General features: G+C 57.4%; 113 protein-coding genes, 2 tRNA genes and 1 other RNA gene (1 of these 116 only partly in view). 63 read left to right on the plus strand and 53 right to left on the minus strand.

Features of this window, described 5'->3' with window-relative positions:
- Positions 1-465: 465 nt before the first annotated feature.
- Entirely contained in the window at positions 466-663 is a 198-nt protein-coding gene (locus HMPREF3140_RS03150; protein WP_021465178.1) for a hypothetical protein, read from the plus strand.
- A 68-nt stretch (positions 664-731) separates the two neighbouring features.
- On the opposite strand, the gene HMPREF3140_RS03155 is transcribed toward HMPREF3140_RS03150, so the two are convergent.
- Positions 732-1,097, minus strand: coding sequence for an HdeA/HdeB family chaperone (locus HMPREF3140_RS03155; RefSeq protein WP_004900718.1), 366 nt, complete (start codon positions 1,095-1,097; stop codon positions 732-734).
- A 301-nt stretch (positions 1,098-1,398) separates the two neighbouring features.
- Between HMPREF3140_RS03155 and evgA the strand changes: the two genes are divergently transcribed.
- Together evgA and HMPREF3140_RS03165 are read left to right on the plus strand one after the other, a co-directional pair.
- Positions 1,399-2,013: an acid-sensing system DNA-binding response regulator EvgA gene (evgA, locus tag HMPREF3140_RS03160; protein WP_004900721.1), complete on the plus strand. Its 615-nt coding sequence runs from the start codon at positions 1,399-1,401 to the stop codon at positions 2,011-2,013.
- A gap of 4 nt (positions 2,014-2,017) precedes the next feature.
- Positions 2,018-5,260: an ATP-binding protein gene (locus HMPREF3140_RS03165; protein ID WP_032412431.1), complete on the plus strand. Its 3,243-nt coding sequence runs from the start codon at positions 2,018-2,020 to the stop codon at positions 5,258-5,260.
- Positions 5,261-5,350: 90 nt separating this feature from the next.
- Here the strand turns inward: HMPREF3140_RS03165 and HMPREF3140_RS03170 are convergent, their stop codons facing one another.
- Positions 5,351-6,013 carry a YfdX family protein gene (locus tag HMPREF3140_RS03170; protein WP_004144810.1) on the minus strand — a complete coding sequence of 221 codons (663 nt, stop codon included), beginning with the start codon at positions 6,011-6,013 and terminating at the stop codon, positions 5,351-5,353.
- Positions 6,014-6,253: 240 nt separating this feature from the next.
- On the opposite strand from HMPREF3140_RS03170, the gene HMPREF3140_RS03175 reads away from it, so the two are divergent.
- Together HMPREF3140_RS03175 and hdeB are read left to right on the plus strand one after the other, a co-directional pair.
- Positions 6,254-6,829, plus strand: coding sequence for an HdeD family acid-resistance protein (locus HMPREF3140_RS03175; protein WP_004185750.1), 576 nt, complete (start codon positions 6,254-6,256; stop codon positions 6,827-6,829).
- Between the two features lie 26 nt (positions 6,830-6,855).
- A complete protein-coding gene (gene hdeB, locus HMPREF3140_RS03180) occupies positions 6,856-7,161 on the plus strand; it encodes an acid-activated periplasmic chaperone HdeB (protein WP_023301486.1) in 306 nt (101 codons plus the stop codon).
- Between the two features lie 52 nt (positions 7,162-7,213).
- Here the strand turns inward: hdeB and HMPREF3140_RS03185 are convergent, their stop codons facing one another.
- From HMPREF3140_RS03185 to HMPREF3140_RS03205, 5 genes are read right to left on the minus strand one after another with little or no spacing between them, the layout of a single operon-like run.
- Positions 7,214-8,017 carry an MIP/aquaporin family protein gene (locus HMPREF3140_RS03185; RefSeq protein WP_002917658.1) on the minus strand — a complete coding sequence of 268 codons (804 nt, stop codon included), beginning with the start codon at positions 8,015-8,017 and terminating at the stop codon, positions 7,214-7,216.
- A 53-nt stretch (positions 8,018-8,070) separates the two neighbouring features.
- Positions 8,071-9,894 (minus strand): diol dehydratase reactivase subunit alpha, encoded by a 1,824-nt coding sequence (locus HMPREF3140_RS03190; RefSeq protein WP_002917661.1) that lies wholly within the window; start codon positions 9,892-9,894, stop codon positions 8,071-8,073.
- Between the two features lie 12 nt (positions 9,895-9,906).
- Positions 9,907-10,332, minus strand: coding sequence for a glycerol dehydratase small subunit DhaB3 (locus HMPREF3140_RS03195; protein WP_002917670.1), 426 nt, complete (start codon positions 10,330-10,332; stop codon positions 9,907-9,909).
- Between the two features lie 2 nt (positions 10,333-10,334).
- Complete coding sequence (locus HMPREF3140_RS03200; RefSeq protein WP_002917672.1) at positions 10,335-10,919, minus strand: propanediol/glycerol family dehydratase medium subunit; 585 nt, start codon at positions 10,917-10,919, stop codon at positions 10,335-10,337.
- A 12-nt stretch (positions 10,920-10,931) separates the two neighbouring features.
- Entirely contained in the window at positions 10,932-12,599 is a 1,668-nt protein-coding gene (locus tag HMPREF3140_RS03205; protein WP_002917676.1) for a propanediol/glycerol family dehydratase large subunit, read from the minus strand.
- 413 nt (positions 12,600-13,012) lie between these two features.
- On the opposite strand from HMPREF3140_RS03205, the gene HMPREF3140_RS03210 reads away from it, so the two are divergent.
- The 4 genes from HMPREF3140_RS03210 to HMPREF3140_RS03225 are packed head-to-tail and all read left to right on the plus strand — an operon-like array spanning position 13,013 to position 15,531.
- A complete protein-coding gene (locus HMPREF3140_RS03210) occupies positions 13,013-13,441 on the plus strand; it encodes a GlcG/HbpS family heme-binding protein (protein ID WP_032412434.1) in 429 nt (142 codons plus the stop codon).
- A 21-nt stretch (positions 13,442-13,462) separates the two neighbouring features.
- Positions 13,463-14,626: a 1,3-propanediol dehydrogenase gene (gene dhaT, locus HMPREF3140_RS03215; RefSeq protein WP_004150927.1), complete on the plus strand. Its 1,164-nt coding sequence runs from the start codon at positions 13,463-13,465 to the stop codon at positions 14,624-14,626.
- Positions 14,627-14,646: 20 nt separating this feature from the next.
- Positions 14,647-15,000, plus strand: coding sequence for a glycerol dehydratase reactivase beta/small subunit family protein (locus HMPREF3140_RS03220; protein WP_002917678.1), 354 nt, complete (start codon positions 14,647-14,649; stop codon positions 14,998-15,000).
- Positions 15,001-15,531, plus strand: a complete 531-nt coding sequence (locus tag HMPREF3140_RS03225; protein WP_004210508.1) for a cob(I)yrinic acid a,c-diamide adenosyltransferase — start codon at positions 15,001-15,003, stop codon at positions 15,529-15,531.
- Here HMPREF3140_RS03225 and dhaR read toward each other — a convergent pair.
- Positions 15,509-17,434 carry a dihydroxyacetone kinase operon transcriptional regulator DhaR gene (gene dhaR / locus HMPREF3140_RS03230; protein ID WP_070552847.1) on the minus strand — a complete coding sequence of 642 codons (1,926 nt, stop codon included), beginning with the start codon at positions 17,432-17,434 and terminating at the stop codon, positions 15,509-15,511. The genes HMPREF3140_RS03225 and dhaR overlap by 23 nt on opposite strands.
- Positions 17,435-17,535: 101 nt before the next feature.
- Positions 17,536-18,633: a glycerol dehydrogenase gene (locus tag HMPREF3140_RS03235; RefSeq protein ID WP_002917681.1), complete on the minus strand. Its 1,098-nt coding sequence runs from the start codon at positions 18,631-18,633 to the stop codon at positions 17,536-17,538.
- Positions 18,634-18,902: 269 nt separating this feature from the next.
- Here HMPREF3140_RS03235 and HMPREF3140_RS03240 point away from each other — a divergent pair, with 269 nt between their 5' ends.
- The 5 genes from HMPREF3140_RS03240 (at position 18,903) to HMPREF3140_RS03260 (ending at position 24,114) form a co-directional block, all read left to right on the plus strand.
- Positions 18,903-19,088: a hypothetical protein gene (locus HMPREF3140_RS03240; protein WP_020324489.1), complete on the plus strand. Its 186-nt coding sequence runs from the start codon at positions 18,903-18,905 to the stop codon at positions 19,086-19,088.
- A 155-nt stretch (positions 19,089-19,243) separates the two neighbouring features.
- The gene (gene dhaK, locus HMPREF3140_RS03245) at positions 19,244-20,314 is read left to right on the plus strand and encodes a dihydroxyacetone kinase subunit DhaK (protein WP_002917682.1); all 1,071 of its coding nucleotides are present in this window, start codon (positions 19,244-19,246) and stop codon (positions 20,312-20,314) included.
- A gap of 10 nt (positions 20,315-20,324) precedes the next feature.
- On the plus strand, positions 20,325-20,957 hold the full coding sequence (gene dhaL, locus HMPREF3140_RS03250; RefSeq protein WP_002917683.1) for a dihydroxyacetone kinase subunit DhaL: 633 nt from the start codon (positions 20,325-20,327) through the stop codon (positions 20,955-20,957).
- A 10-nt stretch (positions 20,958-20,967) separates the two neighbouring features.
- Positions 20,968-22,389, plus strand: coding sequence for a dihydroxyacetone kinase phosphoryl donor subunit DhaM (dhaM, locus tag HMPREF3140_RS03255; protein WP_004174229.1), 1,422 nt, complete (start codon positions 20,968-20,970; stop codon positions 22,387-22,389).
- Between the two features lie 75 nt (positions 22,390-22,464).
- Entirely contained in the window at positions 22,465-24,114 is a 1,650-nt protein-coding gene (locus tag HMPREF3140_RS03260; protein WP_004185760.1) for a glycerone kinase, read from the plus strand.
- 155 nt (positions 24,115-24,269) lie between these two features.
- Here HMPREF3140_RS03260 and HMPREF3140_RS03265 read toward each other — a convergent pair whose 3' ends face one another.
- The gene (locus HMPREF3140_RS03265) at positions 24,270-25,046 is read right to left on the minus strand and encodes a siderophore-interacting protein (protein WP_004144829.1); all 777 of its coding nucleotides are present in this window, start codon (positions 25,044-25,046) and stop codon (positions 24,270-24,272) included.
- A 238-nt stretch (positions 25,047-25,284) separates the two neighbouring features.
- Between HMPREF3140_RS03265 and HMPREF3140_RS03275 the strand changes: the two genes are divergently transcribed.
- The gene (locus HMPREF3140_RS03275; RefSeq protein ID WP_002917718.1) at positions 25,285-25,839 is read left to right on the plus strand and encodes a PadR family transcriptional regulator; all 555 of its coding nucleotides are present in this window, start codon (positions 25,285-25,287) and stop codon (positions 25,837-25,839) included.
- 257 nt (positions 25,840-26,096) lie between these two features.
- Positions 26,097-27,476 (plus strand): putrescine aminotransferase, encoded by a 1,380-nt coding sequence (gene ygjG / locus HMPREF3140_RS03280; protein WP_021465185.1) that lies wholly within the window; start codon positions 26,097-26,099, stop codon positions 27,474-27,476.
- A 46-nt stretch (positions 27,477-27,522) separates the two neighbouring features.
- Here ygjG and lsrG read toward each other — a convergent pair whose 3' ends face one another.
- The 6 genes from lsrG to lsrA are packed head-to-tail and all read right to left on the minus strand — an operon-like array spanning position 27,523 to position 33,235.
- Entirely contained in the window at positions 27,523-27,819 is a 297-nt protein-coding gene (gene lsrG / locus HMPREF3140_RS03285; RefSeq protein ID WP_004181386.1) for a (4S)-4-hydroxy-5-phosphonooxypentane-2,3-dione isomerase, read from the minus strand.
- Positions 27,816-28,703 carry a 3-hydroxy-5-phosphonooxypentane-2,4-dione thiolase gene (lsrF, locus tag HMPREF3140_RS03290; RefSeq protein ID WP_002917724.1) on the minus strand — a complete coding sequence of 296 codons (888 nt, stop codon included), beginning with the start codon at positions 28,701-28,703 and terminating at the stop codon, positions 27,816-27,818. Before lsrF ends, lsrG begins: the two co-directional genes overlap by 4 nt.
- Before the next feature lie 11 nt (positions 28,704-28,714).
- Positions 28,715-29,716, minus strand: a complete 1,002-nt coding sequence (gene lsrB, locus HMPREF3140_RS03295) for an autoinducer 2 ABC transporter substrate-binding protein LsrB (RefSeq protein ID WP_004185763.1) — start codon at positions 29,714-29,716, stop codon at positions 28,715-28,717.
- A 1-nt stretch (position 29,717) separates the two neighbouring features.
- A complete protein-coding gene (gene lsrD, locus HMPREF3140_RS03300; RefSeq protein WP_002917727.1) occupies positions 29,718-30,716 on the minus strand; it encodes an autoinducer 2 ABC transporter permease LsrD in 999 nt (332 codons plus the stop codon).
- Positions 30,717-31,751: an autoinducer 2 ABC transporter permease LsrC gene (gene lsrC / locus HMPREF3140_RS03305; protein ID WP_070552848.1), complete on the minus strand. Its 1,035-nt coding sequence runs from the start codon at positions 31,749-31,751 to the stop codon at positions 30,717-30,719. It abuts the gene before it with no gap.
- On the minus strand, positions 31,748-33,235 hold the full coding sequence (gene lsrA, locus HMPREF3140_RS03310) for an autoinducer 2 ABC transporter ATP-binding protein LsrA (protein ID WP_004889660.1): 1,488 nt from the start codon (positions 33,233-33,235) through the stop codon (positions 31,748-31,750). Before lsrA ends, lsrC begins: the two co-directional genes overlap by 4 nt.
- Positions 33,236-33,453: 218 nt before the next feature.
- Here lsrA and lsrR point away from each other — a divergent pair, with 218 nt between their 5' ends.
- From lsrR to HMPREF3140_RS03325, 3 genes are all read left to right on the plus strand, one after another.
- Positions 33,454-34,425 carry a transcriptional regulator LsrR gene (lsrR, locus tag HMPREF3140_RS03315; RefSeq protein WP_004144837.1) on the plus strand — a complete coding sequence of 324 codons (972 nt, stop codon included), beginning with the start codon at positions 33,454-33,456 and terminating at the stop codon, positions 34,423-34,425.
- A gap of 37 nt (positions 34,426-34,462) precedes the next feature.
- Positions 34,463-36,061, plus strand: coding sequence for an autoinducer-2 kinase (gene lsrK, locus HMPREF3140_RS03320; RefSeq protein ID WP_004149900.1), 1,599 nt, complete (start codon positions 34,463-34,465; stop codon positions 36,059-36,061).
- Between the two features lie 183 nt (positions 36,062-36,244).
- Positions 36,245-38,266 carry an NADPH-dependent 2,4-dienoyl-CoA reductase gene (locus HMPREF3140_RS03325; protein WP_004181395.1) on the plus strand — a complete coding sequence of 674 codons (2,022 nt, stop codon included), beginning with the start codon at positions 36,245-36,247 and terminating at the stop codon, positions 38,264-38,266.
- A 108-nt stretch (positions 38,267-38,374) separates the two neighbouring features.
- Here HMPREF3140_RS03325 and rlmG read toward each other — a convergent pair whose 3' ends face one another.
- Together rlmG and HMPREF3140_RS03335 are read right to left on the minus strand one after the other, a co-directional pair.
- On the minus strand, positions 38,375-39,505 hold the full coding sequence (gene rlmG, locus HMPREF3140_RS03330; RefSeq protein ID WP_032412440.1) for a 23S rRNA (guanine(1835)-N(2))-methyltransferase RlmG: 1,131 nt from the start codon (positions 39,503-39,505) through the stop codon (positions 38,375-38,377).
- Positions 39,506-39,590: 85 nt separating this feature from the next.
- Positions 39,591-40,298, minus strand: a complete 708-nt coding sequence (locus HMPREF3140_RS03335; RefSeq protein ID WP_002917889.1) for a B3/B4 domain-containing protein — start codon at positions 40,296-40,298, stop codon at positions 39,591-39,593.
- A gap of 43 nt (positions 40,299-40,341) precedes the next feature.
- Here HMPREF3140_RS03335 and HMPREF3140_RS03340 point away from each other — a divergent pair, with 43 nt between their 5' ends.
- The 5 genes from HMPREF3140_RS03340 to sstT all read left to right on the plus strand — a co-directional run bounded on the left by HMPREF3140_RS03340 (position 40,342) and on the right by sstT (position 45,284).
- Positions 40,342-40,944 (plus strand): helix-turn-helix domain-containing protein, encoded by a 603-nt coding sequence (locus HMPREF3140_RS03340; protein WP_032412442.1) that lies wholly within the window; start codon positions 40,342-40,344, stop codon positions 40,942-40,944.
- Positions 40,945-40,963: 19 nt separating this feature from the next.
- Entirely contained in the window at positions 40,964-41,464 is a 501-nt protein-coding gene (locus tag HMPREF3140_RS03345; RefSeq protein ID WP_004144843.1) for a M48 metallopeptidase family protein, read from the plus strand.
- 73 nt (positions 41,465-41,537) lie between these two features.
- On the plus strand, positions 41,538-42,527 hold the full coding sequence (locus HMPREF3140_RS03350; protein WP_004149902.1) for a Gfo/Idh/MocA family protein: 990 nt from the start codon (positions 41,538-41,540) through the stop codon (positions 42,525-42,527).
- A 271-nt stretch (positions 42,528-42,798) separates the two neighbouring features.
- Positions 42,799-43,770, plus strand: coding sequence for a TerC family protein (locus HMPREF3140_RS03355; RefSeq protein ID WP_004144845.1), 972 nt, complete (start codon positions 42,799-42,801; stop codon positions 43,768-43,770).
- 266 nt (positions 43,771-44,036) lie between these two features.
- On the plus strand, positions 44,037-45,284 hold the full coding sequence (gene sstT / locus HMPREF3140_RS03360) for a serine/threonine transporter SstT (protein ID WP_002917895.1): 1,248 nt from the start codon (positions 44,037-44,039) through the stop codon (positions 45,282-45,284).
- Between the two features lie 15 nt (positions 45,285-45,299).
- On the opposite strand, the gene HMPREF3140_RS03365 is transcribed toward sstT, so the two are convergent.
- The 3 genes from HMPREF3140_RS03365 to uxaC all read right to left on the minus strand — a co-directional run bounded on the left by HMPREF3140_RS03365 (position 45,300) and on the right by uxaC (position 48,902).
- Positions 45,300-45,854 carry a YgjV family protein gene (locus tag HMPREF3140_RS03365; protein ID WP_032412446.1) on the minus strand — a complete coding sequence of 185 codons (555 nt, stop codon included), beginning with the start codon at positions 45,852-45,854 and terminating at the stop codon, positions 45,300-45,302.
- A gap of 129 nt (positions 45,855-45,983) precedes the next feature.
- Positions 45,984-47,471, minus strand: a complete 1,488-nt coding sequence (locus HMPREF3140_RS03370; RefSeq protein WP_032412449.1) for a UxaA family hydrolase — start codon at positions 47,469-47,471, stop codon at positions 45,984-45,986.
- 18 nt (positions 47,472-47,489) lie between these two features.
- Positions 47,490-48,902 carry a glucuronate isomerase gene (gene uxaC, locus HMPREF3140_RS03375; protein ID WP_002917899.1) on the minus strand — a complete coding sequence of 471 codons (1,413 nt, stop codon included), beginning with the start codon at positions 48,900-48,902 and terminating at the stop codon, positions 47,490-47,492.
- Between the two features lie 480 nt (positions 48,903-49,382).
- Here uxaC and HMPREF3140_RS03380 point away from each other — a divergent pair, with 480 nt between their 5' ends.
- The 11 genes from HMPREF3140_RS03380 (at position 49,383) to HMPREF3140_RS03430 (ending at position 56,841) form a co-directional block, all read left to right on the plus strand.
- Positions 49,383-50,684 carry an MFS transporter gene (locus HMPREF3140_RS03380; RefSeq protein WP_002917905.1) on the plus strand — a complete coding sequence of 434 codons (1,302 nt, stop codon included), beginning with the start codon at positions 49,383-49,385 and terminating at the stop codon, positions 50,682-50,684.
- A gap of 127 nt (positions 50,685-50,811) precedes the next feature.
- Positions 50,812-51,588 (plus strand): transcriptional regulator ExuR, encoded by a 777-nt coding sequence (exuR, locus tag HMPREF3140_RS03385; protein ID WP_002917907.1) that lies wholly within the window; start codon positions 50,812-50,814, stop codon positions 51,586-51,588.
- A 341-nt stretch (positions 51,589-51,929) separates the two neighbouring features.
- The gene (yqjA, locus tag HMPREF3140_RS03390) at positions 51,930-52,592 is read left to right on the plus strand and encodes a DedA family general envelope maintenance protein YqjA (protein ID WP_002917909.1); all 663 of its coding nucleotides are present in this window, start codon (positions 51,930-51,932) and stop codon (positions 52,590-52,592) included.
- An 8-nt stretch (positions 52,593-52,600) separates the two neighbouring features.
- Complete coding sequence (gene mzrA / locus HMPREF3140_RS03395; protein ID WP_004218213.1) at positions 52,601-52,978, plus strand: EnvZ/OmpR regulon moderator MzrA; 378 nt, start codon at positions 52,601-52,603, stop codon at positions 52,976-52,978.
- A gap of 149 nt (positions 52,979-53,127) precedes the next feature.
- On the plus strand, positions 53,128-53,496 hold the full coding sequence (locus HMPREF3140_RS03400; protein WP_004144860.1) for a DUF1090 domain-containing protein: 369 nt from the start codon (positions 53,128-53,130) through the stop codon (positions 53,494-53,496).
- 45 nt (positions 53,497-53,541) lie between these two features.
- Entirely contained in the window at positions 53,542-53,847 is a 306-nt protein-coding gene (locus HMPREF3140_RS03405) for an ElaB/YgaM/YqjD family protein (protein WP_002917916.1), read from the plus strand.
- Positions 53,848-53,849: 2 nt separating this feature from the next.
- Entirely contained in the window at positions 53,850-54,248 is a 399-nt protein-coding gene (locus HMPREF3140_RS03410) for a phage holin family protein (RefSeq protein WP_002917917.1), read from the plus strand.
- Complete coding sequence (locus HMPREF3140_RS03415; protein ID WP_004144862.1) at positions 54,245-54,541, plus strand: YqjK-like family protein; 297 nt, start codon at positions 54,245-54,247, stop codon at positions 54,539-54,541. The genes HMPREF3140_RS03410 and HMPREF3140_RS03415 overlap by 4 nt, the downstream gene beginning before the upstream one ends.
- Positions 54,542-54,886: 345 nt before the next feature.
- The gene (locus HMPREF3140_RS03420) at positions 54,887-55,279 is read left to right on the plus strand and encodes a DoxX family protein (RefSeq protein ID WP_002917920.1); all 393 of its coding nucleotides are present in this window, start codon (positions 54,887-54,889) and stop codon (positions 55,277-55,279) included.
- An 80-nt stretch (positions 55,280-55,359) separates the two neighbouring features.
- Complete coding sequence (locus tag HMPREF3140_RS03425) at positions 55,360-56,346, plus strand: glutathione S-transferase family protein (RefSeq protein WP_002917922.1); 987 nt, start codon at positions 55,360-55,362, stop codon at positions 56,344-56,346.
- A gap of 126 nt (positions 56,347-56,472) precedes the next feature.
- Positions 56,473-56,841 carry a DUF805 domain-containing protein gene (locus HMPREF3140_RS03430; RefSeq protein ID WP_002917923.1) on the plus strand — a complete coding sequence of 123 codons (369 nt, stop codon included), beginning with the start codon at positions 56,473-56,475 and terminating at the stop codon, positions 56,839-56,841.
- A gap of 41 nt (positions 56,842-56,882) precedes the next feature.
- On the opposite strand, the gene HMPREF3140_RS03435 is transcribed toward HMPREF3140_RS03430, so the two are convergent.
- Complete coding sequence (locus HMPREF3140_RS03435; RefSeq protein ID WP_004144865.1) at positions 56,883-57,779, minus strand: LysR family transcriptional regulator; 897 nt, start codon at positions 57,777-57,779, stop codon at positions 56,883-56,885.
- A 104-nt stretch (positions 57,780-57,883) separates the two neighbouring features.
- On the opposite strand from HMPREF3140_RS03435, the gene HMPREF3140_RS03440 reads away from it, so the two are divergent.
- On the plus strand, positions 57,884-58,585 hold the full coding sequence (locus tag HMPREF3140_RS03440; RefSeq protein ID WP_070552849.1) for a pirin family protein: 702 nt from the start codon (positions 57,884-57,886) through the stop codon (positions 58,583-58,585).
- 24 nt (positions 58,586-58,609) lie between these two features.
- Positions 58,610-58,777 (plus strand): hypothetical protein, encoded by a 168-nt coding sequence (locus tag HMPREF3140_RS28575; protein ID WP_002917926.1) that lies wholly within the window; start codon positions 58,610-58,612, stop codon positions 58,775-58,777.
- A 73-nt stretch (positions 58,778-58,850) separates the two neighbouring features.
- On the opposite strand, the gene HMPREF3140_RS03450 is transcribed toward HMPREF3140_RS28575, so the two are convergent.
- Positions 58,851-59,261 carry a Spy/CpxP family protein refolding chaperone gene (locus tag HMPREF3140_RS03450; protein WP_004149907.1) on the minus strand — a complete coding sequence of 137 codons (411 nt, stop codon included), beginning with the start codon at positions 59,259-59,261 and terminating at the stop codon, positions 58,851-58,853.
- 307 nt (positions 59,262-59,568) lie between these two features.
- Between HMPREF3140_RS03450 and HMPREF3140_RS03460 the strand changes: the two genes are divergently transcribed.
- The gene (locus HMPREF3140_RS03460) at positions 59,569-60,033 is read left to right on the plus strand and encodes an OB-fold putative lipoprotein (RefSeq protein ID WP_004150939.1); all 465 of its coding nucleotides are present in this window, start codon (positions 59,569-59,571) and stop codon (positions 60,031-60,033) included.
- Positions 60,034-60,261: 228 nt separating this feature from the next.
- Here HMPREF3140_RS03460 and rnpB read toward each other — a convergent pair.
- From rnpB to HMPREF3140_RS03485, 5 genes are all read right to left on the minus strand, one after another.
- Positions 60,262-60,644, minus strand: an RNA gene (gene rnpB / locus HMPREF3140_RS03465) — RNase P RNA component class A.
- Between the two features lie 32 nt (positions 60,645-60,676).
- Positions 60,677-61,822 (minus strand): glycerate 2-kinase, encoded by a 1,146-nt coding sequence (garK, locus tag HMPREF3140_RS03470; RefSeq protein ID WP_032412454.1) that lies wholly within the window; start codon positions 61,820-61,822, stop codon positions 60,677-60,679.
- Between the two features lie 64 nt (positions 61,823-61,886).
- A complete protein-coding gene (gene garR / locus HMPREF3140_RS03475; RefSeq protein WP_002917952.1) occupies positions 61,887-62,777 on the minus strand; it encodes a 2-hydroxy-3-oxopropionate reductase in 891 nt (296 codons plus the stop codon).
- 26 nt (positions 62,778-62,803) lie between these two features.
- On the minus strand, positions 62,804-63,574 hold the full coding sequence (gene garL, locus HMPREF3140_RS03480) for a 2-dehydro-3-deoxyglucarate aldolase (protein ID WP_002917954.1): 771 nt from the start codon (positions 63,572-63,574) through the stop codon (positions 62,804-62,806).
- A 26-nt stretch (positions 63,575-63,600) separates the two neighbouring features.
- Positions 63,601-64,932 (minus strand): MFS transporter, encoded by a 1,332-nt coding sequence (locus HMPREF3140_RS03485; protein ID WP_004149911.1) that lies wholly within the window; start codon positions 64,930-64,932, stop codon positions 63,601-63,603.
- A 392-nt stretch (positions 64,933-65,324) separates the two neighbouring features.
- On the opposite strand from HMPREF3140_RS03485, the gene garD reads away from it, so the two are divergent.
- Positions 65,325-66,896, plus strand: a complete 1,572-nt coding sequence (garD, locus tag HMPREF3140_RS03495) for a galactarate dehydratase (RefSeq protein WP_002917960.1) — start codon at positions 65,325-65,327, stop codon at positions 66,894-66,896.
- A gap of 200 nt (positions 66,897-67,096) precedes the next feature.
- Here the strand turns inward: garD and rsmI are convergent, their stop codons facing one another.
- Positions 67,097-67,960 (minus strand): 16S rRNA (cytidine(1402)-2'-O)-methyltransferase, encoded by an 864-nt coding sequence (gene rsmI / locus HMPREF3140_RS03500; RefSeq protein ID WP_004144878.1) that lies wholly within the window; start codon positions 67,958-67,960, stop codon positions 67,097-67,099.
- 63 nt (positions 67,961-68,023) lie between these two features.
- On the opposite strand from rsmI, the gene HMPREF3140_RS03505 reads away from it, so the two are divergent.
- The 4 genes from HMPREF3140_RS03505 to dolP are packed head-to-tail and all read left to right on the plus strand — an operon-like array spanning position 68,024 to position 71,677.
- The gene (locus HMPREF3140_RS03505; RefSeq protein WP_023288017.1) at positions 68,024-70,132 is read left to right on the plus strand and encodes a penicillin-binding protein activator; all 2,109 of its coding nucleotides are present in this window, start codon (positions 68,024-68,026) and stop codon (positions 70,130-70,132) included.
- Positions 70,090-70,476, plus strand: coding sequence for a YraN family protein (locus tag HMPREF3140_RS03510; RefSeq protein WP_002918206.1), 387 nt, complete (start codon positions 70,090-70,092; stop codon positions 70,474-70,476). The genes HMPREF3140_RS03505 and HMPREF3140_RS03510 overlap by 43 nt, the downstream gene beginning before the upstream one ends.
- A 25-nt stretch (positions 70,477-70,501) precedes the next feature.
- On the plus strand, positions 70,502-71,092 hold the full coding sequence (diaA, locus tag HMPREF3140_RS03515; protein ID WP_002918211.1) for a DnaA initiator-associating protein DiaA: 591 nt from the start codon (positions 70,502-70,504) through the stop codon (positions 71,090-71,092).
- Positions 71,093-71,101: 9 nt separating this feature from the next.
- Positions 71,102-71,677 (plus strand): division/outer membrane stress-associated lipid-binding lipoprotein, encoded by a 576-nt coding sequence (gene dolP / locus HMPREF3140_RS03520; protein ID WP_002918214.1) that lies wholly within the window; start codon positions 71,102-71,104, stop codon positions 71,675-71,677.
- A 121-nt stretch (positions 71,678-71,798) separates the two neighbouring features.
- On the opposite strand, the gene HMPREF3140_RS03525 is transcribed toward dolP, so the two are convergent.
- Together HMPREF3140_RS03525 and HMPREF3140_RS03530 are read right to left on the minus strand one after the other, a co-directional pair.
- Positions 71,799-72,839: a permease gene (locus HMPREF3140_RS03525; protein WP_023301475.1), complete on the minus strand. Its 1,041-nt coding sequence runs from the start codon at positions 72,837-72,839 to the stop codon at positions 71,799-71,801.
- A 75-nt stretch (positions 72,840-72,914) separates the two neighbouring features.
- Positions 72,915-73,562 (minus strand): NAD(P)H-binding protein, encoded by a 648-nt coding sequence (locus tag HMPREF3140_RS03530; RefSeq protein WP_004181410.1) that lies wholly within the window; start codon positions 73,560-73,562, stop codon positions 72,915-72,917.
- Positions 73,563-73,690: 128 nt separating this feature from the next.
- Here HMPREF3140_RS03530 and HMPREF3140_RS03535 point away from each other — a divergent pair, with 128 nt between their 5' ends.
- Positions 73,691-74,227: a type 1 glutamine amidotransferase domain-containing protein gene (locus tag HMPREF3140_RS03535; protein WP_002918221.1), complete on the plus strand. Its 537-nt coding sequence runs from the start codon at positions 73,691-73,693 to the stop codon at positions 74,225-74,227.
- On the opposite strand, the gene HMPREF3140_RS03540 is transcribed toward HMPREF3140_RS03535, so the two are convergent.
- Positions 74,189-74,632 (minus strand): YhbP family protein, encoded by a 444-nt coding sequence (locus tag HMPREF3140_RS03540; RefSeq protein WP_002918223.1) that lies wholly within the window; start codon positions 74,630-74,632, stop codon positions 74,189-74,191. The genes HMPREF3140_RS03535 and HMPREF3140_RS03540 overlap by 39 nt on opposite strands.
- A 49-nt stretch (positions 74,633-74,681) precedes the next feature.
- Here HMPREF3140_RS03540 and HMPREF3140_RS03545 point away from each other — a divergent pair, with 49 nt between their 5' ends.
- Positions 74,682-74,972 carry a GIY-YIG nuclease family protein gene (locus HMPREF3140_RS03545; protein WP_002918226.1) on the plus strand — a complete coding sequence of 97 codons (291 nt, stop codon included), beginning with the start codon at positions 74,682-74,684 and terminating at the stop codon, positions 74,970-74,972.
- Here HMPREF3140_RS03545 and HMPREF3140_RS03550 read toward each other — a convergent pair.
- The gene (locus tag HMPREF3140_RS03550) at positions 74,959-75,462 is read right to left on the minus strand and encodes a GNAT family N-acetyltransferase (protein ID WP_070552850.1); all 504 of its coding nucleotides are present in this window, start codon (positions 75,460-75,462) and stop codon (positions 74,959-74,961) included. The two genes, HMPREF3140_RS03545 and HMPREF3140_RS03550, sit on opposite strands and share 14 nt — an antisense overlap.
- Positions 75,456-75,980, minus strand: coding sequence for a ubiquinone anaerobic biosynthesis accessory factor UbiT (ubiT, locus tag HMPREF3140_RS03555; protein ID WP_009309642.1), 525 nt, complete (start codon positions 75,978-75,980; stop codon positions 75,456-75,458). Before ubiT ends, HMPREF3140_RS03550 begins: the two co-directional genes overlap by 7 nt.
- A 221-nt stretch (positions 75,981-76,201) precedes the next feature.
- Between ubiT and ubiU the strand changes: the two genes are divergently transcribed.
- The 15 genes from ubiU (at position 76,202) to HMPREF3140_RS03630 (ending at position 89,451) form a co-directional block, all read left to right on the plus strand.
- Positions 76,202-77,197 (plus strand): ubiquinone anaerobic biosynthesis protein UbiU, encoded by a 996-nt coding sequence (gene ubiU, locus HMPREF3140_RS03560; protein WP_002918232.1) that lies wholly within the window; start codon positions 76,202-76,204, stop codon positions 77,195-77,197.
- Between the two features lie 5 nt (positions 77,198-77,202).
- Positions 77,203-78,081: a U32 family peptidase gene (locus tag HMPREF3140_RS03565; RefSeq protein ID WP_002918233.1), complete on the plus strand. Its 879-nt coding sequence runs from the start codon at positions 77,203-77,205 to the stop codon at positions 78,079-78,081.
- 143 nt (positions 78,082-78,224) lie between these two features.
- Positions 78,225-79,232 (plus strand): luciferase-like monooxygenase, encoded by a 1,008-nt coding sequence (locus HMPREF3140_RS03570; protein ID WP_002918234.1) that lies wholly within the window; start codon positions 78,225-78,227, stop codon positions 79,230-79,232.
- Between the two features lie 203 nt (positions 79,233-79,435).
- A complete protein-coding gene (citG, locus tag HMPREF3140_RS03575) occupies positions 79,436-80,314 on the plus strand; it encodes a triphosphoribosyl-dephospho-CoA synthase CitG (RefSeq protein WP_004174187.1) in 879 nt (292 codons plus the stop codon).
- A 167-nt stretch (positions 80,315-80,481) separates the two neighbouring features.
- Positions 80,482-81,690, plus strand: coding sequence for a Na+-transporting malonate decarboxylase, carboxybiotin decarboxylase subunit (gene madB / locus HMPREF3140_RS03580; protein ID WP_032412464.1), 1,209 nt, complete (start codon positions 80,482-80,484; stop codon positions 81,688-81,690).
- A 12-nt stretch (positions 81,691-81,702) separates the two neighbouring features.
- Positions 81,703-83,370, plus strand: coding sequence for a malonate decarboxylase subunit alpha (gene mdcA, locus HMPREF3140_RS03585; protein WP_032412467.1), 1,668 nt, complete (start codon positions 81,703-81,705; stop codon positions 83,368-83,370).
- 11 nt (positions 83,371-83,381) lie between these two features.
- The gene (mdcC, locus tag HMPREF3140_RS03590) at positions 83,382-83,714 is read left to right on the plus strand and encodes a malonate decarboxylase acyl carrier protein (protein WP_004174180.1); all 333 of its coding nucleotides are present in this window, start codon (positions 83,382-83,384) and stop codon (positions 83,712-83,714) included.
- Positions 83,707-84,636 carry a biotin-independent malonate decarboxylase subunit beta gene (locus HMPREF3140_RS03595; protein ID WP_019725231.1) on the plus strand — a complete coding sequence of 310 codons (930 nt, stop codon included), beginning with the start codon at positions 83,707-83,709 and terminating at the stop codon, positions 84,634-84,636. The genes mdcC and HMPREF3140_RS03595 overlap by 8 nt, the downstream gene beginning before the upstream one ends.
- Positions 84,636-85,517, plus strand: a complete 882-nt coding sequence (gene mdcE / locus HMPREF3140_RS03600; RefSeq protein WP_004174178.1) for a biotin-independent malonate decarboxylase subunit gamma — start codon at positions 84,636-84,638, stop codon at positions 85,515-85,517. The genes HMPREF3140_RS03595 and mdcE overlap by 1 nt, the downstream gene beginning before the upstream one ends.
- Before the next feature lie 16 nt (positions 85,518-85,533).
- Complete coding sequence (locus HMPREF3140_RS03605; RefSeq protein WP_019725233.1) at positions 85,534-86,637, plus strand: hypothetical protein; 1,104 nt, start codon at positions 85,534-85,536, stop codon at positions 86,635-86,637.
- Positions 86,634-87,338: a malonate decarboxylase holo-[acyl-carrier-protein] synthase gene (gene mdcG / locus HMPREF3140_RS03610; RefSeq protein ID WP_004174159.1), complete on the plus strand. Its 705-nt coding sequence runs from the start codon at positions 86,634-86,636 to the stop codon at positions 87,336-87,338. Before HMPREF3140_RS03605 ends, mdcG begins: the two co-directional genes overlap by 4 nt.
- A 1-nt stretch (position 87,339) precedes the next feature.
- The gene (locus HMPREF3140_RS03615) at positions 87,340-87,558 is read left to right on the plus strand and encodes an acyl-CoA carboxylase biotin carboxyl carrier protein subunit (RefSeq protein ID WP_020804368.1); all 219 of its coding nucleotides are present in this window, start codon (positions 87,340-87,342) and stop codon (positions 87,556-87,558) included.
- Between the two features lie 246 nt (positions 87,559-87,804).
- Positions 87,805-88,185 (plus strand): malonate transporter subunit MadL, encoded by a 381-nt coding sequence (gene madL, locus HMPREF3140_RS03620; protein ID WP_004174157.1) that lies wholly within the window; start codon positions 87,805-87,807, stop codon positions 88,183-88,185.
- 19 nt (positions 88,186-88,204) lie between these two features.
- Entirely contained in the window at positions 88,205-88,975 is a 771-nt protein-coding gene (madM, locus tag HMPREF3140_RS03625) for a malonate transporter subunit MadM (protein ID WP_020804360.1), read from the plus strand.
- 44 nt (positions 88,976-89,019) lie between these two features.
- Complete coding sequence (locus HMPREF3140_RS03630; protein ID WP_004174155.1) at positions 89,020-89,451, plus strand: HutP family protein; 432 nt, start codon at positions 89,020-89,022, stop codon at positions 89,449-89,451.
- Here HMPREF3140_RS03630 and HMPREF3140_RS03635 read toward each other — a convergent pair.
- The 13 genes from HMPREF3140_RS03635 to HMPREF3140_RS03695 all read right to left on the minus strand — a co-directional run bounded on the left by HMPREF3140_RS03635 (position 89,414) and on the right by HMPREF3140_RS03695 (position 104,161).
- Entirely contained in the window at positions 89,414-90,355 is a 942-nt protein-coding gene (locus HMPREF3140_RS03635; RefSeq protein ID WP_020804359.1) for a LysR family transcriptional regulator, read from the minus strand. The genes HMPREF3140_RS03630 and HMPREF3140_RS03635 overlap by 38 nt on opposite strands.
- Positions 90,356-90,458: 103 nt before the next feature.
- Positions 90,459-91,703: a tryptophan permease gene (gene mtr / locus HMPREF3140_RS03640; protein WP_004185824.1), complete on the minus strand. Its 1,245-nt coding sequence runs from the start codon at positions 91,701-91,703 to the stop codon at positions 90,459-90,461.
- Positions 91,704-91,847: 144 nt separating this feature from the next.
- The gene (gene deaD / locus HMPREF3140_RS03645; RefSeq protein WP_004150943.1) at positions 91,848-93,779 is read right to left on the minus strand and encodes an ATP-dependent RNA helicase DeaD; all 1,932 of its coding nucleotides are present in this window, start codon (positions 93,777-93,779) and stop codon (positions 91,848-91,850) included.
- Positions 93,772-93,852 carry a protein YrbN gene (gene yrbN, locus HMPREF3140_RS28110; protein ID WP_085903200.1) on the minus strand — a complete coding sequence of 27 codons (81 nt, stop codon included), beginning with the start codon at positions 93,850-93,852 and terminating at the stop codon, positions 93,772-93,774. The genes deaD and yrbN overlap by 8 nt, the downstream gene beginning before the upstream one ends.
- Before the next feature lie 104 nt (positions 93,853-93,956).
- Positions 93,957-94,841 (minus strand): lipoprotein NlpI, encoded by an 885-nt coding sequence (gene nlpI / locus HMPREF3140_RS03650; RefSeq protein WP_002918241.1) that lies wholly within the window; start codon positions 94,839-94,841, stop codon positions 93,957-93,959.
- A gap of 108 nt (positions 94,842-94,949) precedes the next feature.
- Complete coding sequence (gene pnp, locus HMPREF3140_RS03655) at positions 94,950-97,085, minus strand: polyribonucleotide nucleotidyltransferase (protein WP_004150944.1); 2,136 nt, start codon at positions 97,083-97,085, stop codon at positions 94,950-94,952.
- A gap of 242 nt (positions 97,086-97,327) precedes the next feature.
- Entirely contained in the window at positions 97,328-97,597 is a 270-nt protein-coding gene (gene rpsO, locus HMPREF3140_RS03665; RefSeq protein WP_002918244.1) for a 30S ribosomal protein S15, read from the minus strand.
- A gap of 148 nt (positions 97,598-97,745) precedes the next feature.
- The gene (gene truB, locus HMPREF3140_RS03670; protein WP_004144892.1) at positions 97,746-98,690 is read right to left on the minus strand and encodes a tRNA pseudouridine(55) synthase TruB; all 945 of its coding nucleotides are present in this window, start codon (positions 98,688-98,690) and stop codon (positions 97,746-97,748) included.
- On the minus strand, positions 98,690-99,091 hold the full coding sequence (gene rbfA, locus HMPREF3140_RS03675; RefSeq protein ID WP_002918248.1) for a 30S ribosome-binding factor RbfA: 402 nt from the start codon (positions 99,089-99,091) through the stop codon (positions 98,690-98,692). Before rbfA ends, truB begins: the two co-directional genes overlap by 1 nt.
- Positions 99,092-99,193: 102 nt before the next feature.
- On the minus strand, positions 99,194-101,884 hold the full coding sequence (gene infB / locus HMPREF3140_RS03680) for a translation initiation factor IF-2 (RefSeq protein ID WP_002918250.1): 2,691 nt from the start codon (positions 101,882-101,884) through the stop codon (positions 99,194-99,196).
- A 24-nt stretch (positions 101,885-101,908) separates the two neighbouring features.
- A complete protein-coding gene (gene nusA, locus HMPREF3140_RS03685; protein ID WP_002918252.1) occupies positions 101,909-103,396 on the minus strand; it encodes a transcription termination factor NusA in 1,488 nt (495 codons plus the stop codon).
- Between the two features lie 27 nt (positions 103,397-103,423).
- Positions 103,424-103,876, minus strand: a complete 453-nt coding sequence (gene rimP, locus HMPREF3140_RS03690; protein ID WP_002918364.1) for a ribosome maturation factor RimP — start codon at positions 103,874-103,876, stop codon at positions 103,424-103,426.
- Between the two features lie 208 nt (positions 103,877-104,084).
- Positions 104,085-104,161: transfer RNA gene (locus tag HMPREF3140_RS03695), tRNA-Met, on the minus strand.
- A 306-nt stretch (positions 104,162-104,467) separates the two neighbouring features.
- Between HMPREF3140_RS03695 and argG the strand changes: the two genes are divergently transcribed.
- The 3 genes from argG (at position 104,468) to HMPREF3140_RS03715 (ending at position 107,503) form a co-directional block, all read left to right on the plus strand.
- On the plus strand, positions 104,468-105,811 hold the full coding sequence (argG, locus tag HMPREF3140_RS03705; RefSeq protein ID WP_004144895.1) for an argininosuccinate synthase: 1,344 nt from the start codon (positions 104,468-104,470) through the stop codon (positions 105,809-105,811).
- 169 nt (positions 105,812-105,980) lie between these two features.
- The gene (locus HMPREF3140_RS03710) at positions 105,981-106,610 is read left to right on the plus strand and encodes a winged helix-turn-helix transcriptional regulator (RefSeq protein WP_004185827.1); all 630 of its coding nucleotides are present in this window, start codon (positions 105,981-105,983) and stop codon (positions 106,608-106,610) included.
- Between the two features lie 341 nt (positions 106,611-106,951).
- On the plus strand, positions 106,952-107,503 hold the full coding sequence (locus HMPREF3140_RS03715) for a YfaZ family outer membrane protein (RefSeq protein ID WP_032412469.1): 552 nt from the start codon (positions 106,952-106,954) through the stop codon (positions 107,501-107,503).
- 41 nt (positions 107,504-107,544) lie between these two features.
- Here HMPREF3140_RS03715 and HMPREF3140_RS28580 read toward each other — a convergent pair whose 3' ends face one another.
- The 6 genes from HMPREF3140_RS28580 to ftsH all read right to left on the minus strand — a co-directional run.
- A complete protein-coding gene (locus HMPREF3140_RS28580) occupies positions 107,545-107,793 on the minus strand; it encodes a hypothetical protein (protein ID WP_002918368.1) in 249 nt (82 codons plus the stop codon).
- 297 nt (positions 107,794-108,090) lie between these two features.
- Positions 108,091-108,177: transfer RNA gene (locus tag HMPREF3140_RS03725), tRNA-Leu, on the minus strand.
- Between the two features lie 9 nt (positions 108,178-108,186).
- On the minus strand, positions 108,187-108,516 hold the full coding sequence (secG, locus tag HMPREF3140_RS03730; RefSeq protein WP_002918369.1) for a preprotein translocase subunit SecG: 330 nt from the start codon (positions 108,514-108,516) through the stop codon (positions 108,187-108,189).
- A 229-nt stretch (positions 108,517-108,745) separates the two neighbouring features.
- The gene (gene glmM, locus HMPREF3140_RS03735) at positions 108,746-110,083 is read right to left on the minus strand and encodes a phosphoglucosamine mutase (protein WP_002918370.1); all 1,338 of its coding nucleotides are present in this window, start codon (positions 110,081-110,083) and stop codon (positions 108,746-108,748) included.
- Entirely contained in the window at positions 110,076-110,924 is an 849-nt protein-coding gene (gene folP, locus HMPREF3140_RS03740) for a dihydropteroate synthase (protein ID WP_002918371.1), read from the minus strand. Before folP ends, glmM begins: the two co-directional genes overlap by 8 nt.
- 93 nt (positions 110,925-111,017) lie before the next feature.
- Positions 111,018-112,059: the 3' portion of an ATP-dependent zinc metalloprotease FtsH gene (ftsH, locus tag HMPREF3140_RS03745; protein ID WP_002918372.1), read on the minus strand. The gene runs 893 nt beyond the window's last position; only the last 1,042 of its 1,935 coding nucleotides appear in the window; the start codon falls outside the window, past its right edge — the gene reads right to left on this strand; its stop codon occupies positions 111,018-111,020.

Raw genomic sequence — 112,059 nt, forward strand, 5'->3', positions numbered from 1 at the left:
TCATATCAGGAACTTGTTCGCACCTTCCCTAAAACAGATAGCATTCTGCCTTAGCAAAATATTGCTAAGAGCATCTCGGGCAGCCCATAACCGCCGCACTCCTGTTGACTTCTGTCTAACTACGCAACGTAGTCTTAAAATATCTTTCATTCCTGCAATGCTGGAATTCATACTACTCACGATAAATGTAACAACACAGGTCAATTTCCGAAAAATAACCATAGCCTGCGCCAGCTGATCGAAATCAACGCGTTCCTCCCCCCGCTCTTATATATAACCCGCTGACTTACAAAAAGGATGAAATGATGAAAATACGGGATATATCAATCAGTACCTGTCTGGCACTGTTATTAATGGATTGCGTAGCTAAACCACCCATGACGACGGAAAATGAAAGAGGCCGCCGCGTTTGCTTTTAATGTCGATGCTTCGCAGGTGACAATTTCCGATGCGAGATAGCAGGATGTGAAAACCAACTTTGTGGTCACCATCGGCAAAACCAGCCATCGCTGCTATGTGACGAAGGCCGCCGAGCCGAAGCTTTACGGGCTGATCCCGCTGGGCGGCGGTAGCACCGTCTCGGATGCCATCTGCGCCGGCGCCAACCCGACGCTAGCGAGCAAAACCTGCGACGCCCTGTCGCAAAAAGCGGGCCGCTGCTGAGCCTTTGCGCAGAAGAAGGCCGCTAACTGCCCATTTAGTCACTTTTTCTGCCGTTTTACCGCGGTCGCTTAGTTCAGTGACCGCACCTGCTGATAAGAATTGAGCCGTTCCCGCAGCGAGGTGAGCCAGACATCCGGCTCCTGACGGCAGATTTCGGTGAGGATCGGCGTCAGCACCAGCTCGGCTTCATGGAAGTCGGTCCACTCCGGCGGCTCCAGTGAAAAAGGATCGTTCATCAGCCAAATCACCATCGGCGTCCAGGCGCGCGGATCCAGTTGCAGATAATCCTGACAGCGCATCATATCTCGGGTCCGCGCCTCATCGGGGACGACATCCTTTCCCACCGCGGCGCTACTCATTGCCAGTACTGTTATTCCTGCCAGCAGATGTTTCCAAACCCATTTTCGCCAGAAGGCGCGTTTTTCTTTCGCCATTGTTATTATTTTACCTGCCAGTTGTCGCCGGACGATATTCCCGAGAACTCATCTTAATAAGAGCAGATTAATCGTTTGCATTTTTTTTAACAGCAGACCGCGCTGAAGCAAGTGAACGCCCGTTCCTACAGCTGTCATCCAGCTATGCAAATATATTCGTCTGGCTCAGCTCCACAATATTTCCCTGGCCCAAAACGATTTGTGTTACAATTACGCCTTATAACGGCATCGATAAAAATAACCCCCGCCGCACCTGCACCAGGCATCGCCCTTCTTTTTTCATATCAGGATTTACGCCTCCATGAATGCGATAATCATTGACGATCATCCATTGGCACGTATCGCCATTCGCAACCTTCTCGACAGCAACGGTATTACCGTCGCGGCAGAGCTCGACAGCGGCGCTCATGCCGTGCAGACCGCGGAAAGCATGCAGCCTGACCTGCTCATCGTCGACGTCGATATTCCGGAGCTCAGCGGTATCGAGGTGCTGGAGCAGCTGCGCAAACGCCGCTACCAGGGAACAATCATCATCATTTCCGCTAAGAATGAACTGTTCTACGGCAAACGCAGCGCCGACTGCGGAGCAAATGGTTTTGTGAGTAAAAAAGAGGGAATGAATAATATCCTCGCCGCAATCGAGGCAGCCAATAATGGCTACAGCTATTTCCCCTTTTCACTGGAACGCTTCTGCACCCACGGCATCACCGATCAGGACCGGCTGGATACGCTGTCAACGCAGGAGATGAAGGTGTTCCGCTATATTCTCAGCGGCGTCGACTACACCACCATCGGCAGCAAAATGAATATCAGCAATAAAACGGTAAGTACCTATAAGGTCCGTCTGATGGATAAATTAGGCTGCAGCACCCTGCTTGAGCTATATGACTTTGCGCAACGCAATAAAATAGGGTGATGGCATGGCGGTTCGTCTTATTTTATCCGTCGTTGTCGGGCTGGCGCTGAGCCTCTCGCCTGCCGCGTATGCCATGAAACAGCTGAAGCTGAAGAGCCATTCTCATATCGCGGCGATCGATATCCCGCTTAGCGGTAAGGAGAAAGCATGGCTGGCGGCGCAGCCGACGCTGACCGTCGGGACCTGGCTTCCCGAGAGGACGCCCATCGTCTATGACGGCGACGAGAAAAGTTATCAGGGCATTAACGCCGACTATCTGGCGCTGATGGCGCACAGCCTCGGACTGAAGGTGATTATCCGCCAGTATGACACCGAGCAGCAGGCGCTCACCGCCCTGGCCGACCGCCAGGTGGATACCCTGCTCACTCAGGTGGCGCACCGGGATGCGCTCGCCCCGGGCCTGGATCAATCCGCGCCGCTGCTTAAAACCTGGCCGACGCTGGTCACCTCGCTGAAATCCCCTCTGCCGCCGCTGACCACTGACCGCCGCGTCACGCTGGCCTGCACCCGCGATTGCGCTTTTTTCGATATTATTCAGCAGGCGTTTCCCAACGCCAAAATCACCCTTTATGATAGCGACTATCAGGCTCTCGCCTCGGTGGTCAGCGGCGAGAATCAGTATTTTATCGGCAACAACATCACCACTGGCCACTGCATCTCGAAATATTTCTCGCAATCGCTGGTTATCGCGCACTATTTTCGTCAGCAGGAGCAACACAACCGCTTTGTCACCCGTGACGATCGGCCAGAGCTGCATCAACTCCTCGACCGTTTTATCCATGCCGTCGACAGCGACACCGCGATGCGGATCATGCAAAACTGGCTCAACCGTGGCGATCTGTCGTTTCTCAATACCCCGCTTACCTTTAGCCCCGAAGAGCAGCGCTGGCTGCAGAAGCATCGTCGCGTCCGCCTGCTGGTGAACCCCTATTTTCCGCCATTTACCCTGGTGGATAACGAGGATGAACTGCGCGGCATCATGGCCGATATGCTGAATATTGTCTCACTCCAGACCGGCCTGCAGTTTGACCCTATTCTGGTGCGCAACCGTCAGGCTCTGGCAAAGCGCATGGAAAAAGAGGACTGGGCGATCATGCCCGCCGCCACCCTGACCCCACAGCCGCAGGCCTACGTCACCCTCAGCGATCCGCTCATTAACGTGGCCTTTGTGCTGGTCGCCCGCGGCAGCGCCCCCGATCAGCATCTGCTGACGCGCTCGGCGCGGATCGCCCTGCCGGTCGGGCCTATCGCCGCCCATGATCTGAAAGCGCGTTTTCCGCTGATTAACTGGGTGGAAACGGATAACGTTGGCGTCGCCATGAAGATGGTAGAGGAAGGCGAAGTGGATGCCGCCGTAGCCTCGGAGCTTTCCGCCCGCTATATGATCGACCACTACTATCCACAGGGTCTGCACTACACCCGCATTGATGGACTCCCCGTCGCGGCCATTCGGCTGGCCATCCCGCGCGATGAACCGGTGCTGGCCGCCATTCTTAACAAAGCGCTGCAGGTTATTCCGCCACGGGATATTCTGCAGATGACCGAGAAGTGGTCGAAAATCTCCAGTCAGCAAATAGAGAACTGGAGCCAGTACAGCCGCCAGTTTTACCAGCTGATCGCCTTTGCGCTGGTGCTGATCGCCATCAGCCTCGGCTGGGGACTCTCCCTGTGTCGGGAAGTGCGCAAACGCAAAGACTCCCAGCAGCGGCTCGAGGAGGAGCTGGCGCAGAAGGAGGCCCTCTCCTGTGCGCTGGAGCGCGAAAAAGACAAAGCGATTCAGGCGACAAAAGCCAAGAGCCGCTTTCTGGCCAGCATGAGCCACGAGCTGCGCACGCCGGTGAGCGCCATCGTCGGCTTTCTGGAGCTGCTGGCGAAACCTGAGCTGAACGTCGGCCAGCGTAAAGAGGCGATCGAGCTGGCGGGGTCGACGGCGCAAACCCTGCTGGGACTTATCGGCAATATTCTTGATATCGACAAGATTGAATCGGGAAAATACCAGGTTACCCCGCAGTGGAGCGATGTCGCACAGTTAGTGTCGCAGCAGTGTCATACCTTCGACGCGCTGGCGCAGCAAAAGGGCATCGATCTGCACTACCATAACGCGCTGCAGGAAGGGACCATGCTGTGGGTCGACCCGCAGGCGCTACGGCAAATCCTCAATAATCTCATCGGCAATGCGCTGAAGTTTACCGTCGAAGGCGCAATTCAGGTCTCCTGCCGGCTGACGCCGGCGAATGAGACACAGGGAGAGTTGGCCCTCATGGTTAGCGACAGCGGCTGCGGGATCAGTGAAGCAGAGCAGGCCACCCTCTTCCACCGCTATGCCCAGGCGCGCCAGGGACGCCAGCAGACCGGCTCCGGACTGGGGCTGGTCATTTGCAAAGAGCTGGTTGCGCTGATGCAGGGTCGCCTGGAGATGGTCAGCCGTCCGGGCGTGGGGACCACTTTCACTATCACGCTGCCGGTCAAGGCGAGCCGCTGCGCGATCCACGCGCCGCAGGCGTCGCCCGCCAGACCGCAGGCTCTACCCGGGCTGGCGATACTGATAGCGGACGATCACCCCACCAACCGGCTACTGCTCAAGCGCCAGCTCAGCACTATCGGCTATAGCGTCGATGAAGCCTGCGACGGTGAAGAGGCAGAGAATAAGCTCGCCAGCAAACATTACGATCTGCTGATAACGGACCTCAATATGCCGAAGAAAGATGGCCTGGCGCTGGCGGCCTCGCTACGCCGTCGCTATCCGGGCCTGGTAATTTGGGGCGTGACTGCCAGCGCGCTGCCGCAATCGCGGGAGGCGTGTCTGGCCAGCGGCATGAATATGTGTCTGTTTAAGCCGGTGTCGGTCCAGACGCTGAGTCATGAGCTCAGCCGTTTAGCGGTGGGCCGCGCATCACCTCACGCTACCCGGCACCTGAAGCTCAGCGTGCTGAGCGAGAATACGGGGGGAGACCAGGCGCTGATGAATGAGATGCTGGAGACGTTCCGCGATGCGTCGGCCGCGGATTTACAGGCTGCCGGACAGGCAATCGCCCGGCATGAGCCGCAGATCTTTCTGCGGGCGCTGCACCGTCTGCACGGTTCAGCACAAATTCTGGGGATTACTGCGCTACAACAACTGTGCGCCCCTTTTGAGGCAAAGCGGCCTGATTCGCTGACGCCGGCAAGCTGTCTGGAGGTGGTACAGCGCATCACCGGCGTCATGCGCGAGATCGATGGCGAAATCGACGCCCTGATCGGCCGCTAGCCGTACCGCTCGGGCAGTCCGCCTGCCCGAGCGTTAAGGGGACATCCTTGTCAGTTTTTTCCTCTGCGCTCTCTCAGGGTGGAACAAGTATCAGTTGCCTGCCACCAGCATCTCGCTATCCACCACAATGCCCTCTTCAGCGCCCTTCAGCACCAGATTCGCTTCGTAATATTTACCGGCTTTCAGCAGTTCTTGCGCCTGCGCTACCGCCTTACGGGTCTGGTTAAGCGGCATCAGATACTGGTTCTCAATCACGCCAATACCGGCCAGGCGCAGGGTATCGATAGCCCCTTTCTGATCGCCTTTCGCCAGCTTTTCGTTGGCGGATTGGATAGCGCTCTCTTTTTCCGGCGTGGCCACATAGTCTTCAGACAGGGCGATAGAGGCGTTAATGATCACATAGCGATCGGCGATCATTTTGGCTTTAGCATCAGTTTTCACAAACTTCGCCCAGCTGGCATCATCGGCGGCCAGCAGCGCGGCGGCGTCGTCTGTCAGTTTTTTAGCGCTATCCGGCTGGCCATGGAACAGCGCCAGACGGGCGAACTGGATGTCGCGCATCGCATTCGCGCCCTGCACCGCCACCTGCAGCACATCGGCGGCTTCTTTCTGTACCTGCGTCGTGGCTGCCGCGGCTGGCGCTGCCGTCGCGCTATCTGTTGCCCATACCGGAGAGGTACTCATCATGGTTGCCAGCAGGCTCGCCAGAATGACTTTTTTCATCGTTGACTCCTGATTAAAATCGGTAAGCATCACCAAACGCAGCCAGCTTAAAAAATATCGTGGGCATTGAGAATCAGAGCCCGGAAGTAATATTGCGGGCCTGGTCTGACAGCTGTCAGACCAGGCGTATAAAGTGGCCTCGGCGCTCTTATTTACGCCTGCCGATCGCGCGGCCTACTATTTTCCTCAGACCTTTCTTTTGGCCCGCTGAATAAACCCTCACGCTTTTTATTCAGCGTCAGGCCGCCAACCGGGATCTGCGGAGCAATTATGTTTATGTTTAGCCATTACACCTTAAATGCGTTTAGCCCACGCGTCTTCATTCGATATAAACGGCATGCCTGCCTGATGGCGGTATTGCTGTTTATCTGCGGAGCCTGTTGTCTGGCCTGGCCGTTGGTCGCCGGCTGGTATCTCGCCACAGTAACCGGCATGTTATTGATGATCTGCGGCTTCTATTCGCTGTACAGCCTGATTGTCTTCCGCCAGCAGCACTGGAAATCACGCCTGGTGGCGCTGATCTTCGCCATCGCCTGGATCGTGCTCGGCCTGAGCTTTGTCGTCAATCCTCTCAACGGTATGAGCAGTCTGGCCATTTTATTTGGCTTTTTATTTGTTCTCGGCGGTATTTCCCGCATCGTTAACGGATGTCAAACCCGCAAACAAAGCGGCGCTGGCTGGAATATTTTTATCGGCCTGTTGGATTTACTTATCGCCTGCCTGTGGCTGGCCATGAACCCGCAGCAAAGCTGGTTATTTATTACCGCCTTTATCGGCGTTGAAATGATATTTAGCGCCATCGGCTTGTTGGTCCTGCGCAATAAAATGAAGCACGCTGAGGCTTAAGCCCTATTTTGTCACTGGAGAAGAAAATGAATTTACCTAAAGCACTCGTATTGACCGTGGCGGCTACCACATTCTGTCTGATGACCAGCCCGGCGTTCGCGGTTGAGGAAACCACGCCGCAGAATATGACCTGTCAGGAATTTATGGATATGAACCCAAAAAGCATGACCCCGGTGGCCTTCTGGGTAGTGAATCGCAACACCGACTTTAGCGGCGGCGACTATGTTGACTGGTATGAAGTCGAGACCGTTTCGGTACCGAAAATGCTGCAAGAGTGCCACAAGAACCCCGCCGCTAAACTTGGCGATCTCAGCGCGGTCATCAAAAAATAACCCCCCCCGGCATCAGGCCGGGGAAACCCGCCGCGCTGCGGCGGGTCCCGCTTTACTCATCGATACCGCATTCGCACGGCAGATGGCGGCCGATAAGCTTGCGATACAAAAACGCCCCGATAATCGCCCCCACCACCGGCGCCAGCAGCGGCACCAGAAAGTAAGGGATCGCCAGCCCACCGGTAAAAGCGATCGAGCCCCACCCGGCCAGACTGGTAAACAGTTTTGGGCCGAAGTCGCGCGCCGGATTCAGCGCAAAGCCGGTTAGCGGCCCCATCGACGCGCCGATCACGGCGATCAGCAAGCCAATCAGCAACGGCGCCAGCGGCCCGCGCGGAATTCCGTTGCCGTCGTCGGTCAGGGCCATGATCATCGCCATCAGGATTGCCGTGATGGTGGTCTCCACGGCAAACGCTTGTATAAAAGTGATATGTGGATGCGGGTACGTGGAAAAGACCCCGGCCAGGTTAAGACTGGCGGCAGTGCCGCGCACGATATGCTGACTCTGTTCAAGATCGAGAAACAGCTGGCGATAGAGCCCATACACCAGCGCGGCGGCGCAGAAGGCCCCGGCCGTCTGGGCAACAATAAACGGCAGCACCTTGCGGCGTTCAAAACAGGCGAACAGCCACAGGGCAATGGTCACCGCCGGATTAAGGTGCGCGCCGGAGACACCGGCCGTCAGGTAGATGGCCATGGCGACGCCAAGGCCCCAGATAATACTGATCTCCCACTGACCAAAGCTGGCCCCGGCGACCCGCAGCGCAGCGACGCAGCCCGCGCCGAAGAAAATGAGCAATCCGGTGCCAAGAAACTCGGCCACGCACTGCCCGGTTAAGGTAGAAGTCTGGTTCATTATCGGCATCCTGAAATAGCACGTTAAAGAGAGAGGCTGGCGCGAGCGCCCGTTTAATTCGCCTGACCGGCCAGTAGCAGCCCGGTGGCGACCGCATTGCGCGGCCCTTCTGTTCCCCGAATATTGCCCTGCCCGGCGACCACGCCATAGTGCGACAAGGCTTCCGTGATAAGCTGCGGGATCTCAAAGTCCAGCGATGAGCCGCCCACCAGCACCACAAAGGCGATATCGCGAATGGAACCGCCGGGTGAGACCTGGCGCAGCGCGCGCAGGCAGTTGGTGACAAACACTTTCTCTTTCGCCTGCCGGCGCACGAGACGAATTTTTTCCAGCGGGCTGGCGTTATCGATCGGCACCAGTTCGCCCTCCTTGATGTACACCACTTTGGCGAACACCGCCGGGCTGAGGGCTTCCCGAAAGAACTCCACCGCGCCATTCTCGTGACGAATACTGAACAGGCTTTCCACTTTGGCCAGCGGGTATTTTTTTATCGCTTCCGCCAGCGAAAGATCCTCGAGGCCCAGCTCGGTTTTAATCAACAGGCTGACCATATTCCCCGCCCCGGCGAGATGGACCGCCGTTATCTGCCCCTCCGCGTTGACGATCGCCGCATCCGTCGAGCCGGCGCCGAGGTCGAGGATCGCCAGCGGCGCCGCACAGCCGGGAGTGGTTAACGCCCCGGCGATGGCCATGTTGGCCTCCACGCCGCCCACCACCACCTCGGTCTGCAGTCGGGCGCTCAGTTCGCGGGCGATAACCTGCATTTGCAGACGATCCGCTTTCACCATCGCCGCCATCCCGACGGCATTTTCCATGGCGCACTCGCCGGCCATCCCGCCCTGCACCTTGCGCGGAATAAACGTATCCACCGCCAGCAGATCCTGGATGTATATCGCGCTCATCTCATGGCCGGTCAGGGACGCCATTACCTTGCGCACCCGCTCAAGCATGCCGCCGGCGTGAGTGCCCGGTTCGCCGCGGATGTCGCGTACCGGAGCGCAGGCGCTCATCGCCTGCATGATGGCTTCCGCGCCCTCGGCGACATCGGCCTCTCCGCGGCGCTTTTCGCCGCTAATGTAGAGGTTGCCCGCCGGGATCACCCGCGACTGCACGTCCCCCTGCGGGGTCTTGAGCACCACCGCGGAACGGTTGCCAATCAGGGCGCGGGCGATGGGGACGATGGCCTGGGTCTCTTCCGGGCTTAGCCCGAAGAAGGTGGCGATCCCGTAGGGATTCGACAGGATCCGCACCACCTGGCCCGGCGCGGCCACTTCCACCGCCGCCATCACCCCCTCGGGGACCTGCTCCAGCAGCGTCACTTCATCCACCACCGGCAGGGTTTTACGCAGGCGGTTGTTCACCAGCACGCCGTCGTCCTTTTTAAGGATCGCCGCCACCACGTTGATCCCCCGGTCGAGCGCCTCATTGAGCCACCACACGGCGTCAAGGAAATCGACGGCGTCGTCAATCAGTACGATCCACCCCTCGGCATACTGCGCCGCCGGCAGCGTCGCCAGCCGCCCGAGGGCGATAGTCGTCCCCACGCCAACGCCCACCCCGCCCGGCGTCTGCGGGTTATGACCGATCATGGTCGATTCGGTGATAATGGTCTCGGTGATGGTCTCCATCGCCACATCGCCAATCACCGGCGCGGCTTCGTTAAGATAGATGCGAGAGACATCGCTCATCGACCACGGTGTTTTCGCCAGGGCCTGCTCCAGCGCGGCGAGGGTCCCGGCGATATTGTCCCGCGTCCCTTTCATGCCCGTCGTCGCAACGATCCCGCTGGCAACAAACGCCCTCGCCTGCGGGTCGTCGGACGCCAGCGCCACCTCGGTGGTGGCGTTGCCGATATCAATCCCGGCTATTAACGGCATGCTGACCTCCGCTTAGCTTCCTTTACGCAGCTTATGCCGCTGCTGATACACTTCCGCCGACTCCCGGACAAAGGCGGCATTCACTGTCGCATGCCAGGTGTGCTCCAGCTCGTCGGCGATCGCCAGCAGCTCCGCCTGCGAGGAGCGGAACGGGCGCAGCGCGTTATAGATAGCCAGAATGCGCTCGTCAGGAATGGCGATAAGCTCCGCCGCGCGGCGGAAATTGCGCGCCACCGCATGGCGCTGCATCTGCTCGGCAATCTGCGCCTGGTACTCAAGGGTCTGGCGGGAGATCCGCACATCCTGCGGGCCCACCTCCCCAGAGAGCACCTTCTCGAGGGTAATATCGGTCAATGGTTTGCCGGTAGGCGTCAGGATATGCTCCGGGCAGCGGGTGGCTAACGGATAATCCTGCACGCGCATGGTTTTCTCGCTCATGGTCACTCCCTTACTAAGTCGACGTGCAGGGTGACGGGCTCGGCGTCCTGCACCACATGTTTGGTCTCTTTGATATGAAATAGCGCGGCTTTGGCCATAAATTTCGGCCGCACCATCTGATCGTTCACCACCGGCACCGGCGAAGGCGACTCTTTGCGCGCATAGCGCGCGGCGTTTTTGCCAATCTGCCGGTAGGTCTCCAGCGTCAGCAGCGGCGCCTGGGAGAACAGCTCCAGGTTGCTGAGCGGCAGCAGATCGCGCTGATGGATGACCGTGGTCCCCTTCGACTGGATACCGATGCCGATCCCCGAGCCGCTCAGGTTGGCCGCATCCCAGGCCATAAAGGAGACGTCGGACGTGCGCAGAATGCGCACCACCCGGGCGTGAAGCCCCTCTTCTTCCACCCCGGCAATCAGCTCTTTGAGGATCGCGCCATGGGGCATATCGATCAGAGTGTGATGCTGGTGTTTATCGAAGGCAGGGCCGACGCCGATCACCACTTCATCGGCGCGTTCATCGGCAGAAGCTACCCCGCCCTCGCGGGTTTTCAGGGTAAAAGAGGGCTGAATTTGGGTTGTCTGTTGCACAGGAATACCGCCTTATTCAATGGTGTCGGGCTGAACCACGCCCGGAATATTTTTGATCTCCGCCCAGCGTTCGGCAGAGATGCGATAGCCGGTGCCCGGCCCCTGATAGTCATTGATGTCGTTGACCGCACTCACCACCTCGAACTGCCGATCGAGAATGGCCGAGGTCTGCAGGTAATCGCCGGTGACCCGCTGGCGCAGCATATTGAGAATATTGCTGGCGATATCCTCAAAGCCGCTGCGGCTCAGCGCGCCGACAATATCGAGGCCGGTGATGTTGCGCTTCATCATCTCTTCCACCGCACTCAGATCCTCCACCACGTTACGCGGCGGCATCTCGTTGCTGCCGTGCGCGTAGGTGGCGGCCTCCACCTCCTCGTCGGCGATTGGCGGCAGCCCCAGCTCGCGGAAAACCGCCTGGATCGCCCGCGCCGCTTTCTGGCGAATGGCAATGGTTTCCGCCTCGGTCACCGGACGCAGGCCGCCGTCAACCATCAGGTCACGCTGCAGGATGTTGTAATCATCAAAATCTTCCGCATCGAAGTTCGAGCCGGCGAACATGTTGTCGTAGTTCGGCACCGCGCTGTAGCCGGAGAAAATAAAGTCGGTGCCCGGCAGCATCTGCATCAGGGTGCGCGCGGTACGGCGAATATCCGAGTGGGAGAAAGTCTGGTCGTTGGCGGACGCCACTTCGAGGTCGAGCATAGAGGCGATCAGGTTTTCCGCCAGCACCGCCCGAATGCCCGACGGCACAGCGCCGGTCATGCCGATACAGCTCACCGCGCCGTTTTGCAGTCCCTGAACCCCGGCGCCTTTAGTAATGAAGATGCAGCGCGATTCGAGGTAGAGCATCGACTTGCTCTCCGAATAGCCCATCAGCGCTTCGGATCCGGTGCCGGAGGTGTAGCGCATTTTCAACCCGCGGGAGGCGTAGGCCGAGGCGAGGAACGCCTTTGACCACGGAGTATCATCGCCGTCGGTAAATACCGCTTCCGTGCCGTAGACCGACACCGTCTCGGCGTAGCTGGTTAAGCCACGCATGCCCAGCTCCAGCTCGGTGGCCTCTTCCACCGAGCACTGCGTCAACACGCCGGGGCGGCCGCACTGCGAACCGACCAACAGCGCCAGGGCGTTAAACGGCGCGTAGCGCGCGATACCGACCGTGGTCTCCTGTTCTGAGAAGCCGCGGATCCCGGCCTCGGCGGCGTCAGCGGCAATCTGCACCGGATTATCTTTGAGATTGGTGACGTGGCACTGGTTGGAGGGGGTCCGGCGGGCACGCATCTTCTGCAGCGCCATCATCATCTCCACCACGTTCATCTGCGCCATCACCTCGACCGCTTTGGCCGGCGTGATGGCGGTAGTGATGGCAATGATCTCCTCCCGGCTGACGTGAATATCCACCAGCATGCGGGCTATTTCCACCGCCTCCAGGCGCATTGCCTGCTCTGTGCGCTCAACGTTGATCGCGTAATCGGCGATAAACCGGTCGATCATGTCAAACTGGTCCCGGCGTTTGCCGTCCAGTTCGACGATCAGACCGTTGTCCACTTTTACTGAAGAGACCGGGTCAAAGGGGCTGTCCATGGCGATCAGCCCCTCTTCAGGCCACTCGCCAATCAGCCCGTCCTGATTGACGGGGCGCTGGGCCAGTACTGCAAATCGTTTTGATCTTTTCATTGTTCATCGGCTCAAAAGGTGAAATCCGCAGACGGTAGCGAATACGCCGGGCCAGCGTCGTTGCCGCCCGGCCATTACCGGCAATAGCGGAACTTTAAATGAGCCAGTGGTGAAAAAAATAAATTTAATTTCGTTTCAATTTGGCACACGAAATCTACCGACAGTTTCACTATGAAACTTTACTCCGGCGGCAAAAATAAAAAATGTGATCGCCCGCAATGATATAAATCAATTAATAAAAAACGCCCTTAATTACGTTTTGCCGACGCTATTTTAACCCTATTGACTAAATCATGGCGGGCGACAAAATAACGCTGAAAAAAATAAAGCAAGCCAACCGAATGGTAATAGTTTTTTACTATCGCCCCCTACTGACTATTCGCGCCAGCGTTACCCTGGTGCGGGAGAGAATGATGAACAAGAGCCAACAAGTTCAGACAATCACCCTGGCCGCCGCCCAGAAAATGGCGGCGGCGGTGGAAAAAAAAGCCACTGAGATCAACGTGGCGGTGGTGTTTTCCGTAGTTGACCGCGGAGGCAACACGCTGCTTATCCAGCGGATGGACGAGGCCTTCGTCTCCAGCTGCGATATTTCCCTGAATAAAGCCTGGAGCGCCTGCAGCCTGAAGCAAGGTACCCATGAAATTACGCCAGCGGTCCAGCCAGGACAATCTCTGTACGGTCTGCAGCTTACCAACCAACAGCGAATTATTATTTTTGGCGGCGGCCTGCCAGTTATTTTTAATGAGCAGGTAATTGGCGCCGTCGGCGTTAGCGGCGGTACGGTCGAGCAGGATCAATTATTAGCCCAGTGCGCCCTGGATTGTTTTTCCGCATTATAACCTGAAGCGAGAAGGTATATTATGAGCTATCGTATGTTTGATTATCTGGTGCCAAACGTTAACTTTTTTGGCCCCAACGCCATTTCCGTAGTCGGCGAACGCTGCCAGCTGCTGGGGGGGAAAAAAGCCCTGCTGGTCACCGACAAAGGCCTGCGGGCAATTAAAGATGGCGCGGTGGACAAAACCCTGCATTATCTGCGGGAGGCCGGGATCGAGGTGGCGATCTTTGACGGCGTCGAGCCGAACCCGAAAGACACCAACGTGCGCGACGGCCTCGCCGTGTTTCGCCGCGAACAGTGCGACATCATCGTCACCGTGGGCGGCGGCAGCCCGCACGATTGCGGCAAAGGCATCGGCATCGCCGCCACCCATGAGGGCGATCTGTACCAGTATGCCGGAATAGAGACCCTGACCAACCCGCTGCCGCCTATCGTCGCGGTCAACACCACCGCCGGCACCGCCAGCGAGGTCACCCGCCACTGCGTCCTGACCAACACCGAAACCAAAGTGAAGTTTGTGATCGTCAGCTGGCGCAACCTGCCGTCGGTCTCTATCAACGATCCGCTGCTGATGATCGGTAAACCGGCCGCCCTGACCGCGGCAACCGGGATGGATGCCCTGACCCACGCCGTAGAGGCCTATATCTCCAAAGACGCTAACCCGGTGACGGACGCCGCCGCCATGCAGGCGATCCGCCTCATCGCCCGCAACCTGCGCCAGGCCGTGGCCCTCGGCAGCAATCTGCAGGCGCGGGAAAACATGGCCTATGCCTCTCTGCTGGCCGGGATGGCTTTCAATAACGCCAACCTCGGCTACGTGCATGCCATGGCGCACCAGCTGGGCGGCCTGTACGACATGCCGCACGGCGTGGCCAACGCTGTCCTGCTGCCGCATGTGGCGCGCTACAACCTGATCGCCAACCCGGAGAAATTCGCCGATATCGCTGAACTGATGGGCGAAAATATCACCGGACTGTCCACTCTCGACGCGGCGGAAAAAGCCATCGCCGCTATCACGCGTCTGTCGATGGATATCGGTATTCCGCAGCATCTGCGCGATCTGGGGGTAAAAGAGGCCGACTTCCCCTACATGGCGGAGATGGCACTAAAAGACGGCAATGCGTTCTCGAACCCGCGTAAAGGCAACGAGCAGGAGATTGCCGCGATTTTCCGCCAGGCATTCTGAGTGTAAACGAGGGGACCGTCATGTCGCTTTCACCGCCAGGCGTACGCCTGTTTTACGATCCGCGCGGGCACCATGCCGGCGCCATCAATGAGCTGTGCTGGGGGCTGGAGGAGCAGGGGGTCCCCTGCCAGACCATAACCTATGACGGAGGCGGTGACGCCGCTGCGCTGGGCGCCCTGGCGGCCAGAAGCTCGCCCCTGCGGGTGGGTATCGGGCTCAGCGCGTCCGGCGAGATAGCCCTCACTCATGCCCAGCTGCCGGCGGACGCGCCGCTGGCTACCGGACACGTCACCGATAGCGACGATCATCTGCGTACGCTCGGCGCCAACGCCGGGCAGCTGGTTAAAGTCCTGCCGTTAAGTGAGAGAAACTGAATGTATCGTATCTATACCCGCACCGGGGATAAAGGCACCACCGCCCTGTACGGCGGCAGCCGCATCGAGAAAGACCATATTCGCGTCGAGGCCTACGGCACCGTCGATGAACTGATATCCCAACTGGGCGTCTGCTACGCCACGACCCGCGACGCCGGGCTCCGGGAAAGCCTGCACCATATTCAGCAGACGCTGTTCGTGCTGGGGGCTGAACTGGCCAGCGATGCGCGGGGCCTGACCCGCCTGAGCCAGACGGTCGGCGAAGAGGAGATCACCGCCCTGGAGCGGCTTATCGACCGCAATATGGCCGAGAGCGGCCCGTTAAAACAGTTCGTGATCCCGGGGAGGAATCTCGCCTCTGCCCAGCTGCACGTGGCGCGCACCCAGTCCCGTCGGCTCGAACGTCTGCTGACGGCCATGGACCGCGCGCATCCGCTGCGCGACGCGCTCAAACGCTACAGCAATCGCCTGTCGGATGCCCTGTTCTCCATGGCGCGTATCGAGGAGACTAGGCCTGATGCTTGCGCTTGAACTGGCTGGCGTCAATATCGTACTGCTTCATTTTGCGCCACAGGGTGGTGCGGCCGATATTGAGCAGCTGCGACATCTCCTGCACCCGCCCGCTGGTCTCCCGGGCGGCGTGAATAATAGCTTCCTTTTCGATGGCGCTAAAGGTCAGGCTGGCCGGCAGCAGCGATGACGCGCTATCCCCGCCCGGCCGCTCGGAAAAGAGATATTCCGGCAGATTACTCAGGCGAATGTGGCCGTTGTCGCTGCTGATGGCGATATTCTCAATGACGCTATTGAGCTCAAAATCATTCCCCGGCCACGAGTAGGCCACCAGCTGCGCCAGCGCGTCATCGTCCACTTTCAGTCGCGAAGAGAAACGCTTCTCCAGGCTCTTCAACCGGTTATGCACCAGCGACGGAATACTGTTGCGTCGGGCGCGCAGCGGCGGGATGACGATCTCAAAGGAGTGCAGCGCATAGTACAGCTGGCGGCTAAAGCGGTTCTGTTCCACCAGATTGGCCAGATCGACGGTGGTGGTGGCAATCACCTTCACATCCACCGGGATCAGGCGCCGGGCGTCGAGGCGGGTGAGCACGCCCTGCTTAATTACCTGCAGCAGGGCCGACTGCAGCTCCGGCGCCAGATACTCGATCTTTTCCAGAAACAGGGTGCCGCCGTTGGCTAGCTCAAGGCGGCTCAGGCGGCCATTTTCATCGTCGGTAGGGGCGCTGCCCATAAAATCCTGGCCCAGCACGCTGTCGGCATACAGCTGGCAGTTGACGGCGATATAGGGGCCGCCCGCCCGTTCGCTTTCATTGTGGATAGCCTGGCTCAGCAGCTCTTTCCCAACCCCCTCTTCGCCGCACAGCAGCACCGGGAAGCCACCGCGCGCCGCCTGGCGGCCAAAGTGGATCAGGCGTCGGGTTTCCGGATCGTCGGCAGACATCTGCTCAAAGGTGTGGCTGACTTTACCGAGCTGGCTGGTCATCAGCTGCCGCATCTGCTCCACCGGATGCAGCAGCAGAATAAAACTGTTGCCTTGCGCCTCGACAATCGGTTTTAAGGTGATCACCGCGTCGACAAACTGATGCTGACTTTCAAAGGTGACTTCGACGTGATTCAGGCCGCGGGCGTGTTTGATGGCGCGGCGCAGCAGCGCCGGGAGGGTCACCAGATCGGCGATATTTTTCCCCTGGCTGGCCTGAACATCAAGATGCAGCAGTCTCGCCGCCTGAACATTGAGAAACTGCAGCACGCCCTGTTCGTTCCACGCCATCACCCCATCGTCCATGCTCTCCAGCAGGCCGTACATCTGATTAAGGTGACGGTTGGATTCCGCCAGCAGGCTGTCGGTGAGCAGGGAGTTACCCACCTCGCGGGCGATGGCCAGCGTCAGGGAGAGGTCGGCGCTGGACTGGTGCTCGACCAGACAGCAAAGCGAAATAGAGCCGAACAGCCGCCCGTGGTTATCAAACACCGGCGTCGAGCAAAAACTCCATGGCTGTAGCGCCTGCTTAAAATGCCGATCGCCGGCGGTGTTGATCGGCTGGCCCTGCATCGCGGCCAGCGACAGCGCGCAGGTGCCGATAATGCTCTCCGCACAATAGCTGCCGTCGCGAAATCCCAGGGCAGCCAGCTGGGCCAGGGTTTGCGGCTCGCCGCAACGGCTGAGGATGCAGGCAGACTCATCAAGAATAAACAGCGCGCAGGGGCGACCGTCCATAAACTCCCAGGCGTCTTCCAGCGCCGCCTGACCGATGGTCAGCAGCGCGGTTTTACGCCGACAGATGGAGTCGAAGGTCAGGCCCTGGGCCTGGTGCGGCGTTTGCCAGGTTTCGCGCTGCATAAACTTGCTGCAGCGGTGCCATGACTGGGCGATGACGGAAGAGACCGCCTTCCCGGTTTCCTGAGTCTGAACAGTCATATCCTTTTCCGCGTTGTACCATAGAGAACCCCTCCGGCAGCGACTGCCGGAGGGGAGAAAGAAAAACCGCTGACCTGGGCCAGCGGTTTAGCCACCGCGAATTAACGCGCCAGCCACTGCTGGCCTAACAGATCGGCGGTGAGGATAGCGGCATGGACGCTCTCCGGGGTCACCGCAAACGGCATATTATGGATGGTTTCCCCTTCCGCGCAGGTGGCTTTCGCCACCGCGGCGATTTTCTCGTCGATCCCCTCTTTGACGCCCATCTGCGCGAGCGTCACCGGCAGGCCGACGCGCTGGCAGAAGCCCAGCACCGTTTCAATCTCGTCCATCGGGCTGTTCTGCAGCACCAGCTGCGCCAGGGTACCGAAGGCCACTTTCTCACCGTGATACAGATGGTGGCACTCTTCAAGAATGGTGAAACCGTTGTGGATTGCGTGGGCGGCGGCCAGGCCACTGCTTTCAAAGCCAATGCCGCTGAGATAAGTGTTCGCCTCGATGATGCGCTCCAGCGCTTCGGTCACTACCCCGGCCTGCGCCGCCAGACGGGCCTTTTCGCCCTCCGCCAGCAGCGTATCATAGCACAGGCGGGCGAGGCTCAACGCCGCCTCGGTGGACTGTCCTCCGGCCATGCTGGTGGCGCGCGCATCGTAGCAAGCTTTGGCCTCGAACCAGGTGGAGAGCGCATCGCCCATGCCGGAGACCAGCAGGCGTACCGGCGCTTTGGCGATAATCGCCGTGTCCATCACCACCATATCCGGGTTTTTCGGATAGATCAGATACTCTTCAAACTCGCCCGCTTCGGTGTAGATCACCGACAGCGCGCTGGTTGGCGCATCGGTCGAGGCGATGGTCGGGATCACCACCACCGGCAGCTTCTGGTAGTAACCGATCGCCTTCGCGGTATCGAGGGTTTTACCACCGCCGATCCCGACCACGCCGCGGCAGCCCTGTTTTTGCAAAATCGCCATCAGACGGTTGATTTCCGCATGGCTGCATTCGCCGTTAAACCGTTCCGCATGGCAGCGAATATCGTGGCTCTGCAGGCCATTCACCACTTTCTCTCCCGCCAGCTTCATTACGAAATCGTCGGCGATGACGAAGAAGCTCTCCGCCAGGTTTTTGGCATATTGACCGAACAGAACAGCAGCATCAGGACCCTGAAGATATTTGGCTGGAGATTGAATAACTTTTAGCATTCCTTTCACCCTCAAATAAGTGCGCATGTAAACATGATGAGCCCTGGCGTTATCCGCGCCGGCCAGTGAAGCGCGGCCTGAACGGAGCGTACCGGAGCAGTGCGATCACTGTAGGGCCGGCAGGGAACAAAAAAACCTTTCGCCTTTTTGTTCTGATATGAAACACAGGTTAATTTTTTACGTTCCATATTGGAACAAAAAACCCTAGTCTCTGTCAGGATTGCGATCCCGATCCGCTCCTTTGCCGCATAATGCCCTTACAATCCTCCGTGTTTGACCGCCTTTTCTCCCGCAGTCGGCAGAAAATCAGCAAAAAATTTTTTCCCACCCGCTTCGCCGGCTATCCTGACCGCCGCTTATGGCAGAAGAAAAAAAGCGCGCCAGCTCGCATTTTCACCATATCCTCAGCAAAAACGTTCCATAAAGAAACAAAATCAGGAAGCAATGTTTCGTAATGAAACCCGATCGTCGGGGCATTCTTTTTTTCGTCCGCTCAGCCAGAATCATCATATCGCCAGGCACGCTCCACCGTCAGACGATACCCCTACGCGATGACCGCCTCCGCCAGCAGAGAGGCGGCATCGAACCTTCTCCAACGGAGCACTGAATAATGAAAAAGCTGATTAACCGTGTTGAAGATGTACTGAATGAACAATTACAGGGGCTGGCTAAAGCCCATCCGCAGCTGACCCTGCATCAGGACCCGCTGTATGTGACCCGCACCGACGCGCCGGTGGCTGGCAAGGTGGCCCTGCTCTCCGGCGGCGGCAGCGGACATGAACCGATGCACTGCGGCTATATCGGCCAGGGCATGCTCTCCGGCGCCTGTCCGGGGGAAATCTTCACCTCGCCGACGCCGGACAAAATGTTTGAATGCGCGATGCAAATTGACGGCGGCGAAGGCGTCTTGCTAATTATCAAAAACTATACCGGCGACATCCTGAATTTTGAGACCGCCACCGAGCTGCTGCATGAGAGCGGCATTAAAGTCACCACCGTGGTGGTCGACGACGACGTGGCGGTGAAAGACAGCCTCTATACCGCCGGTCGTCGCGGCGTCGCCAACACCGTACTGATCGAAAAATTGGTCGGCGCCGCCGCCGAGCGCGGCGACTCGCTGGAAGCCTGCGCTGAACTGGGCCGCCGCCTGAACAATCTCGGCCACTCGATTGGTATCGCCCTTGGCGCCTGCACCGTACCGGCTGCCGGGCAGCCCTCCTTTACGCTGAAAGATGACGAGATGGAGTTCGGCGTCGGCATTCACGGCGAGCCGGGCATCGACCGCCGCCGCTTCAGCTCGCTGGACCAAACCGTCGATGAGATGTTCGATACCCTGCTGGAAAACGGCGCTTACAGCCGCACGCTGCGCCAGTGGGATACCGTCAAGGGCGCGTGGCAGGAAGTGCAGCAGAGCAAAACCGCGTTGCAAAACGGCGACCGGGTTATCGCGCTGGTTAATAACCTCGGCGCCACTCCGCTTTCCGAACTGTATGGCGTGTATAACCGCCTCGCCCAGCGCTGCGAAGCGTCCGGCATCATCATCGAACGCAACCTCATCGGCAGCTACTGTACTTCGCTGGATATGGCGGGCTTCTCCATCACTCTGCTGAAAGTGGATGACGAGACGCTGACGCTATGGGACGCCCCGGTTCACACCCCGGCGCTGAACTGGGGAAACTAAGGAGCACGACATGTCACTGAACAGAACGCAAATCGTCGACTGGCTGTACCGCTGCGGCGATATTTTCACCAAAGAGAGCGATTTTCTCACCGGCCTCGATAAAGAGATTGGCGACGCCGACCACGGTCTCAATATGCACCGCGGTTTCAGTAAAGTGGTCGAAAAGCTGCCGTCGATTGCCGATAAAGATATTGGCTTTATCCTCAAAAACACCGGCATGACGCTGCTCTCCAACGTCGGCGGCGCCAGCGGCCCGCTGTTCGGCACCTTCTTCATTCGCGCCGCGCAGGTGACCCAGGCCCACCAGAGCCTGACGCTCGACGAGCTGTACCTGATGATCCGCGAAGGTGCGGACGGTGTCGTCAATCGCGGCAAAGCGGAGCCAGGGGATAAAACCATGTGCGACGTCTGGCTGCCGGTGGTGGACTCCCTGCGCCAGTCCAGCGAGCAGCACCTGTCGATCGCCGCCGCGATGGATGCCGCCTGCGAAGTGGCCGAGCGTGCGGCCCACGCCACCATCACTATGCAGGCGCGTAAAGGCCGCGCCAGCTATCTCGGCGAGCGCAGCATCGGACATCAGGATCCCGGCGCGACCTCGGTGCTGTTTATGGTTCAGATGCTGGCCGCCGCCGCCAAAGAGTAAGGAAATCGCGATGGTAAACCTGGTTATTGTTTCTCATAGCGCCCGGCTGGGCGAAGGTGTCGGAGAACTGGCCCGGCAGATGTTAATCAACGATGGCTGCAAACTGGCGATCGCCGCCGGGATCGACGATCCCGACAGCCCGATCGGCACCGATCCGCTTAAAGTCATGGAGGCGATCGAATCCGTGGCCGATACCGATCACGTGCTGGTGATGATGGATATCGGCAGCGCGTTGCTCAGCGCCGAAACCGCCCTCGATCTGCTCGATCCGGCGATTGCCGCGAAGGTGCGACTGTGCGCCGCGCCGCTGGTGGAAGGGACGCTGGCGGCCACCGTCAGCGCTGCCTCCGGCGCCGGGATCGACAAGGTGATCGCCGACGCCATGAGCGCCCTGGAGGCCAAGCGGGTTCAGCTGGGTTTACCTTCGCCAACTTCTGACGCCGCGCCGGCGCCGATGCTTGCCGACGACGGCGACACAAAATCGGTGTCAGTCATTATTAACAATCACAACGGCCTGCACGTGCGTCCGGCGTCGAAGCTGGTCGCCGCGCTGGCGGGCTTTAACGCCGATCTGCTGCTGGAGAAAAACGGGAAGTGCGTCAAACCGGACAGCCTCAACCAAATCGCGCTATTGCAGGTACGCCGCAACGATAAGCTGCGCCTGCTGGCCCGCGGTCCGGATGCCGACGCGGCGCTGGCGGCGTTTCAGGCGCTGGCCGCCGATAACTTCGGTGAATCGCCTGCGGCGCAACCGGCAGCGGCTCCGGCAACGCCCGAGCGCGTCGAAGGCGCTGCCCTGCGCTATCCGCTGGCCCTGATCCAGCCGCTCCGCCCGGCTGCCGCCGATGCCGCCCGCGAGCAGCAGCGCCTGCGCCAGGCCATTGACCAGACGCTGGCGGATCTTATCGCCCTGACCGAGCTGGCGGAAAATAAATTTCACGCCGATATCGCGGCGATCTTCGCCGGGCACCACACCCTGCTCGACGATGACGATCTGTTTGATGCCGCCAACGATCGCCTGCTCACCGAACAATGCACGGCGGAATGGGCATGGCATCAGGTGTTGATGGAGCTCAGCCAGCAGTATCGCCAGCTGGATGACCCCTACCTGCAGGCGCGCTATATCGATATCGAAGATATTTTGCAGCGCACCCTGCGCCATCTGCAGGGCGTTCAGGAGAGAGTGCCGACGCCCGGCGAGCCAACAATTATTATTGCCGACAACATTTATCCCTCAACCGTCTTACAGCTGGATGCCAGCTTCGTTAAAGGCCTGTGCCTGCGCGATGGCAGCGAACAGGCTCACGGCGCGATTATCGCCCGCGCGGCGGGGATCGCCTGGCTGAGCCAGCAGGGCGAGGCGCTGAACAGCGTGCAGCCCGGCGAGACTATCGTGCTCGATATGCGCCACCAGCGCCTTATCCGTGACTAAAATTCACGTTGACCGTTACCGCTCCGGGGGCCTGCCTCCGGAGGGTGAGTTTTCGCTTACTCTTCAGGAACCACTATGTCTCAATTCTTTTTTAACCAGCGCGCCAGCCTCGTCAACGATGTGATTGAGGGTACCATTATCGCCAGCCCGTGGAATAACCTCGCCCGTCTGGAGAGCGACCCGGCGATCCGGGTGGTGGTCCGTCGCGATCTGAATAAAAACAACGTGGCGGTGATCTCCGGCGGCGGCGCCGGCCATGAACCGGCGCACGTCGGCTTTATTGGTAAAGGTATGCTGACCGCCGCGGTCTGCGGCGATCTGTTCGCCTCGCCGAGCGTCGACGCGGTGCTCACCGCCATTCAGGCAGTGACCGGCGAGGCGGGCTGCCTGCTGATCGTCAAAAACTACACCGGCGATCGGCTTAACTTCGGTCTGGCGGCGGAGAAAGCGCGCCGACTCGGCTACAACGTGGAGATGCTGATCGTCGGCGACGATATTTCGCTGCCGGATAACAAACAGCCGCGCGGCATCGCCGGGACCATTCTGGTGCATAAAGTGGCGGGCTATTTCGCCGAGCGCGGCTTCAACCTCGCCACCGTCCTGCGTGAAGCGCAATACGCCGCCAGCCATACCGCCAGCATCGGGGTGGCGCTGGCCAGCTGCCACCTGCCGCAGGAAGCTGACAGCGCGCCGCGCCATCAGGCCGGTCACGCCGAGCTGGGAATGGGCATCCACGGTGAGCCGGGCGCCTCGACGATCGCCACGCAAAACAGTGCGGAGATCGTTAACCTGATGGTGGAAAAACTGACCGCCGCCCTACCGGAAACCGGCCGCCTGGCGGTGATGCTCAATAACCTCGGCGGCGTGTCGGTGGCTGAGATGGCGATTCTGACCCGCGAGCTGGCCAACACCCCGCTGCAGGCGCGCATTGACTGGTTAATAGGCCCGGCCTCGCTGGTGACGGCGCTGGATATGAAAGGCTTCTCGCTGACCGCCATCGTGCTGGAGGAGAGTATTGAGAAAGCGCTGCTTTCGGATGTGGAAACCGCCAGCTGGCAGAAGCCGGTGCAGCCGCGGACTATCAACGTCGTGCCGTCCACCCTCGACAGCGCCCGGGTGGATTTTACACCCTCGGCCAACCCACAGGTGGGCGATTACGTGGCGCAGGTGACCGGCGCCCTCATCGATCTTGAAGAACATCTCAACGCGCTGGATGCCAAAGTAGGCGACGGCGATACCGGCTCCACCTTCGCCGCCGGGGCGCGCGAAATTGCCGAGCGGCTCGAGCGTCAGCAGCTGCCCCTGAACGATCTGCCAACGCTCTTCGCGCTGATCGGCGAACGCCTGACGGTGGTGATGGGCGGCTCCAGCGGGGTATTGATGTCTATCTTCTTCACCGCTGCCGGGCAGAAGCTGGGGCAAGGCGCCAGCGTGGCCGAGGCGCTGAACGCCGGTCTGGAACAGATGAAGTTTTACGGCGGCGCCGATGAGGGAGACCGGACGATGATCGACGCTCTGCAGCCGGCCCTGGCGGCGCTGCTGGCCGAACCGGAGAATCTGCAGGCCGCTTTCGCCGCGGCGCAGGCCGGGGCGGATCGCACCTGCCAGTCAAGCAAAGCCGGCGCCGGACGCGCGTCCTATCTCAACAGCGATAGCCTGCTCGGCAACATGGACCCCGGCGCCCACGCGGTGGCGATGGTGTTTAAGGCGCTGGCGGAACGCTAAGCCTTCCCCGGTGGCGCTGCGCTTACCGGGGCGATGTAACACCGCCGAATAGCAGGTCGGGTAAGGCGTAAGCCGCCACCCGACAAAAAACGGCACCGCCGGTAGCCCGGATAAGGCGCGACGCGCCGCTATCCGGGTTTTACCACGATGGCTTTTTACTTGCTGTGCCAGTACGCCTGGGAACGCACCAGCTGCTGATCGATGCTCTCGTCTTCAAAGCGCGCCAGCAGCGATTTCACCACCGCGCCTTCGCCGGTCAGCCAGATAAAATAATCCTCCGCCGGCACCTTCACCTGCGCCAGACGCTCGGCGACGAAGGCCGGATTGTGGCCCACCACCCACTCGATGTTAAAGCCGTCGAGATCCGCCAGATAATCTTTATACGACGCATCGGCGATAGTAACGATGGCCGTCACCTGCGGCCTCGCCGGCAGCTGGCGTAATCCCAGCAGACGACGGCGCAGCGCCGGCATGCCGGACTCATCGCAAACATACAGCTGCCAGGCATAATCTTCCGGCACCACCAGCGAGCCGCGCGGGCCGCCGATCACCAGCTTATCGCCCACTTTTGCTTCCAGCGCCCAACGGCTGGCGATACCGCCATCGTGGATATAGAAATCGTAAGCCAGCTCGTGACGTTCGGCATCGTACAGCGGCGTATAGTCGCGGGTGGCAGGCCGCACGCCTTCCCCCCAGTCAATCCCCTCCTCGGTCACCTGCGGCGGGGTAAATGCCGCGCCCGGCTCGGGGAAAAAAAGCTTGGTATGGTCGTCAAAGCCGTGAGAGGCGAAGCCTTCCAGCGCCTCGCCTCCCAGCACGATACGCTGGAACGCCGCGCCTGCGCGCTCCACGCGCAGCACCGTCAGCTCACGGAAACGCAGCTCATTGCGGACACGCTGCGGGTACTTGTCTGCTTTGGTTTTTGTCATCATCGATTGCCTTCGTGAACGGTAAATAGATATATCTAAACTTGATGCAAATGATAATGATTGCCAACTAAAAAGAATGCAAGTCTTTTTTTGATATAGTCAAAACAAACCGCATCAAAATCCACATCCAGAAAACAATCACATATATATCAACATCTTAAAAAATAAATAGCAACCAGCATTGCGAACATTCATTTTTTAGATATAAATTAGATATATCAAAAAACAGCAGGAGGTAACCATGCGACATCATCATGAAGAAGGGCGTGGGCCACGCGGGCGCCACGGTGATCCCAGCGAACACGGCGACCATGGCCGCCGCGGCGGCGGACGTCGCCAGCGTTTCTTTGGCCACGGCGAACTGCGGCTGATCATTCTGGATATCCTCAGCCGCAGCGCCAGCCATGGCTATGAGCTGATCAAAGAGATCGAAACGCTTACCCAGGGGAACTACAGCCCCAGCCCGGGGGTGATCTATCCGACGCTGGATCTGCTCCAGGACCAGGGCCTTATCAGCGTGGAAGACGACAACGGACGCAAGAAAATCCTTATCAGCGAGGAAGGAAAACAGCTGCACGCCGAAAACCAGGAGCACCTGGCCCATATCCAGGAGCGCCTGCAGGCGCGGATGGTCGGCTGCGAGCTGCGCCGCGATCCGCAGATGAAGCGCGCGCTGGAAAACTTCAAAGCGGTCCTCGACCTGAAAGTGAACCAGCAGGCCAGCAGTGCCGCCCAGCTCAAGCAGATCATCGGCATTATTGACCGGGCGGCGATGGAGATCTCTCAGCTCGACTAAGCCTCTTTTTTCACCACCGGCTGCCCCGCGCTGGGGCAGCCCGCACCACGGCGGATCGCCCCGACCATTGCCGCCAGGCAGAAAATCTCGTCAGCTCAGGAATAAAACGTGCCAATAGTGGCGCAATGAGATTAAATTTTACACAATTCGTCTTTTACTTTGCATTTATCCCGATTTTCACCGCTTCTGCCGAACTGGCGTAATCCCTGCAATACTTAATCCAGTATCGTGTGATACGTCCGCCCCAGGAGCACATTTTGAACAGGTTACCTTCCAGCGCATCGGCTCTGGCCTGCAGCGCACACGCACTGAATCTCATTGAAAAGCGCACGCTTGATCATGAGGAAATGAAAGCACTTAACCAGGAGGTCAGGGAATACTTTAAAGAGCATGTGAATCCGGGGTTTTTAGAGTATCGAAAATCGGTCACAGCCGGCGGGGATTACGGAGCCGTAGAGTGGCAAGCGGGAGGGTTAAATACGCTTGTCGACACCCAGGGACAGGAGTTTATCGACTGCCTTGGTGGGTTTGGCATCTTCAATGTAGGGCACCGTAATCCAGTTGTGGTATCCGCCGTCGAGAATCAACTCGCGAAACAACCGCTTCACAGTCAGGAGCTGCTGGACCCGCTACGCGCGATGCTGGCGAAAACCCTGGCAGCCTTAACGCCCGGGAAACTAAAGTACAGTTTCTTCTGCAACAGCGGTACCGAATCGGTAGAGGCGGCCATCAAGCTGGCGAAAGCCTATCAGTCGCCGCGCGGTAAATTTACCTTCATCGCCACCAGCGGCGCCTTCCACGGTAAATCGTTGGGCGCGCTGTCGGCCACCGCCAAGTCGACCTTCCGCAAGCCGTTTATGCCGCTGCTGCCGGGCTTCCGCCACGTGCCGTTCGGCGATATCAACGCCATGCGCACCATGCTGAGCGAGTGCAAGAAAACCGGCGACGACGTCGCGGCGGTGATCCTCGAGCCGATTCAGGGCGAAGGGGGCGTGATCCTCCCGCCGGCGGGTTACTTACCGGCGGTGCGTAAACTGTGCGACGAGTTTGGCGCATTGCTGATCCTCGACGAAGTGCAGACCGGCATGGGCCGCACCGGCAAGATGTTCGCCTGCGAGCATGAGAACGTCCAGCCGGACATTCTGTGTCTGGCGAAAGCGCTCGGCGGCGGTGTGATGCCGATCGGCGCGACGGTGGCGACGGAAGAGGTCTTCTCGGTGCTCTTCGATAACCCGTTCCTGCACACCACCACCTTCGGCGGCAACCCGTTGGCCTGTGCGGCGGCGCTGGCGACGATCAACGTGCTGCTGACGCAAAACCTGCCGGCGCAGGCGGCGCAGAAAGGCGATATGCTGCTGGACGGTTTCCGCCTGCTGGCGCAGGAGTATCCGGATCTGGTGAATGAAGTGCGCGGGAAAGGCATGCTGATGGCTATCGAGTTTGTTGATAACGAGATTGGCTACGACTTTGCCAGCGAGATGTTCAGACAGCGGGTGCTGGTCGCCGGGACGTTAAACAACGCCAAGACGATCCGCATTGAACCGCCGCTGACGCTCACCCTTGAGCAGTGCGAGCAGGTGCTGAAGGCGGCACGCAAGGCGCTGGCGGCCCTGCGCGTTTCGGTCGAAGAAGCGTAATAAAGTGTCCTTCACCCTCTCCCTCTGAGAGGGTGAAGGATAACCCTCACACCTGCGGTAACAGGCCGATAAAGCTGCGCTTCTGCCGCGGCTGCGACATCATCTCCTCCAGCTTTTCGACGCAGGCTAAATAGTGCGGCGTCTTCTTATGCGCCAGCACCGCCTCATCGTCTTTATAGGCTTCGTAGATAAAAAAGCGGGTTTTCACCTCGGGATCCTGCAGGACATCAAAGCGCAGGTTGCCTGGCTCCCGCAGCGCGCCCTCGTGGTTGGCGCGAAACACCTCGAGAAACTCATCCACCCGCTCGGGTTTAATATTGATCTCCACTAGCGTGACGTTCATTTCAGCTCTCCCTGTTTTTCTTCCTGCCAGAACTGATACGCTTCGCGCGCGTTCAGATTCTCATGCACCACCTTTTTCACCGCCTTCAGCATCGCGCGCGGGGCGCTGGACTGGAAGATGTTGCGCCCCATATCCACCCCGGACGCGCCCTGGTCGATCGCCCGCCAGCACATCTCCAGCGCCTCATGCTCCGGCAGTTTTTTACCGCCGGCGATAACGATCGGCACCGGACAGCTGGCGGTCACTTTTTCAAAGCCTTCCTCAACGAAATAGGTCTTCACAAACTGCGCCCCCATTTCGGCGGCAATCCGGCTGGCCAGCGAGAAGTAGCGCGCATCGCGGGTCATCTCTTTGCCGACGCCGGTAACCGCCAGGACCGGCATACCGTAGCGATTGCCGGCGTCCACCAGTTTGATGATGTTATTGATCGACTGATGTTCGTATTCGCTGCCGATATAGACCTGCGCCGCCACCGCGCATACGTTGAGCCGCAGCGCGTCTTCCATCGCCACCGCCACGCATTCGTTGGAGAGTTCGCTCAAAATCGAATTGCCGCCGGAGGCGCGGAGCACCACCGGCTTATTGGTGGCCGCCGGTACCTGGCTGCGCAGTACGCCGCGGGTGCACATCAGCACGTCGGTGTCGGCAAACAGCGGCGCAATCGACAGGTCGATACGCTCAAGCCCGGTCGTTGGCCCCTGGAAGTAGCCGTGATCGAAGGCCAGCATCACCGTGCGGTTGCTGTGCGGATTAAAAATGCGCGCCAGCCGCGACTGCATGCCCCAGTCCAGCGAGCCGCAGCCTTTCAGGGTATACAGCGTATTCTGCTGCGGGCGGTCAATACCGAAGTCCTTCCCCTCTTTGATATCGTCTAAATCTGCCATCTCATCCTCCGTCAGAAGTCGTAGTTGTTGATGTTCTCTTTGCTGAACACCACGCGCTCCGGCAGCAGCACGATACCGTTGCCCTTCGCCTCATACTGATAGCCCTGCACGCTGTTCGGTTCGACCTTCAGCGAGCCGATATCTTTCACCTCAACGCTGTCGCCTACGTTAAGATCGCCCTTTTTCAGTAATCGATCGGCGACGTTAACCGCAATTTTGCCCTGCTGAACCACATCCCACAGGCCGAACGCTTTCACCGTGCCGCGCTCAACGTACGGACGCATCACGTTCGGCGTACTAAAGCCGACAATCGCCACGCCCTGACGCTTGAGGTTCTCTGCCGCCTGCGCCGCCGCCGGCAGCGCATTGGCATCCGGCGCGATAATGGCGTCGAGATCCGGATAGGCTTTTAAGATCCCCTCGGCGGTTTGTAGCGATTTGGTGGCATCGTTATAGCCAAACTGGGTGGTGACGATTTGCCACTGCGGATGTTCTTTTTCGATTTTGGCTTTGGCTTCCTTCACCCACTGGTTCTGGTCGGTCACCGTCGGGCTGGAGTAGAAAAACGCTACCTTGGCAGTAGGCTTCGTCACCTGCTTTTCCGCCATCTCGACCAGCAGGCCGCCAAGCTGCTGCGGCGTGCCCTGATTGATATAGATGCTGCGGCACTCCGGCTTGGTATCGGAATCCCAGGTCAGGACTTTCACCCCGCGCTGCATCGCCCGCTTCAGCGCCGGACACAGGCCGTCCGGCGAGACAGCGGAAACGATAATCGCGTTGTAGCCCTGGTTGACGAAGTTGTTGATAAGCTGCACCTGGCCGGAGACGCTGGGCTCGGTTGGGCCGTCATAGGTGACATCCACGCCCAGCGCTTTCCCCGCTTCTTTCGCGCCGTTGCCGCCGCTGGTAAAGAATCCGACGCCGACCAGCTTAGGAATAAAGGCGATGCGGTCCGCCGCCTGCGCGGTAACCACGCTCATCGCCAGCGCCAGCACGATCAGTTTTAATTTCATTTTATGCTCCGATTGTTTTATGCGAGAAAAGACGCCGCCAGGTCGCGCGCACCCATTCACGGTGCAGGCTCAGCGAACGCCCCATCACCACCACAACCAACAGCGCCCCTGACAGCGCGCTCGACACCTGGTTGGGGATGCCGACCATCTGTAAACCCTGTTGCAGATACCCCACCAGCAATGCCGCCAGCGCGGTACCCAGTATCGATCCCGAGCCGCCGTAAATATTGGCCCCGCCGAGCACCGCCGCGGTCAGCGCCGGCATCAGCAGGTCGCGGCCTAAATCCGAACGTGCCGAGCCGAAGTAGGAAACCATCACCAGCGCCGCGACCGCCGAGGCGACGCCAACCAGGCCATACAGCACGTACGGGATGCCGTTCACCGACAGCGCGGCATAGCGCGCGGCGCGCGGGTTTTGCCCGAGTAAAAAGAGGTGGCGGCCAAAGCGCCCGCGATGGGTCAGCAGCCAGAAGAAAAAGGTGATAATCGCGAACAGCACCAGCGGCAGCGGCAGACCGGCGAGGGTTAAATTGGCGAAGGCGGTGAAGCTATCGGGAAAACCGCCAATCCCCTCGTAACCGGTCGCGCCGGCCATCCCGGAAAGCAGCAGCGCGCCGCCGCCGTACAGATACAGCGTACCAAGCGTGATCACCAGCGGGCTGATGCCGGTGTAGTGGATCAGCGCGGCGTTGAATAACCCGCACAGCAGTCCCAAGAGCAACGTCAGCGATACCGCGAGCCACAGCGGCCAGCCCGCCTGGGTCATCACCCCGAGGGCGATGGCGCACAGGCCGATGGTCGAGCCCAGCGAAATATCGATCCCGCCGCTGATGATCACCAGCGTCAGCGGCAGCGCGACGATGCCGATGCAGATAAAGTCGCTGGTGCTAAAGAGCAGCATATTGAGATCCAGCATGCGCGGATTCAGCGCGCCGAACAGCAGGATCTCCACGATCAGCAACGCCAGCAGCGCGCTTTCCCAGTTAAGCTTCAGCTTCATTTAAGCCACCTCTTTGCTTTTGCGTTCAGGAAAGCGGGCAACCTGTTTCCCCCCTTTGTTACCGGGCTGGAAACGGCTGTACTTTAGCGCCCGCTGATGGCGGGCCAGCGCCTGGCGCAGGCGGCCATCGAGCACCAGCACGCCGAGCAGCACCAGACCGGCGATAAAGTCATTCCACCAGGCGGGAAGGCGGAACAGCACCAGTACGGTGTCGATTTGGGTAAGGAAAAAGGCGCCGAGAAACGCGCCGAGCAGCGTACCGGTACCGCCAAGCAGCGAGATCCCGCCCAGTACGCAGGCGGCGATGGCTTTCATCTCCAGGCCGCTGCCGGTCTGATTAGGCACAAAACCAATCTGCGCGGCGAAGACGATCCCGGCGCAGGCCGCCAGCATACCGTTGAGGGTAAAGGCCAGCATCCGCGTGCGGTTGACCGCCACGCCCAGCTGGCGCGCGGCGGCGAGGTTATCGCCAACGGCGTAAAAATCACGACCAAAGGCGGTGCGCGACAGCAGCCAGCCGCCCGCCAGCAGCAGCGCCAGCACCAGCCAGCCCAGCGGCGACACGCCGATAAACGCAGGCTCCGAGAGCGATTTCAGGCTGTCTGGCAAGCCCTCGATCCATTTCCCGCCGGTCCACAGCAGCATTACCCCGCGATACAACCCCAGCGTGCCGAGCGTCGCGACGATCGCCGGAATGCGCAGCCCCACCACCAGCAGGCCGTTAAACGCCCCGGCCAGCGCGCCAATAGCCAGCGCGAAGGCGATGGCCGTCGCCAACCCGTAGCCGTTGTTCAGCGCCACGCCGACGGCGATGGCGCATAGCCCAACGGTGGAGCCTACCGACACGTCAATATTGCGGGTCAGCATCACCAGGGTCGCGCCCAATGCCAGCAGGCAGAGGATTTGCGAGCTGGCGAAAATCATCGCCAGGGTCTGCAGGCTGAAATAGGCCGGATTGAGCGCCACCAGCACAACAAAGAGCACCACGATGGCAAAGAAGGCGCTCAGTTCGCGATTCTTGAGTAACGTTTTCATGCCTGCCCTCCGAAGGCCAGGGTCATCATGCGATCGACGGTCACCGCCTGCCGCGCCAGCTCGCCGCTGTAGCGGCCCTGATGCATCACCAGCACCCGGTCGGCCAGGCCGATGAACTCATCCAGATCGGAGGAGATCATCAGCACTGCCACATTTTGCGCGGCGACGCTTTTCAGCAGCTGATAGATATCGGCGCGGGCGGAGACATCCACGCCGCGCGTCGGCTCATCGACAATTAGCAGCAGCGGGTTGGCCTCCAGACAGCGCGCCAGCAGCACCTTCTGCTGGTTACCGCCAGAGAGAGTGCGCACCGGCTGATCGCCATCGGCCAGCTTGATCCCCAGCGCCCGGTGATAGCGCTCAACCACCGCCGCCTCCCGTTTCCCCTGCTGCCACCACGACGGCTGATTGAACATCACCGTGTTCCAGCGCACCGGCGCATCAAGAAACAGCCCCGAGACCTGGCGGTCTTCCGGCAGATAGACCAGCCCGCTGGCCAGCCGGGCTCGGGTGCTGTCATTACTAATCTCGCGATTCTCCAGCCAGATCCGCCCGGCGCGCGGTGGACGCAGGCCGTATAAGGTTTCAGCAAATTCGGTGCGCCCGGATCCCACCAGCCCGGCGAGGCCGACGATCTCCCCGGCGCGGATCTCCAGATTGAGATCGATAAAGCCTTCTCCGGTAAGATCCTCCACCCGCAGCACGGGAAAATCCTGCGCCTGGGTGCGGCGGTTGCCCGGCAGCGCCAGCCACAGCTTTTGCGTGTCGCTCAGCGTATGGTCGCGGCTGGCCGGCGTCATAGCGCTAATCAGTTGCTCATCGCGGTAAGTTGCGGTCTCGCCGCTCAGCACTACCGCCCCGTCGCGCATCACCGAAATATGGCTGGCAAGCTGGCGGATTTCGGGCAGTTTGTGCGAGATAAACACGATCCCCACGTCCAGCGCCTGTAACGCGCGGATCTGGCTAAACAACCTCTCCGTTTCCCCCGGGGTTAAAGAGGCGGTGGGTTCATCAAGGATCAGGATCCGCGCTTCGCGCATCAGGCCGCGCAGGATCTCGACCATCTGTTGATCGGCTACCTCGAGCGTGCTGGCGCTGGCATCGAGGTTGATCTGGCAGTTCAACTGCTGCAGTTTTTCCTGCAGTCGCGCGGCGGTATCCGCCCGCTTCGGCAAACGAAAGAGAATGTTCTCGCGCACGCTGAGGTTGGGAAACAGCATCGGCTCCTGCGGCACCAGATAAATGCCCAGCTGGTGGGCCAGCGCCGGGCTGAGGCGCGCAAACGCGCGGTCGCCGATCGTCAGCTCACCGCTATCCGGGGTTTCGACGCCGGCGATGATCTTCATCAGCGTCGATTTACCCGCGCCATTGCCTCCCATCAGGGCATGCACCTGGCCCGCGCATAGCGTAAAGTCGATGCCCTTCAGCACGGCAACGCCGGAGAACTGTTTGCGGATCTGGCGAGCTTCAAGCAGTGGCTTCATCGTCGCGCCTCGTTTGAACAAATGATTTTTAAATTTAATAATGTTCAAAAGCGTAGACGGTGAACTATATTTACAACCGTGCGAAGATCACAGTTTGGCGCTTTAGATCCTCAGGAAAAAATGGGCCAGCGATGAAAGATCCGTTTTGCCAGTCGGCTCACACTTTCCGGCCGCGCAATAGCGAACATATGATCTAAATTTTTATAAGAGTTCAATTTATGAGCGAAAAACGCATTACGGAAGAGAACCGCTACGCCGGGCTGGCGTTAGCCGAGGAAGAGCTGGTGGCGCGGGTGGCGTGGTGCTACTACCACGACGGCCTGACGCAAAATGACATCGGCGAGCGTTTGGGGCTGCCGCGGCTGAAGATTTCCCGCCTGCTGGAGAAAGGCCGCCAGTCCGGGGTGATCCGCGTGCAGATCAACTCGCGCTATGAGGGCTGTCTGGCGCTGGAAAGTGAACTTCAGCAGCGTTTTGGCCTCAAGATTGCCCGCGTGCTGCCGGCGCTCAATACTCCGCCGATGAATACCCGGCTGGGGATCGGCGCGGCGCAATCGCTGATGGGTATTCTGCAACCGGGGCAATTATTGGCAGTCGGTTTCGGCGAAGCCACCATGAGCTGCCTGCAGCATCTCAGCGGCTTTATCGGCTCGCAGCAGGTGCGGCTGGTGACTCTCTCCGGCGGCGTCGGCCCGTATATGACCGGCATCGGCCAGCTTGATGCCGCCTGCAGCGTCAGCATTATCCCGGCGCCGCTGCGGGTCTCTTCGGCGGAGGTCGCCGAGATCCTGCGCCGTGAGTCGAGCGTGCGCGACGTGATCCTCGCGGCGACGGCGGCGGACGCGGCGGTGGTTGGCATCGGCGCCATCGATCAGCGGCGCGACGCCACCATTTTACGCTCCGGCTATATCAGCGAGGGCGAACAACTGATGTACGCCCGCAAAGGCGCGGTCGGCGACATTTTAGGTTATTTCCTGCAGGCCGACGGCAGGCCGGTAGAAGGACTGGAGATCCATCGGGAACTGCTCGGCGTAACCCTTGATGAGCTGGCGCAGCTGCCGACCATCGTTGGCGTCGCCGGGGGAGAAGAAAAAGCGCAGGCGATTTATGCCGCTCTGATTGGCAAGCGCATTAATGGCCTGGTAACGGAAGAGACAACAGCACGCGCGGTGCTTACCCTGGCCTCCTGACGGCCTGGCGCCGCGCGACAACAGCGAGGCGCATGTCATGAGTTACCTGTTAGCGTTAGATGCCGGGACCGGCAGCATTCGGGCGGTTATTTTCGATCTTAATGGCCGCCAGCTGGCGGTAGGCCAGGCCGAATGGAAACACCTGAGCGTTGATAACGTCCCCGGCTCGATGGAGTTCGACCTTACCACCAACTGGCAGCTGGCCTGCCAGTGCATTCGTCAGGCGCTCGACGCCGCCCGGCTCTCTGCCGCCGATATTCAGTCCGTCGCCTGCTGTTCGATGCGCGAAGGCATCGTTCTCTATGACCGCAACGGCGAGGCCATCTGGGCCTGCGCCAACGTCGATGCCCGCGCCAGCCGCGAAGTGGCGGAGCTTAAGGAGATCCACGACTATCGCTTCGAATCCGAGGTATACGAGGTCTCGGGACAAACCCTGGCGCTCAGCGCCATGCCGCGCCTGCTGTGGCTGGCGCACCACCGCCCCGATATCTACCGCAAAGCGGCAACCATCACCATGATCAGCGACTGGCTGGCGGCGAAGCTTTCCGGCGAGCTGGCGGTCGACCCGTCAAACGCCGGCACCACCGGCATGCTCGATCTGTTCAGCCGCGACTGGCGTCCGGCGCTGCTGGATATGGCCGGGCTGCGCGCCGATATGCTGTCGCCGGTCAAAGAGACCGGTACCCTGCTGGGCGCCGTCACCGAAGCGGCGGCGCAGCAGAGCGGCCTGCGCGCCGGGACGCCGGTGGTGATGGGCGGCGGCGACGTCCAGCTCGGCTGCCTGGGCCTTGGGGTGGTGCGCGCCGGGCAAACCGCGGTACTCGGCGGCACTTTCTGGCAGCAGGTGGTCAACCTGCCGCAGGTGCGCACCGATCCGCAGATGAATATTCGCGTTAATCCTCACGTGATTCCCGGCATGGCGCAGGCGGAATCGATCAGCTTCTTTACCGGCCTGACCATGCGCTGGTTTCGCGACGCCTTCTGCGCTGAAGAAAAACTGATTGCCGAGCGGCTCGGCGTCGATGCCTATTCGCTGCTGGAGGAGATGGCCAGCCGCGTCCCCGCCGGTTCCCACGGCGTGATGCCTATTTTTTCCGACGCAATGCACTTTAAGCAGTGGTACCACGCCGCGCCGTCGTTTATTAACCTCTCCATCGATCCGGAAAAGTGCAATAAAGCGACCCTGTTCCGCGCGCTGGAAGAGAACGCGGCGATTGTCTCCGCCTGCAACCTCGCGCAGATCTCGCAGTTCTCCGGGGTGACATTCGACAGCCTGGTGTTTGCCGGCGGCGGCTCTAAAGGCGCGCTGTGGAGCCAGATCCTCAGCGACGTCACCGGCCTGCCGGTGCGGGTGCCGGTGGTCCGCGAAGCCACCGCGCTGGGCTGCGCCATCGCCGCCGGAACCGGCGCCGGGCTGTATGACGATATGGCCAGCACCGGAGAGCGGTTAGTGAGCTGGCACCGCGAGTTCACCCCAAATCCGCAGCATCGCGAGCTGTATCAGGAGATGATGAGCAAATGGCAGACGGTGTACGCCGATCAGCTTGGCCTTGTCGATAGCGGACTGACAACGTCGATGTGGCAGGCGCCGGGTCTGGAACGCCGCCAGCGCGTTGCGTCTTCCCCCTCACCCTAACTACCGGTGCCGCTCCGCCTTTCCCCCCTCTCCCTTTGGGAGAGGGCCGGGGTGTGGGGCAACGCTTCGCCGTTCTTTGAATCCCATCACAATCACCGCACTCCCCTTTTCCCTTTTTCTCCACGATGGCTAAATTAGTAACTCATCCGACCACATAACAATAATTTTACATTGGAAGCCACTATGAGCCGCTATCCGTCGCTTTTCGCCCCGCTTGAGCTGGGCTTCACAACGCTCAAAAACCGCGTGTTGATGGGCTCAATGCACACCGGGCTGGAAGAGCTGCCGGACGGCGCGCAGCGGCTGGCGGCCTTTTACGCCGAGCGCGCCCGTCACGGCGTGGCGCTGATCGTCACCGGCGGCATCGCTCCGGCGCCCTCTGGCGTCACCATGGCCGGCGGCGCGGTACTCAACGATGCCAGCCATCTGGCGCACCATCGCCATATTACCGACGCGGTACATCAGGAAGGCGGCAAAATCGCTCTGCAGATCCTGCACACCGGCCGTTACAGCTACCAGCCCGCGCTGGTGGCCCCCTCGGCGCTACAGGCGCCGATCAACCGTTTTACCCCCCATGAACTGAGCCACGATGAGATCCTGACGCTGATCGATGATTTTGCCCACTGCGCCCAGCTGGCGCGCGAAGCGGGCTATGACGGCGTCGAGGTGATGGGCTCTGAGGGCTATCTGATTAACGAATTTCTCGCCGCGCGCACCAACCAGCGCGACGACCAATGGGGCGGCGATTATGCCAGGCGCATGCGTTTCGCCGTAGAGGTGGTTAAGGCGGTGCGCCAGCGCGCCGGCCACGATTTCATTATCATTTACCGTCTGTCGATGCTCGATCTGGTCAACGACGGCAGCACGCTGGCGGAAGTCACCGAACTGGCCAAAGCGATTGAAGCGGCGGGAGCGACCATCATCAACACCGGGATTGGCTGGCACGAAGCGCGCATTCCGACCATCGCCACGCCGGTACCGCGCGGAGCTTTCAGCTGGGTCACTCGCAAGCTGAAGGGCGCGGTGTCGATCCCGTTGATCACCACCAACCGCATTAACGATCCGCAGGTCGCGGAGGATATTCTCGCCCGCGGCGATGCCGATATGGTATCGATGGCCCGCCCGTTCCTTGCCGACGCCGAATTTATATCAAAAGCGCAGGACGATCGCGCCGATCAGATCAACACCTGCATCGGCTGCAATCAGGCGTGTCTCGATCGGATCTTCGTCGGCAAAGTCACCTCCTGTCTGGTCAACCCGCGCGCGTGTCATGAAACCCTGATGCCGGTCCTGCCGGCCAACGCGCCTAAACGGCTGGCGGTGGTCGGCGCCGGGCCTGCCGGTCTGGCCTTCGCCGTAAACGCTGCCGCCCGCGGTCATCACGTCACTTTGTTTGATGCGCTCCCGGAGATCGGCGGTCAGTTTAATATCGCCAAACAGATCCCCGGCAAAGAGGAGTTTCACGAGACGCTGCGTTACTACCGCACCATGCTCGATCTTCATGGTGTCGATCTACGCCTGAACACCCGCGTCACGACAGACGATCTGCTGGCGTTCGATGAGACGATCCTCGCCACCGGTATCGCCCCGCGCCTGCCGGCGATCGACGGGATCGATCATCCAAAAGTGCTGAGCTATCTTGATGTCTTGCGCGATAAAGCGCCGGTTGGCGCGAAGGTGGCGATTATCGGCTGCGGCGGTATCGGCTTCGACACCGCGATGTTTTTAAGCCAGTCGGGCGCGGCCACCAGCCAGGATATCGGCGAGTTCTGCCGCGAATGGGGTATCGATACCAGCCTGCAAACGGCGGGAGGGCTGAGTGCTGAAGGCCCGCAACTGAGTAAAAGCCCGCGACAGATTGTGATGCTGCAGCGCAAAGCCAGCAAACCGGGCGAAGGGCTCGGCAAAACCACCGGCTGGATCCACCGCGCGACGCTGCTGGCGCGCGGGGTGAAAATGATCCCGGCGGTCAGCTATGAAAAGATCGATGATGAAGGGTTACATGTCACTATCGGCGGCGAGCGCCAACTGCTGGCGGTCGATCAGGTGGTGATCTGCGCCGGTCAGGAACCGCGCCGCGAGCTGGCGGATCCGCTGCGCGCGGCGGGGAAAACGGTGCATCTCATCGGCGGTTGCGACGTGGCGGCGGAACTGGATGCGCGCCGGGCGATTGCCCAGGGCACTAAACTGGCGCTGGCGATTTAGCCCTGTCCCGGGGGCGGCGCGATGCGCCTTCCCCGGGCTACCACGATAATCCCGCACGCTAGCCCGGCTAAGGCGACAGCCGCGAGCCGGGGGAAACCGCGACAAGAATCAGCGCTGCTTACGCACCTTGGTTGCTTTCAAAATGACAAACTTATTGTTCGTCGCAATCGTCGTGCAATTACCAAACGCGCGCTTCAGCTTACGGAAGTAATCGAGGTGGCGGTTGCCGACGACGTACAGCTCGCCGCCGTATTTCAGGCTGCGGCGGGCATCGTTAAACATCTGCCAGGCGATATGGTCGGTAATAGCGTGCTGCTGATGGAACGGCGGATTACACAGAATCGCCGTAAAGCGGTCGGGCTCAATGCCGGAGAGCGAGTTGTTGACCATGAATTCACAGCGTGCGATATCGTCCGGCAGATTGCGCTCGACGTTCAACCGGCTGGAAGCCACCGCCATGTGCGACTCATCGGTAAACATGACCCGCGCGTTCGGGTTCTGCGCCAGCGCCTTCAGGCCAATCACCCCGTTGCCGCAGCCGAGATCGGCGATCTCGCCTTCTAGATCAGACGGTAAATGCTGCAAGAAGAAACGCGCGCCGATATCCAGCCCGCTGCGGGCAAAAACGTTGGCGTGGTTATGGATGGTCCACGGCGTGCCGTCCAGCTTCCAGCTGTAGGTTTGCGGCGCATCGGCAAGCTCAGGAGCGGTGAAAACGCAGTGGATCAGACGCGCTTTTTTCCACGCCAGCGAGGTGGTGGTGGTGCCGAGGATTTTTTCAAACAGCGCCAGCGTCGAGTTGTGCACATCACGGGCTTTCGCCGCGGCGATGATGCGGGTTTCCGGCGTAACTACTTCGCGCAGGGCGCGCAGCTGCTGTTCCAGCAGCGCCAGCTGTTTTGGCACCTTAATCAGCACCAGCGCCGGCGCGGCCGGTAGCGGGCTCAGGCTATCCTGAAAGCGCACGCTCTCTTCATCGATACCGTTCATCCGCAGGTTGTGGCGGGTCGCCAGCTCGGAAATAAAGGAGTCGTTGATGCTGACCGGGTTGCGATCCGCCAGCGCGCAGGCGAGCGCGCCGAAGCCGTCGTTGAAGATGAGCGTCAGGCCGTCGACGTCATTCACCTGTTGCAGCAGATATTCATCCGCCGCTTCCCATGCCTGAAGCGCTTCTTCTTCAGCGTTAGGTGGGAACCGCTCTAATGTGAATAACTCACCGTTTAACTCTGCCTGGCTCATCGCCTCTCCGCCTCCGGAATAGTAAAACCCGCGAGTTTATACGCAAATCCTGTCCAGTTGAAGAGAGATCGCTGATCATCGCCGCTCAGCGTAGATCGCCCTCGTCATCGGCTCGCAGCAGCGTTATCGACGCGCGAGCGCCGGGCATCAGCTGCTGCAGATAACCTACCAGCCGCTCTCCCGCCTCATGCAGGGCCGACAACGGCATCGCCGGCAGGCTTTCGAGAATAAACCACATCGTCTGCGCGCCGCTGTCCAGCCGGGTGCGCACGCCCTGTCGCCAGTTCCAGCGTCGGCAGGTTACGCCTATATCATCCCGCCAGATGACTTCGCCCGGCTCCGGATATTCCACTACCGGCTCTGCCGATTTTAGCGTATCGAATGGCTCATCGCCGCGGGCAATGGCCAGCCGCGGTTCGCCACGGTAGGCGGCCAGATTTTCCCCACCGACCGGGACGGCATAGCGAATGCTGATCGCGTTGTAGATATCCACCACCGGATCGATGGCCGGCAGACTCCCCTCTTTCAGCACCCGCTTGCGCAGCGCCTGCGCCGAACAGGGGGTACGTTTCGCCTTCGCGCCGAAGGCGCTGAACGCTTCATCCCATGCAGCCAGGTGCGCTTGCGCCCAGGGCACATCATCCTGCTGCACCGCCAGGCAGGCCTCGGCCAGCGCCTGCTCCGCGACGGCGGGATCGGCCACCGGCGCGCTCTCCACCACAATACTTAATGCCCGAAAGCCCGGCGCCAGGCGGCTGACCGCAGATTCGATTGACGGCGTTACGCTACGCATTCGATAATCCTGTAATGACCAATTTGTTTCATCATAGTGACCAATGAACGTAAAAGTCAATATAACGACCAATTCAGGATCTGATGTCGACCAGGTAAGTCGCGCCGTCGCCACGCGGCTGAAGGCCTACCGTAAAGCGAAAAAAATGTCGCTGGACGAGCTGTCGCGCCGGGCCAGCATCAGCAAAGGTATGCTGGTCGAGATGGAAAAAGAGGCCGCCAATCCCAGCATTGCGATTCTCTGCAAACTCGCCGCCGCGCTGGGCGTATCGGTAGCGGATATTGTCAATGTGGCAAGCGAACCCGCGTTGCATATTATTCCCGCCGAGCAGATCCCCACCCTCTGGCAAGGCCCGCTGGGGGGCAGCGCCAGGCTCCTCGCCGGCACCGCCGGGCCGAATATGATTGAGCTGTGGCGCTGGGAGATGCAGCCCGGCGAAGCCTTTACCTCGCCCGGCCACCCGGCAACAACCTTCGAGCTGCTGCACGTGGAAGCCGGCGCGCTGACGCTGACGCTTGGCGAGACCTGCCGCACGGTGGCGGCCGGGGAATCGGCGGTGGCCCGCACCGAAATAGAGCACGGTTACCGCAATGAGGGTACCGCGCCGCTGGTCTTTACCATGACCGTGGCTGAACTGCCCTCCTGACAGACATAATGATAAGACGATGACAAAACTCATTTATTTACAGGGCTATCCTGAATCGCTGCTGGCGCAGGTGACCACGTTAATCGAGCAAGGCCGCCTCGGCGAGGTGCTGCAAAAGCGCTATCCGCAAGGGCACGACGTTAACAGCGATAAAGCGCTGTATCAGTACACCCAGGACTTGAAAAACCGCTTTCTGCGCGGCGCGGCGCCGATCAACAAAGTGATGTATGACAGTAAGATCCACGTGCTGAACAATGCGCTCGGCCTGCATACCGCCATTTCCCGCGTGCAGGGCGGTAAGCTGAAAGCTAAAGCGGAAATTCGCGTGGCGACGGTATTTCGCGACGCGCCGGAAGCCTTTCTGCGGATGATCGTGGTTCATGAACTGGCGCATCTGAAAGAGAAGGATCACAACAAGGCTTTTTATCAGCTGTGCTGCCATATGGAGCCGCAGTACCACCAGCTGGAGTTCGACACCCGCCTGTGGCTGACGCACCTTTCGTTAAATCGTTCTGCGTAGTGACGCACTGGTTTTGTCATGACGGCATGATAGAGTGGCGGCAGGTTCCCTTTAACGGAGTTCGTCAACGTTTATGATACGTTTCGCAGTTGTTGGCACAAACTGGATCACCAAGCAGTTTGTCGATGCCGCCCATGAAACCGGCAAATATAAACTTACCGCCATCTACTCCCGCAGCCTCGAACAGGCGCAAGCCTTCGCCAAAGACTATCCGGTCGAGCATCTGTTTACCTCGCTCGATGAACTGGCACAGAGCCCTGACGTTGACGCGGTCTATATTGCCAGCCCGAACTCGCTGCACTTTCCGCAGACCCGGCTGTTCCTGAGCCATAAGAAGCACGTCATTTGCGAAAAGCCGCTGGCGTCGAACCTGCAGGAAGTCGAGGCGGCGATAGCGCTGGCGAAAGAAAATAACGTGGTGCTGTTTGAAGCCTTTAAAACCGCCAGTCTGCCTAACTTTCTCCTACTGAAAGAAACGCTCGCTAAAGTGGGCAAACTACGCAAAGCCTTCATCAACTACTGTCAGTACTCCTCACGCTATCAGCGCTACCTTGACGGCGAAAACCCCAACACCTTTAACCCGGCGTTCTCTAACGGTTCGATTATGGATATCGGCTTCTATTGCCTGGCGTCCGCTGTGGCGCTGTGGGGCGAGCCGCGGGCCGTTCTTGCCACCGCCAGCCTGCTGGACAGCGGCGTAGACGCCCAGGGCACCGTGGTGCTGAGCTATGGCGACTTCGACGTGACGCTGCATCACTCCAAAGTTAGCGATTCCGCGATCCCCAGTGAAATTCAGGGCGAAGACGGCGCGTTAGTGATCGAAAAAATCTCCGAATGTCAGAAGCTGGCGTTTGTGCCGCGCGGCGGTAAAGCCCAGGACCTGACGCAGCCCCAGCACATTAATACCATGCTGTATGAAGCGGAGACCTTTGCGCGCCTGGTGGAGACACAGGATGTGGATCACCCGGGCCTGGCGGTGAGCCGGATCACCGCCAAACTGTCCAGCGAAATTCGTCGCCAGACCGGGGTGATCTTCCCGGCCGATACGCAGCCGCTGGCGTAAAAGAGTGTAAAGGCCTGACCGGCCGCCATTGACGAAAACCGCCCTGTGACATATTTTGTTACGTGCAAAGGGGAGTAACTTCCTTGCCGGTTGATCGTCATTACGATGCGTGCAATACCGCATCCGGTCGCCGGGCAATAACCAAAGCCCATCGCGATGTACTTTGGTTGTTGTAAGTGAGACCTTGCCGGAAGGCGAGGTCTATGCATAAAAGCGCAGCGGCTGCCGTCTTCCGACGTCAGCCGTTTTGTTTTTATGTAAGGAATATCAAATGAATACTGTCGGCACGCCGTTGCTATGGGGTGGATTCGCTGTCGTTGTCGCGATCATGTTGGCAATCGACCTGCTGCTTCAGGGACGACGCGGTTCGCATAGCATGACCATGAAACAGGCCGCTGGCTGGTCAATCCTCTGGGTCACGCTTTCTCTGCTGTTCAACGCCGCCTTCTGGTGGTATCTGGTGCAAACCCAGGGCCGGGCCGTCGCCGATCCGCAGGCCTTAGCCTTCCTCACAGGTTATCTGATTGAAAAAGCGCTGGCGGTCGATAACGTCTTCGTCTGGTTGATGCTGTTCAGCTATTTCGCCGTACCGCCTGCTCTGCAGCGCCGGGTGTTGGTGTATGGCGTACTGGGCGCGATCGTTCTGCGTACCATTATGATCTTCGCCGGCAGCTGGCTGATTTCGCAGTTCGACTGGCTGCTGTACGTCTTTGGCGCCTTCCTGCTGTTTACCGGCGTGAAGATGGCGCTGGCGAAAGAGGACGACTCCGGCATCGGCGATAAGCCGCTGGTGCGCTGGATCCGCAGCCATCTGCGGATGACCGATAAAATCGAGAGCGAGCGCTTCTTCACCCGTAAAAACGGGGTGCTGTTCGCCACCCCGCTGCTGCTGGTGCTGATTCTGGTGGAACTGAGCGACGTGATTTTCGCCGTCGACAGTATCCCGGCAATCTTCGCGGTCACCACCGATCCGTTTATCGTGCTGACCTCGAACCTGTTCGCCATCCTCGGCCTGCGCGCCATGTACTTCCTGCTGGCGGGGGTCGCTGAGCGCTTCTCGATGCTCAAATACGGTCTGTCGGTGATTCTGGTGTTTATTGGCGTGAAGATGCTCATCGTCGACTTCTACCATATCCCGGTTGCCATCTCGCTGGGCGTGGTGGGCGGCATCCTGGCCGTCACGCTGCTGATTAACGCCTGGGTCAACAGGCAGCACGACAAGCAGCGCAAACTGCCAGAGTAATCTGCTACCGCGCCGTCGGCCCTCGCTGGCGGCGCGGTAATCAGCTATAGCAGACGTTCTCGTAACGAGAATACCTGCTCATGTCACAATTATGTTGCTACGCAGTTAAAAAATAAGATCCATATTAAAATCACAGTATTTTACGCTTCCCGCCAGTCTTTCTTTCCGTATACTCGACTATGCAAACATCTACTTACATCCTGACATAAACGTAAAAAATAATACGTGGCTGGGATGGCTTGCTACATCACTGGAAGGAATGAATTATGACAACACGCACTCCCTCATCAGGGTGGCTCTCCCGCCTGGCGCAAGGCAGCCTGGTGAAACAAATTTTAATCGGCCTGGTGCTTGGCGTACTGTTGGCGCTGGTCTCTAAGCCTGCGGCTATCGCCGTCGGTCTGCTGGGGACCCTGTTCGTCGGCGCGTTAAAAGCGGTAGCGCCGGTGCTGGTATTGATGCTTGTCATGGCCTCGATCGCCAACCATCAGCACGGACAAAAAACCAGTATACGCCCCATTCTGTTTCTCTATCTGCTGGGCACCTTTAGCGCGGCGCTGACCGCGGTGTTGTTCAGTTTTCTCTTTCCCTCGACCCTGCACTTAACCACCGCCGCCGACAGCATCACGCCGCCGTCGGGGATTGTTGAGGTGCTGCGCGGCCTGCTGATGAGCATGGTGTCCAACCCGATCGACGCTCTGCTGAACGCCAACTATATCGGCATTCTGGTGTGGGCGGTGGGGCTTGGCTTCGCCCTGCGTCATGGTAACGACACCACCAAAAACCTGATCAACGACGTCTCCCACGCGGTGACCTTTATCGTTAAAGTGGTGATCCGCTTTGCGCCGCTGGGGATCTTCGGCCTGGTATCTTCCACCCTGGCGACCACCGGTTTCGAGACCCTGTGGGGCTATGCCCAGCTGCTGCTGGTGCTGGTGGGCTGTATGCTGCTGGTAGCGCTGGTGATTAACCCGCTGCTGGTGTTCTGGAAGATCCGCCGCAACCCCTATCCGCTGGTGCTCACCTGCCTGCGCGAAAGCGGCGTTTACGCGTTCTTCACCCGCAGTTCCGCCGCCAACATTCCAGTGAATATGGCGCTGTGCGAGAAGCTGAATCTGGATCGCGACACCTATTCGGTCTCTATTCCACTGGGGGCGACCATTAATATGGCTGGCGCGGCAATCACCATCACCGTGCTGACGCTGGCGGCGGTGCATACGCTGAATATTCCGGTGGATCTGCCGACGGCGCTGCTGCTGAGCGTGGTCGCTTCGCTGTGCGCCTGCGGCGCCTCCGGCGTGGCGGGCGGCTCGCTGCTGCTGATCCCGCTGGCCTGTAATATGTTTGGGATCCCGAACGATGTGGCGATGCAAGTGGTTGCCGTTGGCTTTATTATCGGCGTGCTGCAGGACTCCTGCGAAACCGCGCTGAACTCCTCCACCGACGCCCTGTTTACCGCCGCGGCCTGCATGGCGGAAGACGACCAGCTGGCGAAAAACGCCCTGCGCGGATAACGCCTTTCCCCTCCGCTATCGGGCGGAGGGACTCTCTTCCTGTACTGCGTTTTCAACCTTAAACGGATCGATACCGCGCTTTTGCATCCGGCGGAAGCGAATGATGTTCAGCCCGTTGACGATCAGGAAACTGCCTTCTATCAGCGTCCCGCCAATGGAACCCAACCACAGATTATGCATGACCCAGCAGGCGGTGGAGCACCACATCACGCAGCGGACGGTTAGCCCTTTGCAGCGAAACAGCGCCCAGGTGCTGGCGACGGTGCCAATGATCGGCAGCAGCTCCATGGCATGCTGCAGTTTACCCAGGCCGAGAATCAACGTCAGGAGGATAAAGACTGTCATCACCCACAGACTACGGGTGCGTAAGGAAATGACCGTGCGAAGCGCATTGAGCCCGGCGCTCATTCCAGCCGGCCCGGCGCCCATCAGGAAAAAATGAACGCCGATAATAGCGCTATAGACCGCCAGCTGTAGCCTGAAACGGCGTTCATCGCGGTTGATAAAGGTGGTAATGCCGATAAGAAAGGCGATGACGCCGACCCCCTGGGCCAGCCAATACGCGGTCATGTAAGCTCCCTGACTGAAAAAAACAAACGGCGCTTCACTGGCTGAAACGCCGCTGTTACGAGCCCGATGGCGCTACGCTATCAGGCCGATACACAAACCAAGCCTCTGGGCGCCAACGCAAATACGCCTTTACAGGGTAACACCGCTTTTAAAGATGGCCAGCTCGCGGAAGTCATTCTGCTCATTACAGGTCGGTTTACCGTTGGCGAAGGCTACAATGGCATCCACAAACTCTTCCAGCAGCTGCGGCATCGTTTTGCAGTGGAGCAGCTGTCCGGCATCAAAGTCGATCCAGTGCTTTTTCTTCGCCGCCAGCTCGCTGTTGGTGGCGATCTTCACCGTTGGCACAAAGCCGCCGTACGGCGTGCCGCGACCGGTGCTGAACAGCACCATATGGCAGCCGGCGCCGGCCAGCGCGCTGGTGGCGACCGCGTCGTTGCCCGGCGCGCTCAGTAAATTCAGACCATGAACCTTCAGGCGCTCGCCGTAGCGCAGAACATCCACCACCTGGCTGGAGCCCGCTTTCTGAGTACAGCCCAGCGACTTATCTTCGAGAGTAGTGATCCCTCCGGCCTTATTACCCGGCGAGGGGTTTTCGTAAATAGGCTGGTCGTGAGCAATAAAGTACTGCTTAAAGTCATTGACCATGGTCACCAGCTTGTCGAAGGTCGCTTCGTCGCGGCAGTGGCTCATCAACAACTGTTCAGCGCCGAACATCTCCGGCACTTCGGTCAGCACGGTAGTGCCGCCGTTGGCGATCACATAGTCTGAGAAGCGGCCCAGCATCGGATTAGCGGTAATGCCCGACAGGCCGTCCGATCCCCCGCACTCGAGGCCAAACTTCAGCTCGCTGAGCTTGCCCGGCTGGCGTTTATCCTGACGCATCACTTCATACAGCTGATGCAGATGCTCAACCCCCGCCTCCACTTCATCGTCCTGATGCTGGCAAACCATAAAGTGCACGCGCTGCGGGTCAAACTCGCCCAGCGTCTCGCGAAAGGCCTCCACCTGGTTGTTTTCACAGCCAAGGCCAACCACCAGCACCGCCCCGGCGTTCGGGTGACGAACCATATTTTGCAGCATGGTGCGAGTGTTGATATGGTCGTCCCCAAGCTGCGAGCAGCCATAGGTGTGGCTGAAGAGATGTACCCCATCGATATCCTCAGCGCCATACGTCTCTTTCAGGAAACGGTTCTGCATTTGTCTGGCCATCGCGTTGACGCAGCCGACGGTCGGCAGGATCCACAGCTCATTGCGCACGCCGACGTCACCGTTGGCGCGACGATAAATCTGCACTTCGCGATCCGCAGGCTGTGGCGGTTGGGCAACCAGGTCCGGTTGATAGCGATACGCGTCAAGGTCGCTGAGATTGGTGCGCGTATTGTGCGCATGAACATGCTCTCCCGGCGCGATATCCGCCAGCGCATGGCCAATCGGCAACCCGTACTTAACGACGTTTTCCCCTTTCGCGATAGCGCGCAGTGCAAACTTGTGGCCGCGAACGATATCCTGGCCGAGGGTGACCGAGTCATTATCAATCGTCACCACGCTACCGGCAGCGATATCCGTCAGCGCGACCGCGACGTTATCCTGCGAATGGATTTTGATGTATTGCATATCAACCGACCTCTGGCCTTAGTTCAGTTCAATGGCGAAATAGTCACGCGCATTGTTAAAGCAAATGTTTTTCACCATCTCGCCCAGCAGCGCGATATCCGCAGGCGCTTCGCCGGCAGCCACCCAACGGCCGATCATCTGGCACAGAATGCGGCGGAAGTATTCGTGGCGCGTGTAGGAGAGGAAGCTGCGACTGTCGGTCAACATCCCGACGAAGCGGCTCAGCAGCCCGAGCTGCGCCAGCTGGGTCATCTGCCGCTCCATACCGTCTTTCTGATCGTTGAACCACCAGCCGGAGCCGAACTGCATCTTGCCTGGCATGCCTTCACCCTGGAAGTTACCGATCATGGTGCCCAGCACTTCGTTATCACGCGGGTTCAGGCAGTAGAGAATCGTTTTCGGCAGCAGGTTTTCTTCGTTCTGCTTGCTCAGCAGCTTAGACAGCTCTTCCGCCATCGGACGATCGTTGATCGAGTCGAAGCCGACGTCTGGCCCTAACAGTTTGAACTGACGGAGGTTGTTGTTACGCAGCGCGCCAATGTGGTACTGCTGGACCCAGCCGCGACGGGCATACTCTGCGCCGAGGAATACCAGCACCGCGGTTTTGAACTGCGCCACTTCGTGTTCGCTAAGGGTCTCGCCAGCCAGGCGGCGCGCCAGAATGTCATCCAGCTCGGCGTCGGTCGCTTCGGCAAACAGCACCACGTCCAGCGCATGATCGGAGACTTTGCAGCCGTGTGCGGCAAAATGATCCAGACGTTTGGTCAGGGCGCTTTGCAGGTCAGCGAAGCGGCGAATATCGGTATCGGATACCTCGCCCAGCTTAGCCATATAATCATTGAAGGTCGCCAACTCGATGTTGAAGGCTTTATCCGGGCGCCAGCTCGGCAGCACTTTGATGTCAAAGGAGTTGTCTTTGGCGACAGCCGCGTGGTGCTCAAGAGAATCAATCGGATCGTCGGTGGTACCGACCATCTTCACATTCATCTGCTTCATGATTCCGCGGGCGGAGAAGGCATCCTGAGCCAGCAAATCATTACACTGGTCCCAGATTTCATCGGCGGTGGATGGCGACAACAGCTTACCTGTAATACCAAAAGGTCGACGCAGCTCTAAATGGGTCCAGTGGTATAACGGGTTGCCAATAGTGTGCGGAACCGTGGCCGCCCAGGCGTCAAATTTCTCGCGATCGGACGCATCACCGGTACACAGACGCTCCGGCACGCCGTTAGTGCGCATTGCGCGCCATTTATAGTGATCGCCTTTCAGCCAGATGTCATACAGGTTTTTAAAGCGATAGTTTTCGGCAACCTGCTGCGGCGGAAGGTGGCAGTGGTAGTCGAAAATCGGCTGATCTTTGGCGTAATCATGGTACAGACGGCGGGCAAACTCGGTATCAAGTAGAAAATCTTCAGTCATAAACGATGTCATTCGCGTGTCCTCTTCGCTCCAGTGCGGGAGCCTTTCAGATGATTGACTACAATGCTGACAAAGTTATCACACCAATTTCTACAGACCGAACTGTTTTTCGTGAGTTAGATCAATAAACGTCGATAAAAAAATGACCGCCCTGGAGCAAAACACCTCGCCAGAGCGCGCCATCTCTGGCTTTCCAGGCAAGGGATAAAGACCACACTAACTTTCCCACTTTTGTGACAGCTCTCAACTTTTAAAGTTGTATGACAAGTTATCTTTCTGCCGTCGCAACATATAAACCGACGGAATGCATTACCGGTGCTTATGGCATCGGCTTATACGGAATGGATACCGACTTTCAACATAACAACTGATGGTAAGGTTCAGGCCAGAGGGGACTACCCTCCTGAATCCTCCGTTTCGCTTTCCCGGCCGCTTATTGCGCTCGGTAAAGGCCGCACCTGATGCGGAAAGATAACAGACGATGAGGTTTACATGCGTAAAATTAAAGGGTTACGTTGGTACATGATCGCGCTGGTGACGCTGGGCACCGTGCTGGGCTACCTGACCCGTAACACCGTAGCGGCGGCCGCGCCGACGCTGATGGAAGAGTTACACATTTCGACCCAACAGTACTCCTATATCATTGCAGCCTATTCCGCTGCCTATACCGTTATGCAGCCCGTCGCGGGGTATGTCCTTGATATTCTGGGGACCAAAATTGGCTATGCCTTCTTCGCCATCGCCTGGGCGGTATTCTGCGGCTCAACGGCGCTGGCCGGCAGCTGGGGTGGACTGGCGCTGGCCCGTGGCGCAGTCGGCGCAGCGGAAGCCGCAATGATCCCCGCCGGCCTGAAGGCCAGCTCAGAGTGGTTCCCGGCAAAAGAGCGCTCTATCGCGGTGGGCTACTTCAACGTGGGTTCCTCTATTGGCGCCATGATCGCGCCGCCGTTGGTGGTGTGGGCGATTGTCATGCACAGCTGGCAGATGGCGTTCATCATCTCCGGGGTATTGAGCTTCGCCTGGGCCATCGCCTGGCTTATCTTCTACAAACACCCGCGCGACCAGAAAAAATTATCTGACGAAGAACGTGACTACATCATTGGCGGTCAGGAGTCTCAGCATCAGACCAATAACGCGAAGAAAATGTCGCCGTGGCAAATCCTGCGCAACCGTCAGTTCTGGGGTATCGCCCTGCCGCGCTTCCTCGCCGAGCCGGCCTGGGGGACCTTTAACGCCTGGATCCCGCTGTTCATGTTCAAAGTTTACGGTTTTAACCTGAAAGAGATCGCCATGTTCGCCTGGATGCCGATGCTGTTCGCCGACCTCGGCTGTATCGTCGGCGGATATCTGCCGCCGCTGTTCCAGCGCTGGTTTGGCGTCAACCTGATCGTGTCGCGTAAAATGGTGGTCACCATGGGTGCCCTGCTGATGATTGGCCCGGGGATGATCGGCCTGTTCACCAGCCCGTACGTGGCGATTGCCCTGCTGTGCATCGGCGGGTTCGCTCACCAGGCGCTGTCCGGGGCGCTGATTACCCTCTCTTCCGACGTCTTTGGCCGTAACGAAGTCGCTACCGCCAACGGTCTGACCGGGATGGCCGCCTGGCTGGCGAGCACCATGTTCGCCCTGGTCGTCGGCGCGCTGGCGGATACCATCGGCTTTAGCCCGCTGTTTGCGGTACTGGCCGTCTTTGACCTGCTGGGCGCGCTGGTTATCTGGACGGTGCTGAAAAACAAACCGGCTGACGATGACTCGACGCCGCTTAGCAGCCGCAAACCGGTCACGCAGAGTTAGATCGAATGGCAAGGTAATCGCCGATCAAGCCGCCTTCTCAGGCGGCTTTTTCATGCCTGCCAGTGGTGGAAAGCGCGTAAAAGTGGTATAACAAATCGAATATTGTCGCCATCTTCCGGGAGCGAATATGGAAATCATTGAACCACGCCGTCTATATCAGCAGCTTGCCGCTGAGCTGAAGACGCGCATCGAACAAGGTGTCTACCTTGTAGGGGATAAGCTGCCCGCCGAGCGCTTCATCGCCGATGAAAAAAACGTCAGCCGCACCGTGGTTCGTGAAGCCATTATCATGCTGGAAGTGGAAGGGTATGTCGAAGTCCGCAAAGGGTCGGGTATCCACGTTATCTCCAACCATCCGAAATACCAGCAGGTGGCCGATGAAAGCCTTGAGTTCGCCAACTATGGCCCCTTTGAACTGCTGCAGGCGCGGCAGCTAATTGAAAGCAATATTGCCGAATTCGCGGCGACTCAGGTGACCAAACAGGACATCATGAAGCTGATGGAGATTCAGGAGAAAGCGCGTAACGAGAAATGTTTCCGCGACTCCGAATGGGACCTGCAGTTTCACGTCCAGGTGGCGCTGGCGACGCAGAACAGCGCGCTGGCGGCGATCGTGGAAAAGATGTGGACCCAGCGCGTGCATAACCCCTACTGGAAAAAGCTGCATGAGCATATCGACCTGCGTACGGTCGATAACTGGTGCGACGACCACGATCAGATCCTGAAAGCTCTGCTGCGAAAAGATCCCAACGCCGCCAAGCTGGCGATGTGGCAGCATCTGGAAAATACCAAGCAAATGTTGTTTAACGAAACCAGCGATGACTTTGAATTTAATGCCGATCGCTACTTATTTGCCGAAAACCCAGTCGTTCATCTCGATACCGCAGTCAACGGCGCGAAATAAGGCCTTATCCCTCCGGCGCGCCCCCCTGCGCGCCTGTCTGACAGTGAGGCTGGAGTAAGCAAGTCATATATAGTGTCAGCCTGTGTAAATCCTCTCGCCTCCCATCTCCGCAATCAGCAAAATCAACGAGCAACACGTTGCAATTTCTCTGACGGAAAGTCAGGTGATTTGTTACAATTAGATGCATTTTGTCGTTCTGGGGGGTAGGTATTTACTTACTTCAGTCTTATACAGGGAAGCGTTCAGAGCGCCTAAGCAGCGACCATAATCTCATAAAAATCTTGTCGCCCTATATGCCACGCGCTCAGACGTGCCGTTAACCGATGTACCAGGAATCGTGAATGGAACTATTTACCCAGTTATTGAATGCCTTGTGGGCTCAGGATTACGAAACGCTCGCGAATCCCTCCATGATAGGCATGCTGTATTTTGTCTTGTTTATGATTTTGTTCCTTGAGAACGGGTTATTGCCTGCCGCGTTTTTACCGGGGGATAGTCTGCTCGTGCTCGTGGGCGTGCTGATCGCCAAAGGGGCGATGGGTTTTCCGGAAACCTTGCTGCTGCTCACCGCCGCCGCCAGCCTCGGCTGCTGGCTAAGCTATATTCAGGGGCGTTGGCTGGGTAATACGCGGATCGTGCAAAACTGGCTGTCACACCTGCCTTCGCACTATCACCAGCGTGCGCATCACTTGTTTCATAAGCATGGGCTCTCCGCGCTGCTGATCGGCCGCTTTATCGCCTTCGTACGCACGCTGCTGCCCACCATCGCCGGGCTTTCCGGCCTTAATAACGCCCGTTTTCAGTTTTTCAACTGGATGAGCGGCCTGCTGTGGGTGCTCATCCTGACCTCGCTTGGCTATCTGCTGGGTAAAACCCCGGTATTCCTCAAGTATGAAGATCAGCTGATGTCCTGCCTGATGCTCCTGCCGGTTGCCCTGTTGGTCTTCGGACTGATCGGCTCGCTGGTGGTGCTGTGGAAGAAAAAATACAGAAGCCGGGGCTAATGATGGTCATGAAACGCCCTTCCCTGCGCCAGTTCAGCTGGCTGCTGGGTGGTTCTCTTCTGCTCGGCGCCCTGTTCTGGCTTTGGCTGGCGGTGCAGCAGCAGGAGGCCACGCTGGCGATCCGCCCGGTTGGCCAGGGTATCGGAATGCCGGACGGTTTCTCCGTCTGGCATCATCTCGATGCCAACGGCATCCGCTTTAAAAGCATCACGCCGCAGAAGGATGGTCTGCTGATTAAGTTCGATTCCACCGCCCAGGGCGCGGCGGCGAAAGAAGTTCTCGGCCGCGCTCTGCCACATGGTTATATTATTGCCCTGCTGGAGGACGATAACTCGCCCACCGCCTGGCTATCCCGCCTGCGCGACGCGCCGCATCGCCTCGGGTAAGCTGCCGCCAGACTGCGTTTTTAACCCAGTCTGGTGGTTTCCCGCATTTGTTACTATGCTTAAACCTGCGGGAATCAACGCATTCACGTTCACCAACGGGAACGGGTATATCCTCCGGGTATCCCCTCAGACAATGGAAGGTACTATCCATGAAACACCGCATCGCTCTGCTTCTGGTCCTGACTTCACTTAGCGCCAGCGCCCTAGCCGCCTCTCCCTGCCAGGAAAAAGAGCAGGATATTCAACGAGAGATCAGCTACGCCGAAAAGCATCATAATCAAAGTCGCATTGATGGGCTAAATACCGCGCTACGTCAGGTTCGGGAAAACTGTAGCGACAGTAAACTCAAAGCCGATCATCAGCAAAAAATTGCCAAACAGCGGGAAGAGATCGCTGAACGTCAGCGCGATCTGCAGGAAGCCCGGAAGAAAGGCGATGCGGACAAAATTAACAAACGCCAGCATAAACTCAATGAAGCGCAACAGGAGTTAAAAACGCTGGAGTCTCGGGATTACTAATCACCATTAACTTTCGCAACACGGACCACGCTACAGGAGAACGACATGGCTAAAGAGAATGTGACTGACGACCTTCGTGCAGAACTGAAAACGCTGGCGGATACCCTGGAGGAAGTACTAAATTCCTCGGCGGACAAGTCGAAAGAAGAGATGGGTAAACTGCGCAGTAAAGCCGAGAGCGCGCTGAAAGAGAGCCGCGCTCGTTTGGGTGAAACCAGCGAAGCGATTCTTCGTCAAACTCGTGAGACCGCCGCGCGAGCGGATGATTATGTTCGCGAAAATCCGTGGACTGGGGTAGGAATTGGCGCCGCCGTCGGGCTGGTGCTGGGTGTCCTGCTGTCGCGTCGCTGATTATGGCGAATACTCAACACACGCAGGGACCGGGTCAGCGCGTTTTCTCCATTGGTCAGCGCATCGTCACGCTGCTGGTCGAAATGGTGGAAACGCGGCTGCGTCTGGTCGTCGTGGAGCTGGAGGAGGAGAAAGCCAACCTCTTCCAGCTACTGATCATGACCGGACTGACGCTGCTGTTTGCCGCGTTTGGCCTCATGAGTCTGCTGGTGCTGGTTATCTGGGCCGTTGACGCTCAGTACCGCCTGCACGTGATGATCGCCACCACCGTTGTGCTGCTCCTCGCCGCCGCGATCGTGGGTATCCTAACCCTACGTAAGGCGCGCCGCTCCACGCTGCTGCGTCTAACGCGTAAAGAGCTGGAGAACGACCGTGCCCTTCTGGAGGAGGATAAATCGTGAATGGCCGACAGGAGCGTGAACGGCAAAAGGCGCAGCTGCTGCGCCAGATCCAGCAGCAACGGCTGGAGCTCAGCGCCTGCCGCCGTCACTGGCACGAGGCGACTGCGCCCCTCGACCGCGGCTGGCATACGCTGCTGAGTTTACGTTCGTGGCTGATGGTTGGCAGCGGTCTGATGGCCGTATGGTCCGTACGACATCCGCATTTTTTAATGCGCTGGACCAAACGCGGACTCGGACTGTGGAGCACCTGGCGCCTGGTGCGCGGGATCCTGCGCCAGTCGGCAGTTCGCTAGCGGCCCTGAGCGTGGGCGCTTTCCCTGGCGCCCACGCTCTGCCATTTCCCTGTCCCTTACTGCACGCTGTTCGCAGCAACATGCGCCTTTTCCGTAGCGCGCCCTTCTCTACGACGCCCTTTACCTCACGCCATACCAGGACCGGTGGTGGCCCATCGCGTTCGGTACGCTTTCGCCTCCGCGTACTGATTGCTCAGAAACTTTGAAATAGATCTACAGTTTTCCTTGCTAACAATTCCCTCTCCGCCTCGCTACTATCCTCTCCATCGACAGCAACACCGCGTAACTACGCGGGATTGCACTAAAAAACAAAACCGCCGCCCTTTGGGTTTTCTGGAGTAACAAATGAAAAAATTAGAAGATGTTGGTGTATTGGTAGCGCGTATTCTGATGCCGATTCTGTTTATCACTGCAGGATGGGGCAAAATCACCGGTTATGCGGGAACCCAGCAGTATATGGAAGCCATGGGCGTCCCGGGTGCGCTGCTGCCGCTGACCATCCTCCTTGAGTTCGGCGGCGGTCTGGCGATTCTGTTCGGTTTCCTGACCCGGACCACCGCGCTGTTCACTGCGGGCTTTACGCTGCTGACCGCGTTCCTGTTCCATAGCAACTTTGCGGAAGGCGTGAACTCCCTGATGTTCATGAAAAACCTGACCATTGCGGGCGGTTACCTGCTGCTGGCCATTACCGGACCGGGCGCCTTCAGTATTGACCGTGTACTGAATAAGAAATGGTAAGCGCACTATACTGAATGAATGAAAAAAGCGAGGAGACCACTCCTCGCTTTTGCTATCTGTAGTCTGAAGGAGGAGCAAAGATGGGACAATTAGTTGACGGCGTCTGGCAGGATACCTGGTATGACACAAAATCCACCGGTGGGCGTTTTAAACGTTCCGTTTCCGCCTTCCGTAACTGGCTGACCGCCGACGGCGCGGCTGGCCCCAGCGGTGAAGGCGGTTTTGCAGCGGAAAAGGATCGCTATCATTTGTATGTTTCTCTCGCCTGCCCGTGGGCGCATCGCACGTTAATTATGCGTAAATTAAAAGGTCTGGAGCCTTTTCTCCCCGTATCCGTGGTCAATCCCCTGATGCTGGAAAACGGCTGGACCTTTGACGATAGCTTCCCGGAAGCCACCGGCGATACCCTCTACCAGCATGACTTTCTCTATCAGCTGTATCTGCACGCCGACCCGCACTACACCGGACGCGTGACCGTGCCAGTGCTGTGGGATAAAAAACAGCAGACCATCGTCAGCAATGAGTCGGCAGAAATCATCCGCATGTTCAATACCGCCTTCGATGGCCTTGGCGCCCGGGCCGGGGATTACTACCCGCCAGCGCTGCGGGAACAAATCGATGAGCTGAACGGCTGGATCTATGACAACGTCAACAACGGCGTGTATAAAGCCGGCTTTGCCACCAGCCAGCAAGCTTACGACGAAGCGGTGGATGCGGTCTTTACCTCGCTGGAGCGGCTGGAGCAGATCCTCGGCCAGCATCGCTATCTGACGGGCAATCAGCTAACGGAAGCCGACATTCGCCTCTGGACAACGCTGGTACGCTTCGACCCGGTATATGTAACCCATTTTAAATGCGATAAACGGCGCATCAGTGATTACCTCAATCTGTATGGTTTCCTGCGCGACATCTACCAGATGCCGGGTATCGCCGAGACGGTGAGTTTTCCGCATATCCGTCACCACTATTACCGCAGCCATAAAACCATTAACCCTACCGGTATTATTTCCATTGGGCCGCAGCAGGATCTCAACGAACCGCACGGTCGCGATCAGCGCTTCCGTTGATCTGCCGGGCGCCAGTGATGGCGCCCAATAATTCAGAAAACAGATATTTACCCACCATTCATTCACGTCTATTCTTATTGCGATCGCTTAAAAAACAAGTGATTGACGGTTAATTGAGGCGTAGAAATGGACTGGTATCTCAAGGTATTAAAAAACTATATAGGATTTGGCGGCCGTGCGCGGCGCAAAGAGTACTGGATGTTTATTCTGGTCAACCTCATCCTGACCGGCGTATTGAGCATCATCGATAAAATGCTGGGCTGGCAGCGGGCTGGCGGCGAAGGCATTCTGACCACTATCTATGGCGTACTGGTCTTTTTACCGTGGTGGGCGGTGCAATTTCGCCGTCTGCATGACACCGATCGTTCGGCCTGGTGGCTATTGCTGCTGTTGATCCCGGTCATCGGCTGGCTGGTGATCCTGATCTTTAACTGCCAGCGCGGCACCGAAGGCAATAATCGCTTCGGGCCCGATCCGAAACCCTTTTCCTACTAATCTTCCTGCTCCTCCCGCTAGCGGGAGGAGCGTCTTCATCACTATCTGCCGGCAAACAGCTTGGGGATCTCACGCAGACACCAGGACTTCGCTTCGCCCATACTGTCCCGTCGCCAGGCCATGATAATGTCAATTTCATTGGTGTATTCCGGGCTGACGACCCGCAGGCGACCTTCGGCAATATCCTTCTCCACCAGCGGATAGGGCATAGTCGCCACGCCCAGTCCGGCCAGTAGCGCCTGACGTTTATCTTCTATCGTACTCACCGTTAAACGCGGCTGTTTATCCAGCAGTTGAACGGTGAGGACGGGCCGCTCGCGCGCGGTATCCGCCACCGCGACGCCGCGGTATTTCACGCGGGTAACCTCAGAGAGCGGCTCCGGCTCCTGATGGATCGGGTGATCCGGCGCCGCGACGTACACACTGAGCACCGAATAGAGTTTGCGCGAGTTAATCTCCGATGAGGAACGAAAATGCATATCCGGTGCGACAACGATATCCGCCCGCCCCTGCTCCAGCCGCTCCCAGGCGCCGGCCAGCACCTCAGTGATAATCGACAGCTGGGTGTTTGATTTAGTCGCCAGTTTCTCAATCAGCGGAAACAGATCCGGAGTGGGCACCAGCGCTTCGGTAACGATCGTCAGGTGGGTTTCCCAACCACGCGACAGGGCTTCAGCATCGGTGGTGAGTTTATCCGCCGCTTCAAGCAGCACGCGCCCGCGCTCCAGCAGCATTCTTCCAACGTTAGTGAACTTCGTGCGATGACCTGAGCGGTCAAACAGCACCACGTCCAGTTCCTCCTCCAGTTTTTGCATGGTGTAGCTCAGGGCGGAAGGCACGCGTCCCAGCTCATCAGCTGCGGCAGCGAAGCTTCCGCGCCGGTCGATCGCATCCATCACGCGTAACGCTTCCAGCGTTAATGCTCTCTCTTTGGCCATCGCTTTCTCATTCAGGAAATTTGAACATACCGGGCAGAATATCTGGCTAACAATACAGCGTCCATACCTTTACCATTGATTTAGTGTAAAGAGAGGTCAAGAACATGATTACTACCCGAACAGCCAAACAATGCGGACAAGCAGACTTCGGCTGGCTGCAGGCCCGCTACACCTTCTCCTTTGGCCACTACTTCGACCCGAAATTACTGGGCTTCGCATCCTTGCGCGTCCTCAACCAGGAAGTGCTGGCGCCCGGCGCTTCCTTCCAGGCCAGAACGTACCCAAAAGTCGATATCCTGAACCTGATTCTGGAAGGCGAAGCGGAGTATCGCGACAGCGACGGCAACCACGTGCAGGCCAAAGCCGGTGAAGCGCTGCTGATCGCCACCCAGCCTGGCGTGAGCTATAGCGAGCATAATCTGAGTAAAGAGCAGTCGTTAGCGCGAATGCAACTTTGGCTTGATGCCTGCCCGCAGCGGGAAAACCCGCTGCAGCAGAAAATCAATGTCGCAGACGCGACGCTGCAGCTGCTGGCCTCTCCGGAGGGCGGGGATAACAGCCTCCAGCTTCGCCAACAGGCCTGGGTCTACCATATCGCGCTGGAGAAAGGTGAGCAGATCAACGTGCAATTACATGGTCCACGCGCCTACCTGCAGTCGATTCACGGCTCCGTCCATGCCGTCGCACAGGAACAGCAAAAGCAGGCTCTCACCTGCGGTGACGGCGCATTTATTCGTGACGAAGCTAACATTACCCTCGTCGCCGATACGCCGCTGCGCGCTTTGCTGATAGATTTACCGGTGTAACAACGGAAGTGATGGAGTCTGTCAGTGAGTAAGAAGAAAAACAGAAAAAAGGCGTCACCAACGCCGTTAGCTCCGGTGCAACCGCAAGTCGCCGGGGCCGCCAGCTTTGGTTATGATGAGATGCTTAGCGAACTGGAAGCCATTGTTGCCGAAGCGGAGATCCGCCTGCGGGATGAAGAAAGTCTCGCCTGAAACGGCAAAATGGCTGGGTTGATTTTCATTAATGGCCTGAAGAAGATATCGGCCCCGCGAGGGGCCGATGGCATTATTCACTCAGCGCGTCGGCAAGATCTTTTTTCACCTGCGTGCGCTGCTCCGGCGTCAGTACCTTATTCACCTCAAAATAGTACTTCACGCGGTAATAACGCACCTGCTGATCAATCTTGCTGAAGGCCGCCAGCTGATCGTTGACCGCTTTTTCATCCCATTTACCGGAATCAATTACGTTTATCAGAGCCCCGTCTTTAATTTCCTGTTGGGAAATCTGCTGGACATTACTCTCCAACTGCTGATGCAGGCTTTTAATTTTCGCGACCTGATCGTTGGTAAGTTTTAAGTGCTGAACAATAGGATCCTGCGCCGGTGCTGGCGCCGCCTTAACGTCTGCGGCCTGAGCCGTGATAGAGAAACCGGTGGTCAACAGCGTGGCAAAGGCAATACGGGTTATCAATTTCATTTTTTTTCCTGAAGTAAAGGTGGCAGAAATAGCGGATTATTATTTTACAGGGCGCAGTGAATAAATGTAAAAAATGATAGCCAAACATTATATATATCCACAGCACTAATATACTTCACTAAAACATATAAAATATGAATACCGTGTTAACTTATATAGTTGACGCCCTAACATCACCAGGTTTTATTTTAATTTCAACAGCAAGCAAAATATTTGACAGTGGTGACTTTTCCTTTAATTTAATTAGCGCATATTACGTTATCCAGCGCATCAAGGATATCATTTAAAAATAGATAAGGAGATTGAGATGTTATTACGTTTTCGCGTATTACCGCTGGTTTTTGTCATCTCGCTGTTAAGCGGCTGCGGCCTGGCTTCTAAAGCCTTTTATTCCGCGGGAGACAAATTATTTCAACCCGGAGATGACGCCGTCGCTTCGATGCAGACGTATTCAGTGGCTCAGTTCCTGCAGCCGTTTACTCTCAACCCGGCGAAGGCCAGCAGCGATTATCTGGGTAAATGGGTCAAGGTACGCGGGGTGATTGTCGACATTCGTCGGAAGAGCGGTATCGCCGGCAGCTACTATTTTATCGTGACCATGCGAGATGAACAGAATAAAACGGATAAACGTCTTACCTTTAATTTTGGCTCGCATAACAGCGCAGACGTAGAGGCTTTAAGCAACGGCAGCGTCGCTACGATCGTCGGCCAGGTTCATCAGGTGCAAGATTCCACGATCCCGACGCTACAGAATCCTAAGGTGGTTAAATAACGGTAGCTGACCGAGAAGCCGCCTTCTTTTGGTATAGCGTCGTGGATAGTCATTCATCCTCGTCACGGGTTCAGATAGCAAAAACCCCGCCGAAGCGGGGTTTTGACATAAAAAGGTGAAACTGACCGATAAGCCGCGTTCTTTTGGTATAGCGTCGTGGACAGTCATTCATCCTTTCTCCGCTATTCGAATAGCAAAAACCCCGCCGGAGCGGGGCTTTTGCGTAAAAGGTGAAACTGACCGATAAGCCGGGTTCTGTCGTGGACAGTCATTCATCTAGGCCAGCAATCGCTCACTGGCTCAAGCAGCCTACCCGGGTTCAGTACGGGCCGTACCTTATGAACCCCTATTTGGCCTTGCTCCGGGTGGAGTTTACCGTGCCGCGGACTGTTACCAGCCGCGCGGTGCGCTCTTACCGCACCCTTTCACCCTTACCTGATCCCGCTTGCGCGGGCCATCGGCGGTTTGCTCTCTGTTGCACTGGTCGTGGGCTGTGACACCCCCCAGGCGTTACCTGGCACCTTGCCCTATGGAGCCCGGACTTTCCTCCCCTCCGCCCGTCTCCCCCCGAAGGAGGACGACGACGAAGCGGCGACTGTCTGGTCAGCTTCGGCGCGCAGTATAGAGGGTTTACCGCCCGTTGTCATCCCTCAGTGGTCATCCCAACCTGCAGGGTGGCAGCAATATTACGCGACGCGCGGTAAATATTATCAAACGCCCCGCGAAATGCCTCTTCCAGCGTCGAAACGGAAGTTAACACGCTGAATACGGCATCGATACCGTGCTGGTGAACCACGCCGACATCGTGAGTCAGGCTGCCAGCAATACCGATCACCGGCTTACGGTATTTCTTCGCCACCCGAGCCACCCCCACCGGCACCTTACCGTGAACAGACTGGCTATCGAGCCGCCCTTCCCCGGTGACCACCAGTGAGCAGTCATGGATCTGCTCTTCCAGCTTCAGCGCCTCGGTAACGATCTCAATCCCGCTGCGCAGCTCCGCATTGAGAAAGGCCATCAGCGCCGCGCCCATGCCGCCGGCCGCTCCCGCGCCAGGGATCGACTTCACGTCCACCTGCAGCGACGCCTTAATGACGTCGGCATAATGCGCCAGATTACGATCCAGCTCGACGATCATCGCCTCGGTCGCCCCTTTCTGTGGGCCAAAGATCCGCGACGCCCCACGCTCGCCCACCAGCGGATTGGTAACATCGCAGGCCACGTGGATCATCCTGTCACGTAAGCGCGGATCGATGGCGGAAAGATCGATCCGGCTCAGACGGCTCAAACTGCCCCCGCCATGGCCGATCTCTTGTCCCTCGGCGTCACAGAGGCGGGCGCCTAGCGCCTGCATCATACCCGCCCCACCGTCGTTGGTCGCACTACCGCCGATGCCGATAATGATCCGTTCCGCACCATGCTCCAGCGCCTGTAATATTAGCTCCCCGGTACCCAGTGAAGTGGTGATGAGCGGGTTACGTTTGTCGGGCGGAACGAGCCCCAGACCGCTGGCTGCCGCCATCTCAATAAACGCGGTGACGCCGTCGCCGGACATGCCCCAGCAGGCCTTCACTCTCTCACCCAGCGGACCCGTTACCCATGCGAAATGTTCCTTTCCCTGGGTGGCGGCAATCATGGCTTCCACCGTCCCCTCGCCGCCGTCGGCGACGGGCAGGGAAACATACTGTGCATCAGGGAAAATTTCCCGAAATCCTTTTTCTATCGCCTGAGCTACCTCGCTGGCAGAAAGGCTTTCTTTGTAAGAGTCTGGGGCAATGACGATTTTCATAATTTTGTAGCCTGACAGTGCCGCGCAAGGCAAGCATAACAGGGCGCGCAGGGCGCCCTTCTTGTTAGCGAGTGACTTCCACTTTCGCCAGTTTTTCGTAATAGCACGCCAGCGCGCTATGGTCTGCAGTGCCGAGACCGTCCGCGCGCAGCGCCTGCATCATCTCCATCACCGCCGCCGTCAGCGGCAGTTGGGCGCCCACGCCGTGTGAGGTATCCAACGCATTGGCCAGATCTTTAATATGCAGGTCGATACGGAAACCCGGTTTGAAGTTACGGTCCATCACCATCGGGGCTTTCGCATCCAGCACGGTACTGCCCGCCAGACCGCCGCGAATAGCCTGATAAACCAGATCCGGATTGACGCCGGCTTTAGTCGCCAGGGTCAGCGCTTCAGACATCGCCGCGATGTTCAGCGCGACAATCACCTGGTTAGCCAGTTTGGTGACGTTGCCCGCGCCAATATCGCCGGTATGCACTACGGAGCCGGCCATCGCTTTCATCAGATCGTAGTATTTATCGAAGATCGCTTTATCGCCGCCGACCATGACCGACAGCGTGCCGTCGATGGCTTTCGGTTCGCCGCCGCTCACCGGCGCATCCAGCATATCAATACCTTTGGCTTTCAGCGCTTCGCTGATTTCCCGACTCGCCAGCGGCGCAATGGAGCTCATATCGATCACTACGGTGCCCGGTTTCGCCCCTTCAATAATGCCGTTTTCACCCAGCGCCACCTCTTTAACATGCGGAGAGTTCGGCAGCATGGTGATGATCACCTCGCACTGTTCGGCAATCGCTTTCGGCGTCGTCGCGGTCTCAGCGCCAGCGGCGATCACGTCGGCAATCGCTTCCGGGTTACGGTCAGACACCACCAGCGAGTAACCCGCTTTCAGCAAATTTTTGCTCATCGGTTTGCCCATAATGCCAAGACCGATAAAACCTACTTTGATTGTCATAATGTTCTCTCTCTTCATCCTGGTGATTATTTTTTAAACGCGTCGGCAAGTTTCTGGGTTGCAGAACGGAAGACGCCCAGATCGCTGCCAACGGCGACGAAGGTCGCGCCCCATTCCAGATAGCGGCGCGCATCGGCTTCCACTGGCGCCAGAATGCCGCTTGGCTTACCGTGCTTCTTCGCGCTGGCGAAGATATGTTGGATAGCGCGCTGCACCTCAGGATGGGCGGCATTGCCCAAATGGCCTAAGGCGGCGGCCAGGTCGCTCGGGCCGACAAACACACCGTCCACGCCCTCGGTCGCGGCAATCGCCTCGACGTTGTCCACTCCGGTCTGGCTCTCAATCTGCACCAGAATGGAAATGTTCTTGTTGGACTGGGCGAAGTAGTCCGGCACGGTGCCAAACATATTGCCGCGGTGGGAAACGGAGACCCCGCGGATCCCTTCCGGCGGATAACGGGTCGAAGCCACCGCCTGCGCCGCCTGTTCAGCCGTCTCGACAAACGGCACCAGGAAGTTATAGAAGCCGATGTCCAGCATGCGCTTGATGATGATGGGTTCATTGGTCGGCACACGGACTACCTGCGCGCTGGAGCTACCTTTCAGGGCCATCAGCTGCGGAATGAGCGTGGTGACGTCGTTTGGCGCGTGTTCCGCATCCAGCACCAGCCAGTCGAACCCCGCCAGACCCAGCACCTCGGTGCTAATCGGGTTAGCCAAAGCGCACCAGCAGCCAATCTGCACCTGATGCGCCGCCAGCGCGGCCTTAAATTTGTTCGGAAAAATTGCGTTATCCATGATTTTTACCTTGCGTTAATCGTTGCTTACTTCTGCAATTCCATACGTTTGATATCGCCAACCACAAACAGGTAGCAGACCATCATCATCAGCGCGGAGCCGCCAACAAAAATCAGTGCGCCATTAAATGAGTGCAGTTCGCTCACGATGTAGCCAATAACCAGCGGCGTGGCGATCGAGGCCACATTGCCAAAGACGTTGAATACCCCGCCGCACAGGCCAACAATCTCCTTCGGCGCGACATCCGAGATGACCGGCCAGCCCAGCGCGCCAAAGCCTTTGCCAAAGAACGCCAGCGCCATCAGCGTAATGACCAGCGGCGTGCTGGCCGTGTAGTTACACAGGATGATGGACGACGCCAGCAGCATTCCCAGCACAATGGGCAGCTTACGCGCAAAAGTCAGCGTGCAGCCGCGGCCAATCAGATAATCCGAAAACAGCCCGCCCAGTACGCCGCCAGCAAAGCCAAACAGCGCCGGAATCGAAGCCACAAACCCCACTTTCAGAATCGACATTCCCTTGTCCTGCACGAGGTAGATCGGAAACCACGTCAGGAAGAACCATGTAATGGTATTCAGGAAATACTGACCGAAAAATACGCCTAACATCATTCGGTTAGTCAGCAACTGGCGGATATAGTCCATCTTCGGCCCGGCCGCCGGGGTGGCCTCTTTTTTATGGTCCATATCGACCACTGCGCCGCCTTCTGAGATATATTTCAGCTCCGCGGCGGACATTCGCGGATGATCGGTGGGGTTATGCACAAACTTCACCCAGATGATGGTGAGCACAAACCCTATTATCCCCATCACGGTAAAGACATGTTCCCAGCCCAGCGCGAAGGTCAGCCAGCCGAGCAGCGGCGAGAACAGAGCCAGCGAGAAGTACTGAGCGGCATTAAAGATAGCTGAAGCCGTACCCCGCTCTTTGGCCGGAAACCAGGCCGCCACAATGCGGGCGTTGGCGGGAAACGAGGGCGCTTCGGAAAAGCCCAGCATAAAACGCATAAAGAACATGGAGACCCCGGCCCAGGCGAGCGGGAACACATCAATAAAGCCTTGCAGGAAGGTAAACAGTGACCAGAAAAACAGACTGTATGAGTAAACCTTTTTCGAGCCAAATTTATCCAGCAGCCAGCCGCCAGGGATCTGCATCAGCAGATAAGCCCAGCCGAAGGCGGAAAAAATGTATCCCATCGACACCGCGCTGAGCCCCAGCTCTTTCGCGACTTCAGTACCGGCGATAGACAAGGTCGCGCGGTCGCCATAGTTCACTGCCGTCACCACAAATATCATCAACAGAATTAAATAGCGGGTCGGTATTCCTTTTTTTTCATCTAATGTAGAATCCAAAATCATTTAGACATTCCTCGGGCACAGAACACCTTTTATAATTGTTTTAAGTGGTTTCTGATTTATTTAAAAGACGATATTGAAACTGTCTATTCGCATATCGATCACCTCAAAAACATGACTCAGTATAATCAGCACGCCCCCGCCAGACACTATGCATACCCACAATATAAAGTTATTATTTAAAGCCATAATTGTGCTTATGCCATAAGTCATGGGCGCTAATCCACACTTCTTACGATTGCCTGCCCTGCAGAGGTTAGCGTCATAAAAAGGAGTGATGCCGATCACATTTTAAAATCAACTCAGCTGACATCCTTTATTCCATCATACTGATACGTAGCAAATGAATTAGCGTTTTATTTTATTATTAGCACCTGTTTGGAGATGACTGGACAATGGCTGACATTGCAATTCGACAACAATCGCCGACCGCGTTTTATATTAAAGTTGACCCGACAGATAATGTGGCGATTATTGTCAACGATCGCGGCTTAACCGCCGGAACGCGTTTCCCGGACGGCCTGACGCTCGTCGAGCATATCCCGCAGGGTCACAAAGTTGCCCTGGTGGATATCCCCGCCCATGGTGAAATCATCCGCTACGGCGAAGTCATTGGCTATGCCGTACGCGATATCCCGCAGGGAAGCTGGATTGACGAGTCGCTGGTGGAGCTGCCCACCGCCCCGCCGCTGAATACCCTGCCGCTGGCCACTAAAGTGCCTGAACCGCTACCGCCGCTGGAAGGTTACACCTTCGAAGGCTACCGCAATGCTGACGGCAGCGTGGGTACCAAGAATCTGCTGGGTATTACCACCAGCGTGCACTGCGTCGCTGGCGTGGTCGATTACGTGGTGAAAATCATTGAACGCGACCTGCTGCCAAACTATCCCAACGTCGATGGCGTGGTGGGCCTGAATCATCTCTATGGCTGCGGCGTGGCGATTAATGCGCCGGCGGCGGTAGTGCCGATTCGCACCATTCATAATATCGCCCTCAACCCAAACTTCGGCGGCGAGGTGATGGTCATTGGCCTCGGCTGTGAGAAGCTGCAGCCGGAACGCCTGCTGCAGGGCACGGAAGACGTCAAAAGTATCCCGGTGGACAGCGCCAGCATCGTCAGCCTGCAGGATGAAAAGCATGTTGGTTTTAAATCGATGGTCGATGACATTCTGCAGGTCGCCGAGCGCCACCTGGCGAAACTGAACCAGCGCCAGCGGGAAACCTGCCCGGCCTCTGAGCTGGTGGTCGGGATGCAGTGCGGCGGCAGCGACGCCTTTTCAGGCGTGACCGCCAACCCGGCGGTAGGTTACGCGTCCGACCTGCTGGTGCGCTGCGGCGCGACGGTGATGTTCTCAGAAGTGACCGAAGTACGCGACGCCATTCATCTGTTGACGCCGCGGGCGATTAACGAAGAGGTCGGTAAACGTCTGCTGGAAGAGATGGCCTGGTACGATAACTATCTTGATATGGGCAAAACCGACCGCAGCGCCAACCCCTCCCCCGGCAACAAGAAAGGCGGTCTGGCCAACGTGGTGGAAAAAGCGCTGGGGTCGATTGCCAAATCAGGGAAAAGCGCCATCGTTGAGGTGCTCTCTCCGGGGCAGCGTCCGACCAAACGCGGCCTCATTTACGCCGCAACCCCCGCCAGCGATTTTGTCTGCGGCACCCAGCAGGTAGCCTCTGGCATCACGGTGCAGGTATTCACCACCGGTCGCGGTACGCCGTACGGGCTGATGGCGGTACCGGTGATAAAAATGGCGACCCGTACCGAGCTGGCCAACCGCTGGTATGACTTAATGGACATTAACGCCGGGACCATCGCCACTGGCGAAGAGACGATTGAGGATGTCGGGCGGAAGCTGTTCGAATTTATTCTCGACGTCGCCAGCGGACGCAAAAAAACCTTCTCCGATCAATGGGGCCTGCACAACCAGCTGGCGGTATTTAACCCGGCGCCGGTAACCTGATCGAGAGCGTAAGGATTTAACCACTTTTAGCCCGGATCTATCCGGGCTTGTTGGTTAGGGATGCTGGGCGGCAAGAAAAGCGATTCTGCCCTTTTCTTCCGACATTTTTTCCGACATTTCTTCCGACATGTGGGAGGACGCTCAAGCAGCTCTTCACTATCTGAAGGGCTGCTTGCCAGGCTTCAATTGGGTTTACAGGATCACTCCCCCTGCTGCTCCAGGGCGTACTTATACAACGCGTTTTTCTTCACGCCGTGGATTTCCGCGGCCAGCGCGGCGGCTTTCTTCAGCGGCAGCTCCGCCTGCAGCAGCGCCAGAGTACGCAGCGCGGCCGCCGGCAGCGCCTCTTCCTGAGCCTTGAAACCTTCGACGATCAGCACCATCTCGCCTTTACGACGGTTTTCATCTTCCTTCACCCACGCCACCAGCTCACCAATCGGCGCGCCATGGATCGACTCCCAGGTTTTGGTCAGCTCACGAGCCAGCACCACATAGCGGGATTCTCCCAGTACCGCGCAGATATCCTCCAGACTCTCCACCAGACGGTGGGTCGACTCATAGAAGATAAGGGTGCGCGGCTCTTCTTCCAGCGCTTTCAGGGTATCGCGGCGGCCTTTCGATTTCGCCGGCAGGAAGCCTTCATAACAGAAACGGTCGGAAGGCAGGCCGGCGGCGCTCAGGGCGGCGATAGCCGCACAGGGGCCCGGCAGCGGCACCACGCGAATATTCGCTTCGCGGCAGGTGCGCACCAGATGGTAACCAGGATCGTTAATCAGCGGCGTGCCGGCATCGGAAACCAGCGCGATGTTTTGCCCTTCTTTCAGTTTGGCAAGCAGGGTTTCCGCCTTTTGCTGCTCATTATGGTCGTGAAGCGCAAACAAACGGGCGTTTATCGCAAAATGTTGCAGCAGCAAACCGGTATGACGGGTATCTTCCGCTGCAATTAAATCAACGGCTTGCAGCACTTCCAGTGCACGCTGCGTGATATCAGACAGATTTCCTATCGGAGTGGGCACAATATAGAGCTGCCCCTGAGAATTATCCGCTGATTCGTGTTGTTTCATTGTCTCGTCCGTATTGCCGATTTAATATTGAGCATTGAGCCAAAAAAATATCACTGGACACTTATGGTACCGTCAACATTTCTTCGTTCTAAGCCCGCGCGCTGCCTGCCCGTATTGCTGGCGACTCTTATTTTTGCTGGCTGCGGCACCCACACGCAGGATCAAAGCGCGGCGTTTATGCAGGGTACGTCGCAGGCCAACTCCAGTTTCTACTTACAGCAGATGCAGCAAAGCACGAATGATAGCAAGACCAACTGGCAATTACTCGCCATTCGTGCACTACTGCAGGAAGGGAAGAAGCAGCAGGCTATCGACCTGTTTAACCAGCTGCCGGCGAACCTGAACAGCACTCAGGCCCGTGAACAGTCGCTGCTGGCGGTGGAAGTGAAGCTGGCGCAGAACGATTATCAGGCCGCCCGTAATCTGCTGGCTAAGATCGATCCGACAAACCTTGAGCAGCCTCAGCAGGCGCGCTACTGGCAGGCGCAAATCGATGCCAGCCAGGGCAAACCATCGCTGACCCTGCTGCGCGCCTTAATCGCCCAGCAGCCGCTGCTGAGTGACGCCAAACAGCGTCAGAAAAATATTGATGCGACCTGGCAAGCGCTCACCTCGATGCCCCAGGACCAGGCCAATGCGCTGGTGATCAACGCCGATGAAAATATCCTCCAGGGCTGGCTGGATCTGCAGCGGATGTGGTTTGACAACCGCAACGATCCGACGCTACTGAAAGCGGGCGTTAAAGACTGGCAGACGCGCTATCCGCAAAACCCGGGCGCTAAAATGCTGCCGACGGCGCTTGTGAATATGCAAAACTATAAGCCCGCGTCCATCAACAAGATTGCGCTTTTTCTGCCGCTGAACGGTCAGGCGTCGATCTTCGGCCGCACTATCCAGCAGGGCTTTGAAGCCGCCAAAAACGGCGCGCCGTCGGTGACGGGCAGCGCGGTTCCCGCCCAGGTCGCCCAGGCGGCGAATGTCTCCGGTAATGATGATGTGGTGAGTCCGTCGCAGGCAGAAATCAGCGATCTTACCGCCGCCGGAAGCCGCGCTGATCCGGTTCAGGCCCCGACGCAGGACCAGGCAGCGCCTGCTGCGGAACCGGCAGCCCAGGCGCCGGCAACATCCGCCACGCCGCAGACTACCGCTTCCCCGGCCACCCAGCCGGTTACCGCGCCGGCCGCACAGCCGCAGCCCGTGGTCGCAACCGCCGCTAACCCTTCTGCGGAACTGAAAATTTACGACACCACCAGCCAGCCGATAAGCCAGCTGCTCGCCCAGGCGCAGCAGGATGGCGCCACCCTGGTGGTTGGGCCGTTGCTGAAAGAAAACGTTGAAGAGGTTATCAAGAGCAACACGCCGCTCAATGTGCTGGCCCTCAACCAGCCGGAAAAAGTCGAAAGCCGCGCTAACCTCTGCTATTTCGCGCTTTCTCCGGAAGACGAAGCGCGTGACGCCGCCCGACATATCCACCAACAGGGGAAACAGACCCCGCTGCTGCTGGTTCCGCGCGGCGCGCTGGGCGATCGTGTGGTTAGCGCTTTTGCCGACGAGTGGCTGAAGCTGGGCGGCGCCAGCGTCCTGCAGCAGCGTTTTGGATCCACGGCCGAGCTGCGCGCCGGTGTGAACGGCGGCGGGGGCATTGCGCTGAGCGGCACCCCGGTCTCCACCCTGCCATCAGCGCAGAACAGCATCCTCGGCAGTGCGGATGAGATGCCGGTAAGCAGCGGCGGCAGCGTCGATGCGGCCTATATCCTCGCCACCCCGGAACAGATTGCCTATATCAAACCGATGATCGCCATGCGCAACGGCAGCCAGAGCAATGTCACCCTGTACGCCAGCTCGCGCAGCGCCCAGGGCACCGCGGGGCCGGATTTCCGTCTGGAGATGGAAGGCTTGCAGTATAGTGAGATCCCAATGCTGGCCGGCAGCAATCCGTCGCTAATGCAGCAGGCGCTGTCCGCGGTGCGTAATGACTACTCGCTGGCGCGTCTGTATGCCATGGGCGCTGACGCCTGGTCACTGGCAAATCACTTCACGCAAATGCGCCAGACGCCTGGCTTCGAGCTGAACGGCAATACCGGCGATCTGACGGCCAACCAGGATTGCGTGATTAACAGGAAACTGTCATGGCTCAAGTACCAGCAGGGAAAAATCGTTCCGGCCAGCTAAGCAAACAGACCGGCGATGCCTGGGAAAACCAGGCTCGCCGCTGGCTGGAAGGCCAGGGCCTGCGTTTTATCGCCGCCAATGCCCGCGAGCGTGGCGGCGAAATTGACCTTATCATGCGCGACGGCACGGTCACCGTTTTTATCGAAGTGCGCTACCGCCGTAGCGCCCGGTACGGTGATGCGGCAGCCAGCGTCACTCCGCAAAAACAACAACGACTGCTTAAAGCCGCCCGTTTGTGGCTCTGCCGACAGAATGGGAGCTTTGAGACTGTGGATTGCCGTTTCGATGTGGTAGCCTTCACCGGAAACGACATCCAATGGCTAAAAAACGCCTTTGGCGAATAGCGTAATACCAGAAGTAAGGGATCCCGTGCTCGACAGAATCAAAGCCTGCTTTACCGAAAGCATTCAAACCCAAATTGCCGCAGCGGAAGCACTCCCGGACGCCATCTCCCGGGCGGCGATGACGCTCGTCCAGTCCCTGCTTAACGGCAACAAAATCCTCTGTTGTGGTAATGGCACCTCCGCCGCCAACGCACAGCATTTTGCTGCCAGCATGATTAATCGCTTTGAAACGGAACGCCCTGGTTTACCTGCCATTGCACTAAATACCGATAATGTGGTCTTAACCGCCATCGCTAACGATCGCTTGCATGACGAGATCTACGCCAAGCAGGTGCGCGCCCTGGGACACGCCGGCGATGTGCTGCTGGCGATCTCTACGCGCGGAAACAGTCGGGACATCGTCAAGGCGGTGGAAGCCGCCGTGACCCGCGACATGACCATCGTCGCGTTAACCGGCTATGACGGCGGTGAGCTGGCGGGCCTGTTAGGTCAACAGGATGTCGAAATCCGCATCCCCTCCCATCGCAGCGCGCGTATCCAGGAGATGCACATGCTGACCGTCAACTGTCTGTGCGATTTGATAGATAACACTCTTTTTCCACACCAGGACGATTAAGGAGAACACATGAAGGCTCTCTCGCCCCTCGCCATCCTGCTTTCTGCACTACTGCTGCAGGGCTGCGTTGCCGCCGCGGTAGTCGGAACGGCAGCAGTCGGCACCAAAGCCGCAACGGACCCGCGTACGGTGGGAACCCAGGTCGATGACAGTACCCTGGAACTGCGCGTCAATAGCGCCTTGTCGAAAGATGAACAGATTAAGAAACAGGCCCGTATCAACGTCACCGCTTATCAGGGCAAAGTCCTGCTGACCGGCCAGTCGCCGACGCCGGACCTCTCCGCGCGCGCCAAGCAAATCGCCATGGGCGTGGAAGGGACCACGGAAGTGTTTAATGAAGTGCGCCAGGGCCAGCCGATTGGTTTAGGCACCGCCTCGTCTGATACCTGGATTACCACCAAGGTGCGTTCGCAGCTCCTGAGCACCGATCAGGTCAAATCCTCGAACGTGAAAGTAACCACGGAAAACAGCGAAGTCTTCCTGATGGGGCTGGTGACCGACCGCGAAGGCCGGGCGGCGGCGGATATTGCCAGCCGGGTAAGCGGTGTATCCCGGGTGACCACCGCCTTTACCTACATTAAATAAAGCTGCAGTTTCCCGGCTGGCGCTGCGCTTAGCCGGGCTACCGCCCCCTGTACGTTGTGTGCCGGGTAAGGCGTAGCCGCCACCCGGCATCCAATCCGGCTATGCGTACGTTTACGGCAAACTACACCAGCGCCAGCGCACCGACAATCGCCCCGCACAGCGCCACCAGTCCGCCCGTCAGCCACAGCGCTTTGGCCGGGAAGGCTTTACGCAGCATAATCAGCGACGGCACGCTCACTGCCGGCAGTGTGATGAGCAGCGCCAGCGCGGGCGCCGTCCCCATACCCGCCAGCATCATTGTCTGTACAATCGGAATTTCCGCCGCGGTAGGGATCACAAACAGGCAGCCGGCGATCGCCATCGCGATAACCCAGAACAACGTATTATCCACTACGCCATCGGCGTGCGGGAACAGCCAGACGCGCGCCGCTCCCAGCACCAGCACCGCGAGGATATAAACCGGGATCGTGTTCCAGAACAGCGTCCACAGCGCCCGCAGCCAGCGGCTAAAGAAGCCGCCCTGAGTCGCTTCCGACGGTGCAGCAGGCACCGCTACCGGCTGCGTCGCCGCCTCTTTCACCCATTTCTGCACCAGCGTCGCCACAGTTAATACTGTCGCCAGACCCGCCACCAGGCGAACCAGCGCAAACTGCCAGCCCAGAACAAAGCCCATAAACACCAGCGTCGCCGGATTGAGCAGCGGGTTCCCCATCCAGAACGCCAGCGCCCCGCCCATCGACACCTGCTGTTTGCGCATCCCGGCCGCGACCGGCGCGGCGCAGCAGGTGCACATCATGCCGGGCAGCGAGAAAATCGCTCCCAGCAGCGTGCCCTGAAACCGCGATTGTCCCAGGGTGCGTAGCAGCCAGTCGCGCGGAATGAGTACCTGAATCAACGACCCGAGCAGCACGCCGAGCACCGCCGCTTTCCAGACGGCAAGGAAGTAAACCATCGCATAGTCCCACGCCGCCATCAGCGGGTTAGCGTCGGCCTGGGCGAGAATAGATTTACCGATACTGTGGGTTTCCGCAGCGGTGAAGGCTTTCCCGTAGTACGGCTGCCATTTGATGTACCACAGACCAACAATCACGACGAGAAAGAAAAGCGCGGGTTTCCACCATTGAAATGGTGACGCCGCCTGAGATGAAGACTGACCAGCCATAGCATTCCCCAGCAAGAAATGTGGATATGAATTGAAGCCGTGAATACTACGCCGGAAGCCTGCGTTTGCAAACCGCTATTCAGCCTGCCGCGCGGCGCGCTCCCGTAGTTCCGATGATGACAGAATTCGCACCCCTTCGTGGGTGGGCGACAGCGCCTCCGCCAGCAGGGCGATCGCCACATCGCGGGCCGCAATGGATTTCCAGTTCCCCGGCAAGAGCCGGAACAATGGTGCGAGGAAGGTCTCATTGGCCCGCTTTTTTTCCCGCTCGCCTGACAGCATCGACGGCCTGGCGATGGTCAGCCGCGGCCAGTCTTGCTCAATCAGCGCCGCCTCCATTTCCCCCTTCACCCGATTGTAGAAAAACGGCGAGTGGGCGTTGGCGCCCATCGCGCTAACCACCAGCATATGTTGCGCACCCAGTCGTTTGCCGGTCAGCGCGGTATCAACCACCAGCGTGTAGTCAGCATGGACGAAGGCCTCTTTGCTCCCGGCCTCCCGGCGCGTCGTTCCCAGGCAACAGAAGACGATATCCACCGGGTCAACCACCTGCGCCAGGGCATCGGTCAGCTGGGGATCGTGAGGATTAAAGACACCTTCCGCTGGCGCCAGCGGGCGACGCGTCGGCGCGGCGATGGTGCTTATACGGGGCTCATTCTGCAGCAGCCGGAGTAAGTGACCGCCAACTAACCCGGTCGCGCCGGTTAATAATACCTGACTCATTGGTTCTCCTTTACAGAATTCTCCGCCTTGCACTTTCGGGCTCATGTTCCAGGCTTAATACCTTACAAGGTAAGTATCCACCATCATCATGGAATTACCTCATTGACCATCCAGACAGTGGAGGAAGTATGAGTAAAAAGATAGCCGTCCTCATTACCGACGACTTTGAAGATTCTGAATTTACCTCTCCCGCCGAAGCCTTTAAGCTCGCCGGGCATCAGGTCATCACGATCGAAAAGCAGGCTGGCAAAACGGTAAAGGGTAAGCAGGGAGAAGCCGAGGTCGCCATCGACAGAGCCATCGATGACGTCACACCGGGTGAATTTGATGCCTTATTGCTGCCCGGGGGCTACTCTCCCGACCAGCTGCGTGGTGATGAACGCTTCGTCACCTTTACCCGCGATTTTGTCAACGGCGGTAAGCCGGTGTTTGCCATCTGCCACGGCCCGCAGCTGCTGATCAGCGCCGATGTGATCCGCGGACGTAAGCTCACGGCGGTGAAACCGATTGTGGTGGATGTGAAAAACGCCGGGGGCGAGTTTTACGACCAGGAGGTGGTGGTCGATAACGAACAGCTGGTCACCAGCAGAACGCCGGACGATCTACCGGCCTTCAATCGCGAAGCGCTACGCCTGCTCGGCGCCGGCATCACGCCGCCAGTGTAATTTTTTCCCGAAACCCAGCGTGTTGTCGGTAAATTTGATTTCGTCCGGACGAATCTCCCATACCGGCGCCGACAGCATGCGGGCCACCGGGAAGCGCTTGACGTAGCGCTGGCGCATTCGCGCCTCTTCGTCACCGCTCAGACGACGGATCTCGCCTTTGAACTGCACCCCGCGGATCAGGGCCACGGTTTTTGGCTGGCCGTTAACCGTGCCGGCCACCTTCGCCCTCTGTCCGGTCATCTGGCCATGGCGGGTGTGCTCCTCGCTGAGCAGATAAAAGGCCACGGTATCCGGGTCATAGACGTAAAAGGCATTCGCGCACCACAGCTCGTCTTCACGGGAGACGCACCAGGTGACGACGTGCTGTTTACTCAGCCAGCGACCAATGGCGGCAAGCGTATCCATCTTTCTTCTCCATTATGCTATGGTGCACACACCTTACCATAGTGACTTTGTGACCGTGTGCTGGTTTCTGTATCTCATTCGAACCGCGGATAATCGCCTTTATACCGGCATCACCACCGACGTGCCACGCCGCTTTCGCCAGCATCAGGCGGGAAAAGGCGCAAAGGCGTTGCGCGGCAAAGGCGACCTGCAGCTGGCCTTTAGCCACGAAGTTGGTGAACACTCACTTGCATTGCGACTGGAATATCGCGTCAAGCAGCTAACGAAGCGCGAAAAAGAGCGCCTCGTTGCCGGAGAGGATGCCTTCGAAACCCTGCTGGCAAGGCTTAAAGACGATTAAAGTGCTCGCTGTATTCTACCTGGCCATGGACGCCGTCGAGGGCGTCATCCGCCAGACGGTGAACCTGGAACGCCTCGGCGCTGTCCGGCCAGCGGCAGCGGAGATCGAAGCGCGCGGCCGGTTCAAAGCCGAAGCGACGGTATAAATCCGGGTCGCCCAGCGTCACCACCGCGGCGTAGCCAAACTCATTCAGCGAGTCCAGCCCTTCATAAACCAGCTGCCGGCCAATGCCCTGTCCGCGGTAGCGTTCATCTACCGCCAGCGGCGCCAGGCCGACCCACTGCAGCTCTTCACCTTCCACCGCCACCGGGCTGAAGGCAACGTAGCCGATCATCTGGCCTTCATCATCCGTCGCCACTACCCCCAGCGTGATCAGTCCATCTTCACGCAGATCGTGCACCAGCTGCGCTTCGGCATCGCGGCCGAAGGTACGACGCAGCAGCGCGTCGATTCCCGGTGCATCAATCCCAATCTCCACTCGAATCAGCATGCCTCACCTACCGATGTCTGTTCAGGTTTCTGCGGGCTCTTCAGTCCAGCTTCGACAAAATCCGCCAGTTGCAGCAACATCACGCGCAGCGCTTTTGGCATCTGCTCGAGCTCAATGGCGTCCATCAAATTTTTTACATACAGCCCCAGCTCCGTATCGCCTTCAATGGCCAGACGACGCTGGAAGAATAGCGTATCCGGATCCTGCTTGCGCGCGGCGATCATTAACAGATCGCTGGCGTCGGCGCTGAAGCTGACGTCGGCGTCGGCCTGCTGGCTGACCACCAGTCGACCATCGACTACCGAGGTATACCACAGCAGACCGATGTCACGCACATGAATACTTAACCAACGCCCCTCAAGAAACTCCAGCTCCCCCTCCGCCAGCGCCTGGCGAAACTGCCAGCTCAGCACTTGCTCCAGCACCTGGCGCTTGAGGGCAAAAGGCGCCAGCTTAACCGGCACGCTCATTAAAGACGGGCCAAAGTGGACCAGCCGGGAACGCAGTTTATCCAACACAAGCTTTACTCCATGAATGCAATAGTTCCGCTATTGTGCCATATCACATAAACAACATAGCGGCGTAAATCAACAAAAACGCGATGACGGCCGCCAGTTATTGGCGCCGCCAATACACTTTTAACTGCCTCAAATCAAAAATTGTCACCAGAAGGTTAACTAAAATCCCTGCTCGTTAACCATTCAGCGTCCCTGACGGGCCGCATTTTTCAGGAAAAATTATGGAGCTGCTCTGCCCAGCCGGTAACCTTCCGGCGCTTAAGGCGGCCATCGAAAACGGCGCCGATGCCGTCTATATCGGGCTGAAAGATGATACCAACGCCCGCCACTTTGCCGGCCTTAATTTCACCGAAAAGAAACTGCAGGAAGCCGTCAGCTTTGTGCATCAGCACCGTCGTAAGCTGCATATCGCCATCAATACCTTCGCTCATCCCGACGGCTACGCCCGCTGGCAGCGAGCAGTGGATATGGCCGCTCAACTGGGCGCCGATGCGCTCATTCTGGCCGATATCGCCATGCTGGAGTACGCTGCGGAGCGTTACCCACACATTGAGCGTCACGTTTCGGTGCAGGCTTCCGCCACCAATGAAGAGGCCATTCGCTTCTATCATCGCAACTTCGACGTCGCGCGCGTCGTACTGCCGCGCGTGTTGTCTATTCATCAGGTGAAACAGTTGGCCCGCGCTACGCCGGTGCCGTTGGAAGTCTTCGCCTTCGGCAGCCTGTGCATCATGGCGGAAGGCCGCTGCTATCTCTCTTCCTACCTGACCGGCGAATCGCCCAACACCGTCGGCGCCTGTTCGCCTGCCCGCTTCGTACGCTGGCAGCAAACGCCGCAGGGGCTGGAATCGCGTCTCAATGAAGTGCTGATTGACCGTTATCAGGATGGCGAGAATGCCGGTTATCCGACGCTGTGCAAAGGCCGCTACCTGGTTGATGGCGAGCGCTATCACGCGCTGGAGGAGCCCACCAGCCTCAACACCCTGGAACTGTTGCCAGAATTGATGGCCGCCAATATCGCCTCGGTGAAAATCGAAGGCCGTCAGCGCAGCCCGGCTTACGTGACCCAGGTGGCGAAAGTCTGGCGCCAGGCGATCGATCGCTGCAAAGCCGATCCGCAGAATTTCGTACCGCAGTCCGCCTGGATGGAGACCCTGGGCGCCATGTCCGAGGGGACACAAACTACCCTTGGCGCTTATCACCGTAAATGGCAGTGAGAAACATGAAATATTCATTAGGGCCGGTGCTGTACTACTGGCCAAAAGAGACGCTGGAAGATTTTTACCAGCAGGCGGCAAACTGCAGCGCCGACACCATTTATCTCGGCGAAGCGGTATGCAGCAAACGCCGCGCCACCAAAGTTGGCGACTGGATCGAAATGGCGAAAACGCTGGCCGCTAGCGGCAAGCAGGTGGTGCTCTCCACCCTCGCGCTGGTGCAGGCCTCTTCTGAACTGGGCGAGCTGAAACGCTATGTCGATAACGGCGAATTTCTGATTGAGGCCAGCGATTTGGGCGTGGTAAATCTCTGCGCCGAACGCAAGCTACCATTCGTCGCCGGGCATGCGCTGAACTGCTACAACGCCGTTACCCTGCGCCTGCTGCGGAAACAGGGCATGGTGCGCTGGTGCATGCCGGTGGAACTCTCCCGCGACTGGCTGGCTAATTTACTGACCCAGTGCGAAGAGCTGGGTATCCGCAACCAGTTTGAAGTCGAAGTGCTGAGCTACGGCCATCTGCCGCTGGCTTATTCCGCGCGCTGCTTTACCGCCCGCTCGGAAGACCGGCCAAAGGACGAGTGCGAAACCTGCTGCATCAAGTACCCAACCGGGCGCAGCATGCTGTCGCAGGAGAACCAGCAGGTGTTCGTGCTCAATGGTATTCAGACCATGAGCGGCTACGTCTATAACCTGGGCAATGAGCTGACCTCCATGCACGGCCTGGTGGATATGGTGCGCCTGTCGCCGATGGGCAACGAGACCTTCGCCATGCTCGAGGCCTTCCGCGCCAACGAAAACGGCGCTGCGCCGCTGGATCTCACCAGCAATAGCGATTGCAACGGCTACTGGAAACGATTGCCAGGACTGGTGCTTCAGGCCTGATATACCGCTCACTTTGTTAACAACAGTGCTCAGATTTTAATGCATTATTAAAGATGCAGCTTTTCTGGCTGGCGCGTCCAGGATGCGCCAGGCTGGAAGAAGACCTTCAATCTGATGACGATGCTGTAGCAAAGTGAGCCTTTATGACTGACAAATCTGTTCCATTCTCGGTGCTCGATCTGGCGCCGATCCCGCAAGGATCTTCTGCCAAAGAAGCCTTTACCCACTCTCTGGATCTCGCCCGGCTGGCCGAATCGCGCGGCTATCATCGCTACTGGCTGGCGGAGCACCATAATATGGTCGGCATTGCCAGCGCAGCGACCTCGGTGCTGATTGGCTATCTCGCCGCCAACACCACCACCCTGCATCTCGGGTCCGGCGGCGTGATGCTGCCTAACCACTCTCCACTGGTGATAGCTGAGCAGTTCGGCACCCTGAACACCCTTTACCCCGGGCGGATCGACCTCGGCCTTGGCCGCGCGCCGGGCAGCGATCAGCCGACCATGCGCGCCCTGCGTCGCCATATGAGCGGCGATGTCGATAATTTCCCGCGCGATGTAGCGGAACTGGTGGACTGGTTTGACGCCCGCGATCCGAACCCGCACGTGCGCCCGGTTCCCGGCTACGGGGAGCGCATTCCAGTATGGCTGCTGGGCTCAAGCCTCTATAGCGCGCAACTGGCGGCGCAGCTCGGCCTGCCGTTTGCCTTCGCCTCGCACTTCGCGCCGGATATGTTGTTCCAGGCCCTACATCTGTATCGCAGCAATTTCAAACCTTCGGCGCGGCTGGAAAAACCGTACGCGATGGTGTGTATCAATATCATCGCCGCCGACAGCAACCGCGATGCGGAGTTTCTCTTCACCTCCATGCAACAGGCGTTTGTGAAGCTGCGTCGCGGCGAGACCGGGCAGTTGCCGCCGCCGGTGGAAAATATGCATCAGCTGTGGTCAGCGTCCGAGCAGTATGGTGTGCAGCAGGCACTGAGCATGTCGCTGGTCGGCGATAAAACTAAAGTCCGCCATGGGCTAGAGTCGATTCTGCGTGAAACCGAGGCGGACGAAATCATGGTCAATGGCCAGATCTTCGACCACCAGGCGCGTCTGCATTCTTTCGATTTAGCGATGCAGGTGAAAGAGGAGCTGTTGGGGTAGTGAGCTATGCGGCATTTTTGCCGCATTTCTTTTCCTCCGCTAAACCATTTTGTGATCGTCTTCATTCATATTTTCACATAATCCCCGCCTTATTACGTTGAGCGTAATTACATTACCTCTGGCGTAATTGCCCCCCTCTTTCAACGGTGTTAGTTTTCCTCTGTTTTATTTTTCAACCCTGAGTCTGGTAAAAGAGAATACTCATGAGCCAACCAACTGCCCGTGCTATGTGGATCGGCGAGTGCTTATTAAAAGCGCTGTTAATGGAGGTATCCGCCTGGCCTAAACCTGGCCTTGTTACACCTCATTCACAAGGGGCGCATAAAGATATGGATATCTGGTTATTTATTACCAGTTCATCGGCTATTGCCCCCTGTTTTAGCGCCTGCGCCCATGCAGGGGAAAATCATCAAGGATCGCCGTGGGAACTCTTTACAAAAATACGTGCCATTGGCATTCATTATGAAAATACGCTGCTGCGGGCAACACAGCAGGTTAATACCCAGCGCGGCATTCTTTTTTCCGGCACGGTTCTGGCGACAGCGGCAGGATGGCTTTCCGGGCGCGGAGAAACCCTCTCATATAACGCCTTAAGCCAGTGCGTCGCTGAACTCTGCCGCGATCTCTGCCGTAGGGATTTTGCCGCCCTGGCCGAACGCCCGGCGCAAACCCACGGTGAGAAATTGTATGTCGGATTCGGCATTACCGGCGTGCGCGGAGAGGCAGAGCAAGGTTTCCCACTAGTTTGCCAGATTGGCTTACCCGCGCTGCATCAGGCGCTGGACAACGGGCTGGCCTGGCGGGAAGCGCTTATTCATACGTTGCTCACCTTAATGGCCCATTGCGATGACACTACCGTGCTGTTTCGCGGCGGCCAGCAGGCGCTGGCGGAAATGAAGCAGTATGCCCGGCGTCTTGTGACGCAGGGCGGAATGTTTAACCCTGCGATCGAGCAGCAACTGGCTGATTTTAATTCATGGTGCATGGATAAGTGGGTCAGCCCAGGCGGTTCGGCCGATTTATTAGCGCTGTGTCTGGCGATGTATTTTCTTTGCCGCCAGCCGCAAGGAGATATGACATAAGGAAGAATATGAACATCTATTTTTATACTTTATTAACGTATGGCTTAACGATTGTAATTTCATTTGCGGTTGTCGGCATCATCGTTGGCGTCAACAAGATGATGAATAAGTTAAATATCACCGACGATTAATTTGCGAACTTTACTTTTGCCATCAGGAATATAGTTATGGATATCTTTGTTAAGCTCTTTTCGGGCATTGGCACTTTTTTTATTGAAGACCCGAAAATAGCCATTGCACGTTTTCTGTTAATTGTTCTCGGCTTTATATTGGCCTGGATGGGATTCCGTCGGAAGCTTGAACCGTTAATTATGGTGCCGATGGGCCTTGGTATGATTGCAGTTAACGCCGGGGTACTGTTTCTGGCAGGCGGACAAACCGGGACCTTAATTCTCGACCCGATGGTCAGCGAACCTAACGAGCTGGTAAACCTAATGCAGGTAAACTTCCTGCAGCCGGTCTATAATTTCACCTTTAGCAATGGCCTCATCGCCTGTATCGTTTTCTTCGGCATTGGCGCAATGAGCGACATCAGCTTTATTTTGCTCCGCCCCTGGGCCAGTATTGTTGTCGCTCTGTTCGCCGAGGCGGGAACCTTCGCCGCGCTGCTGCTGGGTATTGAAGTATTCGGCCTGCCCGCCAACGAAGCCGCGTCGATTGCCACTATCGGCGGCGCAGATGGGCCGATGGTGCTCTTTGCCTCCCTTATCCTGGCACCGAACCTGTTCGTCCCCATCGCCATTATCGCTTATCTCTACCTGAGCCTGACATATGCCGGTTATCCGTACCTGGTGCGTCTGCTGGTGCCGAAAAAATACCGTGGCATGGAAGTTGAAATTGACTACCCCACCGTATCGAAGAAAGCGAAATTCATCTTTACCGTCTGCGCCTGCCTGCTGTTGTGCCTGCTGCTGCCGGTCGCCGCGCCGCTGATCCTCTCGTTCTTCCTCGGCATCGCTATTAAAGAGGCGGAGATCGAACCGTTTCAGAAATTACTGGAATCCACGCTGACCTATACCGCAACGCTGTTTCTCGGCCTGCTACTGGGCACGCTGTGTGAAGCGCAAACTATTCTCGACCCGAAAGTTGCCATCATCCTGATCCTTGGTATCGGCGCGCTGGCCATTTCCGCCGTCGGCGCTCTGCTGGGCGGCTGGTTTATCTGGTTTATCTCGAAGGGGCGTTATAACCCGGCTATCGGTATTGCGGGCGTCTCCTGCCTGCCGACGACGGCAAAAATCGCGCAGAAAGAGGTTAACCATGAGAACCCCTACGCCATCATCCTGCCGCTAGCGATGGGTGCGGGCGTGAGCGGTCTGATCGTCTCGGCTATCGCCACCCGGATCTTTATCTCCACGCTATTCCTGCTGAATTAATGGAGTCAACCCATGCTAAAAGAGCACAACTGGCATCAACTCAAGGACGATACGGCGCAGCGCCTGAATCAGCTGGCCCCGTATTTTCGTGACGGCAAAATTATCGACGCCAAAGATACTGTCGCCGCGCTGGAAGCCGTTATTCGAAGCTTCGATCGCGTCAATATCGAGGGTAATAACCAGAAACAGGCGGATTTTCTCTCCGAATGCCTGTGCCAGCTTGATCCGCAAAAGATCTCCGGCCTGCATATGGTGCAGTCATCCGTACCGTTGTCCATCCATCTGGATTTGTTTGAAAAGGGCATCGCTGAAAAGCTCGATTTCGCCTATGCCGGGCCGCAGGATGGACGTCTGGCGAAGCTGATCCAGGACGGTAAGATCAAGCTCGGGGCCATCCACACCTATCTGGAGCTGTTCAGCCGCTACTTTGTCGACCTCACGCCGCGCGTGTCGCTAATCACCGCCTTTGAAGCGGATAAAGACGGCAATCTCTACACCGGCTTTAACACCGAAGATACTCCTGTTATTACCGAAGCCACCCACTTCCGCCAGGGAATTGTGATCGCGCAGGTCAACAAGATTGTCGATAAAGTGCCGCGCGTGGATATCCCCGGCGACTGGGTAAATGCGGTGATTGAAGCGCCGCGTCCGTTCTATGTCGAGCCGCTGTTTACCCGCGATCCGGGACTTATTACTGACACCCATGTGCTGATGGCAATGATGGCGCTGAAAGGTATCTATGCCGAATACGGCGTTGAGCGCATTAACCACGGTATTGGCTTCTTCACTGCCGCCATTGAGCTACTGCTACCCACCTACGGCGACGAGCTTGGGCTGAAAGGCAAAGTCTGTACCCATATGGTACTCAACCCGCATCCAACGCTGATCCCGGCGATCGAAAGCGGCTGGATCCAGTCGGTGCACTGCTTCGGCGGCGAACTGGGCATGGAAAAATATGTCGCCGAACGCCCGGATATCTTTTATATCGGCCAGGACGGCACGCTACGCTCCAACCGCGCCTTCGCCCAGGCTGCGGGTCACTACGCGCTGGACATGTTTATCGGCGGCACTTTGCAGATCGATAAGTACGGAAACAGTAGCACCGCCACCGCCAGCCGCGTTTCGGGCTTTGGCGGCGCGCCGAATATGGGCTGCGACGCCAAAGGCCGCCGTCATGCAACGCAATCCTGGCTGAAATGCGGCGAAGAGTTTAACGCCACCCAAAAGCAGCTAATTGGCGATATGCCGCGCGGCAAACGTCTGGTGGTGCAGATGCAGGAAACCTTCCGCGAGAAGCGCCAGCCCGCTTTCGTCGACAAGCTGGACGCCTGGGAACTGGCGGAAAAAGCCAACCTCGCCCTGCCGCCGGTGATGGTCTACGCCGATGACGTCACCCACGTACTGACCGAAGAGGGCATCGCCTATCTGCACCGCTGCGAAGGGCTGGAACAGCGCATGGCGGCCATTCGCGCCGTGGCGGGCTACACCGGAATTGGCCTTGCCGCCGATCCGGAACAGACCGCACAGCTGCGGGAGGCAGGCATTGTCAAAACGCCGGAAGATTTAGGCATTGACCGTCGCCGTGCCAACCGTCAGATGCTGGCGGCGAAAAGCATTCGCGATCTGGTTGACTGGTCTGGCGGACTCTATAACCCGCCCACTCGATTCCGTAACTGGTAGGGGAAAAGGACATGGCTCTACATCAAATATCACATCATTTCAGCGGCACCCACGAAAGAGCATCTCTGCAGCAAACCGTGCACTGCGGCGTTGTTGGCTCCGGCGATCTGGAGATCCTGCTGGAGCCGAAAGCGCTGGCGGGCGGGATTGAAGTCAGCATCTGCACGCCGGTGACCGGTTTCGATCATATCTGGGAAATCGTACTGAAACGATTTCTGGACAGCGGCCCCCTGGGCAACATGCAGGTCAGCATCAATGACAACAACGCCACGCCTGCGGTCGTCGCGTTAAGAATTCAGCAAGCGTTACAGCAGGCTATGCCGGGAGAAACCCATCATGAATGATCTGCGTTTTCTGGAAGCCAGCGCCCGCGTTCGCGCCAGCTCGCTGGTGGATAAAGGCACCTTTACTGAACTGATCGGCCCGGCGGACAAACGAACCAGCCCGCACCTGCCCGTGCTGAATGAAGCGGTGGAGTTTGACGACGGCATCGTTACCGGCATCGGCCTGCTCGGCCAGCACCCGGCCATTGTCATCTCCCAGGAAGGACGCTTTATCGGCGGTGCGGTGGGCGAGGTGGGCGGCGCAAAAATGGTCGGCGCGCTGATGCTGGCGGACGAACTGGCGGCGCAGACCACCGACCCGGCCCGCCGCCCGATCGTTCTCATCTCCTTTGAAACCGGCGGCGTGCGCCTGCATGAGGCTAACGCCGGGCTACTGGCCCACGCCGAGTGTATGGACATGCTGCAAACCCTGCGCGGTCGCGTCCCGGTCGTGGCGATGATCGGCAGCAAGATCGGCTGCTTTGGCGGGATGGGTTTTGTCGCCGCCGCCACCGACATCATCGTGATGAGTGAATCGGGCCGCCTGGGGCTGACCGGGCCGGAGGTCATCGAACAGGAGATGGGCCGCAGCGAGTTTGACGCCTCGGACCGCGCGCTGGTGTTCCGCACCACCGGCGGTAAGCATAAGTACATCGTCGGAGACTGTAACTACCTGATTGCCGACTCGCTAACGGCTTTCCACCAGCAGGCCGCGCTGATTGCCGACCTGCCCTGGCCGCAGATTGAAGCCATGCGCCGCATCGGCAGCGAAGCGAAAGTACGCGCCCAGATGGCGCTCACGAAAAAAATCAGCGAGTCAGAGCCATCAGATGCACGGGATGTCTGGGCTATGGCAGGCAATACCGCGCCCCAGTCGCTGGTGGATATGGATCTCGAGACGTTCCTGAGCAACGTTAAACGCCTGCCGGTGGAGGAAGCATAATGGAAAATTTACTCGGCCAGGGCCGCGCCGCTATCGATCTGCTTGTTGACGAAAATAGCTTCGAAGAGAACGCGTTGGCGGATCTCAAGCTGCCTTATGAAGATTATGGACCGGGAGCCGTCGTCGGCAGCGCCCGCATTAACGGTGAAATCTGCACCGTTATTGCTAACGACGCCATGACCTTTAACCCGCGTTTTCCGGTGGTGTACGCCGGAGTTATCGGGCTGGAAGAGGGATATAAAATGGCGCTGGCGGTGTATCGCACGCTGGCGATGGATAAAGACAAGCCCGTCGGCGAGAAACGTCCGCTGGTGCTGATTGTTGACACTCCCGGCAACGGACCGGGCAAACTGGAAGAGATAATTGGTATGAATAAAGCGACCGGTGCCTATCAGCTGGCGCTGGCTGAGGCGCGCCATGCCGGGCATCCGATTATCGCGATGGTCATCGGCCGCGCCATTAGCGGCGCGTTCCTCTGCCACGGTTTGCAAGCCGACCATATCCTGAGCCTGACATCGGAATTTGGCACCATGATCCACGTAATGCCGCTGAGCAGCATCGCGCGCATTACCCGCCAGGACGTGGAGCGTCTGAGCGAGCTTTCCCGCACTAATCCGGTCTTCGCGGCCGGACCGGAGTTCTTCTGGCAACTGGGCGGGGTGGAAGAACTGATCAAGGCGATCCCGGAGATGAAAGAGGCGATCGTTCGCCATATCGCAGAGGTGCGCCAACAGAAACAAGCGGCTGGCGTGACGTCGACAGGCCCGCAGGGGCGTGGGAGCGCAGGCGAAGATCGCGGCGGCAGAAAAATGCGCAATGTGATTCTGGCGCAGATGCGCGAGGAGTATCGGGCGGTCGCGGCGCGTTACTTGCCGGCCTGATTCAGGAGTGCGCGCGATGAACGATCCCATTGCAATGCTCGAATGGCTGGTTGACGCCCAGCAGGGTATCCCCACGTTAGCGGAAATGCCGCGCCGTACGCTTAGCGATAAAGGTATCGCTGGCCCCACGGCGGCTCACGTTATCGAGGAGATTCACACGCCGTTAAATCTTGCGCTGGTTACCTTTACCACCGGCAGTAGCGCATTTCAGAACATCGTCGGCGTAACGCAGAACGAACTGCTGTTGCGTTCCGCGGCGGGTAAGCGTGTGCTGGCGGAATGCGGCGTAACCGCTGGGCAGCATATGGTGGTGACCTACGCGCCGCTGGTGAATGTGTTCACGCGTCAGGCGCTGGATGAGAGTGGTCTGCACTGGTCGTTTTTATCCCGCTCATGCCGGGACGCGCTGCTCATTGCCCTGTGTCGCCAGCAGCCGGATGTGGTGGTGGGAGAGTCCTCATTTTTACGCGCCACGCTGGAACAGGCGCTAAAGATGAACCTGCAGGCGTATTTACCAAAAACGCTGATGCTGATTACCGCAGGCACCCCCCTTGATGAAGCGCTGGTTCCGCTTTGCGCTTCACTGGGATATGGGCTGCATGATGTCTACGGTTGCCAGGAGTTCGGTTGGCTGATCCTGGACGGCCTTCCGCTGCGGGAAGATATCTCGCTGGTCGCCGCGCCGCAGGGCGGTGACTGGCGGGAAGTTATCGTCGGCGGCCTGCCAACCGGCGACAGCTTTCCCGTGGCAACGAACGGCCACCTGTGTAATTTGCAGGGCAAAATCCAGACCTGGAAGCGTCGGCGCACCACGCCGGAATATGACATGGTGGTGATGGCGACTACCGCCCATCACCGGGAAATTGTGGAGCGGACGGCACGGACGATTTTACGTATCAAGGGGCGAGTTTGCCGGGTCAGTACGCAGCTACAAACCCAAGCCAGCGCCACCCATATCCGCCTCTACCCCGTTACTGTTCCAGGGGAGGAAGCGGCAAAAGCCGCGCCGGTAGATATTATCGGTCCGCAGGCCACCTCGCAGTTTGACGCCCTGCTTGCAGCACAGCGGGATTTACAGCAACAAGCGAAAAACGATCCGGCATGGAGCAAACAGCGATGAGCGCCCTGCAACGCCATACTTTGTGCTGGCTGGAGAGCGCTGAACTGCGGCTGATTGCGAGGCAGTTGAACGGCGCGTTTAGTGCCCTACCCGCCTCATTGCGGGAAGAGTTGCGGGACTATCTGCTTTCCGGATATCTCCCCGGCATCGTGCGCAGGGGCATCCGTGATGAAGCGAGTATTTCCCTGGGCTTTTGCTTTCCGCAGCGCTGGCAAGGGCAGCGTCTACGGCTGGCGACGGTTGCTTCATTACAGGCCGTCACGCGCGTGTCAACACCGGAACAAACGGCCATCCTGCCTGCCGTCAACCGTACCAGCGCGATACGCGCCTTTAGCGCCCTGCGTCAGGCGTGGCGTGGGCCGGAAACCGGGCTTGGCGTGTGGGGGTCGGTGGCGCTGGAGATGACGACGCCCTGGCTATGGACGGACAGTCGCTCCGATTTAGATATTCGCATAACGCCCTGGCACGAAATGGCGTTAAGCGATTGTTACTCTGTTCTGACAGATATTGCCCAGCAATATTCAGTACGTATTGATGGAGAAATTAATTTACCAAACGGTTTTTCTATCAATATCAAAGAGTGGTTTAGCAGGAGTCTGACCCTGCTGGCTAAAGGTGAGACCGATGTCGAATTAATGACGCGACAAGACGTCGACGGGTTAATAAAACATCTTTCAATGATATATATTAAAGGAAATTAATATGTCTGAAGTTAAATCAAAAGTACCGGGTGTGGTCGATGAAGTTAAAGCCGCCGTAGGCGACAAAATTGAAAAAGGCCAGCCGATTGTTATTCTTGAAGCCATGAAAATGAAAATGCCTGTCGCCTCACCGGAGGCTGGCGTATTAAAGTCATTGGAGGTGAACGCAGGCGATCGCGTAAACCCAGGCATGGTCTTATTCGAAATTGCCGCTGAGTAGAACGTCACGTTTTTAATACTAAATAAATAGTGCGGAATTCCTTTGTGATATAACCATTATGCCTCAGTCATATCAGCGATAAACATTTCGCTGATATGACAGGCAGGGTGTGTACGAATAAATTTACTGTTGACTGTCCGCATCATAAAAACATACTGTGCTAAAAGCCCTTGTCTTACTTTATTGTCATTTCCCGGTTCGGGTAGTCTCTTATGCTTTTAGTGTGGTTATAGAAAGAGAAACATCATGATTATTTACGGATTGATGTTAATGGGATTGTGCATGTTCGCCGGGTTAATTGTCGGCGATCTTTTGGGTTTGCTGCTTGGAATTTCCGCCAATATCGGCGGCGTCGGCTTTGCCATGCTGTTTTTAGTCGTTATTTCCCAGAAGTTGACGGAAAAGGGGCTGTTGTCTAAACCCGCCGAACAGGGGGTTGGATTCTGGAATGCGATGTATATCCCTATTGTTGTCGCCATGTCCGCGAACCAGAACGTTGTGGCCGCGCTCAAAGGAGGCCCGGTGGCGCTTATTGCAGGCCTTGGCGCAGTCGTGATTGGTTTTCTGCTGATTAAACCACTGAGCAAAATCGGCAGCAAAAGCACGATGACACGTTCAGCAGACTAACCGGTGGAGAGCATAAAGAATGGAACAACTTACAAAGATTCTTACCAGTAACTTCACCAGCAATGCCCTGATCACCGCTTTTGTGGTGGTTGGCATTGTCTGCTGGGTCGCGGCTTGGATCTCGACCCACGTCTTTCGCGGTAAAATTCACAGTTCGGCGATCGCCATTGCCGCAGGCCTGCTGCTGGCCTGGCTCGGCGGCGAACTCACCGGCGGCAAAAAAGGGCTTTCCGACATCACGCTTTTTAGCGGTATTGCGCTGATGGGCGGCGGCATGTTCCGTGATTTTGCCATTATCGCCACCGCCTTTGGCGTGAAGCTTGACGAGCTGAAAAAAGCGGGCCTCGCGGGCGCGCTGGCGCTGGTCGTCTCCACCGTGCTCTCCTTTTACCTGGGAGCGATTGTCGCCTGGGCCTTCGGCTATACCGATGCGGTCAGCATGGCGACTATCGGCGGCGGCGCGGTGACCTTTATCGTCGGCCCGGTTACCGGTGCGGCGCTTGGCGCAAGTTCCGATGTTATCGCGCTCAGTATCGCTGCCGGGGTGATTAAATCTATCGCCATCATGATTGTCACGCCGCTGGTGGCGAAAGCCGCCGGACTGAACTCTCCCGCTGCAGCCATTGTATATGGCGGGCTGATGGGATCTACTAGCGGCGTGGCGGCAGGGCTGGCGGCGACTGACCCGAAACTTGTACCTTATGGCGCAATGACAGCCACCTTCTATACCGGCCTGGGCTGCCTGTTGGCGCCGTCTGCGCTCTATATCTCTTTAGCCCCGTTCTTTTAACCGCATGCGCCTGTTGTTTTATGCAACAGGCGCCAGGGAGACTTATGTATTCATTTCAACGTATGAAGCCCGGGCAAATCGCGATACAGGCCTCACTGTGCACCCAGGAGGAAGAGGAGGTTTTCCGGCAAAAGCTACTGGGTGATAAACCCGAACACCGAATCGGCTTTGCGTTTATCAGCGGCACCTCTGACGAACTGCGAAACAAGCTGCAGCGCTGCGTCATCGGATGTGCGTTGAAGAATCAGATCATCACTAGGCAGGAGTCGGCCATTTTCACCTTATGCTCACTTAGCCGCCAGGCTCTGACCCACGCGTTAACCAACACCATCACCGGCGATCATATCCGTCTGAAAATCGCCTTAGTTAGTACCTCCCGATGGCTCGCCGTCGCCATGTACGGCGAAGCTCAGGTTTATCAGCGGATTACTCAGGAAATCATGGGACTTTGTCTACATCGTTATCCTCCCGCATAAGCTGCCTGGCATACATACGGCATTCTGCGAGAAGAGATAGCAGTCCAGGATGATTTTCCTGACTACGGGGAAAAACGAGCGAAATTTCTTGTTCCATGCGATAGGCTTCCTGCAAAGGTAGCAGGCGTATCCCACTCCGAAAAAGCCCGCGCATGCGTCCGGGTATGAGAGTGTACCCCACTCCAGCATTAACCATGCTCATTAACGAAAAAATATCGTGTACCCGAACCGCAATATCCGGCTCAAAGCCAGCGATACGGAAGGCCTGCTGAAAACCTCTCCAGGTTGCGAACCCTTCACTCAAGGCAATAAATTTTTTACTCTGTAAACGAGAGAGATCAACGGGGGTTTGTAGCGTATCCGCATCCTGTACAGGAACCGCTAAATAAATCGAATCCGAAAATATCGTCCAGGTTTCAAATAAATTTGAATTATACTCATCGGGCGTAGAGATTAATGCCGCATCGATATTGCCTTCATTTAGCGCTTCTAATAATTTCTTATTAGAGTTCATGATAAACTCAATTGAAAGCTCAGGGCGCCGCTTCTTCAATCCCTGTACTATCTGCGGTGCCGTTTTTAATACTAGTGAATAGAGTAGGCCTAAGCGTAATGCAGGAGAATGGTATCCTGAAGCCTCACGCGTCAGATAAATACAGCGTTCCATTGCATTGATCACCTCGCGGGCCTGCTTTTGCATTACCCATGCGCCGGGGAGGGGATGTAAATTCCGGCCATTGTGTGTGAAAAGATCGCAGCGTAAATTATCCTCCAAAGAATGCAAGGCACGATGTACGCTAACCGGAGAAATATGCATGATTTCTGCCGTCTTAGAAATATTCATGGTATCCATATATCCCAGAAAAATCTCCAGTTTGCGCAAAGTTATGTCCTGCTCAGGCATATAAACATTCCCTTATTTAAAATAACCTTTATCTGATAATAAGAGAATGTATGCATATATATATTGAGCCAGATCGGTAATTCTGGCTCAGATAAAATAAAACTTACTGATAAACCGGCAGCAGATTGACGCTCGACAGGATATGTACAACCGCATTGCCGAGGCCAAAGAGCAGGATCAGCACAATCATTGGCGTTCCGCCCCAGACGCGGAACTGTGGGCTGCCGAAGCGTTTGCGTGAGGCGCGAGCCAGCAGCGCCGGTACAATCGCCGCCCAGATCGTCGCCGCCAGGCCAGCATAGCCGATGGCGTAGAGGAAACCATCGGGTTTGACCAGCCCGCCAATCATCGGCGGGATAAAGGTCAGCAGCGCGGTTTTAAAGCGTCCCATCGCGCTATCGTCAAAGCCAAACAGATCCGCCAGGTAGTCGAACAGCCCCAGCGTCACGCCGAGGAATGAACTGGCGACGGCAAAGTTCGAGAACACCACCAGCAGCAGATCCAGGCTCCGACTATTCAGCACGCCGCTCAACGCCTGCACCAGCACATCAATGTTGCCGCCCTTCTGCGCGATGTCGATAAACTGCGGACGAGGGATGTTACCCATCGTCACCAGCAGCCAAACGACATACAGACCCAGCGCCAGCAGCGTACCGTAGGTTAAGCAGCGAATGATGGTGCGCGGATCTTTTCCGTAGTATTTCATCAGGCTCGGCACGTTGCCGTGATAGCCAAACGAGGCCAGGCAGAACGGGAGCGTCATCAGCAGGTATGGCGCATAGGAGGCATTCTTCTCCGCAACGTTAAATAGCGTCGTCGGCTCGACGTGCCCGAGCAGGCTACCGAAGGTCAGGAAGAAGGTGATCACCTTAGCGCCCAGTACGATAGCCGTCATGCGGCTCACCGCTTTGGTGCTCATCCAGACGATAAACGCCACCAGCAGCGCAAAGCCGAAGCCCGCCGCGCGCGCCGGCACCTTCAGCGACAGTTCACTGAAGGTGTGGTGGAGGATCGAACCGCTCGCCGAAATATAGGCGTAGGTCAGGATATAGAGCACAAAGGCGATTGATACACCGTTCACCAGGTTCCAGCCCTTGCCGAGCAGGTCTTTGGTAATGGTGTCGAAGCTGGAGCCGATGCGGTAGTTAAGATTGGCCTCGAGGATCATCAAACCGGAGTGCAGCATGCAGAACCAGGTGAAGACCAGCGCCGCCAGCGACCAGAAAAACCACGCGCCGGACATCACCACCGGCAGCGAGAACATGCCCGCGCCGATAATCGTGCCGCCGATAATCACCACGCCGCCAAACAGAGACGGACGGGTTGCCGTAGTGGTTAGTGTCGCCATTTACCGAATTCTCCAGTCGAAAATACTTCGCTCACGTTGAGCATGACGCACTGTACCAGTACACGAGTACAAAGGAAATAAAAAAAGCCCCAATCATGACGATCGGGGCTGTATTATTTAGTTTACGCTAGCGGGCGGCGTTGATTACGCATCGCCACCGAAGCGACGGCGACCGGCTGAGTCATCGCGGCGCGGCGCGGATGCATCGTCACGACGCGGCGCACGGCCTTCACGACGTTCGCCGCTGAAACGACGTCCTTCACCACGACCGCCTTCACGACGTTCGCCACCGAAGCCACGGCCGCCTTCACGACGCTCGCCGCCAAAGCCACGGCCGCCTTCGCGACGCTCACCGCCGCCACGACGTTCGGTGCGCGGCTGCGCATCGCCCAGCAGCTGCATGTTCATCGGCTTGTTCAGGATACGGGTACGAGTAAAGTGCTGCAGCACTTCGCCCGGCATCCCTTTCGGCAGCTCAATGGTGGAGTGAGAAGCGAACAGCTTGATGTTACCGATGTAACGGCTGCTGATATCGCCTTCATTGGCGATCGCGCCAACGATATGACGCACTTCAACGCCGTCATCGCGACCCACTTCAATGCGATACAGCTCCATGTCACCCACGTCACGACGCTCACGCTTCGGACGATCTTCGCGATCGCCGCGCGGGCCGCGATCATTACGGTCGCCACGACGGTCGAAACGATCGTCACGATCGCGGAATTCACGACGTGGACGCATCGGCGCGTCCGGCGGAACGATCAGCGAACGTTCGCCCTGAGCCATCTTCAGCAGCGCAGCAGCCAGCGTTTCCACGTCCAGCTCTTCACCTTCCGCCGTCGGCTGGATTTTCGCCAGCAGTGCACGGTACTGATCCAGATCGCTGCTTTCCAGCTGCTGCTGAACTTTCGCGGCGAATTTTTCCAGACGACGCTTGCTCAGCAGCTCCGCGTTAGGCAGTTCCACTTCAGGAATGGTCAGCTTCATGGTGCGTTCGATGTTGCGCAGCAGACGACGCTCGCGGTTCTCAACGAACAGCAGCGCGCGGCCAGCACGACCGGCACGACCAGTACGGCCGATACGGTGAACGTAGGATTCAGAATCCATTGGGATGTCGTAGTTCACCACCAGGCTGATACGCTCAACGTCCAGGCCACGGGCCGCAACGTCAGTCGCAATCAGGATATCCAGACGACCATCTTTCAGGCGTTCCAGAGTCTGCTCACGCAGCGCCTGGTTCATGTCGCCGTTCAGCGCCGCGCTGTTGTAGCCATTACGCTCCAGCGCTTCAGCTACTTCCAGGGTCGCGTTTTTGGTACGGACGAAAATAATCGCCGCATCAAAGTCTTCCGCTTCCAGGAAACGCACCAGCGCTTCGTTTTTACGCATGCCGTAGGCAGTCCAGTAGCTCTGGCTGATATCCGGGCGAGTCGTCACGCTGGACTGAATGCGCACTTCCTGCGGCTCTTTCATAAAGCGACGGGTAATGCGACGGATAGCTTCCGGCATGGTGGCGGAGAACAGCGCGGTCTGATGCCCTTCCGGGATCTGCGCCATAATGGTTTCTACATCTTCGATAAAGCCCATGCGCAGCATTTCATCTGCTTCATCCAGTACCAGGCCGCTCAGTTTGGAGAGGTCCAGGGTACCGCGCTTCAGGTGGTCCAGCAGACGACCCGGGGTACCGACGACGATCTGCGGACCCTGACGCAGGGCGCGCAGCTGCACGTCATAACGCTGGCCGCCGTACAGGGCAACCACGTTCACGCCGCGCATATGTTTAGAGAATTCCGTCATTGCTTCAGCAACCTGTACCGCCAGCTCGCGGGTCGGCGCCAGCACCAGAATCTGCGGTGCTCTCAGCTCAGGATCGATGTTGTTCAGCAGCGGTAAAGAGAATGCTGCGGTTTTACCGCTACCGGTCTGGGCCATACCCAGAACGTCGCGGCCGTCCAGCAGATGCGGAATGCACTCAGCCTGGATCGGAGATGGTTTTTCGTAACCCAGATCGGTGAGCGCTTCAAGGATAGGAGCCTTAAGGCCCAGATCTGCAAAAGTGGTTTCGAATTCAGCCATGTAGTACGTGTGCCTCAAAATTAATGGCGGCCAGTCTACATAACTCATCGTGAAAATTTACGGTAATTTTCATTGAAAAGTGTGAACCGGCTCAAAGTAGGTGTATTAACGAACAACAACGCCCTCACCCGCGAAGGTGATGGCAAGCAAAAAACTATGGGCTGATGTGTTCGTCAGCTATTGCTGGTCCGATTCTGCCAGGTCATCTTGCTCCTGGCCCAAGAGCGATAATTCCAACAATGCGTATCGGTGCTCAACGTAGTTATGTACGTTGTTGGCGACCGCCAGTTTGAACAGTGCCGTAGCGCTGTCCTTGTCCCCCAGACTTAGGTAGTACTTACCTAAATAGAAGTTGGTTTCACTGAGATGCTCAGCGAGCGAGGTGTTATCCGTTGCGTCTGCCTTCAGACGAGTCATCAGCTCTTTTTCGCTAATGTCGCCAAGGTAGAACTCGACAATGTTCCATCCCCATTGCTCTTTATCCGACTTGTTTAAGCGCTCTCTGAGTGCTTCAAGCGCCCGCTTCTCGTCGAGTTTACGCTCGGCGATATAAAGCCACAGGCTACGGAAAGGATCATTGGGATCGTCTTGATAAAACGCCAGCAGATCATCTTGCGCTAACTTAGCCCGGCCGCCGTAATACAGGGCGATACCGCGGTTCAAGTGCGCGTAGTTGTAAGTTGGATCAAGCTCAAGTACAGAATCAAACGCTTCATAGGCAGCATCAAAATTGCCTGCCTGCGTTAAGTAAATGCCTAAGTAATTGAATACTTCCGGCATATCGGGTCGGATTGCCAGCGCTTGTGAAAAATCATTTCGCGCAAGTGCCCTCAGACCGAGACTATCATACAACACTCCGCGCTCATATAAAAGCTGTGCGCGTTCGTCATCGGATAAAGCCCGACTGGCAAGAATTTGTTCCATGCGTGCCAGAATCACTTCTTGCTGTAAAGTCGGTTGCAATGGTACTGCGAGGACGGCGTCCTTACGCCAAGCGGTGCTACTGCATCCTGCCAGCGTGAGAGCTGTCGCCACGAAACACCAGCGCAAAAAAGGCTTCATTTCCCACTCCCGAAGACAACGATTGGATGAACGTCCTGTTCCCCGGCTGCAAACGAGGCGTCCTGCCCGTAAAACGCCCTCCGCAAAAGCGGAGGGCTAACGGCAACCTTACTCGCCCTGCTCGGCAGCCGGAGCTTCCGGCGCTGCGGCAGACGGAGTCTGTTCAGTTGCTTCTTTAATGCTCAGACGGACACGGCCCTGGCGGTCAACTTCCAGAACCTTAACCGGTACTTCCTGACCCATCTGCAGGTAGTCAGTCACTTTCTCAACGCGCTTGTCAGCGATCTGCGAGATGTGAACCAGACCTTCTTTACCGCCGCCGATGGCAACGAATGCGCCAAAGTCAACGATACGGGTCACTTTACCATTGTAGATGCGGCCAACTTCGATCTCAGCGGTGATCTCTTCGATACGACGGATAGCATGCTGCGCTTTGTCGCCGTCGGTCGCTGCGATCTTCACGGTACCGTCATCTTCGATCTCGATGGTAGTACCGGTCTCTTCGGTCAGGGCACGGATAACAGAACCGCCTTTACCGATAACGTCTTTGATCTTGTCCGGGTTGATCTTGATGGTGTGGATACGCGGTGCGAATTCAGAGATATCGCCGCGCGGCGCGTTAATCGCCTGCTCCATCACGCCCAGGATGTGCAGACGCGCACCTTTAGCCTGGTTCAATGCAACCTGCATGATTTCTTTGGTGATACCTTCAATTTTGATATCCATCTGCAGCGCAGAGATACCGTCGCGGGAACCCGCAACTTTGAAGTCCATATCGCCGAGGTGGTCTTCGTCACCGAGGATGTCAGACAGCACGACGAAGTTGTCGCCTTCTTTCACCAGACCCATTGCGATACCCGCCACAGCGGCTTTTACCGGCACGCCGGCGTCCATCAGCGCCAGAGAGGCGCCGCAGACGGAAGCCATGGAAGAGGAACCGTTAGATTCGGTGATTTCCGATACCACGCGCACGGTGTACGGGAATTCTTCAATAGTCGGCATCACGGCCAGTACGCCGCGCTTCGCCAGACGACCGTGACCGATTTCACGACGCTTCGGAGACCCCACCATGCCAGTTTCGCCTACGGAGTACGGAGGGAAGTTGTAGTGGAACAGGAAGGAGTCGGTGCGCTCGCCCATCAGTTCGTCGATGTTCTGCGCATCACGTGCGGTACCCAGAGTCGCGGTAACCAGCGCCTGCGTTTCGCCACGGGTGAACAGCGCGGAACCGTGAGTACGCGGCAGAACGCCGGTACGAACGTCCAGACCACGGATCATATCTTTTTCACGGCCATCGATACGCGGCTCGCCGGCCAGTACGCGGCTACGAACCACGTTTTTCTCGATGGCATGCAGGATTTCACCCAGCTCGTTAGCGTCCAGGGTTTCATCTTCAGCAACCAGCGTGGCGATGGTTTCAGATTTGATCACGTCAACCTGAGCGTAACGCTCTTGTTTGTCGGTGATACGGTAAGCATCGCTCAGACGGGATTCAGCCAGCGCAGCCACGCGCGCGTTCAGCGCTTCGTTGACCGCTTCCGGCTGCCAGTCCCAACGCGGTTTACCGGCTTCTTTCACCAGGTCGTTGATGTTCTGAATAACAATTTGCTGCTGCTCGTGGCCGAAGACCACCGCGCCCAGCATCTGGTCTTCGCTCAGCAGTTCCGCTTCGGATTCCACCATCAGCACGGCCGCTTCGGTACCGGCAACCACCAGGTCCAGTTTGCTGGACTTCAGTTCTTCCTGGGTTGGGTTCAGTACGTACTGGTCGTTGATGTAACCCACGCGCGCAGCGCCGATTGGGCCATTGAACGGAATACCAGACAGCGACAGCGCAGCGGAAGCACCGATCATCGCGACGATGTCTGGGTTAACCTGCGGGTTAACGGAAACGACGGTGGCGATAACCTGAACTTCGTTAACGAAGCCTTCCGGGAACAGCGGGCGAACCGGGCGGTCAATCAGACGCGCGATCAGGGTTTCGCCTTCGCTTGGACGGCCTTCACGACGGAAGAAACCACCCGGGATTTTACCGGCAGCGTAGGTACGCTCCTGGTAGTTAACGGTCAGCGGGAAAAAGTCCTGGCCTGGCTTCGCTTTTTTCTGACCCACAACGGTAACGAATACCGCAGTGTCATCCATGCTAACCATCACAGCGGCCGTTGCCTGGCGCGCCATCATGCCGGTTTCCAGGGTCACGGTATGCTGGCCGTACTGGAATTTACGAACGATCGGATTAAGCAAAATTCTATCCTTTTTATCTATAAATCACGCCATATCCACGACATAGCGTCTATTGACCCGATCTTCTGCATCCTCGCGACTAATGACAACCTTTACCCGCCCCTGCGGATGAAGCCTCTCATTAGCCGCGCGAACCTCTGCATGAAGATCATTACTAGCAACAATACATGAGTTTTGAATGAATTGCTGCCGCCCGGTCGAAAAAAGGGGCCGTCAGGCCCCTTTTTCTGAAACTCGCAGAATTAGCGACGCAGACCCAGACGCTCAATCAGCGCAGAGTAACGGGCAACATCTTTACGTTTCAGGTAGTCGAGCAGTTTACGACGCTGAGAAACCATGCGCAGCAGACCACGACGGCTGTGGTGATCTTTTTTGTGCTCTGCAAAGTGGCCCTGCAGGTGGTTGATCTGTGCGGTCAGCAGTGCAACCTGAACTTCGGTAGAACCGCTGTCGTTTTCGCCACGACCAAACTCAGAAACGATTTTTGCTTTAGCTTCAACGCTTAGAGACATTTTATAACTCCAAAAATTAAAAGAAAGAAAGGGTGCCGATCTCTAATTCAGCGACCCCTGATGCAACGCCCGAAAATGTTAAAACACGTTAGCGGACGTTAAGCGGCGATATTCTACTCGTAGCAGGCTTTTATCGCAAGAAAAGCGCTTACGCCGGGTATTCCACCACCAGACGACGCGGGGCCACGCGGCCTTCATCGTCAATTTCGCCCATGCCGAGAAACTTGCCGGACTCGCTCTCCATCACCCGCACCAGCCCGTTAAGCGGCGCGCCTGACTGACGTACCGGGTTGCCGTTCTTAAAGTAGACTGCGGAGGTTTCTGGAATATTAACCAACGGGTAATCCGAGGCCGGGCTGTCCATCGGCATCAGCAGCGGATCAAGCAACTGAGCGGCAGGAATATCCTGCGCCGCCGCCTCATCGACCAGCGCCTGCAGCTGCTCGAGGGTCACCATCCGCTCGACCGGGTATTTGCTTACCGCCAGGCGACGCAGGAAAATCACGTGCGCGCCGCAGCCGAGCTTCTCACCTAAATCATCGATAATCGTCCGGATGTAGGTGCCTTTCGAGCAGTGGATCTCCAGCTCCAGCTCATCGCCTTCGCGGCGAATAAACAGCAGCTCATAAACGGTTATCGGCCGGGCTTCCCGCGGAACTTCAATACCCTGGCGAGCATATTCGTATAGCTTCTTGCCCTGATATTTCAGCGCCGAATACATCGACGGCACCTGCTGCGTCTCGCCGCGAAAGCTGTCCAGCGCCGCCGCCAGCTGTTCGTCGCTAAAAGTCAGCGGGCGCTCTTCCACCACCTGACCGTCGGCATCGGAGGTATCCGTGCGCTGGCCAAGTTTGGCGATCACGCGGTAACGCTTATCGGAGTCCAGCAGATACTGGGAAAACTTGGTCGCTTCGCCAAGGCAGATCGGCAGCATACCGGTCGCCAGCGGATCCAGCGCGCCGGTATGCCCGGCGCGGTTGGCGTTATAAATACGTTTTACTTTCTGCAGCACATCGTTACTGGAGGCGCCCTGAGGCTTGTCCAGCAACAATACGCCATGCACGTCGCGGCCGCGACGACGAGGACGACTCATCAGTCCTCCTTGCTGTCGTCCGGGTTCACACGACGCTCATCGTCGTGTTTCACCACGCTGGTGACCAGGTTGGACATACGCATCCCTTCCACCAGTGAGTTGTCGTAGAAGAAAGTCAGTTCCGGTACGATGCGCAGACGCATCGCTTTCCCCAGCAGAGAGCGGATAAAGCCAGAAGCTTCCTGCAGCGCTTTGATGCCCGCTTTCACCGCGGCTTCATCTTTGTCGTTAAGGAAGGTGACATACACCTTGGCATAGGCCAGGTCACGGGACATTTCCACACCGGAAACGGTGGTCATCATGCCCAGACGCGGATCTTTAATTTCACGCTGCAGGATGATGGCAATCTCTTTTTGCATCTCCTGGGCCACACGCTGCGGGCGACCAAATTCTTTCGCCATAATAAGTTCTCCAGAATAAAGACAAAAAAGGGGCCAAAAGCCCCTTTTTAAAATGATTGCCGGGTGGCGCTTCGCTTCCCCGGCTGCTTAGCCATCAAATGATTAATCGATGCTACGCTGGATTTCGATGATTTCGAACACTTCGATCATATCGCCAACGCGAACGTCGTTGTAGTTCTTCACACCGATACCACATTCCATGCCGTTACGGACTTCGTTAACGTCATCTTTGAAGCGGCGCAGGGATTCCAGCTCGCCTTCATAGATAACCACGTTGTCACGCAGAACGCGGATTGGGTTGTGACGTTTGATCGTCCCTTCGGTAACCATACAGCCCGCGATGGCGCCGAATTTCGGCGATTTGAAGACATCACGCACTTCAGCCAGACCGATGATCTGCTGTTTCAGTTCCGGAGACAGCATGCCGCTCATCGCCGCTTTCACTTCATCGATCAGGTTATAGATGACGGAGTAGTAACGCAGATCCAGGCTTTCCGCTTCGATAACTTTACGCGCAGAGGCATCGGCACGAACGTTGAAGCCAACCAGAATCGCGTTGGATGCTGCTGCCAGGGTAGCGTCGGTTTCGGTGATACCACCTACGCCGGAACCGATGATCTTCACTTTCACTTCGTCGGTAGACAGTTTCAGTAAGGAATCGGAAATCGCTTCGACAGAACCCTGTACGTCCGCCTTCAGTACGATGTTCACTTCGTGAACTTCGCCTTCGGTCATGTTAGCGAACATGTTTTCCAGTTTAGATTTCTGCTGACGCGCCAGCTTAACTTCACGGAATTTGCCCTGACGATACAGCGCCACTTCACGCGCTTTTTTCTCGTCACGCACAACGGTCACTTCATCACCGGCAGCCGGCACACCGGACAGGCCGAGGATTTCCACCGGAATGGACGGACCCGCTTCCAGCACTTCGCGACCCAGTTCGTCACGCATCGCGCGCACACGGCCATATTCGAAGCCGCACAGAACAATGTCGCCCTTGTGCAGAGTACCTTCGCGAACCAGAACGGTAGCTACCGGACCACGACCTTTATCAAGGAAGGATTCGATGACCGCGCCGCTCGCCATACCGTTGCGGACCGCTTTCAGCTCAAGAACTTCAGCCTGCAGCAGGATCGCGTCCAGCAGGTCGTCGATGCCGGTACCCGCTTTCGCGGAAACGTGGACGAACTGGCTCTCGCCGCCCCACTCTTCCGGCAGGATGCCGTACTGGGAGAGTTCGTTCTTCACGCGATCCGGATCGGCTTCTGGCTTATCGATCTTGTTCACCGCCACTACCACCGGTACCTGCGCCGCTTTAGCGTGCTGGATAGCTTCGATAGTCTGCGGCATCACGCCGTCGTCTGCCGCCACCACCAGAACCACGATATCCGTCGCCTGCGCGCCACGAGCACGCATGGAGGTAAACGCGGCGTGGCCCGGGGTATCCAGGAAGGTGATCATGCCGTTGTCGGTTTCGACGTGGTAAGCACCGATGTGCTGGGTAATACCACCCGCTTCGCCGGAGGCAACCTTGGTAGAACGAATGTAGTCCAGCAGCGAGGTTTTACCGTGGTCAACGTGACCCATAATGGTCACGACCGGTGCGCGCGGTTCAGCCGCCGCGCCGGTGTCACGGTCGCTCATTACGGCTTCTTCCAGTTCGTTTTCACGACGCAGGATAACTTTGTGGCCCATCTCTTCGGCAACCAGCTGTGCGGTTTCCTGGTCGATGACCTGGTTGATGGTCGCCATGGCGCCCAGCTTCATCATCGCTTTGATGACCTGAGAACCTTTCACCGCCATCTTGTTAGCCAGTTCGCCAACGGTGATGGTTTCGCCGATTACGACGTCACGGTTAACGGCCTGCGCTGGCTTCTGGAAGCCCTGCTGCAGAGCGGAACCTTTACGGTGCTTACCGCCTTTACCGCCGCGAACTGCCGCGCGGGCTTCTTCACGATCAGCTTTCGATTCAGCGTGTTTGTTGCCTTTCTTCGCCGGACGAGCCGCTTTGCTGCTACGGCTACGGCCGCGACCGCCTTCGACTTCACGATCGTTATCATCTTCAGCCTGACGAGCATGCTGTGATGTGGTGACGTGATAGTCGCTGCTATCTTCCGGGCTGTCTGAGGTTTCAGACCAATTTTTTTCGTTTTCTTCAGCCATACGGCGTGCTTCTTCCGCTACACGGCGCGCTTCTTCTTCAAGTTTGCGGCGTGCTTCTTCTTCCGATTTGCGCTTCAATTCCGCGGCTTCGTTCTCGCGACGGATCTTTTCAGCCTGGGCGGTTTTGGTCATTTCGTCGGTATGTTGATTGCTCACTTTGTCTTTTTCCGCAGCTTCACGTTTCGCTTTATCAGCGACTTCACGTTTAGCTTGTTCTGCGGCCTCACGTTCAGCTTTTAATTGCGCCTCGCGTTTCGCTGCTTCTTCAGCTTCACGACGGGCCTGCTCTTCCGCTTCACGCTGCGCCTGCTCTTCCGCGGCCAGGCGTTCAGCCTCTTGCGGATCGCGTTTCACAAAGGTGCGTTTCTTGCGGACTTCGATTTGTACCGATTTACTCTTTCCACCGGTACCTGGAATATTCAACGTACTGCGCGTCTTACGCTGTAACGTCAGCTTGTCTGGCGCCGAGCCGTGTTCACGGTTCAGGTGCGTCAACAAAGTTTGTTTCTCTTGCGAGGTCACAGAATCATCAGCCGATTTGCGGATGCCTGCGTCAGCAAATTGCTGTATCAGGCGATCCACAGAGGTCTGAATCTCTGAGGCCAGCGCTTTAATAGTCACATCTGTCATGCTGTTCCTTCCTGCTACAGTTTATTACGCTTCGTCGCCGAACCAACAAATGTTGCGAGCGGCCATGATGAGCTCGCCAGCTTTCTCGTCGGTCATCCCTTCGATATCAGCCAGGTCATCAACGCCCTGCTCGGCGAGATCTTCCAGCGTACAAACACCACGGGCAGCCAGTTTGAATGCCAGGGCACGATCCAGACCTTCGAGATTCAACAGATCATCGGCAGGTTTGTTATCTCCCAGGCTTTCTTCCTGAGCCAGCGCCAGCGTAGTCAGTGCGTTTTTCGCACGCTCACGAAGTGCTTCAACGGTGGCTTCATCCAGACCGTCGATTTCCAGCAGTTCTTTCATCGGCACATAGGCCAGCTCTTCCAGCGAGGAGAAGCCTTCTTCAACCAGCACTGTCGCGAAATCTTCATCAATATCAAGATATTTGGTGAAGGTATCGATAGCGGCATGCGCTTCCGCCTGGTGCTTAGCCTGCAGATCGTCAACGGTCATGACGTTGAGTTCCCAGCCGCTGAGCTGTGAAGCCAGGCGGACGTTCTGACCGTTACGGCCGATCGCCTGCGCCAGGTTGCCCGCTTCTACCGCGATATCCATGGTGTGTTTATCTTCATCCACCACGATGGACGCGACGTCTGCCGGCGCCATAGCGTTAATCACGAACTGCGCCGGGTTATCATCCCACAGAACGATATCGATGCGTTCACCACCCAGCTCAGTCGACACGGCCTGCACACGCGCACCGCGCATACCGACGCAAGCGCCAACCGGGTCGATGCGCTTGTCGTTGGTTTTCACCGCGATTTTGGCACGAGAGCCCGGATCGCGAGCCGCCGCTTTGATCTCCAGCACTTCTTCACCGATTTCCGGCACTTCGATGCGGAACAGTTCGATCAGCATCTCAGGTTTGGAACGGGTGACGAACAGCTGGGCGCCACGCGCTTCCGGACGGACAGCGTACAGTACGCCGCGAATGCGGTCGCCCGGACGGAAGTTTTCACGCGGCAGCATATCTTCACGCAGGATCACGGCTTCAGCGTTGTTACCCAGATCCAGTGTGATATTGTCGCGGTTCACTTTTTTCACCACGCCGGTGATGATCTCACCTTCGTGCTCGCGGAACTGATCAACCACCATCGCGCGCTCGGCTTCGCGGACTTTCTGCACGATAACCTGCTTAGCGGTCTGGGTGGTGATACGGTCGAAGGTAACAGATTCGATCTGATCTTCGACATAGTCGCCGACGTTCATGCTTTCATCTTCGAAACGCGCTGCTTCCAGCGTGATCTCGCGCGTTGGCTGGGTGACTTCTTCTACAACCAGCCAACGACGGAAGGTATCGAAATCGCCGCTCTTGCGGTCGATTTCAACGCGAACGTCGATCTCTTGTTCGTATTTTTTCTTGGTGGCCGTTGCCAGCGCGCTTTCCAGCGCTTCGAAAATTTTCTCACGCGGCAGCGCTTTTTCGTTGGAAACGGCTTCAACAACAGCCAAAATTTCTTTGTTCATCGGGGCCTTTCACCTCAATCCAGACTGTTAAAAGTGGGGAACCAGGTTCGCCTTCTGGATGTTACTCAGCGCGAACACTTCATCTTTGCCTTCGACGGTTACCGTGATCATCTCACCGTCTACCGCTTTGATAATGCCCTGCCATTTGCGGCGGTTCTGAACCGCCATGCGCAGCACCAGCGCAACTTCTTCGCCGGTGAAACGTTGATAGTGTTCGGCGGTGAACATCGGACGGTCAAGACCAGGCGAAGAGACTTCCAGGTTGTAAGCGACAGTGATCGGGTCTTCGACATCCATGACGGCGCTTACCTGGTGGCTCACATCAGCACAATCATCAACGTTGATGCCATCTTCACTATCAATATAGATGCGCAGTGTGGATGTGCGACCGCGAATAAATTCGATGCCGACCAGCTCAAAGCCAAGCGCTTCAACCGGCGCAGTGAGCATCTCTGTCAATTTTTGCTCTAATGTGGACAAACCCACCCCCAAGACATAAAAAAAGGGCGTATAGCCCAGTTATTCTGAAGTCAGATAACAAAAAACCCCGATAAATCGGGGCTTTAGATAACTGAACCCTGAGATCGCCATGGCGATCTGGAACACCTTCCGCAAGAATTCTTTCAAATTCGGCTACGAAGGACACCTAGTCCTCACAGTATATTTGAAAAAGTACTTAATGGGAAAGTGGTTGCGGGGGCCGGATTTGAACCGACGACCTTCGGGTTATGAGCCCGACGAGCTACCAGGCTGCTCCACCCCGCGCCTGAAACGTGGCATATTTTACTCTTTTTGAGCAAAAGACGCAAATACGCTGGGATTTGGTACCGAAGACGGGACATAAAATCGAGATGAATTGTAACGGCGATTAGTATATTTTGTCAACATGCTTTTTAGCGCCCCCGATTGCCGTTTGTGCTGGTATTTCAGGCTTTTTTAGCAAAAAGATGATGAAGCACTTCCTGTCGCCAGTAAAAGATGGTTAAATGAATACTCACAATTAATGCATAAAAATGCAGTTAAGGTTGTTGGGTCGAACTCACCACAGTCTATCGAGCAGGGTTTTATTTTATGACGACGATTCTCAAGCATCTCCCGGTTGGTCAACGTATTGGTATCGCTTTCTCTGGTGGACTGGATACCAGCGCCGCGCTGTTATGGATGCGCAAAAAAGGCGCCGTGCCTTATGCATATACCGCTAACCTGGGTCAACCGGACGAAGACGACTACGATGCTATCCCGCGCCGCGCGAAAGAGTACGGCGCTGAAGGCGCCCGTCTGATCGACTGCCGCAAACAGCTGGTCGCAGAAGGGATCGCCGCGATTCAGTGTGGCGCTTTCCATAACACCACCGGTGGGTTGACCTACTTCAACACCACGCCGCTAGGCCGCGCGGTCACCGGCACCATGCTGGTGGCGGCGATGAAAGAAGACGGCGTTAACATTTGGGGCGATGGCAGCACCTATAAAGGCAACGATATCGAACGTTTCTATCGTTACGGCCTGCTGACCAACGCTGAACTGCAGATTTACAAACCGTGGCTGGACAGCGACTTTATCAATGAGCTCGGCGGTCGTCACGAAATGTCCGAATTTATGATCGCCTGCGGCTTTGATTACAAGATGTCGGTCGAGAAAGCCTACTCCACCGACTCCAATATGCTCGGCGCGACCCATGAAGCGAAAGATCTCGAATTCCTGAACTCCAGCGTCAAGATCGTCAACCCGATTATGGGCGTGAAGTTCTGGGACGAAAACGTGAAGATCCCTGCGGAAGAGGTCACCGTACGCTTTGAGCAGGGCCATCCGGTGGCGCTGAATGGTAAAACCTTTGCCGATGACGTCGAGATGATGCTGGAAGCCAACCGCATCGGCGGTCGTCACGGCCTGGGCATGAGCGACCAGATTGAAAACCGGATTATCGAAGCGAAAAGCCGCGGCATTTATGAAGCTCCGGGGATGGCGCTGCTGCATATTGCCTACGAGCGTTTGCTGACCGGTATCCATAACGAAGATACGATTGAGCAATATCACGCCCACGGTCGCCAGTTGGGCCGCCTGCTGTATCAGGGCCGCTGGTTTGATTCCCAGGCGCTGATGCTGCGTGATTCGCTGCAGCGCTGGGTCGCCAGCCAGATCACCGGCGAAGTCACCCTCGAACTGCGTCGCGGTAACGACTACTCGATCCTTAATACGGTATCAGACAACCTGACCTATAAAGCGGAGCGTCTGACCATGGAAAAAGGCGATTCCATGTTTACTGCCGAAGACCGTATCGGCCAGCTGACCATGCGTAATCTGGACATCACCGATACCCGCGAGAAGCTGTTCGGCTATGCCCAGTCTGGCCTGCTGAGCGCCTCCTCGGCAACCGGTTTACCGCAGGTTGAAAATCTGGAAAACAAAGGCAAATAATCGCCTGACAATGTTGCTTTCCGCCGGCGGATCACCGCCGGCTTTTTATTTTGAATGACCCACCAACTTAAAAAAAATGCCATGACGCATTTTTTCCTTATCGCCAGACCAGCAAAACTGTTGACTATAATAGCCTCAATTGATTAATTCATATCTGGTGATACACATCATGAATATTAAACCGCCGATCAGGCCGCAAAAGACCATTGACCGACTGATCGATGTACTTGAGCCACACGCGACACCCGTTAACGCGATCGCCAGAAAAAGACTGACATGGGAATATAAAGGCAAAACCCAGCTCTTTATTTTTAAAAAAGGCGAGCTGTCGATTATTCGTAATTCCGACAGGCTACTGATGGTGACCGTCTATGAGCCGCATCTTTTCGGCGTGGCGGAAATGCTGCAGCCCAGCCGCAGCCACAGCCTGCGAGCCGAGGTATCATGCGAACTGCTACGGATCGACTATGACCTGGCTTCGGCGCTTTTTCGTCAGCATAACCTGTGGGAAGAGGTGACCAGCCTGTTGGCTTATCATACCTCGTATATGGTGTATCGTGACGATCTGGTCCTGCAGCAGCGTACCTATTCGGTCATCCGTAACCATTTGCTGGAGATGATGCTATTAAGCGAAGAGACCCGACAGCGAGTATCTATTCTTGAGTATATTCAGGACAGGACCCTTCTGTCGCGTAGCAGTATTCTCAATGTATTGTCAGCATTAAAGAAAGGCGGTTATATTACCTTTGCCCGCGGCGGTTATTTACAAAATATCGTCTCACTTCCTGAAAAATTCTGACCCGCACTCCTCCTATCATTTATTGTTATTTGCTGCAGCGGGGAAGATGTTTAAATTTAAACCAATAACCGTTACCGCTAAAAGAACAAAAATTTTATGCTAAGCGCCTGGGTTTCCCGGAAGACAATCTATTACTGAGTTCGCCAGCAGACGACCACAAACGGCGTTAACCGCCGGGTCTGCACCGGCTCAGGATATGCCAGCGGAAATCGGCCAGACGTGTGCGGCGGTAGCGAGAGTTGCCCCCTCGCCTGCCGCGACCATAACAATGAGATGCACGAACCCGTTAATTATGCCCGAACGCCCATATCGGGCTTTTTTTTATCTGAAGGAATTTAATAATGAAGTCTATTGCTGCAAAAATGGTTGCCGTAACGATCGCTTTGGAAGCCAGCAGCGCTGCCTGCGCAGCCGTTAACCTGCATGGAGAAGCTGGCGCCGAGTTTACCAATCTGTCCGCCAGCTTTGGCGCCGGGGAACCGGGTATGACGTTCAGTTCTCAGTGGGCCCATAGCGACAACGACGGAGATAGTGTAGGACTGGGAATGGGTTATAACTTTAACCTTGGCCCTTTTCTGATGACCCTGGGCGGTAAGGCGGTCTATCTGAATCCAAAAGATGGTGATGAAGGTTACGCCATCGCCGCCGGTGGTGGCGCTGAACTCCCCCTTGGTCAGTATTTCACGCTTTTCGGCGAGGGCTATTACTCACCGGACTCAATGTCCAGCGGCGTTGAGGATTATGTGGAGGCCAATGCCGGGGTACGCCTTAACGTGCTCCCGTCTCTGAATATCGAAGCTGGCTATCGCTATATTGATATGGCAGGGAAAGATGGCAATCGCGATAACACGCTGGCCGACGGCGCTTACGCCGGGGTTAACTTCCGCTTTTAACTCTTCACAGGGATTGCCGGTCGGCAGTCCCTGTTTCATTCTCAGCTGGTCAGCGGCACGCTTTTCAGGACGCGGTTGATCTCTTGTAGGCCTGCAATATTATTCTCTTTGCGGTAAACCTCATTCATGGACGCCATCTGCTCCAGGCGGGTCAGGGCGCCATACACCTTATACGCCTCGCTGTGTCTGTCGAACACATCGCGGCGCTCCACGTCCTGCAGATAATGACTTTTCAACGAATGGTTAAGGCGACTAATCAGTGCCGTATTGTCCTGGAAATAGCGCCTCACCGCCTGGGCATGATTCGCTGTAGTCCCAGACTCACTGGGCGATACCGGTACGGTTAGCGCATTAATCGTCTCCACCGTTTGGGAGGGCGATGTTGAACTGCACCCAGCTAAACCGAGTACGCCGGCGACGATAAGCAACCCGATCTTGTTCATTGTGTCACTTCACCTCTGTTAATTTGACGAGGCGACTTTAACGACAGTAAAAGGAGGCAACCAGCGAAGAGATGTTTATAAATAAATGTCCAGCGGGGACAAAAACAAAAAAAGACGCTTTTCAGCGTCTTTTTTCTGGAATATTGGTACCGAGGATGGGACTCGAACCCACAAGCCCGTTAGGGCACTACCACCTCAAGGTAGCGTGTCTACCAATTCCACCACCTCGGTACAGAATACTTAGTGCGGGATATCGCTGGTCGGCTGAGCCGGCGCAGTTGGCTGAGTTTGCTCCGTTTTCGGCGCGCTCAGATTATCCCACTCACTTCCTTTACTGGTCTTGTTGCTGTTGATATTACCCAGCGCCAGACTGATGATGAAGAACAGCGCAGCCAGGATGCCGGTCATACGGGTCATAAAGTTGCCAGAACCGCTGGACCCAAACAGTGTGCCGGAAGCGCCTGCACCGAAGGAGGCTCCCATATCAGCGCCTTTACCTTGCTGCAGCATAACCAGACCTACAAGGCCAATCGCTACAATAAGGAAAACAACCAAAAGAGCTTCGTACATAATCAACCTGTTCCTTGCGGATTCGCCGCATACCAAGTGCTTCGACCAATAAAGCGGTACGTTTTAACGTTTCCCACTGAAGCGGGTGTGAATACTAACCAAAGCGAATGACCTTCGCAAGGGCAATTTCGACACATTGTATCAACTGCAGAAAAAAACAGCAAAAAGCCAATTTTCGATCATAAAAAAGGCGGCAAGCGCCGCCTTTTTAACCACTTAGCCGGCAAAGCTAAACGCTTTTTACCGCCTCAGCGATGCGGTGCGCAAACTCGTGCACCTGATCTTCATGCTCGCCTTCCACCATCACGCGGATTAGCGGCTCCGTACCCGATTTACGCAGCAGGACACGGCCGCGTTTTCCTAACGCCGCCTCCACTTCCGCGGTCACCGCTTTGACGTGCTCATTCTCCAGCGGGTTACCGCTGCCCTCGGTAAAGCGGACATTCACCAGCAGCTGAGGGAACATTTTCATCCCGCTGCACAGGTCATGCAGGCTCATGTGGTTGCGGACCATCGCCGCGACCACCTGCAGGCTGGCAACAATGCCATCGCCGGTGGTGGTTTTATCCAGCAGGATCACATGGCCGGAGTTTTCCGCACCGATGCGCCAGCCTTTTTCCTGGAGCATCTCCAGTACATAGCGGTCACCGACCTTCGCGCGGGCAAACGGGATGCCTAACTGCTTGAGCGCCAGCTCCAGCCCCATATTACTCATCAGCGTGCCGACGGCGCCGCCGCGCAGCTGCCCCTGACGCAATCCTTCCCGGGCTATGATATAGAGGATCTGGTCGCCATCGACTTTATTGCCTTCGTGGTCAACCATAATCACCCGATCGCCATCGCCGTCGTAGGCAATACCCAGATCGGCTTTTTCCGCCAGCACGCGCGCCTGCAGCGCCCGCACGTCAGTGGCGCCGACCTCTTCGTTGATGTTGAGACCGTCTGGCTCGCAGCCCATCGCGATAACCTGGGCTCCCAGCTCGCGGAAGACATTAGGGGCGATGTGATAGGTCGCGCCGTGCGCGCAATCCACCACCACTTTCAGCGTTCCCAGGCTCAGTTCGTTGGGAAAGGTACCCTTACAAAATTCAATGTAGCGCCCCGCCGCATCGACGATACGGCTGGCTTTGCCCAGCTCAGCCGAATCCACGCAGGTGAGCTCTTTCTCCATTTCGGCTTCAATCGCCTCTTCGACATCATCCGGCAGTTTGGTGCCCTCAATGGAGAAGAATTTAATGCCGTTGTCGTAGAAAGGGTTATGTGAAGCAGAGATAACAATCCCCGCCTCGGCGCGGAAGGCGCGCGTCAGGTAGGCGATGGCCGGTGTCGGCATAGGCCCGGTGAACGACGCAGAGAGCCCCGCTGCCGCCAGTCCAGCTTCCAGCGCCGATTCCAGCATATAGCCCGAAATACGGGTATCCTTGCCGATGATAATTTTACGCGAACCGTGACGCGCTAACACTTTGCCCGCCGCCCAGCCCAGCTTGAGCACAAACTCCGGAGTGATCGGCGCATCGCCGACGCGGCCACGAATACCATCGGTGCCAAAATACTTGCGGTTACTCATAACGTTTTTTTCCCTTAGCGGCGAGGGTGGCTTCCACCACGCGCAGCGCTTCTACCGTTTCTTTGACATCATGGACGCGGATAATCTGCGCGCCCTGCATTGCTGCAATGACGGCACACGCCAGGCTGCCGTTCAGCCGCTCCGACGGCCCGACGTTCAGCAACTGACCTACCATCGACTTACGTGACATACCGACCAGCAGCGGCAGACCAAAGTGATGAAACTCCCCAAGCCTGGCCAACAGTTGGTAATTGTGGGAGAGATTTTTACCGAAACCGAATCCCGGGTCGAGCAGCAATTTTTCTTTTGCGATCCCCGCCTGTTCGCAGCGCACAATGTGCTCATTAAAAAAACGCTCAACATCGGCGAAGACGTCCTCATACTTCGGCGCCTCCTGCATGGTTTTTGGTTGTCCCTGCATATGCATCAGACACACCGGCAGTCCAGTTTCCGCGGCGGCCTGCAGCGCGCCGGGCTCGGTCAGCGAACGAATATCGTTGATGATATGCGCCCCGGCCCTGGCCGATTGGCGAATAACCTCCGCCTTGGAGGTATCCACTGAGATCCATACCTCAAAGCGCTGGGCAATGGCTTCAACCACCGGTATCACCCGCGCAAGCTCCTCTTCCACACTAACCTCAGCCGCCCCTGGCCGCGTCGATTCACCGCCGATATCAATGATGGTCGCGCCGGCGTTGATCATCAGATTGGCATGCTTCACCGCCTCAATCAGCGAATTATGGGCGCCGCCATCGGAGAAGGAGTCAGGCGTCACATTTAGAATACCCATCACGTGGGGGTGAGAGAGATCGAGGGTTGAGCCCTGGGCTACAAGTTTCATCACAAAATCCCTGAGACTGAAGAGGTTAAAAAAGAAAAACCCCGGAGCGGACGCCCGGGGTTTTAAGGTTAAACAAGCATCAACAGCGGTAGCTTACTTGTCGCCCAGCTGCTCTGACATGGTGTTGCCCGGGTTCGGCGTACGCGGTTCATCAACCGGACGCGGCGCACGAGGCGTGCCATTGTTGTCAGAGTTGTTAGAAGAACCAGGTTCTTCCCAACCCGCTGGCGGACGAACTTCGCGACGAGCCATCAGGTCGTCAATCTGCGGCGCATCGATGGTCTCATACTTCATGAGCGCATCTTTCATCGCGTGCAGAATGTCCATGTTGTCGTTCAGCAGCTGGCGAGCACGACCGTAGTTACGCTCAATCAGCGATTTCACTTCCTGGTCGATGATACGCGCGGTTTCATCGGACATATGCTTCGCTTTCGCGACGCTACGGCCGAGGAAGACTTCACCCTCTTCTTCCGCATACAGCAGCGGACCGAGTTTGTCGGAGAAGCCCCACTGGGTCACCATGTTACGCGCCAGGTTCGTCGCCACTTTAATATCGTTGGACGCACCGGTAGAAACATGTTCCGGACCGTAGATAATCTCTTCCGCCAGACGACCGCCGTACAGGGTGGAGATCTGGCTTTCCAGTTTCTGACGGCTGGCGCTGATTGCATCGCCTTCCGGCAGGAAGAAGGTCACACCCAGCGCACGACCGCGCGGGATAATCGTCACTTTGTGCACCGGATCGTGCTCCGGCACCAGGCGACCAATAATCGCGTGGCCCGCTTCATGATAAGCAGTAGACTCTTTCTGCGCTTCCGTCATCACCATGGAGCGACGTTCCGCACCCATCATGATTTTGTCTTTCGCTTTCTCGAACTCAACCATCGACACAACGCGTTTGTTGCCGCGGGCAGCAAACAGCGCCGCTTCGTTGACCAGGTTGGCCAGATCCGCACCGGAGAAGCCCGGGGTACCGCGCGCAATGATTGCCGCATCGATATCCGGCGCCAGCGGAACGCGACGCATATGCACTTTAAGGATCTGCTCACGACCGCGAACATCCGGCAGGCCAACCACCACCTGGCGGTCAAAACGGCCCGGACGCAACAGCGCGGGGTCAAGAACGTCCGGACGG

Origin of the sequence: Klebsiella sp. HMSC16A12 (genome assembly GCF_001808265.1) — a bacterium.
GTDB classification, from domain to species: domain Bacteria; phylum Pseudomonadota; class Gammaproteobacteria; order Enterobacterales; family Enterobacteriaceae; genus Klebsiella; species Klebsiella pneumoniae.

What these genes read in the sequence shown, in the direction of transcription:
- argG (WP_004144895.1), top strand. Translation starts at nt 104,468, where the DNA reads ATGACGACGATTCTCAAGCATCTCCCGGTTGGTCAACGTATTGGTATC.
- uxaC (WP_002917899.1), bottom strand. Translation starts at nt 48,902, where the DNA reads ATGACATCGTTTATGACTGAAGATTTTCTACTTGATACCGAGTTTGCC.
- dhaR (WP_070552847.1), bottom strand. Translation starts at nt 17,434, where the DNA reads ATGACTGTTCAGACTCAGGAAACCGGGAAGGCGGTCTCTTCCGTCATC.
- deaD (WP_004150943.1), bottom strand. Translation starts at nt 93,779, where the DNA reads ATGGCTGAATTCGAAACCACTTTTGCAGATCTGGGCCTTAAGGCTCCT.
- mdcG (WP_004174159.1), top strand. Translation starts at nt 86,634, where the DNA reads ATGAGCGCCCTGCAACGCCATACTTTGTGCTGGCTGGAGAGCGCTGAA.
- HMPREF3140_RS03170 (WP_004144810.1), bottom strand. Translation starts at nt 6,013, where the DNA reads ATGCTTACCGATTTTAATCAGGAGTCAACGATGAAAAAAGTCATTCTG.
- secG (WP_002918369.1), bottom strand. Translation starts at nt 108,516, where the DNA reads ATGTACGAAGCTCTTTTGGTTGTTTTCCTTATTGTAGCGATTGGCCTT.
- truB (WP_004144892.1), bottom strand. Translation starts at nt 98,690, where the DNA reads ATGAGTCGTCCTCGTCGTCGCGGCCGCGACGTGCATGGCGTATTGTTG.
- HMPREF3140_RS03195 (WP_002917670.1), bottom strand. Translation starts at nt 10,332, where the DNA reads ATGAGCGAGAAAACCATGCGCGTGCAGGATTATCCGTTAGCCACCCGC.
- rpsO (WP_002918244.1), bottom strand. Translation starts at nt 97,597, where the DNA reads ATGTCTCTAAGCGTTGAAGCTAAAGCAAAAATCGTTTCTGAGTTTGGT.
- HMPREF3140_RS03185 (WP_002917658.1), bottom strand. Translation starts at nt 8,017, where the DNA reads ATGAACCAGACTTCTACCTTAACCGGGCAGTGCGTGGCCGAGTTTCTT.
- HMPREF3140_RS03460 (WP_004150939.1), top strand. Translation starts at nt 59,569, where the DNA reads ATGTTATTACGTTTTCGCGTATTACCGCTGGTTTTTGTCATCTCGCTG.
- nlpI (WP_002918241.1), bottom strand. Translation starts at nt 94,841, where the DNA reads ATGAAGCCTTTTTTGCGCTGGTGTTTCGTGGCGACAGCTCTCACGCTG.
- lsrF (WP_002917724.1), bottom strand. Translation starts at nt 28,703, where the DNA reads ATGGCAGATTTAGACGATATCAAAGAGGGGAAGGACTTCGGTATTGAC.
- HMPREF3140_RS03165 (WP_032412431.1), top strand. Translation starts at nt 2,018, where the DNA reads ATGGCGGTTCGTCTTATTTTATCCGTCGTTGTCGGGCTGGCGCTGAGC.
- mdcC (WP_004174180.1), top strand. Translation starts at nt 83,382, where the DNA reads ATGGCTCTACATCAAATATCACATCATTTCAGCGGCACCCACGAAAGA.
- HMPREF3140_RS03505 (WP_023288017.1), top strand. Translation starts at nt 68,024, where the DNA reads ATGGTACCGTCAACATTTCTTCGTTCTAAGCCCGCGCGCTGCCTGCCC.
- HMPREF3140_RS03365 (WP_032412446.1), bottom strand. Translation starts at nt 45,854, where the DNA reads ATGACCGCGTATTGGCTGGCCCAGGGGGTCGGCGTCATCGCCTTTCTT.
- rlmG (WP_032412440.1), bottom strand. Translation starts at nt 39,505, where the DNA reads ATGAGCCAGGCAGAGTTAAACGGTGAGTTATTCACATTAGAGCGGTTC.
- rsmI (WP_004144878.1), bottom strand. Translation starts at nt 67,960, where the DNA reads ATGAAACAACACGAATCAGCGGATAATTCTCAGGGGCAGCTCTATATT.
- garL (WP_002917954.1), bottom strand. Translation starts at nt 63,574, where the DNA reads ATGGATAACGCAATTTTTCCGAACAAATTTAAGGCCGCGCTGGCGGCG.
- HMPREF3140_RS03345 (WP_004144843.1), top strand. Translation starts at nt 40,964, where the DNA reads ATGACAAAACTCATTTATTTACAGGGCTATCCTGAATCGCTGCTGGCG.
- mdcE (WP_004174178.1), top strand. Translation starts at nt 84,636, where the DNA reads ATGGAAAATTTACTCGGCCAGGGCCGCGCCGCTATCGATCTGCTTGTT.
- glmM (WP_002918370.1), bottom strand. Translation starts at nt 110,083, where the DNA reads ATGAGTAACCGCAAGTATTTTGGCACCGATGGTATTCGTGGCCGCGTC.
- HMPREF3140_RS03550 (WP_070552850.1), bottom strand. Translation starts at nt 75,462, where the DNA reads ATGCTGATTCGAGTGGAGATTGGGATTGATGCACCGGGAATCGACGCG.
- ubiU (WP_002918232.1), top strand. Translation starts at nt 76,202, where the DNA reads ATGGAGCTGCTCTGCCCAGCCGGTAACCTTCCGGCGCTTAAGGCGGCC.
- HMPREF3140_RS03510 (WP_002918206.1), top strand. Translation starts at nt 70,090, where the DNA reads ATGGCTCAAGTACCAGCAGGGAAAAATCGTTCCGGCCAGCTAAGCAAA.
- HMPREF3140_RS03265 (WP_004144829.1), bottom strand. Translation starts at nt 25,046, where the DNA reads ATGATGACAAAAACCAAAGCAGACAAGTACCCGCAGCGTGTCCGCAAT.
- HMPREF3140_RS03410 (WP_002917917.1), top strand. Translation starts at nt 53,850, where the DNA reads ATGGCGAATACTCAACACACGCAGGGACCGGGTCAGCGCGTTTTCTCC.
- HMPREF3140_RS03355 (WP_004144845.1), top strand. Translation starts at nt 42,799, where the DNA reads ATGAATACTGTCGGCACGCCGTTGCTATGGGGTGGATTCGCTGTCGTT.
- HMPREF3140_RS03535 (WP_002918221.1), top strand. Translation starts at nt 73,691, where the DNA reads ATGAGTAAAAAGATAGCCGTCCTCATTACCGACGACTTTGAAGATTCT.
- HMPREF3140_RS03405 (WP_002917916.1), top strand. Translation starts at nt 53,542, where the DNA reads ATGGCTAAAGAGAATGTGACTGACGACCTTCGTGCAGAACTGAAAACG.
- infB (WP_002918250.1), bottom strand. Translation starts at nt 101,884, where the DNA reads ATGACAGATGTGACTATTAAAGCGCTGGCCTCAGAGATTCAGACCTCT.
- evgA (WP_004900721.1), top strand. Translation starts at nt 1,399, where the DNA reads ATGAATGCGATAATCATTGACGATCATCCATTGGCACGTATCGCCATT.
- HMPREF3140_RS03350 (WP_004149902.1), top strand. Translation starts at nt 41,538, where the DNA reads ATGATACGTTTCGCAGTTGTTGGCACAAACTGGATCACCAAGCAGTTT.
- HMPREF3140_RS03220 (WP_002917678.1), top strand. Translation starts at nt 14,647, where the DNA reads ATGTCGCTTTCACCGCCAGGCGTACGCCTGTTTTACGATCCGCGCGGG.
- HMPREF3140_RS03450 (WP_004149907.1), bottom strand. Translation starts at nt 59,261, where the DNA reads ATGAAATTGATAACCCGTATTGCCTTTGCCACGCTGTTGACCACCGGT.
- HMPREF3140_RS03155 (WP_004900718.1), bottom strand. Translation starts at nt 1,097, where the DNA reads ATGGCGAAAGAAAAACGCGCCTTCTGGCGAAAATGGGTTTGGAAACAT.
- mdcA (WP_032412467.1), top strand. Translation starts at nt 81,703, where the DNA reads ATGCTAAAAGAGCACAACTGGCATCAACTCAAGGACGATACGGCGCAG.
- HMPREF3140_RS03370 (WP_032412449.1), bottom strand. Translation starts at nt 47,471, where the DNA reads ATGCAATACATCAAAATCCATTCGCAGGATAACGTCGCGGTCGCGCTG.
- HMPREF3140_RS03570 (WP_002918234.1), top strand. Translation starts at nt 78,225, where the DNA reads ATGACTGACAAATCTGTTCCATTCTCGGTGCTCGATCTGGCGCCGATC.
- madB (WP_032412464.1), top strand. Translation starts at nt 80,482, where the DNA reads ATGGATATCTTTGTTAAGCTCTTTTCGGGCATTGGCACTTTTTTTATT.
- citG (WP_004174187.1), top strand. Translation starts at nt 79,436, where the DNA reads ATGAGCCAACCAACTGCCCGTGCTATGTGGATCGGCGAGTGCTTATTA.
- HMPREF3140_RS03605 (WP_019725233.1), top strand. Translation starts at nt 85,534, where the DNA reads ATGAACGATCCCATTGCAATGCTCGAATGGCTGGTTGACGCCCAGCAG.
- HMPREF3140_RS03210 (WP_032412434.1), top strand. Translation starts at nt 13,013, where the DNA reads ATGAACAAGAGCCAACAAGTTCAGACAATCACCCTGGCCGCCGCCCAG.
- dhaL (WP_002917683.1), top strand. Translation starts at nt 20,325, where the DNA reads ATGTCACTGAACAGAACGCAAATCGTCGACTGGCTGTACCGCTGCGGC.
- HMPREF3140_RS03235 (WP_002917681.1), bottom strand. Translation starts at nt 18,633, where the DNA reads ATGCTAAAAGTTATTCAATCTCCAGCCAAATATCTTCAGGGTCCTGAT.
- HMPREF3140_RS03615 (WP_020804368.1), top strand. Translation starts at nt 87,340, where the DNA reads ATGTCTGAAGTTAAATCAAAAGTACCGGGTGTGGTCGATGAAGTTAAA.
- lsrC (WP_070552848.1), bottom strand. Translation starts at nt 31,751, where the DNA reads ATGAAAACGTTACTCAAGAATCGCGAACTGAGCGCCTTCTTTGCCATC.
- HMPREF3140_RS03430 (WP_002917923.1), top strand. Translation starts at nt 56,473, where the DNA reads ATGGACTGGTATCTCAAGGTATTAAAAAACTATATAGGATTTGGCGGC.
- HMPREF3140_RS03325 (WP_004181395.1), top strand. Translation starts at nt 36,245, where the DNA reads ATGAGCCGCTATCCGTCGCTTTTCGCCCCGCTTGAGCTGGGCTTCACA.
- hdeB (WP_023301486.1), top strand. Translation starts at nt 6,856, where the DNA reads ATGAATTTACCTAAAGCACTCGTATTGACCGTGGCGGCTACCACATTC.
- folP (WP_002918371.1), bottom strand. Translation starts at nt 110,924, where the DNA reads ATGAAACTTGTAGCCCAGGGCTCAACCCTCGATCTCTCTCACCCCCAC.
- madL (WP_004174157.1), top strand. Translation starts at nt 87,805, where the DNA reads ATGATTATTTACGGATTGATGTTAATGGGATTGTGCATGTTCGCCGGG.
- HMPREF3140_RS03435 (WP_004144865.1), bottom strand. Translation starts at nt 57,779, where the DNA reads ATGGCCAAAGAGAGAGCATTAACGCTGGAAGCGTTACGCGTGATGGAT.
- exuR (WP_002917907.1), top strand. Translation starts at nt 50,812, where the DNA reads ATGGAAATCATTGAACCACGCCGTCTATATCAGCAGCTTGCCGCTGAG.
- yqjA (WP_002917909.1), top strand. Translation starts at nt 51,930, where the DNA reads ATGGAACTATTTACCCAGTTATTGAATGCCTTGTGGGCTCAGGATTAC.
- HMPREF3140_RS03425 (WP_002917922.1), top strand. Translation starts at nt 55,360, where the DNA reads ATGGGACAATTAGTTGACGGCGTCTGGCAGGATACCTGGTATGACACA.
- HMPREF3140_RS03205 (WP_002917676.1), bottom strand. Translation starts at nt 12,599, where the DNA reads ATGAAAAGATCAAAACGATTTGCAGTACTGGCCCAGCGCCCCGTCAAT.
- mtr (WP_004185824.1), bottom strand. Translation starts at nt 91,703, where the DNA reads ATGGCGACACTAACCACTACGGCAACCCGTCCGTCTCTGTTTGGCGGC.
- garR (WP_002917952.1), bottom strand. Translation starts at nt 62,777, where the DNA reads ATGACAATCAAAGTAGGTTTTATCGGTCTTGGCATTATGGGCAAACCG.
- HMPREF3140_RS03275 (WP_002917718.1), top strand. Translation starts at nt 25,285, where the DNA reads ATGCGACATCATCATGAAGAAGGGCGTGGGCCACGCGGGCGCCACGGT.
- garD (WP_002917960.1), top strand. Translation starts at nt 65,325, where the DNA reads ATGGCTGACATTGCAATTCGACAACAATCGCCGACCGCGTTTTATATT.
- lsrK (WP_004149900.1), top strand. Translation starts at nt 34,463, where the DNA reads ATGAGTTACCTGTTAGCGTTAGATGCCGGGACCGGCAGCATTCGGGCG.
- HMPREF3140_RS03715 (WP_032412469.1), top strand. Translation starts at nt 106,952, where the DNA reads ATGAAGTCTATTGCTGCAAAAATGGTTGCCGTAACGATCGCTTTGGAA.
- HMPREF3140_RS03440 (WP_070552849.1), top strand. Translation starts at nt 57,884, where the DNA reads ATGATTACTACCCGAACAGCCAAACAATGCGGACAAGCAGACTTCGGC.
- HMPREF3140_RS03530 (WP_004181410.1), bottom strand. Translation starts at nt 73,562, where the DNA reads ATGAGTCAGGTATTATTAACCGGCGCGACCGGGTTAGTTGGCGGTCAC.
- lsrA (WP_004889660.1), bottom strand. Translation starts at nt 33,235, where the DNA reads ATGAAGCCACTGCTTGAAGCTCGCCAGATCCGCAAACAGTTCTCCGGC.
- HMPREF3140_RS03340 (WP_032412442.1), top strand. Translation starts at nt 40,342, where the DNA reads ATGAACGTAAAAGTCAATATAACGACCAATTCAGGATCTGATGTCGAC.
- HMPREF3140_RS03525 (WP_023301475.1), bottom strand. Translation starts at nt 72,839, where the DNA reads ATGGCTGGTCAGTCTTCATCTCAGGCGGCGTCACCATTTCAATGGTGG.
- dhaT (WP_004150927.1), top strand. Translation starts at nt 13,463, where the DNA reads ATGAGCTATCGTATGTTTGATTATCTGGTGCCAAACGTTAACTTTTTT.
- dhaM (WP_004174229.1), top strand. Translation starts at nt 20,968, where the DNA reads ATGGTAAACCTGGTTATTGTTTCTCATAGCGCCCGGCTGGGCGAAGGT.
- HMPREF3140_RS03335 (WP_002917889.1), bottom strand. Translation starts at nt 40,298, where the DNA reads ATGCGTAGCGTAACGCCGTCAATCGAATCTGCGGTCAGCCGCCTGGCG.
- HMPREF3140_RS03400 (WP_004144860.1), top strand. Translation starts at nt 53,128, where the DNA reads ATGAAACACCGCATCGCTCTGCTTCTGGTCCTGACTTCACTTAGCGCC.
- HMPREF3140_RS03190 (WP_002917661.1), bottom strand. Translation starts at nt 9,894, where the DNA reads ATGCCGTTAATAGCCGGGATTGATATCGGCAACGCCACCACCGAGGTG.
- madM (WP_020804360.1), top strand. Translation starts at nt 88,205, where the DNA reads ATGGAACAACTTACAAAGATTCTTACCAGTAACTTCACCAGCAATGCC.
- yrbN (WP_085903200.1), bottom strand. Translation starts at nt 93,852, where the DNA reads ATGAAAATTACCGTAAATTTTCACGATGAGTTATGTAGACTGGCCGCC.
- dolP (WP_002918214.1), top strand. Translation starts at nt 71,102, where the DNA reads ATGAAGGCTCTCTCGCCCCTCGCCATCCTGCTTTCTGCACTACTGCTG.
- sstT (WP_002917895.1), top strand. Translation starts at nt 44,037, where the DNA reads ATGACAACACGCACTCCCTCATCAGGGTGGCTCTCCCGCCTGGCGCAA.
- rbfA (WP_002918248.1), bottom strand. Translation starts at nt 99,091, where the DNA reads ATGGCGAAAGAATTTGGTCGCCCGCAGCGTGTGGCCCAGGAGATGCAA.
- nusA (WP_002918252.1), bottom strand. Translation starts at nt 103,396, where the DNA reads ATGAACAAAGAAATTTTGGCTGTTGTTGAAGCCGTTTCCAACGAAAAA.
- HMPREF3140_RS03485 (WP_004149911.1), bottom strand. Translation starts at nt 64,932, where the DNA reads ATGATTTTGGATTCTACATTAGATGAAAAAAAAGGAATACCGACCCGC.
- HMPREF3140_RS03260 (WP_004185760.1), top strand. Translation starts at nt 22,465, where the DNA reads ATGTCTCAATTCTTTTTTAACCAGCGCGCCAGCCTCGTCAACGATGTG.
- HMPREF3140_RS03175 (WP_004185750.1), top strand. Translation starts at nt 6,254, where the DNA reads ATGTTTATGTTTAGCCATTACACCTTAAATGCGTTTAGCCCACGCGTC.
- lsrR (WP_004144837.1), top strand. Translation starts at nt 33,454, where the DNA reads ATGAGCGAAAAACGCATTACGGAAGAGAACCGCTACGCCGGGCTGGCG.
- HMPREF3140_RS03630 (WP_004174155.1), top strand. Translation starts at nt 89,020, where the DNA reads ATGTATTCATTTCAACGTATGAAGCCCGGGCAAATCGCGATACAGGCC.
- HMPREF3140_RS03710 (WP_004185827.1), top strand. Translation starts at nt 105,981, where the DNA reads ATGAATATTAAACCGCCGATCAGGCCGCAAAAGACCATTGACCGACTG.
- lsrB (WP_004185763.1), bottom strand. Translation starts at nt 29,716, where the DNA reads ATGAAATTAAAACTGATCGTGCTGGCGCTGGCGATGAGCGTGGTTACC.
- lsrD (WP_002917727.1), bottom strand. Translation starts at nt 30,716, where the DNA reads ATGAAGCTGAAGCTTAACTGGGAAAGCGCGCTGCTGGCGTTGCTGATC.
- mzrA (WP_004218213.1), top strand. Translation starts at nt 52,601, where the DNA reads ATGAAACGCCCTTCCCTGCGCCAGTTCAGCTGGCTGCTGGGTGGTTCT.
- HMPREF3140_RS03595 (WP_019725231.1), top strand. Translation starts at nt 83,707, where the DNA reads ATGAATGATCTGCGTTTTCTGGAAGCCAGCGCCCGCGTTCGCGCCAGC.
- HMPREF3140_RS03225 (WP_004210508.1), top strand. Translation starts at nt 15,001, where the DNA reads ATGTATCGTATCTATACCCGCACCGGGGATAAAGGCACCACCGCCCTG.
- HMPREF3140_RS03565 (WP_002918233.1), top strand. Translation starts at nt 77,203, where the DNA reads ATGAAATATTCATTAGGGCCGGTGCTGTACTACTGGCCAAAAGAGACG.
- dhaK (WP_002917682.1), top strand. Translation starts at nt 19,244, where the DNA reads ATGAAAAAGCTGATTAACCGTGTTGAAGATGTACTGAATGAACAATTA.
- lsrG (WP_004181386.1), bottom strand. Translation starts at nt 27,819, where the DNA reads ATGAACGTCACGCTAGTGGAGATCAATATTAAACCCGAGCGGGTGGAT.
- HMPREF3140_RS03380 (WP_002917905.1), top strand. Translation starts at nt 49,383, where the DNA reads ATGCGTAAAATTAAAGGGTTACGTTGGTACATGATCGCGCTGGTGACG.
- garK (WP_032412454.1), bottom strand. Translation starts at nt 61,822, where the DNA reads ATGAAAATCGTCATTGCCCCAGACTCTTACAAAGAAAGCCTTTCTGCC.
- HMPREF3140_RS03635 (WP_020804359.1), bottom strand. Translation starts at nt 90,355, where the DNA reads ATGCCTGAGCAGGACATAACTTTGCGCAAACTGGAGATTTTTCTGGGA.
- HMPREF3140_RS03540 (WP_002918223.1), bottom strand. Translation starts at nt 74,632, where the DNA reads ATGGATACGCTTGCCGCCATTGGTCGCTGGCTGAGTAAACAGCACGTC.
- HMPREF3140_RS03420 (WP_002917920.1), top strand. Translation starts at nt 54,887, where the DNA reads ATGAAAAAATTAGAAGATGTTGGTGTATTGGTAGCGCGTATTCTGATG.